This is a genomic window from Photobacterium marinum, assembly GCF_000331515.1.
Taxonomy (GTDB): domain Bacteria; phylum Pseudomonadota; class Gammaproteobacteria; order Enterobacterales; family Vibrionaceae; genus Photobacterium; species Photobacterium marinum.
On the sequence record NZ_AMZO01000035.1, the window covers coordinates 1 to 81,723 of the forward strand.

Genomic DNA, 81,723 nt, shown 5'->3' on the forward strand with positions numbered 1-81,723 from the left:
AACTTATCTCAGGACGGGACAGTAACAAGTAAAAAGCCCCGCTATATCAAGCGGGGCTTTTTTGCTCAAAACTATCAGCGTGTTGTATTAATTCAACTTAACCCATCCACGCGATGACAATGTTTTCGATTCTCAACTATCGATATAGAAAACGTTCTGTACTTAATCCTTTGATCAGGCTGACGCACATCAACAACAAAACAAAAGTAAATGGCAGAGCCGTCGCTACAACGCCGGATTGCAATGCCTGAAGCGCTTCTTTACCACCCACCCAAAGCAAAGTAGCGGCGATTGCCCCTTCGACTGTTGCCCAGAAGATCCGCTGCGGAACCGGAGCTTCGACCTTACCACCAGCAGTGATACTGTCGATAACCAATGAGCCAGAATCTGACGAAGTGATAAAGAAGATCAATATCAAAACAATTGAAATAATTGAAATGGCAGAACCGAATGGCAGAGCATCATAAACATGAAACAAGGTAAGTGAGATATCAGTTAAGCCTTGAGTTCCCAATTCTCCTACTTTATTTATCACCTGATCGATCGCAATTCCTCCGAATACAGACATCCAGACAATGGTCATCAGCGTTGGAATAAACACAACGGCAAACAAAAATTCGCGTACGGTACGACCTTTAGATACACGGGCAATAAACATACCTACAAATGGTGACCATGAAATCCACCATGCCCAATAGAATACCGTCCAACCATGCATCCATGTTGTATCTTCACGACCATGAGGGTTGCTTAGACCAATAATATTTTCCGCATAAGCCATGAATGTTTCAGGCAGTGAAAGCTTTGCAACATCAAAGCTGACATAAGTTACAAATAGAAGTAAGGCGAAAGCAAACAGCATATTGACGTTGCTCAGTAACTTCACACCACCATCAATACCGCGCACCACAGAAAAAATGGCAATCAAAGTAACAAATGCAATAACCACGAGCTGCATACCAATACCACCATCGGTACCAAACACATGATTAATACCACTTGTAGCCTGCTGCGCCCCCAAACCAAGGGATGTAGCCAAACCAAACAAGGTGGCCAATACAGCCATAATATCAATTACATGACCAAGCCAACCCCAGGCACGATCACCAAAAACCGGGTAGAAAACGGAACGAATAGAGAGCGGCAGTCCCTTGTTAAAAGCAAAAAAAGCCAATGCAAGCGCCACAATCGCATAGATTGACCAACCATGAACTCCCCAGTGGAATATCGTCGCACCCATTGCGAGTGATTTAGCTTCTGGCGTGTTCGGCTCTACGTTAAACGGCGTTCCCCACCAGTCAGTAAAATAAGCCGTTGGCTCTGCTACTCCCCAAAATAGTAGACCTATCCCCATGCCGGCAGCAAACAGCATTGCCATCCATGAAACTGTAGAGTGCTCTGGTTTAGCTTCTTTTCCGCCAATGCGGATTTTACCAAAAGGTGACAACATCAAGGCCAGAGTGAAAAAAAGGAAAAAGTTAGTTGCCCACATGAAGAAGACATCAAAATCTTCAATGATACCGTTCTTTAAGCTATTTAGTGCCGCTTTGGCGGTGCCAGGTTCAACAATCAGCAATGCCGAAATGAAGAGAAAAATAAGCCCTGCGCTAATGCCAAATACGGGGTTATGAATGTCAAAACCCCACTTTTGAATGTTGTCCTGACCAACCTGATAGTCGGTTGTTTCGATACTGTATTTTTTTAAAATGCTATCCATAAATAATACTCAAATGCCCATTCCTTATCGCTTTTTTATGAAAAAACTAAAAGCGGATTAACCTACAAACACAGATATAATTAGAGTTCTAAATAATAAATCACGAAAAATGTTAACAGGAACTGCATTTTCATTCAAATCTAATCGCAAATACAGCATTTAAGTACTCCGATAACTGTGAAATTACAACCCTAATGTTATGCACTCTAAACGTTTTCCCGTTACTGGAATTCCTGGTGTAAAAGTGGCTTATATACCAGCAAAAAACATGCAAAATATAAGTTGCTCTGATTGCAAAAATGGCCGTGCGATATGAGCACAATTGATTAGCGTAAACTAAAAATGAAATTCGATAAGAACAGTGCTAAATGTTTTATTTAAGGAGAAAGCCGCCAGATGCAAAAAGCGACTTGATATTATAATTAAATCAATACGTTAAATTAAAATTCATAGAGTTCATCGGGGAGCCATATTCAAAATCCCTTGAATAACTCTGCCCGATGATGAGCCAGGTATTTTTTATGTTCTTGTCGAACATGAAAAGCCATCTCCTCTTGTAAACCGAGCACTTCAGGTGCTTCAAGTTGACCAGAGATCATGACTTTTCCAGCATCATTAAATGAAATAAAACCGAGATCAAACGCTTTATCGAGATTTGCCAACAGAAGTAATCCATTGAATTTATCTAACCGCTCATGGTTATCAGCATCTCGCCAGGGCTTAATGTGTGAGGCCACCAGCAATTGGGTATTCTTATAACCGGTTATAGCGCAACCTCGCCACATATCAACCAACTGTTTTCTGAATGTTCCCTGCCCCATTCGGGTGCTGACCAGGATCGATTTTTCAGTCTCATTCAACTGAGTATCTTGCAATATTTGCTGTACGTCAGCCCGAAGATCGATCTGGGACAAATCAGCAAGAAAACGCTGATAAGCATTCAAAGCGGCACTGTACATACCTTTTCCACGAGAGTCGCGAATTTTAAACTCATCGACTTGTTTTATTTTTTCAACTAACCGGTGAAACTGACTAAATGACTTAACTTCAACTAAAGGCTGATCAACGAGCTGATTTTCATACATCCAATTTGAAATTGAACCACGTATAGCCTGCAAATAATTCTTGGCTGTTTTCTCTGATTTGCCGATATCTAACAACCACTGCTGGAACAAGCTTGCTAAATCAGACAAATTATTGGTCAACGCCTCTTTAAGTACATTAACCGTGATTGAGCTATTGATATAATCAAACAGCTCATCATCCAAAAAAGCATGAGAGACGTTCTTTGCTGAATAGCGTTTGACGGTGTCCGGGTCTACACCATCATGATAAACAAGGTGCCAAAACCCTTCACTTTTTAAGTGATAAAACGGATTTTCGGGTGTATTTCGATCATTACCCAGACTCATTTGCCCGAAAAAGTGACTAAAGCGTTCCTTTAATGTTGAATCAAACAATATCTTGTTTTGATGAATACGTCCGGCCTGAATCAAATCCATAACTGCCAGCAACATACAAACCTTATGAGGGCTTTTACGCCCGTTCTGACTGTTGGTATTCAAGTTTTGGAATTTGTCTACATACCACTCAAGAGACATACATCATTCCTGTTTGCCTATTACTACAGTCTGCCATTGAACATCATTCCGCCCCATTGAATCTGAGGTCAATTCAGTTTTCAGGCAGACATTCAATCCATAACCTTTAGCTAACTCATTCAGCTCATCAGCAGAAACACCATGATGAACCCTGCCGTCGCTAAAGGTGCCATGCCGCAGTGTAATCACCAGCTTGCCATCATCAGCCAGCAAACCCGTCAGTCTGCGAAATGCCAGCCCACGTAGTGAAGATGGCAAATGCATCCACACCGCTGAAACAAGGATCAGGTCATAACCAGCATCATCACGACTTACCGTTTCTAAATCAGGAAGCGTGTCATCAAGCCAACAGACATTAAGTGAACGGGTTAACTCAATACCTATTTTTCTGAATGATTCAGCCGGCTCGACAGCCACAACGGTACAACCACTCTGAGCGAACCATTTGGAATCGCGTCCGCAACCGGCACCTATATCCAACACCCGATAAGACGGCTTTTCCTCACATAGTTTCGGCCAGTAAATTTGCCAACCTGCATGAACATCTTCAAAGGAGACATTGAGATAATCTTCAGCAAGACGCTGAGCATTTTTTTGATAGAAAGGAATATTTGGATTCACAGCAGACACACTCAAGCTATGCAACTACTGACAGTTTACGCTTGATAATCTCTACTTTCATCAATTAGATAGTGAAATGTGAACCTTCATTGGCAGAACTCTAATTGAATTAGATTGTGTTCACTTCAGTAAAAAAGGGATTTCAGCAACATCTTCAATTATCGAGAGGCATACAGCCTCTCGATATTCAGTTTTGTGGCACTTCTATTTTTACTTCGGAATATTGAAGTTTTTATCATCCATACAAGTGAATGTGTAGTAACTGCTTCGCTCATTGAAGGTGCGGAAACCCTTGCCATGGCAATATGCGCCATTTAGTTCATGCATGTAAGCTAGAGTTTCTTCATTCTTGACCAGGAAGTAACTTTCGTTATCGCATACAACGCGAATTTTACCGTCATCCCCTTGAGAGAAAGCTTTCACCTTGGCACCACAAAGAGTAAAGCTGACATCAACGTATTCATCTGCTCGCTGATCAACCGATTTGGAACAGGCACCGAGAAGCATCGACAAAATAATTACACTAAAAATCCGTTTCAAAACACACCTCATGTAAAAAACCGTTTACTAGCAGTGTAGTAGCAGCTGATCATTCTAAGCAGAAATGTGCATATAAAAACAGCAATTTTATCCTTGGATGTGTTTTTTCTTGCCCCGCTTCTCATCTATACGACGACGATGCCATATTGAGTAGTGTCGAAGACCCGCCGGCCCATGAGCAATAATCACTGACATCAGTAATACAATAATGAACAAAGCAGGCTTATGCTGCGGAATAAGCACAAAAGAGCCAATCAACGCCAGCTTCACAAAGGTCAGTATCCCCTTCAACTGAATCAACCATAATTTCGACTGGATGATTTCCAGGCTCATCATGATCACACCGGTTGTCATCGCCAGCACCCACCAATGAAGCCAGAGCTCCCGCTCAACCCCATACAAAATGCCACCAGCAGAACCTGCAATACCTAAGATATGTAATGCTCTGATGGCCGTTTTGCTAAGACGTTGGATCCAAAAACGGGTTTCTGAAATAGAGAACTGTTCTGTTGAACCAGAAGATGATGAGGGCTTACGCGAGTGGGTTGAATCTGAGATTGTGTGTTCTGAAGTTGCTTTTTTCATTGTGTCTACAGGGTATTCTTTCATTTAGCTGAAGAATACCCTTTCTTGAAACACGTGTAATCTAATTTAAAGATTAAAGACCAGTCTGTTTATTACCGAGCCGCTTTCGTCAACGACGTGATGGCACCATCAACAACCATGATACAGTCCATACCGGCAGCCAAAGCGGCCTGTTTGCCAAGTTCAGTATCTTCAAACACCACACACTCTTCCGGTTGCAGGCCAATTCGTCTGGCTGCTTCAATAAACGTATCCGGAAAAGGTTTATGACGTTCAACATTATCGGCCGTTACCAATGCATCCAGCATAGCTAATATACCGGTTGACTCAAGCAACGGAACCGCATTCAGGCTCGCACTACCCGTTCCTACTGCGACCTTTTTGCTCTCTCTGTGCTCCTGCAACAAATCGTAAGTACTTCTGATCACATCACCTTTAAACTCGATTTGATCGAAGAAGTGATACTTGGTATTAGCCAGTCGTTGAGTATCAAAGTTCTGGCGATATCGATGATTGATCTGCTGTGCCGTTTTGATCGAAGGCATCCCACCGAGGCTGTAGATCCATTCTTCATCAAACGGAATTTCATACATTTCACAAGTCTGTCTCCAGGCTTGTATATGGGCTGGCATTGAGTCAATCAATGTACCATCCATATCAAAAATTAATCCTTTATATGCTGATAAATCCATAATGCTCCTGATTTATACTTTCCTGATAGCGAAAACCCTACCAACACTCCGTTTCAGTAATATTTCACTGTTTCAACCATACGATGCATTATGAACATTTATCAAGTAAAACAATCACATATTGCAGAAAAACGAGGTCTGCACCTATGTAATCGTTCACATTGCTATTAAACAATCACTTAGTTATATATCCAGCCTCACCAATCCCCATTTTTCGGCAATACGGTCAAAGAAACCCTGGGCTTTTTTCAGCTCTATCCAGCTGTTGATGTAATTAATCCAGACCTGATCATCTCTTGGCAATAACATTGCTATTGGAGTCGGACGACGCATCCCTTCTACCCGTGCCACGGTTAATTGCGGAAATCTATTGGTCAGCTTTGCCGCTTCGATATTTGAAGTCACGATTGCAGTTGCTTTATTGGCAAGTAACTGCTGGTAGTCACGAACAGGAGACTGAACTACGACATGTCTTGCCTTAGGAAAGAACTCTTTTACCAGGCTTTCCTGCAAAGTGCCTTTTGTTGAAGAAATGACAACCGACGATGAATTGAAATCACTCCATTTACGGTAGCGTTTAAAATTCAGCTTCTGAATCAATGGAACAAAAGCAAGATTGAAATAAGGCTGGCTGTAACCGGCTATTTTGGCCCGACTCATATTCAGTGAAGCACTGCCAGTCATGTCATATTTATTGGTAACCACACCTTTAACCAGTGATTTCCAGTCGGTAGCGACATACTCCACCGTCACACCGAGATCTTTTGCTAACTCAGTGGTTATATCGATATCAAATCCTTTATAAAAGTTTGTAGCCGGATCCCGGATAGTCATCGGATTCCAGTCCCCAGTTGTGCCGACTCTGAGCACCCCACGATCAAGGATTTCTTTCAGTCGACTGGATGCGGCATAAGCGGAACCTGAGAAACTCGGCAATAGAAGAATTACCACCAGCATTACACTTTGTACGACGTGCAACATCCTCATACCTACCTCTCACTGAAAACCAGAAACTGCAAGCAAGTAGGATAAAGATAGCAATATCGCTGTTTTTCAATTCGCAGAAAAGTGACCATTGTTCAGGCAAATATACATTTTCGAACAAATAAACATACAGAGAGAAAAAACAAAGCCTCCCTTATTTAAAGGGAGGCTAGTATTCACCAGAGCTTATACCCTTGGAATTTGTTGGGTAATACAGTGAATGTTACCGCCGCCAAGCAAAATTTCTCTCGCATCGACACCGGTCACCTTATAGCCCGGATACAATGCTGACAGCAAAGTCGCTACTTCATCATCATGAGCCGGATCGAGCAATGGATAGATAATATGCTGATTCGAAATCAGGTAGTTGGCATAAGAACCGGCAAGTCGCTCGCCCGCTTCGCGCTCCATACCATCAGATGCATCAACACCAAATGCTTCATCTTCAGAAATATACAATGGACCAGGCATAGGCATTTTGTGCACTTTTATCGTACGTCCTTTCGCATCTTTCTGCGTCTGCAATACATCCAATGCCCTACGGGAAATATCATACTGAGGATCCTGCTCATCATCGCACCAAGTCAGCACCACTTCACCAGGGCGGACAACATGGATCAGGTTATCGACATGCCCATTGGTTTCATCGTTATAAAGTCCTTGCGGGATCCAAACAACTTTCTCAACAGACAGGTAGTCACCCAGTACTTGCTCTAATTGCTCACGGGAAAGATCAGGGTTACGGCTTGGATGAAGCAAGCACTCTTCAGTTGTATAGAGCGTACCTTCACCATCAACATGAATAGAGCCGCCTTCCAGTACGATTGGCGCACGGTAGCTGTTATCTCCCAGAACTTCACACACTTTACGGGCAACAGCATCATCTTTATCCCACGGGAAATAAAGACCATCTATCAATCCGCCCCAGGCGTTAAAGTGCCAGTCGACACCACGCCTTTCACCGTTGTCATTAACAACGTATGAAGGACCAATATCACGCATCCAGGAGTCATCGGTACTCATTTCCAGCAGCTGAATATGATTGGGTAACATGTTACGAGCATTTTCAAACTGGGCTGCACTGACCACCATAGTGACAGGCGTTGTTTCTGCAATAGCTTCAGCCACTTTAGCAAAAGTCACCTGCGCAGGTTTGCCACCAAAACGCCAGTTATCAGTTCGCTCAGGCCACGCCATCCAAACACTGGCCTGAGGTTCATGTTCGCCCGGCATACGAAATCCGTCTTGTTTCGGTGTAGTAGTTAATTGTTTAGTCATTTTGTCCACCTAATTTTTTACGTGATACTGCTACGCGTTTTGATGTTGTAATGCGGCCTGCTCTGCTTTTTCTTTTCTGGCAATAGCCTGTTTCAGAAGGTATTCACCCATTGCAACGGTAAGAATCACTCCGATAAAGACAGGTGCGCTATAAGTCCAGTTAATGCTGAGTGTCAGTAAGTCAGGGAAGATGAACAGCACAACAGCCTGGGCAATAACGAAGAAGCAGATAATGCTCAGTACCCATTGCACACCCATGCTGCCAGGAACCCGGAAAGGACGAGGCGTTTTAGGATCGCTGATACGCAACTTCAGGTATGAAGGGAACATAAACAGATATGGCAGCAGGAAAATGCAGCTTGAGAATGCGAATACCGACCAGAACAGCTCATCACTGGACTGAGCAAACAAGGCATAAGCAAGAATAACAACGGTTGAAAGCATACCTGTGATGTTGTTAGCACCAACCGGGGTTTGGTATTTCTCGGATACTTTAGCCACCATTTCCGGCAGCTCTCCCTCACCGGCAGCTTCCGCTGCTGCACGGCTGGCACCCATTGTCCAGGTCACCATGTTGCCGATGAAGGTCAGAAGAGCCATTACACCGATGGCATACACCATGAACTGACCGAATGCGCCATCACCAAACAGCTTGCGCAAGGTATCAACAATACCGGCAACCAAGCCGATATCTTCTACCGGCAGTGCCATCAGAATGCCCACTGTACCGAAGACATACAGGAACGCGGTGATACCGGCAGCAAGGAATACCGATTTCGGCATGTCGCGGACATCTTTCATTTCCTTGGTCATAGTACCGACCAGCTCAAACCCCATCAGGTTGAAGACCAGTGCAGGCAGGAAAGCAACACCAGTATCCAGGCTTGGCATCATTGCAGACAATGTAAATTCATTCGCCACACCATGCTTAGCCGCGTAGATGAAGCCACCGAAGCCCAATACGGCAATCACGGTTATTTTCAGCACTGCACCGATATTAATAACCCAGACACCGACATCTACAGATACATTACAAATCCAGATAGTTAACCAGGTTAAGCCAATACAAATAGCGATTTGCCAGAATAAAGACAAATCAGGGAAGAACAACTCGGAAAACATACCCGCAAACATAATATAAACTGCAGGCATCCATAGTCCGACATTAATCCAATAGAACCATGTTGTTCTTACCGCCCATTTATAACCAAAAGCTTGTTTAACCCAGTCATAAATACCGCCTTCACCGGGATAGGTTGTACTTAATTCAGATGTTATTAATCCGTAAGGAATAACAAACACAATTAATGTCACCAGCCACCAGCCAATTGCACTTACACCAATTGAAGCCGATGCTGTTAATGTATCAACAACAATAACGGCACAGAGGCTAAATAAGGCTAGGCTGCCTACCCCCATTTTTCCCGTTGAGTTTTGAGTTTCCATAACAACTCTCCATTTAATTTTATTTCGGGTGCTTTTGTTCAACGTTTCGATACTTAATATCTAAGCAAAGCAATTAAGTGGCTGTCGTTATGAGAATCACTTATCGATAATTCGAACAGAAATCATTGCCAGGCCGTGACGATCGATTCAAAAAATGGGGTTAATTATTCAAAGGTTGAGAAAGTTGATTCTGATCAAGTCTGAGTTATGCCTGCAGACGATAAGTTTTATGCAAGCCGAGAGGCAAAATCCATAACGTGACAGGAATAATCAGATGAAAAACGACAAACCGATTTTGGTCGTCGCTGTCGGCGGAAACGCCCTGTTACAGCGAGGCGAAACCATGAGCCACGGCAATCAGGCTAAGAACATTGCCATTGCAGCAGATGCCCTGGCAAAACTGAATCAGGACTACCGTGTAGTGATTGTCCACGGTAATGGTCCGCAGGTCGGGCTGCTGGCTTTGCAAAACCTGGCTTATACCGATACTCCGCCCTACCCACTTGATATTCTCGGTGCCGAAACCCAGGGCATGATCGGTTACATGATGACGCAATCCCTTCGTCGCTCACTGCCAAATACTGAAATCAGCACCATACTCACTCAGGTTGCTGTTGACAGCAATGATCCGGCTTTCAATGACCCGAATAAGTTCATCGGCCCGGTTTACGACAAAGCTACAGCAGAGCTGATGGCCGATAAATACAACTGGTCTATCAAGCCAGACGGTGAATACTGGCGCCGGGTTGTACCATCACCTCAGCCTCAGGCTATTCTGGAAATTAACAGCATCAAAACCCTGCTGGAACAGGATCATATGGTAATTTGCTGCGGTGGCGGCGGATGCCCTGTTGTTGATGGAGAAAATGGCTGTCAGGGCGTTGAAGCTGTCATAGACAAAGACTTATCTGCGGCGGTTCTGGCAACTCAACTGGGCGCAGAACACTTCCTCATCCTTACTGACGGTGACTATGTTTGTGTTGACTGGGGAACTCCCAATGAAAAGCCGTTACATGATGTCAGCGTAGATGAAATCACCCAGTATCAGTTTGCGGCCGGCTCTATGGCGCCGAAAGTGGATGCCTGCTGTACATTCGCCAAAGCCACAAACGGTACAAGTCATATCGGATCTCTACATAAAACAGCTGAAATTATGTCACACAACTCTGGTACTCACATCAGTATCGAGTAAAGTGTTAGTAAAGGAACAAAAACTGCTGGCGACCAGGAAAAAACATGAAAAAAGAATCTACTAAACAACGTCTTGAGCGAATCCACACTGCCGCAACAAACCTGGTTTCCCAGCGGGACGTCAATAGCATTTCCATCTATGATGTTGCCAAAGAGGCTGCCATCGCAGCCTCAACCGTCTACCACCACTATCCGAACATCGAAGCACTGATGTATCGATTGATGGAAGACATCTTTGAAGACTTCAAATCAGTGCTGCAAAATGCCATCGTACCGGAGAAGATCAATCACTGGTCTGATATTAACCGGATGATTGAGCAAGGATTTGTAACCTATTACAACAACAACCCGCTGGTACAACGCATTTTGCTCGGCCAGCATACTTATGCTTCTATCCGCCATGCTGATGCACAGAATGATCTGGTGCTGGCAGAATATGTTGAAGTAATTTACCGTCGACATTTTGTCCTGCCGGAGCTGCCTAAAGATGTGAATATTTTTGCAATCGCCCTGCAAGTTGCGGATAAAGTATATTCAATGAATTATCGGGAAAATGGCTCCATCCCTCCGGAGATGGCAAGAGAAGCCATTACCGTAACTGAAGCATATCTCAGTGTTTATTTACCTAAAATACTTCCTCGCCAACCATTAATTAACGCTACTCATTAATCTGTTTCTCTATTGTATCTATTCCCTGGCAACTCCGGTTACCAGGGCTTTTTGTATGTATAATTCCATTAAAACCAACAACAAAATAATTTATTACTTCCTCTCTCATCACCTTGTCTTCTATAAACACCAAAATCGAATGACACTGTCAGAGGATTAAAATCAAATATCGAATTTATAAACACCACAAAAGTTAATTCTGTGATAAAAATCAATCCGTATTATCCCCCGGCAACACTTAGATCGATTAGTGATTCTGATTTGAGAATAAATAACTCATCACTTCAATAATAAACACATCCAAACAAGAGTGATAAATAAAGCACTCATTAACCGAATCAACTTATTACCAGAAACAAGAAGGAATGAATTATGAAACTGCCATCTTCAAGCGCTACTAACCTAAATAAAAAAGGTCTGCGTCATTTCTTAAAAACTCAGGATTTCACCAAAAAAGAACTAACTGACATTCTTGACCTGATGGCAATGCTTAAACAGGCTCGCCGCGATAATGCTATTCCGCAGCTGTTTAAAGGCAAATCTGTCGCAATGATTTTTGAACAACCATCAACCCGTACCCGTATCTCATTCGAAACAGCAGCAACCCTGCTTGGCGGTCATGCCCTGTTCCTTTCACCAAAAGACATCCATCTTGGTAGCAAAGAGTCTCTTGAAGATACTGCACGCGTAATGTCGCGTATGGTTGATGTCATCATGGCTCGTGTCGACGAGCACACCACAGTTGCCGGCCTGGCAGAACAAGCAAGCGTACCTGTTATCAACGGTCTTTGTGACTGGCTGCACCCGACTCAAATAATGGCCGACCTGTTCACCATGATTGAACACCTGCCTGACGGTAAGGCTCTGGAAGATCTGACGGTTGCCTTTGTCGGCGATGCCACCAACGTTGCTTCTTCACTCATGTTCGCCTGCACAAAATTCGGCATGACATTCAAGCACATCTGTCCAGACCGTTTCAAAGCACCTCAGAAATGGGTTGATATCGCTCTTGAAAACTGCGAAACATCCGGCGGCAAACTGGTGATTACCGACAATACTGATGAAGTGGCAGGCTGTGACATTATTGTTGCTGACAGCTTCTACTGGTTCGGTCAGGAAGACGAGAAAGAAATCCGCCTGTCTACCTTCATCCCAGAGTATGTTGTGACTCAGGAAATGATGGACAAAGCTGGCCCTAACGCAATGTTCATGCACTGCCTGCCAGCAAACGATCAGCGCGAATGTACCCGTGAAGTCATGGAGTCACCAAATTCAATTATCTTTGACGAAGCAGAAAACCGCCTGACAGCGCAAATGGCACTCTTAGTATACCTGACTCACAAACATAACAAGCTACCAAGTGATGCAACTGTCGCTGAGCACAAAGCAAAAATTGAGAACTTCCTGGCGACCTTATAAGCTCAATCAGCAATACAATCACCAGAAACAGAAAAAGGCACAATATGTGCCTTTTTTACTTGAGCTTAAGTTTATAAACCGTACTGAGCTTGATTATAAAACTCAGTAAGGACAAGCCTGCTGTAACTGGTAATACGCCTCTGCGAATCCTTCGTTAGGGAAATACTCTTTGTTTATCAACAAGCTTTTGCTTTCCGACCAGTTCGCCGCAAAGGAACCATTTCCATATGGAATGTTGTAGATCATAAAGTGGCGATCCTGCCGGTCAAAAATCAGGTTTGCCGACAAACGTCCGGATCTCAAGTTCGAGTTCCGGTAATACTGAAATCCAGTATTACAGCTTTTAACCACATACGAGCCCTTCTCACTCCTGACGCTGATATAGGGCATTCTGTTATTCTCAAAGAAACGCAGTTGCCACAAACCGGAAAGACTCTCAAGTTTAATGCGTGGCTTAGGTTTAGGCTTGACCGGAGCCACATTCAATACCTGCTTCTCCGATAATGCGGCTGATGCGGTGGCATCTACCGGATTGGTATCGAGTATCGTCACCACAGCCTCAGGCTTTTCCTTTGGCTCTTCAAACATCGCCAGCAAAGCTAACCAGGGCTCTTTACCAAGCGTAAAGAGCAAACCGGCAATAATGGCCGGCATCATCAATACCAACCCGTAACGGCGGATATTAAAACCACCCAACGCCTTTAGCTGGTTTTGAACTTTTGGTGCAAGGTCATCCATTGAGACAGATGCCCCCAATGAGGACGCAGAGCCGGAAGATGGCACAATGGCTCGGGTATTTTCACTGACTTTTCGGCGTGCCTCTTCAAGCTGACTATTCAGCCTGCGATTTTCACGTCTCAACCACTTCAGCTCATCTTCAACGGCATTGGTATAACGCTCGCTTTCTTCATTGCTGCTTCGATTCTTTTCCTGCTCTTCTTTAAGTTGCTGATTAAGCTGTTCATTCAGCTTCTTCAATGCCACAAATTCTCGCTCAAGATGCTTGAGCTTCGCATTGTTACTTTCAGCAGAGGGATCTTTGAGTTGAATGGTACGAACGGCTTCATCATGCCCTTTTCCTGCGCTTACTTTTTCGTAAGCTTGGACAATCATCTGCATTAACGCCTTAGAACCGCCTTTATCCGGGTGAAGGCGGCTTGAAAGCAGTTTGTATCGGCGCTTAACATCTGCACTGCCTGTTTTGTCGTCAGTGCCTAAAATATCGTGAAAGGAGGTCATTCTTTTTCTGCAGTTACCGTTAACTACGATTATTGTGCGTTCCCCTTCATCAGGAACGCAATAAAACAGCATGCCTTACTAACCAATAAATTATATGCATATCAATTTATTGGCTAATACAGGCACGCTGACTGTATTTCATATATTATCGGCAAATTTCCGGTAACTTTATACTTTGTAAACATAAAATCACCAGAGAATCAGAAATAAATGCTGACTCAATCACAATTCAGGAATTCAAATTGTGCTTACGCATCCTGAACTCACCCGGTGAACACCCCATATGCTTCTTAAAAACCCGAGAGAAATAAGAGACATCCTTAAATCCTGCCGAGTTAGCGACCTGAGAAATTTTCTCGCGGTCAGAACTCAGCAAGCCGCAGGCAAGATCAAGTCGTTTCTTGATAATGTACTGCTTTAAAGTGACCCCCATGATGCTATGGAACAGTCGCGAAAAATATGTCGGAGAATAATGACAGGCATTAGCCAGATCTTCCTCTCGCAACGGCGCACTGATATTTTCATCAATGATTTTTAACGCTGGTCTGATAGACAACTCGCGATGCTCAAAACCCGAATCAGCTTCACTTTCAACATGGTGTGTATGCAATCGACTAAAACACTCATCCAAATCCTGGCGAGTTGCCATTGCAGAAATCACATCCTCACCGCCGGCACGCAAGACATTCAATGCCAGATTGGCATCCAGTTTATGGTACACGACGACAACTTTAGCCAACGGGAAACGCCCCTTAACCGAGCGTAATAATTCAAAACCTTCCGATGATGAATCAATAACCTCAAGGAAAATCAATTCCTGCCCAGTCATTGTCGAAAGTAACTCAAAAGGCGAAACATCAACGACGTTGTGTGACAACTTCAGATTATCTCTGGCTTCTGCCGTTTTGTCATAATGACTACAACTAACCCAAATCACAAATTCACCTTACTAATAGTGTTATGGTTGCATGCAGTTCACTGCATGACGCGATTAAACACTCCTTGTCGATGAATACTAATTTTGTTTATTGTCTTATAAGAATAGTTATGAGCGTAACGTCAAAAAACTGACTACATATGAATTATTAACGTTCAGAAACCTAAATAAATCCAGTTTGACTAGTTTGTTTCAAATTTAAGCAATAATTACCGCACAATCTGCTACATCCAGCCTTTCAACGATTTACATCGAAAAAGAAGTCATTTCCACAAAGCGAGCATTCCAATTAGAAATATAAAACTAATTTCAAATTCCAAAAAAATCTATTTGGATAGCTAATTTAGCTCACTATAAAATAGTATAGCTGACGATAAAAAAATAACATTACAGTTTTTTTTGCTGGTATATGCGTAATTTTAAGTAAAACTGATTACATAACCTGTCTCAAATAGTCAACAAACAAAATCATTGTTAGGAATGTAAAGCCTCCCCCTTAGACTACTTTTTGAACTTTTTCCTTGTCAGATTGAAAAATTTCTCAGAACAATGAAAATTTTTTGCAGACAATCACATTTTTATCTATTAGTATTGTCGCTCGAAAATCGAGTTCCGATGAAGACAGCAGGAGAGTGGCTGAGTACATCAATGATTCCCAAGGATAAACTTTGGGTTAAACGTACTCTCCCGCCGAAGAAGTAAGCACCTCACCCGTTCTGATTCTCACAGATCATGATGTGTAAATCTTTCAGGCACTGTTCTGTCAGTTCAATGAATTGACAGACTGGTATGGACTGCTGTTGGAGGAGCCTCTGGAGAGATCCGTTAAATCGGACGCCGAAGGAGCAAGTTTTTGTTGCTATGCAAACAGCAACAGAAGTGAAACTCTCAGGCAAAAGGACAGAGGAGATAAGATCAACAGCTCTATATCTACGGGTCTATCCTGTAATACAACTTTTCTGTTGTTTTTTATCTCTTCCTTTGATGTTTAAGGGGAGAATGATGAATTCACTACACAATCTACTACAAACAATTGACAGCTTTATTTGGGGTCCGCCTCTACTTATTCTACTTGTTGGTACAGGTCTGTACCTGACTGTACGCCTTGGCTTTATTCAGATCCGCCATCTTCCACTGGCACTGAGCTATGTTTTTTCAAGCAAGAACAACGGTAAAGGCTCGGGGGATGTTTCCAGCTTCGCCGCGCTGTGTACTGCCCTTTCGGCAACCATCGGTACCGGTAACATTGTTGGTGTTGCAACCGCAATAAAACTGGGTGGTCCGGGTGCATTACTTTGGATGTGGATTGCCGCTCTGTTCGGCATGGCAACCAAATATGCAGAATGTCTGCTTGCAGTAAAATACCGTGAAACTGATGCCAACGGTCAGATGATCGGCGGCCCGATGTACTACCTTGAAAAAGGTGTCGGCAGCAAGTGGTTGGCTAAACTGTTTGCTATCTTTGCTCTGGGTGTTGCCTGCTTCGGTATCGGTACTTTCCCGCAAGCAAATGCAATTGTTGATGCCGCATACCTGTCATTTGAAATGCCTCGTGAATACACAGTCGTGATTCTGACAATTCTGGTTGCAACTGTAACTCTGGGTGGTATCAAGTCGATTGCCAATGTAGCAAGTAAAGTTGTGCCTCTGATGGCCGGTCTGTACATTACGGCATGTTTTACCGTGCTTTACTCTCAGGCTGATGCCCTGCCAGCAGCTATCCAGCTGGTTATCACTTCTGCCTTTACCGGCCATGCTGCAACCGGTGGTTTTGTTGGTGCAGGTATCATGCTGGCGATCCAGTCTGGTATTGCTCGCGGTGTATTCTCGAACGAATCTGGTCTGGGTAGTGCCCCTATGGCAGCAGCTGCTGCAAAAACTGACTCATGTGTTCGTCAGGGTCTGACATCGATGACTGGTACCTTCTTCGATACCATTATCATCTGTACCATGACAGGTCTGACGCTTGTAGTAACAGGCGCATGGGAAAGCGAGCACGCAGGTGCGGCAATGACTACATTTGCTTTCGCAAGTGGTCTGGATTCTTCTTTTTGGGGTCCACTAATGGTATCTGTTGGCCTGATGTTCTTTGCCTTCACAACAATCCTGGGCTGGAACTACTACGGTGAACGCTGCATTACGTACCTGTTCGGTGTTAAAGCAATCCTGCCATACAAAATCTTCTTCCTGATTCTGGTTGCCGGTGGTGCATTCCTGAAGCTGGACATGATCTGGATTATTGCTGATATCGTGAACGGTCTGATGGCAATCCCTAACCTGATTGGTCTGATCATGCTGCGTGAAGTGATTGTGGCTGAATCGAAGCAGTTCTTCGAACAACTAAAACTGTCGCAAACTGCAGACGCACAACCAGCGTAATCTGAGATATTCAGGCATAAAAAAGCGGTATCCGTTGATACCGCTTTTTTTATATGCGACAGATAAGAAAACACTGACAATTTAAATGCGAGACTAATCTAAATACTTTGTCAGTTGCTGATAAACATCAAAGCTGCTGTCTTCAAGCCAGCAATCTGAAATCATGCCATTTTTCTTTCTGAACATAACCATACCGGTCATGTGCACATCTTGCTTTCTTGCCGGAATTCGCGCCCATCCGCCGTTGTATGTAGCCGTACACTGATATAGCGCAACGGTTTTTTCCCCATCATTGATAACGTCTTTAACAGAAAATCTGACATTCTTAAACCGCTGGCACCAAATCGAAATAAAATTCAGGTACTCACTGTGGCTCAGAGTGTGGGTCCTTCCCCCCGGCAGATGAAAGTTAAAAGGATCTGCGGCATATTCAGCCAACAAACGCCCATCTGCCTTTCTCCAAATGTCAGTAAACCAATGGGTAACCCAGTCATTTTTATTATCCATGCGCGGTTTCACTCCAACTACAGCAATTTGCGCTTACTTATGAAATCCTAGACAAAAAAATGACATTTTGCAGTGACGTCCACAACGCTATCTATCTTTGAGCGCACAAATCCGCTTTATCACCTCGCTAATGAATAGCCAGTTGTGAAAAGGCCGACTGATAGTGAACGAAGTTTGGAATATGGGTATGGTGCTGGCAATCATCACCTACAGCAACAAAGTCATATCCCAGCTCGCTTGAAGCAAATTTATTCCAGTCGCCGTGACCGAAAAATACCCGACGGACAAAAGTATTGCCGGAATCCTGTTTGGCACGGAAAGCAGCCAGTGCCATGATCTCTGTGCGGCTCATCGCATCAGACGAAGAAGCAAACGTGATTCCTGATAAATCAATCCCCAGAGTACGAAGCTTGAGTTTAGCAACAGACTCCCAGCCACCAGTTGCGATAGCCAGATGGGTATCATTTCGCGTCTTCATCTGCTCAATAAATTCTTTTGCCCCTTGAATCAAACTCAATTCCGCAGGATTTTCAGCCAGAAACTCACGCATTCGCTCCAGATAACGCAACTCAACCTTACGGTGGATCTGAGAGCGACTGCCCTGCACTTCATGCTTAGCAATGATCTCATCCAGCACACCGGATTCTGTGACATTACGATACTGGCTCCAATCGGTATCAACCTTTACGCCTACAACATCTTCAATGGCCCGGCTATAGCATTCAGTATCAAGCCGGTCGCAGTCGACTAACGCACCATCAATGTCAATTAATAACAATTTCATTTTTACTACCTTTGTTTTTTTCGTGATTGGTAATGCGGGCATATCATGTGCTTGCTTAACGTCTGCGGCAAGTCAGTTACCTGTTCAATGTGTCGTTTTTTGCTCCACTTCAAACCTTTTGTTGTCAATGACTTAAAATTCGACCAACCAGAGATGATTTATTAATCAGGCAGCAATAATCTGTAATCCATTACACTAATTCCTTTAAACTTCAACACCATAGCGACCACACTTTTGCAATGACGTGACAAATCTGACTGGCAAGGATGTCAATTGCATACCACACTTGTATTGCTCTTATGGTTCAGGCAGTTACCTTAGGGTCAGCTGCCAGCCAGCATAAATAACAATTCAAACAACAATGGCTTGATCGGATCCGCTGAACTCGCCGTTAAATTACAAAGCAATGTCGTTTCGAAAAGGATGTAGCAATGAAAAATCAACCAAGTCGCAGAAGATTCTTAAAGCTCAGCCTGGCCGGTGTAATTGGGATGACGATGGGAGGCAGAGACCTGTTAAAACCAGCTCATGCCGCAGACCTACCTCAGCTGGCAGAAGATGATCCTCAGGCTGCTGCGCTGAAATATGTGCATGCCTCACCACATAGTGATAAAAAATGCTCAAACTGCGCCCTGCTTCAGGGGAATGAAGGTGACGAATGGCGTCCTTGCGCAATCTTCCCAGGTAAGGTGGTAGCGGCAGAAGGCTGGTGTTCAGCTTGGGCTAAAAAACCTTAAAGCACAGCTGCAAACTGAAAGAAAATTCAACAAACATTTCAGGCCCTTATAGGGCCTGAAATTTAGTATCGGAGAGAAATTTAATTTATAAGAAACACTGCTCTGCCCAGCGAGCCAGCCCAGCAGTTACTGAGCCAAAGAAACTACCGCTGACAACCGGTACATCCGGCAACTGCTGCTCAATACATGATCTCAAAATTGGCGAGCGAGCCGTACCACCGGTCATGTATACCACATCCGGTTTCTTGCCACTTTGTGTAATCGCCTCAGTTACAAGCTGACTGATTTTCACTCTTGGTGATTCAATCGCTGCTGCCATATCCTGCTGGCTGACATTCACTTCCAGCACCTCTGCGAAGCTGTTCAGTGCGATACGGCAATCTGGTGAATCAGACAGCGCGATTTTGCCTTCTTCTGCCTTTCGCACTAGCTGATAGCCTAATGTTTCGAAGTAAACACGCAGCAAATGATCCAGTTTTTGCGGTTCAGCCGCATCACGCTTCAGCTGATCCAGTACTTTGAGGTTGGCATTGCTATAAAAGTCGGTTTGAGCCGCAATGTTATTGATAGCAATCGGGTTCCAAAACTGACTAATTGGCATATCAATTCCCTTCTGAGTTTTACTACCCAGCCCCAGCATTGGCATCAATTGACGAAATGCAAGATGAATATCCAAATCATTACCGCCGACCCTTAAGCCACTATGAGCCAGCAAGCTTGCCTGACGATCTGCTTTGTTTCGCCACTGTGGTCCCATTTCAATGATTGAACAATCGGTTGTGCCACCGCCGATATCAACCACCAGCACCGTTTTGTTTTCCGTCAGTGTACTTTCGTATTCAAGCCCGGCTGCAACCGGCTCAAACTGAAATTCAATATTTTTAAAACCGGCGCGTATTGCAGCCTGAGTCAGGATTTTTTCTGCCTGCTGGTTTGCAGTTTCACCGCCGGAACCCTGAAAGTTAACCGGGCGACCAATCACTGTACTGGTAATATCCTGCTGCAGTGTCTGCTCGGATTGATTTTTGATGTTTTTCATCATGGCGCAAACCAAGTCTTCAAAGAAGCTGATTTGCACATCGCGTAATCCATTCGCGCCAAGGAAAGATTTTGGCGACTTTACGTAATAAACCTCTTCCGGATCTTCCAGATACAAATCCAGTGCAGCCTGACCAAGGCGTAAATCGCCCGCTTCAACAATGATGTCTTCTTCACGGTTGAAGGCAATTGCGCGACGTAACACCTGCTCTCCAACAGTATCCGAAGGTGTAACACCCATGTGACGGTACAAATATTCACTTACCGCTTCACGTGTCGGCGCACACAGTGTGGAAGGGATGTACTTCTTATCACCCTCGAGTGATAGCATCTGCGGATTGCCCTGCTCCATTACCGCTACTGAGCAGTTTGCTGTTCCGTAATCAAATCCTATGTACATACCGTACCTCCACATAGCAAAAGGTCGGCAATCATACTGAATTTCCAGAATTGTTCAATCACTTAAACATCTCAATCAGATACCAATTTAGAGTAAATAATTGTAAGTTTTGATTTATTTCCACGAATTTTCGCCAGAAGTCAGCCATAATTAGGCATTACTTATTTTCTTTTATATCTGTATCCATGCTTAAATCAATCGCTCCTTTGTTCCTCGCTCTTCTTGCTCTAACCGGCTGTAATGACATTACAGCCCCTCAGGAAGGTGAGAAATACACTGTTGTTACTGAAACTGCCAATACACCTGATGTAGTGGAAATTTTCTCTCTGGGATGTGGTCACTGCCGCAACATGGAAACCCTGTTACCTGAAATTAAAAAACAAGCAGGCGTTGAAATCAGCAAAGTTCACGTTACTTTTAACCAGAGTGCACAAGTTGCAGCTTACATTTACTACACAGCAGCAATTCAGACCGGAGGCCAACCTGACCATGCTCTGATGGAAGAAATGTTTGCCTACGTCCAGGATCGCAGTGACAACGTAACCGAAGAGCAACGCAAAGAAAAGTTGACTAAGATTTTCACAAGCCGTGAGCTATCCAGCCCATTTGACCTGTCAGAAGAACAGCAAAAGCAAGTGTATAAAAAGATGACTGACGCTGAGAAACTGGTCGCTAATGCTCAAATTGCTTCAGTGCCGGCCTTCCTGGTTAAAGGAAAATACTTGGTACAAAGCAGCGCTCATGAAAGTGTTGAAGATATGGCTGAAACTATTCGCTACCTGTCCACTATGGACAGCAAGTAAAAACGCCAACGAGCGCTTTCAAGTTAACCCCTAATACCGTACACAAAACAGCCCTTGATATGGGCTGTTTTTTTATCTCTTCCATCTATGAAACCCCACCCGACTTGCCAAGCTAAAATGCCGCTTTGCTTTTGGCCTGATTTACTCTCGCTGGACTCTCCTTAACCCAGCAAATCAAACAAACACACTTGTAGCACGTATATTATACGTTTTAGCGATAATAACGACATTTAAACACTATGAAACAATCTCATTTGCAGTATGTTTTGTATGATGAATATTGAGGTAGATCACGAGTTATAAGAAAGGGTTATGTTATGATTTAAATCATACAAATAATTCTACACAATTATACTTCTCTCCCCATTCTCCTGTCCGAATGGGGAGATTTTTTTTATTTGGGGATCTCACCCTGGATACAAAGGCCATTGATAGCAGTGACCAACCCGAGGTAATGATGCCAAAAGGGTCAAAACACATTCAAATTGTGATCTGAATTTGTTTTTTTCACGAAGTTTATTTACCAAAAAGACGGAACGAAGTTCTATCTTTTTTGTTCTCCCTACTCTTTGTCTTTCTTATAAAAATCACTTTTGAAGGCCTTTACCAATCTTCTATAGATGCTCGAATATAGAGCAGGCTTTGAGTTTATCGCGTCATCGCATTTCTCATTAAATTCGTCAAATCCGATATAGGATTTCATCTTGTTCTCAGTTTTATCTTTTGACGTGGCATTCTTATTTCTAATGTTCACGATTTCAAAGCCCTTATTTTTATTGTTATAACGAACTTAGCAATTCACTGATCTGGTTGAGTATTTGGAGGAAGCTGGCAAAACCAGCCTCCTCACTCAGGAGATTTTTACTTCAAATACTTAGGGTTTGAGCTCCCCCATAGGGTATATAAATCACAGAACAATCGGCCGGACTTCTCTTCCAATTCACCTCTAGTAATTTCCTCATGGCCTTGCTGACCATAAAGCACTACCTCATCCCCAAGGTGAACACCCTCAATGTCAGTAATATCAACCATGGTTGTGTTCATAGATGTTTTACCGACTATCTTCGCTTTCTTTCCATTGATCAGTACATAACCGATACGACTCAACGAACGCGGATAACCGTCAGAGTAACCTACAGGTAAGTTAGCCAATACTGATGGGCGTGATAGTACTTCTGTACTGTCATACCCCACTGTAGTACCAGCCGGGAAATGATGGATAGAAGCAACCTGTGTTTTGAAAGTAACTACACTCTTGTATTCAGGGAACACCGGTGTTGTATCACCGTACAAAGCGCCACCCGGTCTCACCATATCTAGGCGAGCCTCCGGTAGCATCAATGTAGTATAAGAATTGGCTGCATGAAGCGTAATATATTCCCTATTCAAGTCAGATTTTTGAATCAACCAGCTTGTTTCCTGTTTGAATCTTTCTAGTCCAGCGCGAGTTTTATCCAAATCTTCTGTCGGGAAGTGAGTCATCATACCGACAATATTTACGCGCTTAGCTTGCGTGATTTTAAGCGCTTCCTCTTTGCCTTCATCAGTTGATAGATCAATACCATTTCGGCCCATTCCACCAGAGTTGAAAGCTAGATGAACTGCAATATCTGTGTCGTATTTATTCGCCAGCTTTGAAATTGCTTCAGCTTGAGAATAAGTACCTATCAACTCTTCAACGTTAAATTGAACCGCTGCTTCAATTTCTGCAATAGTACCTGCACGGACTCTGACAATTTGTCCTTTGAAACCTTTCTTTCGAGCCATTTTAGCTTCTTCATTGCTAGCAATTGCAATACAGCTAATATCATTATTGATAACTGACGGGATCAGATTTTCAATACCGTTACCATAAGCGTCAGCCTTCATCACAGCACAAATTTTTGTTTCTGAACCAACTTCTTTTTTCAGCAATCGAATATTATTCTCGAACGTTGCTTTACTTACTTCAACCCAGGAATTCGACTGCATTGCCTGTTGCTCCTGGGGAGCAACATCTGATGACATAAGAAAAGGTGCAGCAACAGCATTTCCGCAAATAAGAGAAACAGATAATGCTAAGTATGATATTTTTAATTTCACAACAAACTCCATTTATTAAATTTTAAATTGCTCCACGACAGTGTGAAGATTCTCAGAACGTTTTTTCAATTCTTCCAGTTCAACTTCAGAATTCCTTGTCGCCAGATGGTTTTCATCCGCACTCATACTTAGCGATGAAACATTACCCGACAGATGCTGTGCCGCTTCCGATTGCTCTTTCATCGATTCAGAAATCTGCTCCATGCTATTTAGCAGGGCAATAATTTCTTCAGAGAACGTCACCAGAGAACCTCTGGCACTATTTGCATGAGATGTGCTCTCATTCACTAATTCAACAGAGGACTGCATATTCGACGTGGTTTTATTCGTGTCCGTGCGAATATTGTCCAGCATAGTTTCGATTTCAACCGTCGCTACCGAAGTGCGCTCCGACAGCTTTCTGACTTCATCAGCAACAACAGCAAAGCCACGTCCATGCTGACCTGCGCGTGCAGCTTCAATGGCTGCATTCAATGCCAACAGGTTGGTCTGATCAGCAATCTCTTTAATCACTGAAACAATTGAGTTAATTTCGTTGGTGCTCTTATCCAGATGCTCAAGGTTAGACGCCAGATTGATCACTCCAGTCTGCACATCTTCCATTCCACTTACAGCCTGATCAACCGTCGTCACTGTTTCCTGTGTCTGCTGCTCAAAGCGTTTAACCTGATCATTGATATCATTAGCAATCATTGAAACGCTCTGAATGCTGGCTGCTAATTCCTCTATTGCAGTTGCACTACTTCTTACATTTTCAGCCTGATCAACAGAGCGCTTGGAAATACCATCGAATATTGAATCCAGATTGGCTGTAACTTCTTTTATAGATTGAGAGCCATCATTAATATCGTGCATTCGACTGCGTAATGATGAGATAAAGACATTAAATGAGCGCGTGATAATACCGACTTCATCGGTGTTAGTAACTTTCAGGTTACGGGTTAAATTCCAGTCACCATCAGCAAACTCTTTCAGAACAAAATTGAGATAATTAATTGGCTTAACAGTTTTTACAGCAATGTAGTACGTCACCAGGAGCGTAATAGACAGAAGTACTGCTGCAAAGCCAATAACATGAACAATAACTTCATCCTGTAGTGCTTCAATGTCACTCAAAGCAACATCAACACCAATGACATAATACTCACCGTTTGCATTTCTGAATGGGACAAAGACAGAACGCCATAAGCCATATTCACCCTGATATTCTTCAAACTGAACCTGACGGGTAATGAATGCTTTAGTCAAACCTTTTGGAACAACTTTATATTCTTCAAGATACCAGTTTTTATAAGCCCCTGTTCTGAGCTCATCTTCTGTTTGATTAATATAGGTGTAATAAATTTTCCCGTTTTTCTGAACTGTAGAATATGCCCAGTCTATATTTGATTTTTCGACGTAAGAGCTTATGCGACGACTGATTTTATCATAGTTGTTTGTCTGTTCAGATAACACATTGTGAGTTGACTCACCGATAATCATGTTTAACGCATAAGCGGATGATATTAACTTTGAATCCAGTCCTTTGATTGCTGTCTTATATATTTCGTTGTAAGAGTAAGTAGAATATGACGTAATGATAAATAAAGCTAAACACGAAAAGCAGGCAAGAAGTTTGCCTCTTAATCCCCAATTAAAACTCATGATAATACCCTTCAAGTTAAATCAATGGTGACTTAACAAATCAACACAAATACCTAGCTTTACTGAAGCAAGCTATAAAAGTAGCAAATATAATAATTTTAATTATTGGCTATAACGTGAATGTATTTACTGAAGCATGGATAACCATTAGAGAACAACATACGTAATACAATTCACAAAGCGGAGGCGAGATTACTGATTTTAAACATTAATATCAATAACGCCTTATTAACTTATATATCAATATGTTACCGGGAATGACACTCCTATGTATTTCAACCGCATGCGCAAAGATGAATTTAACACATTGATTTTAAATAGTTATTCCAAATGGGAATATTCCCAAAAACATACAAAAAAACTCAAATAGTGAGTACATTTACAACTGGTACGAACAGTGATATTTATCCCATTTTTATGTAACGCAATGATGTTCAAAAACATAAACTATTGAATTGCGTCATAAATATGACTTCTGCGATATTTTTTTGACGTAAAATTGGCGTGGCGAATTTACCTAATAACAGGCAAAAGAAGCTATTTTTAGTATCAGTTCGCTAATAACTCAGGAAGAATATTTTAATATTCAAGAACAATGCAGGTTAAATAAAGTTTCCAACGTATGACGTGCAGATTAAGGGCAAGATTGCTAATAAAGAAAGCACATTTTATGTTAATAGAAACAACAAAAAGGAAAGAACGGAGACGTCTTTACTTCATAGATATACAATTTTAATCCAGTTCAACTAAAGCAAAATGACTGACTATATCAATGAGATAAACAGAGAAGTGTTTAAACGGTCAATGGGATGTTAAATGGAGGCGCGTCCCGGAGTCGAACCGAGGTCCACGGATTTGCAATCCGCTGCATAGCCACTCTGCCAACGCGCCTTCGATAATTTGAAGTTCTTTTGAAGTGCCTGATGTATTTTGCTCTTCGTGAAGACGAAGCGAATTATCCATATTCAGTTCTTTAGTACAAGTAATTTTCATAGAAAAAGCCACCAGAACGCATCAAAAGCTCAACTCCCCATCATCTTGTTATTTTTGCCATCAGCTTATGTAAGTGAGCCATAACTTCTTCCCGATGACTTATCACAGAGGTCGATTGAAAAATTGTGAAGTTTTTCTTACACCTATACTGATAGTTAATTAATGAACCAATCTTAACGAACCACGGTGTCAAGACTTGAAAACAACAAGATATAGTGGTTTGATCGCAATCCAACCACAACATAGCACATCACCTGCTCAAAGATGTGCTATTAACATAAGTTAGGAAAGTGAATTCCGACCTATCCCATATGTTGTACAAAAGACAAACATAAGGTGCACTCATAATGGCAAAAACACCCACAGCGAATGAAGGATCTCAGTCAATTGATATCGCTTACCAAGCCACTTCGACCGAAATCTGGGACAGTAAGTACCGCCTGAAGTCCAAACATGGCGACGCCATCGACGTCACGCTTGACGATACCTTCAAACGTGTTGCCCGCGCACTTGCAGATTTAGAAGAAGAAAAAGCCAGAGATCACTGGTACAACGAATTTCTCTGGGCACTTCGCAATGGAGCCATTCCTGCCGGACGTATTACATCTAACGCCGGAGCTTTCGAACATAAACCTGCAACATCAACCATTAACTGTACTGTTTCCGGTACCATCCAGGATTCGATGGACGACATTCTCGGTAAAGTACACGAAGCCGGGCTGACCCTGAAAGCCGGTTGTGGCATCGGCTATGATTTCACGACCCTGCGCCCACGTGGTGCATTCGTATCCGGAGCCGGCGCTTACACTTCCGGCCCGCTATCCTTCATGGATATCTACGACAAGATGTGCTTTACCGTTTCTTCCGCGGGTGGACGTCGAGGGGCTCAGATGGGAACAATGGATATCCGCCACCCTGACATTATCGAATTTATCCGCGCCAAGCGCGAAGATGGTCGTCTGCGTCAATTCAATTTGTCCCTTTTAATCACCGAAGATTTCATTGATGCCGTTAAAAATGATCGTCCATGGCAACTGATTTTCCCAGTAACGGCCAGAGAAGCTCATCAGGACAAACTTGATCTGCACAATGATAATTCGATCGTCTGGGCAGACTGGCCAACGAGAGAGGATCTGGTCGAAGACACTGATGGCCGGGTTGCCTGTAAGGTTTACCGAACTATTCCGGCTCGTAACCTGTGGAACATCATCATGACCTCGACTTATGACTATGCCGAACCGGGCTTTATCCTGATCGACAAAGTCAACGAAATGAATAATAACTGGTTCTGCGAAGAAATCCGCGCTACCAACCCTTGCGGTGAGCAACCTCTTCCCCCTTACGGAGCTTGTCTGCTCGGTTCTGTGAACCTAACCAAGTTTGTCCGCGAGCCTTTCACCGATAACGCCAGCTTCGACTGGGATGCTTATCGCCGCGTCGTCGCTATTTTTACTCGTATGCTGGACAACGTTGTTGAAATCAACAAATTACCGCTGAAAAAACAACGCCATGAAATTGAACACAAACGCCGACATGGCATGGGATTCCTAGGACTGGGTTCTACAACTACCATGCTTAAGCATAAATACGGTAGTGTTGCCTCAGTCGCCTTTACTGAGCAAATCGCCCAGGAGATGGCAATTACCGGCTGGAAAGAAGCACTCAGCCTGGCTAAAGAGAAAGGCACAGCTCCGGTGATGGAAGAAGAATTTGAAATCACCACAAAAATGATGCGCCAACGTCCTGAAATGAAGAAGGACAACATCAAAATCGGCGACAAAGTAAAAGGTAAAGTCCTGCATGCAAAATACAGCCGATACATGCAGCAACTTGCAGAAGTAGAACCAGTTCTTGTTGATGAACTGGCTGAATATGGCGCTCGCTTCACCCATCACAGCTCTATTGCTCCGACCGGCACAATTTCTTTATCACTGGGTAACAACGCAAGTAACGGCATTGAGCCAAGTTTTGCCCACCACTACACCCGAAACGTCATCGTGCCGGGTAAAAAAACCAAAGAAAGTGTTGATGTCTACAGCTTTGAACTGCTGGCTTACCGCGAATTGGTTAATGCCAAAGCCATGCCTTACAGCACAGATGACGATTCAAAATTGCCGGAGTATTTCATCACTGCCGATGATATTACCCCGAGCCAGCATATTGAGGTGCAAGCGGCAGCTCAGCGCTGGATAGATTCGTCGATATCTAAAACGGCTAACGTACCGACCGATTTCCCGTTCGAAGACTTTAAAGACATCTACATGGATGCCTACGACAAAGGACTTAAAGGCTGTACGACATTCCGCTTCAATCCCGAAGCTTTCCAGGGTGTACTGGTGAAAGAAAAAGATCTTGAAAACACGACTTATGTTTTCACCCTGGAAGATGGCTCAACGATCGAAGCCAAAGGTAATGAAGAGGTCGAATACGACGGCGAAACTCACACCGCAGCAAATCTGTACGATGCGCTCAAAGAAGGTTATTACGGTAAATTCTAAGCAGGCGAAATATCATGGTAAAAAAAATCGACAGTAAAATTGTTGGCTTCAAAGTAAAAAGTAAGGAGCAGGAAGCTCAGCCCGCTTCACCAGCCAAGCCGGAAGTTGAGCTTGAGCAGATGCATGAATCAATGCCCCGCCCTGAGAAACTACTGGGAACAACTTACAAACTCAAAACACCGGAACATATTTCAGAGCACTCGCTGTTCATCACTATCAATGATGTTGTTCTGAATGAAGGCACTGAATATGAAGTTCGCCGTCCTTTTGAAGTTTTCATCAACTCAAAAAGTCTGGAGCATTACCAGTGGATCGTAGCCCTTACCCGCATTATGTCGGCAGTATTTCGTAAAGGCGGCGATTGCACCTTCCTGGTTGAAGAGTTACGTTCCGTATTCGACCCTCGTGGCGGTTACTGGAACAAAGGGAAATACGTCCCTTCACTAATTGCAGAAATCGGTAATGTCATCGAACAACACCTGACTGAAATCGGCATGCTGAGTAAACCTGAACCGGATGAACATCAACAAGCATTCATCAATGCAAAAAAAGCTGAACTAACAAGCAAGCCTAACGAACAAGAAGACGATTATGGCAACTTCCCACCAAGCGCAACGCTTTGCTTTAAATGCCATGCTAAAGCAGTCATCATCAAAGATGGCTGCCAAACCTGCCTGAATTGCGGTGATTCAAAGTGTGGTTAACCATCCTTTAAATTCATGATATGAATAACGCCCTGCAATCGAATACTTTCAGGGCGTTTACCTGACATGCTCCGTTGATAAAAAAATAGTCAAGATTATGAATACATTCCCCGATTACTACCTACACGCTCATCTTTAAAACGGACAACCCGTGCCAACCAGACAACCAATGAGATTGGAACGCCACCGAGTGCAACCATGAGTATCTGTATCATAGTGCTATCACTAAGCTCTCTAATCACTAGCGTACTCAAGGCTGACAAATGCAGGCAAAATGTAAAAATAACTCCGGCCAGAAAGCTAAATCCAGGTTCATCACCACTTCTTAGTAATCTAAACAAAGAAGCACAGTGCGCATGTAAAACAAAAAGAGTGAACAGATAACCACAAACCCAAAATAACATCACAGGTCCTCAGCCTTTAATAATCCACGTTTTCTCAACTCCTCTCGAGCCTGTTTCATATCTTCATTTGTCATCGACTTCATAACGCTAGCCAAAACGACGACAATTACCGCCACGCGCGATATGTTAGAAATATTATTCTTTGATATTTTTAATCCTGTGCGTTTCGCGACCTGATTTAAAGATTCCTTCATTATAGGCGTGCCCGCAGCCTCCTCTATATAACCTTTAAATCCGACCAAAGACACGGAGAAAAGCACACCAGCAATAAAACCAACCTCCCACTTAGGCTCAACTGTAAAAAACCATTTACTAATAATTTCGTTGACTGTTTTATTTACTTCGAAATAATCACGCAGCTCCTTATCGGAGAGACACCACTTATTCCAACTAGGGTTAGCTAAGTTTTGAGCAATAAGAGATTGAAGCTTACCAAATAGGGGCTTGTTACCTAACGCCTCAGCTATTCTTAGTACTCTTTGTTGTTCGATTCTCGGCAATTGTCTATAAAGTACTACCCCCACCAATACGGGGAAGGCTTTCTCTTTATTTTTGTGAATAAATTGTAGATATTTATCTAGCCCCATGAACTTACATAAGTAAGCAACGGGCTCTTTGATTGCCCCCTCTAGCTTATACCCTCTTTCTGTCAAAATGATATTAGACACTTATATCTCCCTGATTATTTTGATTAACTTCCATTCCTTACTAGATTAATACTCTATGTCACACAGCCTTACATTCAATGTCAGATACAAAAAGCTCGACGCATCACTTATCTTTGTTAGTTGTATTTCAAAAACTCACATATATAGGTAGAGATATACCGAGAGGCAGCTCAGCATTGACATCACCGACAAGCCATTTATCACACAATTATTACCACCACTTAACATGCACTTATCGAATAAAACCTATATTCCGGTCTATAGCACACTTTTCCAAACAGCCACTTAAATCCTTGTTTCTTTTGAGGTAATAATATTAATCAAGTTAAGGCAACATCCCGACAGGGCATACTGCATCGATAACTCAGATGGTCATTTTGTGAATTTATTTGGTTTCTCAATGTGGTATGAATTATTGATAAAAGAGATATCACCAGCTGTAGACATAACTCCCTAACCACTCCTTTCGTCACCTGAACGAAATCAGTTCTTACTGAGTTCTTTCGCCTACCCCTGGCTTAGCAATGCCGTCCCGACGGTTTGTTGCCACATAACCGATGCTGATAATGACGCTTATCTCAAGTGTGCCTTCGCAGTGTTTTAACTGACATCGGTAAAAAAGGATTTTTCATTAATCAGGAGACTCACCATGAGTGACATTGCGCTCTCTATCAGCATACTCGCGCTGGTAGCGGTGCTTGGACTTTGGATTGGGAACTGGCGTGTCTATGGCGTGGGCCTGGGGATTGGCGGGGTGCTGTTCGGCGGCATTTTTGTCGGTCACTTTACTCACGACTTGGGCCTGGCTCTCGATGCTGAAACCTTGCACTTCATCCAGGAGTTCGGGCTCATACTCTTTGTCTACACCATAGGCATACAGGTAGGTCCCGGCTTTTTTGCCTCTCTCAGAAGTTCTGGTTTAAAACTCAATGGATTTGCCGCCCTGGTCGTGCTGATTGGCTGCATCGTAACCATTATTCTGCATCAACTTTTTGATGTGCCATTACCTGTGATCCTTGGTGTCTTCTCTGGGGCCGTAACAAATACCCCATCTCTGGGTGCCGGTCAGCAGATCCTATCTGAACTGGGTGCTCAGGAGGGAATGCTTGATCTAACGGGTATGGGTTATGCGGTAGCCTATCCTTTCGGGATCTGTGGCATCCTGCTCACCATGTGGATTTTACGATTGGTTTTCCGTGTCGATGTCGATGCTGAAGCAGATGACTTTGAACGCAACCACGGTCATAAAAAAGAAAGCCTGCATACCATCAACGTCGCAGTTAAAAACACCAACCTTAACGGCCTGCTGCTTAAAGATGTACCGGCGCTGACAGAGGGGGATATTGTCTGCTCTCGCCTTAAGCGTGATACACATTTATATGTACCTAAGCCGGATACACGTATCGAAACCAATGACCTTCTTCACCTGGTGGGCGATAAACGTGCATTGGAAAGGGCTCGCCTGGTTATTGGTGAGGAAGTTGACGCTTCGCTTTCTACCCGAGGTACAGAACTGCGCGTTCAGCGTCTGGTTGTAACCAATGAAATTGTACTGGGTAAAAAAATCCGCGACCTGGATTTAAAAGAAAAGTATGACGTTGTTGTTTCGCGACTCAACCGTGCCGGTGTTGAGCTGGTACCTACCAGCCAGTCTACTCTGCAGTTTGGTGACATTCTTAACCTTGTCGGTCGCCAGGAAGCGATTGAAGCTGTGAGCGGTATTGTCGGCAACGCTCATCAAAAACTGCAACAGGTTCAGATGCTGCCGGTGTTTGTCGGTATCGGCCTCGGGGTTCTGCTGGGTTCTATTCCTTTCTATCTGCCAGGCTTCCCGGCGGCAATAAAGCTTGGTTTAGCCGGTGGTCCATTGATCGTAGCTTTGATCCTGGCCCGTATCGGCAGCATTGGTAAGATGTACTGGTTCATGCCACCTAGTGCCAACCTTGCGTTACGTGAAATCGGCATTGTCCTGTTCCTGGCTGTAGTCGGCCTGAAATCAGGCGGCGGTTTTATCGATACTCTGCTTAACGGCGACGGCCTGAGCTGGATGGGATATGGCGCTCTGATTACTTCCATTCCGCTTATCAGCGTCGGCATCATTGCTCGTTTATTCGGTCAGATGAACTACCTAACGATCTGTGGAATGCTCGCTGGCTCGATGACTGATCCACCAGCCCTAGCATTTGCTAACAGTCTGCATTCAACCAGTGGCGCTTCTGCACTGTCGTACGCCACAGTTTACCCTCTTGTAATGTGTTTGAGGATCTTATCTCCTCAGCTGCTTGCCCTCCTCCTCTGGGCTATGTAGCACCTTTGCAAGTCATCTGCCAGATGATGGGCGGGTGGCTTGCTTTTTTTCCTCTCCTATTAACTTACCGCCTTCTTGTCTATCTTCATCTCTTGGCACTTTAATGCTTAAAGGCACATTAATTGTGAGCGACATATCAGTTTGAGACTTAGTGTGCCTAATTGTGCTGACACTCAATAAAGATGTAACAAACTCCGCCGATAATATTAAGACCAAAAGACGGCATGTATGCCGCGTTAACTTATTTTAGCTATCAGTAGAAGAGTCCGAGTTGTCATGAATAAACTAAAACTAAAGAGCAAGTTGCTATTACTTAGCTTATTGCCAATGTTCATTTTTATGGGCGTTTCAATAGGCATTGTTGTATCTCTGGAAAACAAAGCGTTAGACGAACAAGTCACCTATTACAAGGAGCGTTTGATACAAGAACGTAAGGAAAAACTCAAGGATGCAGTTACCGTTGCTCAACATGGCGTCGATGCAATACTTGCTGAATACAGCAACCCGACAGTCGCACTGCAAAAAGTTCGCGAGCTACTAACGCCGTTGCGCTTTTCCAGCGATCGTTCTGGTTACTTCTTTATTTATGACATGAACGGTGTGAACCAAGCCCACGCTACATCACCTAAGAATCATGGTCAGAACCGCCTGAACCTGAAAGATGCTAACGGTGTTTCTTACATCAAAGAACTTATCCAGGCAGCACGTAGCGGTGGCGGTTTTGTTGGCTACAGCTATCCGAAAAGCAGTGGCGGTCAGCCTCAGCCTAAGCTGAGCTACGCTATCACAGTAAACAACGGTAAGTGGTTCATCGGTACCGGTCTGTACATTGATGATATCGACACTGAAGTTGCGGCATACCACACTCAAGCGAAAAACAGCATGGAAGAACGCTTTGAACTGGTTCTTCTAAGCGCTCTTGTTCTGGTCGTCGTTTCTGTTATCTGCATCCTATTTGTTGCCGGCCGCATGACACGCCCGGTTCAGAACATGGCTCAAACCCTGAACGAAATTGCTGATGGTGAAGGTGATCTGACCCGACGTCTGGATGTACAAGGCCACGATGAAATTGCGGAACTAGGCGGGGCTTTCAACCGCTTTGTTGAAAAACTGCAAACCATCATCGCACAGGTCTCTCATGTAACTGAAAACGTTAATGGCGCAGCAGGCAACATCCATGATCAAACTACCCGCCTGACCCAACAGCTTCAGGAACACAACAACGAAACAGAGCAAATCGTAACAGCTGTAACAGAAATGAGCTCAGCGGCCAGCGAAGTGGCAATGAATGCTAACGAAGTTGCCAATGCCACCAGCGCAGCAAGCACGGATTCTCACTCTGCACAGCAACGTGTTGACACTTCTGTGGTCTCTATCACAGCCCTTGTTGATGAAGTGGATCAGGCTGCTCAGCACATCCACTCTCTGAACCAGCAGTCACAGAAGATCGACAATGTACTGAAAGTTATCGGTGAAATTGCAGAGCAGACTAACCTGCTGGCATTGAACGCAGCAATTGAAGCAGCACGTGCCGGTGAGCAAGGCCGAGGCTTCGCAGTGGTTGCCGACGAAGTACGCGGGCTGGCAAGCCGTACTCAGTCGAGTACTCAGGAAATCAAAGAAATGCTTGATGAATTGCATGCTCTTGTTTCTCAAGCCGTATCTTCGATGACCCACAGCCAGTCAACCTGTAACGAAGCCGTAGGTGCAGCGAACTCAATCACCGACAGCCTGTCTTCGGTTACTAACGCCGTTGAAGCTATCAATGACATGACCAGCCAGATTGCAACTGCAGCAACAGAACAAAGCTCAGTAACTGATGAAATCAACCGCAACATGGTTGCCATTCAGGATATCGTTTCTGAATTGATTGAAGCTGGCAGTACATCAGAACAGGTCGTCAACGAACTGAACCACGCAGGAACAGAACTTCAGCATCTTGTTGGTCAGTTCAAAATAAAATAAAACTCACTATCGGACTTAAACCAAAAGCCAGACATCAGTCTGGCTTTTTTATTTCAACGCCCGCTCTATCTAAAGAATGCACCTCAATTAATTTGCATAATATGCAAATTATCAAAACAGCTTCAAGGTATTCATTTTCTGCTTCTGTTAGCGTAATTCAATGTGTTACAGAGCAGACCTGTTATGAAATTAACCCAACTCAATGCATTTAAAGCCGTTGTTGAATGCCAGACTGTTACTGCCGCTGCTGAACGCCTCTGTCTTAGCCAACCTGCAGTAAGTCGACTCTTATCCGGGCTTGAACAACGCCTTGGCTTTAAGCTGTTTATCCGCAAAGGAAACCGTCTGGAACTCAGTGATGAAGGGCAAGCGTTTTATCTGGAAGTGGCGAAAGTATTCGATGCAGTTTCAGGGCTGGATAATGCTGCCGACTCAATCCGCTCCCGCCACTTCGGCAGCCTGAATATCGCAGCAATGCCCCTGCTCTCTAATGCTTTCCTACCCCGTATTCTGGCAACGTTTCTGAAACAGGCACCAAAGATGAAAGTCGGGTTCAAAACCTATCGTTCGGAAGACGTGATCCGCCGGGTTCAGAGCCAGACTACGGATATCGGCTTTGCTTTTGTCGATGAGCACCTGGCTGGTGTTAAAGCACAGAGAGTGGAATGTGAATCCGTTTGCTTACTGCCCGCAGACTCTCAATTGGCTAAGCGTTCTGTAATTGATATCTACGATATCGCCGGACAGGTACTGATCCGCCATGAGAAAGATGTAACCCAACGACGAATTGATGCTCTGTTGCGACGCTATGATCTTTCTACCATTGAGCAGATCGAAGTCTCCCTCGCCAGCACTGCCGCCGCTCTGGTACGAGAAGGCGTCGGTATTGCTATCACCGACCCTTTCACTGCCCATATGGAAAACGAACACCCTCAGGTTGTAATGCGTCCGCTGGTCTTCAGCTTACCGTTTGAATTTGACATTCTTTATCCGGCGTTAAAGCCAGTTCACCGCCATGCCGAACAGTTCATTGAGCAATTTATGCTGCTTGCTGATCAGATGGATATTTACCTCAAAATCGGCCCGATGCGCGACCTTGATGAGCGGTTAACAGCGAGAGTTCACAGTTAACCTGATAGTAAGCGACAATCAGAATCCAACCAAAAACCTTTATTTTTCATTGAATTAAAAAGGTGACGCTCGCTAAGCATTACCTTTTTGCATACTAGTCCCCGCCTTCGTCATTGGCAGCAATACGCCCATCTTCCTTAGTCTGGAAAGCAGATAAATCAAATAACAAGAAGGAAGAAGTTATGAACCCTCGTGTATCCGTGATCGGCTCTGGCAATGCAGGTTTAACAGCCGCTTACCACTTCACTATGCAAGGCGCAGATGTCTGCCTTTATGGTGCTCCGGGATTCGATCAACCACTGACTGATATCGAGCAGCAAGACGGTATCCGTGCGCTGGACAGCTTCAATGATGTCCCGCTTACCTATGACGGCTTCCAGAAGATCGACAAAATCAGCCGGGATCTGGCCGAAACTATTGCTTATGCCGATATGCTGGTACTACCCGTCCCTTCATTTGCTCAGGAACCGCTGTTTATCAACATGCTGCCCCATCTCCGTAATGGCCAGATCATTATGCTGATGCCGGGTAACTATGGCTCTCTGGTTCTGAACCGCCTAAAGAAAGAGCAAGGCTATGCAGACCTTGACCTGACATTCGTCGATGCCATCTCTATCCCTTGGGCAACCCGAATTGTCGGCCCGGCGGAAATCGCCATCCTGGGGATGAAGGAATTTTTGCCAGTTGCCGCCTTCCCGGCAAGCCGTACACAAGATGCGATTGATGCCCTTCAGCCGGTAATGCCACTACCGCTCAAGCCTCTCGATAATGTGCTTGAAGCGGGTTTGGAAAATATCAACTTCGGCGGCCACCCTCTGCTCACCACCCTCAATATGGGGCTACTGGAAAACTATGACGGCCAATTCAATTACTACAAAGACTGCTGCTCTGTATCAACCGCAAAAGCTGCGGCCGTGATGGAAACAGAACGCCAGTCAATCGGTAAAGCGTTGGGTCTGCAACTGCTTCCTGAACTGGAGGCCATGAATGCTTTGTACGATATGGAATGTAAGAGTGTTTATGAGGTAAACCGCACCTCTGAAACCCACGGCAAACTCAACAGCGCGCCAAATTCAGCCAGCAACCGTTACATCACTGAAGACGCAGCCTACCTGCTGGTTCCTTGCTATGAACTGGGTCAGCTGGTTGGTGTTGAAACTCCAATGATTACCTCCTGCCTGCATATCGATAACGCCTATAACGAAACCAACTATTTCGAAACAGGAAGGACACTGAAACAAATGGGCTTAAACAACATGTCAGCTCAAGAAATCATGGACTTCGTTAATTAGAAGGTGGGGCCACTATTGGTCACTACCCGTTTATGGGGCGAAAGCCCCATTTGAAACAAGAGGACATCCCTATGACAAAAATTAAATTTCCCTCTGCCTACACAATCCTGATGATTCTGACCGTTTTAATGGCTGTTCTGACCTGGGTTATACCAGCTGGACAGTATCAGATGGAAACCAATGAAACGCTGGGGCGCATGGTACCGTTGGTCGGCACATATCAAACCGTGGACTCCAATCCACAAGGTTTCGTCGACATCCTGATGGCTCCGATTCAGGGCTTCTATGACCCGAGCAGCTATGCGGCGCGTGCTGTTGATGTAGCACTGTTCGTTCTGGTCATCGGCGGCTTCCTTGCAGTTGTCACCCAAACCGGTGCAATCGATGCAGGTATCGCCGGCACCATGAAACGCCTGGCCGGACGTGAAAAATGGATGATCCCTATCCTAATGGGACTATTCGCCCTGGGCGGTACTGTGTATGGCATGGCAGAGGAAACCATCCCATTTTACGCCCTGCTTATCCCTGTAATGATAGCCGCAGGCTATGACAGTATTGTCGGTGTTGCCATTATCATGGTTGGTGCCGGTATCGGGTGTCTGGGCTCAACCATCAACCCGTTTGCTACAGTAATTGCTTCCAACGCAGCTGAAATCAACTTTATGGAAGGTTTCGCTCTTCGCGCGATTATCCTGGTTCTGGGCTGGGTAGCTTGCGTGATTTACGTGATGCGCTATGCCGAAAAAGTAAAACGTAATCCGGAGCTATCCATTGTTGCAAACCAGAGAGAATCTAATCTCAACCATTTCCTTCATAGCAAGCAACAAGAGACACCGGAACTGACCAATACCCGTAAAGCCGTTCTAGCTATCTTCGGCCTGACTTTTGCGGTCATGATGTGGGGTGTGTCCGTTGCCGGATGGTGGATGGCGGAACTGTCTGCCCTGTTTATCGGCTCCAGTATCCTGGTTGGCTTTGTCGGCCGTATGTCAGAAGTGGAAATCACCGACAGCTTTGTTAATGGTGCCCGAGACTTACTTGGCGTCGCACTGATCATCGCCATTGCCCGAGGCCTGGTTGTGGTGATGGATAACGGCAACATCACTCACACCATCCTTCATTATGCAGAAGGCTTACTGGGCGGACTAAACGACGTTGCCTTCATCAATGCTATCTACTGGGTTGAAGCTGTAATGTGTCTGGTAGTGCCATCATCATCCGGCCTCGCGGTACTTTCAATGCCGGTTTTGGCACCACTGGCTGACTTTGCCGGTGTTGGCCGAGAGTTGGTAGTGACAGCTTATCAATCAGCTTCCGGCCTGCCTAACCTGGTTACCCCGACATCCGGCGTCGTGATGGGTGGCCTGGCAATCGGTCGTGTTGCTTACTCATCCTGGTTGCGATTCATTGGCCCGCTGCTGGGTATACTGACAGCTATGGTAATGGTGCTGTTGAGTATCGGCGTCATGATGGGCTAGCCCGCTGATAACTAAAATATTCTAATAAACTCTCCACAACGCGATAGCTCAGTTGGCTATCAAAATAAAGCCAGACTTCGTGTCTGGCTTTCCCTTTAATAATTCCTGTCAGCATAAGTACTTGATCACACCTGCTGGTTAAATGAAATCGAGGTAATGTGACTTAAACGACTTCAAAGACGGGAATAAATCAGTCAATGCTCCCTGATAACCAAACCAGCGAGCTAGCGAGGCATTCACCTGATCTGCTGCAATTTCCGGGACAATACGACCATTCTTATAATCATACTGACTGCCCGGTACCAGTTCAGGCCATTTGCCGTAAGCTTTACCGCCTTTAACTGCACCACCGACAACAATCTGATGCCCTGCCCAGCCATGATCCGTACCGGTTTCATTGGCCATTATCCGACGACCAAAATCAGACATGGTAAACGCTGTTACTTTGTCTGCAATCTGAATGCTTTTCATATCCAGGTAGAAAGCCGCCATCGCATCAGATACCTGCTGCAACAAACCTGCATGCTTGGCCTGTTGATCTTTATGAGTATCAAAGCCACCTAAACCGACAAAATAAATCTGGCGCTGATGGCCGAGGTCAGCCCTGGATCGGATTAATTTCGCAGTAGTTTGTAGCGAGTGGCCTAAATGCGTATCAGGATATCCGGTCAGTTCACCGACATTGCCCAGTGCCTCTTTGGCTTTTTCATTGTCATAATATCTGTCAGCCATCGTTTCAGAGTAATTATCCGCATACAGGTTACTGAACTTTTCGTTGAAATGACGCAGCATAGCTTCATATCTTTCCGGAGTTTTCAAGCCGCTGTATTCACCCGCACCGTCTGTGGTCAACACCAACTGTTCATGGTTTTCACTTCTCAGCCACTTCTTCTCACCATTTAGTGAAATCAGCGGAGAAAGTGAACCCGGTAAATGCATATCCCTAACCATTCTCCCGGCCCAACCTAACTTGTCCTTCATATTTTCCGCACCGGACTGCCACATGGTTTGCTGTAAGTTATGAGCCATCAGGAATTCGGGTAATTCCGGATTAGCAACCGCACTACCAATAACAGGTTCAACAAGTTGCCCGGAATTGACAATAACCGTCGCTTTTTTATCCTCGGTAAAAACTGCCTGCAAACTTTTCATTGATGGATGTAAGGCCAAAGGCACGCCGTTATCAGTCGCAATACCTATACTAACGGCCTCTTCCCGCACAATTGCCAGTTCAGGCCTAGCATTCAAGTAATCCGAATATTCCGCATCATTATCCGGAATGACCATGTTATAAGCATCATTACCACCGAACAGAAAAATACAAACAAGGGCTTTAAAATCGCCTTCCTGCGCATGAGCAATATTGATTCCTGTCACTGCCGGAGCCAATGATGTCGCACTTAATGCAGCACTTCCTTTGAGAAAATTACGTCGTGTGATCTTCATAGCTTACTCCTGGCAACGAAATTCAGGGGAACATTGAACGGCAAACAGTGTGTCCTTTATTTTTCTGTCAGCAGATTTGTTATTCAGCTCAAGGCCTTCGAGCATCCCTTTCAGAAACAAGGAAAGCTCAGATGACATCAAACCTCCGAACAAGCGCTCATTAACCAATGCGACATATTCATCGGGCTGACTCACTGTCCGTTCATATTCACTGCGATCCCACGACCACTTTTTCTTATTTGTCGATTGCGATGAGGCGATACAAATCCACATTCGGTTCGATATTCGCCGCACAACATCCATCGACAAAATGCCAAACTCTGGTGATGATAATAGTTTGTCGTTAATTTCCCCCTTGGGAGCATAATCCGGCTCATAGAAATTAAACACACTGGGTGCCCTGAGCGGTGCCTGGCCGTAATTCTTCTGACTTGATGCGAAATCCCACCAGCGCTCCGGATCGTTGCTTTTGACATCCAGCGCCCGACATAAATTAGCCATAGCAACTATCGGTTCTTTTACCTTGCCAAAATTGCGACTGCTTTTACCCGTATTTTGATAATCAGCCATGGCTTTTCCTGCAAGGACATCTTCATCAAGCAATATGGCTTTGATTACGGCCTCCATATCGCCCCATATCCCTTTACCGTTATCCTTAAATACTTTGACCACTCGATCGATATAACTTCGCCGCGGGTTGCTGATGGTCAATCGTTTAATCAACAGAATTGAAATAAATATCGGGGTATTCGGGTGGTTAACTAACAGGTCAATGGCCTGTTCCAAATCCTGTTCTGCCGTCTGCCCCTGTGCAAAAACCTGCCCCAGGACTTTCTTTTCACCGGTGTCATGCCATCGACTAACCGAATACATTGGTTTCAAATATGTATCCTTACGCCAGCCTGTAAACACTCGAGCCAACTCCTCGACATCTTCCTGGGTATAGGTGGGAATTTTATTCCCGAACGAATCCAGTTTTGGCATTCCGTTAGAATGCAGCTGCCATAACCCGAGGCTGAACAATTGCATAACTTCACGAGCATAATTTTCATCCGGAAAAGTATTTTTCACCGAATCTGCTTTCTTACTGCCGATTAAGGTAAGGTATTTGCCCATGGCCGGACTCAACGTGACGGTTTTTAATATGTCCCTAAAATTACTGAAAGCATGTTGAACCAGTAGATCATAATATTCCGCCAAAGCCTGTGAATCCGGTCCACCAGAGCGAGACACCACGAAGATCTGACTCAACGCGTAAGCCACTCGCTGACGTAATTGGTCTTTCCCTTCAAGAGTATTGGCCCACCATGCACTTAAACGGACACCTTCTCCCAGAGAGGTCCCGCTAGCCGAAGCAAATGCTTCAGCTGATGGACGGTGTAAACTGGGAGCCAAACGAAATTGCTCACCAAACCAGGCATCAATTCCCATTGCACTTAAGGATTCAATCTCACCCGGTTTGGGGCCAAATGTTGCTCGATACAGAAATTTAGCCACCTGTACCCTGTCTTCCTTTTGAATAGCCAATGTGACGTCCTCTTTCTCTATTGGAATTGTTCTATCAAATGACTAGTAGCTGCATATCTAAGCTTATTTGAATTGAATTAAAGAAAAGAAATACCAGGAAGGAATTAATTATTTGTGGAATAAAGGTAACGAATTAAGTCTGCACTGATGCAAAACAATTAGGCCTGACTGGAAATAATGTGATGTTTTGCCCAAAGCAGTCTCTGAAAAACAAACCAATAAAACTAAAAAGCCCGGAAAATAATCCGGGCTTTGGAACTAAAATATTCAGCGAATAATTATAACTTGCTAATCAATCGCTCAAACTCATCAATTTGCTGTTTAACCATATCAACACTTTGCTGCCAGAACTCCGGCTGGCGAATATCCATGCCAAGGTGTTTCTTAACCACCTCTTCGGCTGTCATAGAACCCGTATCACGCAGCAAGGCTTTATAGTCCGAATAGAACTGCTCACCTTTCGCTTCGCGCTGGGCATAAACACCTTTACTGAACAGATAACCGAACAGATATGGATAGTTATAGAAGCTGATTTCAGGAATGCTGAAGTGCAGCTTGCTGGCCCAGAACATGCTATTGGTTTCGTCCATCACATCGCCATACCACTCACGCCAGGTCTCTGACATCAGCTGTTTTAGCTGCTCAGGTGTAAATTCACCGTTTGAGCGCTGTTCGTAGAAGGCTTTTTCGAACTCATAGCGAACTGGAATATTAACCATCAACGCCAGAGCCGACTGCGCTTCTTCCCACAGCATCATCAGCTTGTCCTGATCATTCTGGGCTTTTTCCAGCAGCGCATCACGAACGATATTCTCAGCAAAAATAGATGCTGTTTCAGCCAGTGTCATCGGGTACTCAGTTTCCACCAGAGACATATCACGCATTACCCAGTTGTGGAAAGCATGACCCAATTCATGCGCCAGAGTAAGAACATCCGACATGCTGCCACCCCAGGTCATAAAGACCAGAGGCGTTCGAGTATCAACAAACTTAGTGCAGTAAGCACCTAAACGTTTTTTCGGCTGAGGTGCAGCATCAATAAGCTTCCTTTCGACCATCATGTCGACAAAATCAGACATTTCCTGATCAACACCGGCGAACGCATCACGGATAATCGCAATACCCTGCTCAAAGCTATAGCTTTCACCTTTACTACCTTGCAGTGCAGGCATTGAAGCCAGCTCATCCCATGGTTTGAGCTTGTCTGTTCCGAACAGTTTTGCCATTTGCTGCCCGGCATTACGACCGACAAGCTGATTGTCTCTGGCAACCTGAATCATGGCATCCAGTGTTTGCTTCTCAATACGACTGGTGTGCAGGCTAGAATCAAGAAAATGTACCTGATCGGTGTGGCTGCGCTTTTCATACTCCGTTAAGCGCCCACCCGCGAGACCGTTAAGAATAGCGGCGAAGGTCTGCTCATGTACTTCCATGATGTCAGAAATCGCTCGCCATGCCGGTTCACGACGTTCACTATCCGGGCCATAAAGAATGCTGGCCGCCTGCGACAGTCCCATCGTTTCTTCACTGCCGTCAGCCAGTTGGAGCGTCACTTTTAAACTACCGGTCAGATTATCGTAAAGACGTCCCCAGGCATTTCGTCCATCCACATTCATTGCAGACAGCAACTGTTCTTCACCAACAGAAAGCAGACGATTTCGCTTCAGGCGATCGCGTTTGAGGCGAAAACGGTGATGCGCCAGACTGCCGCTTTCCTGGTTACCAGCGAGCACAGCGTCAAAATCACTGTCATCCAAATTAATCAGAGCCTGCAAATACGGATTAAGCGCCTGCTCAAACTTCGAAAATAACTGATCCAACTGACCTGACAGTTTTTTCGCACCATCATTTGCGGCATCAACTGACGTTAAACAATTGGCATAGCTTGATAAAGTACGAACTTTAACTGCAAGCTGATCCTTTAGCACAATCGCCTTCATCAGATCATCAAGGCTGTCCGGATTTAAAGACGCCAACTGGCTAGTTTTTTCTTCGATTATTTTAATGTCTTGTTGAATTTTCGGATCGGAAAGATCCTGGTAGGCAATCGACAAATCCCAGCTTGGTGCAGTCATTTATCACTCCTTTATTGAGAATAGTTTTAAGTAACTATACCCAAATGGTCTCAGGTTACCGTTTTCAGAATGAGATCACTTGGGTATGACTTAATCAGAAAAAATCAGACATGACTTTCCGTCATGTTCTACCCGCTGGACACGGGTTACAAAGGTCTGTTCCAGCCGCTCGACAGTCATTACGTCATCCGGAGCCCCCTTCGCCACACAGGAGCCGTTTTTCAACAGCATCACTTTATCGGCTTCACGAAGGCTGCGATTCAAATCGTGGTTAGCCATCACAACAGCAATGCCTTTTCCTGCCATCATACGGATCAGCTTATACATCGCGGCTTCCTGTCCTATATCCAGCGCCGCGGCAGGTTCATCGAGGAGCAACAACTTTGCTTCAGGATTCAGTGTAGGCCAGACTTGCAAACACGCCGCTGCCAAGCGAACACGTTGCCATTCACCGCCAGATAATTGCTGAATATTACGGGTCAGCTTATCGGCAATATTGAGTGCCTGACATACTTCGTCTAAGGCTTCCTGGATTTTTTCAGGCACAGCCTCTGTCAAAGCGGATAAGGCCAGCGAAAGGTAATGGTAGACACCAACTGAAAATGCCGGGCGATCCTGCTGGGCAAGATAACAACGCATTCTTGCCAGCATCTGAAGATCATAGTCAGCAATTGGCTTGCCAAGCAGATTGATCTCACCGTCTCCGTCAAACAAGCCGGAAAGCATCGACAACGCAGTACTTTTCCCGCTACCGTTGGGACCGATCAAGTGAACAATCTCTCCTGCGTCAATTGAGAAAGACACGGGTAGCAAACGCGGTGGCATTGCCAGGTTTTTAACCTCTAAGATCACCCTTTCATCCTTCTTTTGATATTTGCTTTGTGATGTCATGACGAGAAACTCAATCGATTTGGGATCTTAGCAGCATCCAGATAAATACAGGTGCACCAATACTGGTGATCACCACCCCGACAGGCAGTTCTGCAGAAGGTAAAATGATCCGGGACACAGTATCAGCAACTGCTAATAACAAACCACCTGTCATCGCAGACAGCGGCAACAAAAAACGGTTCTCTGTTCCCAATGCAAGGCGAAGCAAATGAGGCACAACCAGACCGATAAAGCCGATAACACCACCCAGCGCTACAGCGGCACCGACCAGCAGCGAAACGACTAAAATCAAACGCCAGCGAAACGCCTCAACATTCAGGCCCAGCTGCTTGGCCTGCCCTTCCCCCAACATCAGCAGATCCATTTTCTTACCCTGCAAACACAGCCAGACGAGAACAGGAATAACCAGCAACAACAGAGAAAGATGTGTCCAGCTTACCCCGCCGACACTGCCCATCAGCCAGTACAGTAACTGGCGCAGGTTAAGATCATCACTAAAGTAAAATGCCCAGGTAACAATAGCACCGGACAGAATGCCAAGAGCGACACCAATTAGCAGCAATCTGGCGGTGGAAACCTTACGTCGCCGTGATAATCCGACCAGGATCGATGTAAAACACAAGGCACCGACCATCGCAGCCAGCATCATAACGACAGGAGCAGGCTCAAAAGGTAGCGCGAAGAGCACGACAACCAAAGCCAGGCTTGAGCCACCGGAAATTCCTAACACACCAGGTTCCGCTAAAGGATTCCCCAGCAACACCTGAAGCACTGCACCTGACACAGCAAGGGAGGCACCGATAGCAACCGCGGCCAATAACCTTGGCATCCGTAGTTGCAACAATAACTGCTGTTCTAAACCGCCGTCCGGGGCCCAGGGCAGGATAAACAGCTCACCGACTGCGAGAGAAAAAACACTGACGGCCAGCAAAGCGACTGCAATCAGAATAAAGCTGAACTTCCACCTTGCCTGCTGGCGAGAAATAAGATCGTTTAAATGCATTGGTCGAACACGGTAAAAAGGAAGCTTTAACCATACCGTCTCACCGTAAGATTGGAAAGCAGACTACCTGTAATTTGAATTATATATCAGTCAATTGCCTGCTTTTCACCAGATTAGAAGCGATTTACTGACGTAACGTCACTTGTTCGCCAAGATCTACATCCGCCTGTTGAACAAGAAGGCATGCCCGGTGTCCGAGCGCAACCCGGGAATTAGGGAACACTACCGCCTCTCCGCCTGACAGGGAAAAGTACTCGACGTCCTCATCGCTTCCCAATAATTTCCCTTGTTCAAAGAATGTGAAATTGGCGAGCTCATCTGGGAAGGTAAAAGAAAATTGTTCTGAGTGTTTAATCAGTGTCCGAGTAACCTTATAGATTTTGAGCTCATCGTTTTGCCATTCAGAGGGAAGTTCCTGCTCGGTTACCAATGCAAGCAGAGCCTCATAAAATAGCTCCAGAGAAGACAAGTCGTTCTCGCCGAATTCTGCGACTTTTCCCAATTCCAACGTCAAGGCCTGAGCGGCATAATACTCCGCACTGTGCCAACTAAATGTTGGCGAAGATGCATTTGACATCAACACGGCTTCAATTCCGGCCCTCGACAAAAAGGAAAACAAACGGTTACTACGGGTCGGTTTAGCGGTAAATGGGCTAACCGCAAAGGTATAATGCTTTGAATCTCGAATAGCGCTGTGCATATCTAAATGCCAGCGGTCTTTATTCTCCGCTCTTGAACCGGCAAAAAAGTGACTGATTACCTTCTGGAGCTGATTTGCAACTTTACAGTCAACATTGCGTTCTTCATTGTGGCCTTTAAAAAGACGGTTCATATTTTCATCGATATAACGGGTCTGAGCATTGATAGCTTCCGGGTGACCGATAATCAATAAGATTCGATGAGCCGGTATAACCCGCCCCTGCAAAACCCCTTCCGTTAACCTCTGCACCAACTCGATAGGACTGGTTTCATCACCATGAATACCGGATGAAAGCACAATGTCTTTCTCTGTCCCCTTGATATTTGGCGGTGTCACCTGAAGCACACCACGCATTAATAGCTGGCATTGAACTCCGGATGAAACTGTCCATTCAGCCGTTTCAAAAGGCTGTGATAAATCCAGCGTCGCACCGAGAAAGTCTCCGTCCCTGACCTGCTGTACTAACGCCATACATAACCTCCGTGTTATTACTGTTATTCAGTGGATGTCACTACATATCAACATACCAAAAGGTTACACCTTTGTAACATTGTTATTTTAAGTTTGTGATATTCAATAACGGGAAAAAGATAGGAAAAAGAAGCTGGAAGGGAAAGATATAAGAAGCAAAAAGGGAACTGTGACAAACACAGCTCCCCTTTCTATACAACAGCTTCTATCTGACAGAAAGCTGACTAAGATTAACGGCACTCGGTAACTTTAACCGCTCTGACTTTCAACTCTTCCGCTTTACAACCTAAATCTGACGTAAGCTTATCGGTGTCACCGAAACAGCCCATATCAAAACTGGTAAAGTAATCCAGAACACCGGTCGTTGAACGTGCACTTACCGGGCAACTTACCCGATAATGAACATCCACGCATCCCACCGCTTTAGGTTCCACTTTCGGTAACTGGCCACCAATGTGAATTTCACCATAGCAGTTCATCGCCCCCAAGCGTGTACCGGAAAGCAGCTTATCAAGATAAGCCTTCTTGGCTTGCTGTTTAGCCAGTTTTTCAGCCTGCAACTGACGTTCCTTTTCCTGTTGCTGGCGTTCTTTCTCACGCTGACGGGCCAATTGTTCCGCCTCACGCTTGCGAGCCAGCTCCAGCTCTCTTCTGCGTTCTTGTTCAGCCTTTCTTTTCTGCTCAGCTAAAGCACGTTGCTGATCTTCATAACGCTGTTGCTTGCGTTGCCACTCAGCCTCTCTTTCTCTGGCCCGACGCTGCTCTTCAAGATATTCACGTCGCTGTTGCTCCTGCATCGCATTGGCCTGACGTATCGCCGAATTAATTTCGAGATTCCGCTGTGCATTCCTTTCAGCAAGATCTGATAGTCCCTGCGACAAACCTTGCATGAATGTATTCATCGCTAAGTTATCATCAGACTCCATTTCTCGTTCCATCTCAAGGCGACGTAACCGTGCGACCTCTCGCTGTCTTTCACACTCTCGACGTTCAGCTTCGCGTTTACGCTGTTTAGCCAGTGCAATTTCTTTGGCTTCCAGTTTACGTTCGGACTCAAGATCATTCCTGACTCGCGCTAACTGTGCTTTGTCTGATTCACTGTTCGCATACTCCGACGCTTCAGAAAGCCTCTCTTGCGCACATGAATAAAGACGACTTGAAATACAACTGCTTGCCTGCCGTAAAGCTTCACGAAAATCCATGCGATCCAGTTCATCCAATTGGTCAAGCATGTCCAGCATGGCTTTCATTTCCTGCTCACTAGGCTGATTCGAGTCAGCGGCCTTGGAGTATGCATAATTTGTAACCGACAAGAGGCTGAATGCAACAATAACCGGCTTGATAAATGATTTCATTTTATCTCTTTGCATTATCGCCTCGCTTTCGGCTTAAGCTGATTTAACTCGAGAATGTTGTTCATAGTGGCATTCATCTGCTGTGTGGCAGCTACAACACGCAACCACTGTGATTTTTCCTGCTCACCGATATTGATTACAGAAAGAATGCCAACCAATTGCTTACGAGCTTCATAACTCTTACATCGAGGTGTTGATGGCAACTCTGGAATGTCTGCATGCTCAGGAATACCCGGCAAACGGACTACCGGCTGGGTAAGTTGTTTCACCGGTCGTAACAGACAGGCATCAAACAGTTTGTTTTGCTCAGGGTTTAACTGACCGTGGATTTGATCGATCCTGGCCTGATCATCCAGATGCTTAAAATACCGTGTTCCTTCTGCCATCATCCGGCGCTCAGCACGAACAAAAGCCAACTCTTCCAGCAGAATCTGGCCATTAAGCAGGAACTTATCATTCTTGAGCCGGGAATAGTAACGGTAATCCCGCTTGATATTTTTCATCCTTTGCTCTGGAGAAATGCTAAGGTAGCTTTCCATATCCGAAAAAGCCGGATAACTCATCGCTTCGTTAACTAAATCGACGGCATCACTGTAAAACGACTCTGTGCTTGAGAAGTAATACCCCTGCTGTTCGGCCGTCTCTAATGAGTTGAGCTTGTCCCCCTGAGCCAGCGGTGACGTTCTGGCTGCAGCAAATAGCTTATCAGGACGGATGAAATCTTCGTTCAGCGCTTCATCGGTATTGATTTGCGGCATCAATGAGCGCAGATTTTGCTGTAACAAGGATGCGCAATTCTTACTGAAAAAGCGGTATTCCCCTGAATATCGCCAGTGGATATCAGCCAGTTCCCTGACCATTTGTTCGCTTTGATGTTTATCCAGGTTCAGCGGCAATGAATAGACTTCCCGAAATTCGCTGATAGCGTAATCACGGTAAGCATCAATAAACGGAAACGCAAAAAGGTAGGCATTATATTGCCCGGACAGTGCTTTCACAGTATCCAGTTCAAACTCATCAATGTGTGCCATATAGCCGAGAACAAGGTGCTCGAAAACGTTAGTATCACAACTTTCTTTTTCTGGAAGTCCTTTTTCAGACTCGTCTTCAGGACAAATCACCAGGCGCAGTGCAACATGCCCGAAACTAGAACTTAAGTTCTTCCCCTCTCCGGCAAAAAGCAGATGAATTTCACTGACCTGCTCCGGTGCTACCCAAGCAATCTTTCCGCCTTTATAGCGGTCAACGACAAAAAACGGAACTTTGTCCTGACATTTAAGAGCTGTCACCTGAACTTGATAACGCTGCTGAAAATAACGGGCGAAAACTGGCTGACGACAGGCAAAATCTGGCTGCAACAGATAGTCTGATAATACTTCAGCAAATGATGAAGCTCCTTGTTCACTACCGCTGACAACCTCATCTAGCTGGTAAAAAGATTCATCAGCAACCAACACAGGATTATCAGCAGACTGAATAAGCTCAACCAATAATTTCTTGCCAGACAAAGACTGTCTTTCCGGTGAAATGGTCTGAGATATACGGGTCTGAGCCTCCTGCTCAATAGCACGGTGAACATCAGCTGGGACAGCTGATAACTGTGCCTCTAGTAATTGCCAGTCGTTTGCTGAGATTGGTTTCGATACTTGCTGAACAGATTGTTGAGCACACCCTGCCAGTAGCAGGGTGATAATTATAATTAATCGTTTCATCGTGATGTCCGACTCACCGTGATGCTAATAGCGGGTCATCAGACTGTTCATTGCGGATCTGTTGCTGCTGATATGCTTTGGCCATCATTGAGTCAGGCTTGGCCCACGCTGAAGCATGCGCGGCTAATTGCTCCGAAAGATATACCTGGCGAGTCATGTTAATTGGCGTTGAAATAACATCAAGCAAGGTACTCGAAGCTGAAACCAAAGGCCCTCCAAGAGTGATAGCGAAAGGATTTTCCTCCTCTGAGATAATTTCCATCCCACCCTCCAGGAAGCGGGTGTATGAAATGCCATCAATCTCTTTACGAATTTCTTTACGCTTGGCTTGAGCTACTTTCTGTTGTTTTACTTCATTGATTTTCTCTAGCCAATACTGAGCCTGCTCAGTACTTTGCTCGAAACCTTTACCAGTCTTATATCGCTGGCTTACAGATTCCATGGCTTTTACATTGCCTGCTTTAGCCGAAGTTAATTCAGCCTGTGCATTTGCAGACTCAATATTCTTGCGCCAAAGCTGAGCCTGCTCGTCACTTTGTACGACTCCCTTACCTTCTTCATAACGCTTAATCAGTTTCGTCATAGCTGTTATGTTTCCGGCTTTAGCTGCTGCCAGATCCATTTCGGCCAGCACTGATTCGCGCTTCTGTTGCCAATAGCGGGCTTTATTCAAATTCTTTGCGATACCTTCGCCGACGGTATAACGCTGCACCATTTGAGCCATTGCGTCCAGATCACCGCTACGAGCTGCTATCAAATCAGCTTGTGCGGCTTGACGTAATTGTTTTTCAGCCGCTTGTTGTCGTGCTTTTTTAGCACTCGCAGTCAACTCAACCGCTCCCAATACAACATCAATACGCTGAGGGACACCTTGAACAACATTTAGCTGTTTAACAAAAATCTGTTCATGTTCATCATCGACCTTTTTTTGCGCACGCAATGTCGACTTTCCGGCCTTGACCGGGATGTCCAGTTTTGGGCATGTACCCTTATATTCGTTGTTAATAAAAATACGGGTTTCAGTGTCATTCTTATCGCATTTAACACGAACAATTGAATAACCGGCATTGGCTGTGCCGCTTACAATCAGCAAGCCTGACAACAAAAAAAGGCTGCGGGATAGTTTTTTAGAGTATGGTGGTTTCAGCATTATAATTATGGCTCCAGGCGTTGTTTTATCCATCGACGCCGGAATCATACGTACATTCCCACAGGCAATAATTGACTGGCATCATTATCGCCTCGCTGAATAGAGACGCAAAACACTACACAGCAATTGAATGCCATTCCTTTATGTCATCAAAGTATGTATATACAGACAAGAATATTAAACAGGGGTGATTGCAACAGAGTGAATTGACGAGATATAGCAAGCTGTCTGTTCTGCAGATTCAAGGAAGGGAAAAGCAAATAAAAGAAAACCCAAGTGAGTCTACACACCTCACTTGGGTTCTGTTGTTATCGCACTTAAAACTGCTATTTTTCGATTTCGATACTTTCTACGCGAGCTTTAAGTTTTTGGCCTGGGCGGAAAGTAACAACACGGCGGGCAGAAATTGGAATATCTTCGCCCGTTTTAGGATTTCTTCCTGGTCGCTCATTCTTGTCGCGCAGATCAAAGTTACCAAAACCTGATAGCTTCACCTGCTCGCCATTTTCCAGAGCTTTCCTGATTTCTTCAAAGAAGACTTCCACCGTATCCTTGGCGTCCCGTTTGCTCAATCCAACATTCTCAAACAGGTTCTCAGCCAAATCGGCTTTTGTGAGCGCCATAGATAATTCCCTCAAGACTATGTTGAATGGATAGCAGACATAAACTTAGTTATATCCACTGCGAATTAGTCACTGGAAATAAAGGTTTTACTGGCGACTCACTATGCACCCTACGACGCCAGTTAAGTGCTTTATTCCAACTAGAGACAAGTTTAAGCCAACTAGCTGATTTCCGCCAACTTTTTTCGTTAATCTTGGTACTAAATTATTGTTTTTTAATAGCAAGAAAAGGCAAAAATCATGCACCTGGTTGTGCTTCTGATTCAAATGATGCAAAAATAACCACTACAAAATCATTTGTATACCGCATAAGTAACTATATTCTAAGCCAGATTCAGTAAATACCCCTAAGTATCAGATTGTTATAATGTTTTAGATACAGATCAAAAAAAAGCAGCCCATAAGGGCTGCTTTCATAAAACAATGACTTAAAAAGCAATAAAGTTTTATCGATTTAAGCCGTCATTGTCCACTATTAGTCACGTAATGAAGCACCGAAACGCTCAGCAAGTACTGCAACAATGCTATCAACTGCACCAGAGATATCTGCTTCTTCAAGCGTACGCTCAGCAGATTGTAGTGTCAGGGCAATTGCAAGGCTCTTCTGACCTTCTTCGATACCTTTACCACGGTATACGTCGAACAGATTTACGTCTGTCAGCAACTCACCGCCGTTTGCGCGGCAAACTTCAACAACGTCACCAGCAGAAACTTCTTCGTTCACTACTACTGCGATATCACGACGGTTTGCAGGGAACTTAGACAACGCTACTGCTTCAGGAATCACACGGGTATCAATTGCAGACCACTCGATTTCGAATACGATAGTGCGGCCGTTAAGACCAAACTTACGCTCAAGCTCAGGGTGAACAGTACCGATAACACCAACCTCTTTACCGTCAACAACGATTGCTGCAGACTGGCCAGGGTGAAGTGCCGGGTGCTTAACGGCTTTGAAACCGTATGCTTTCTCGTTAGCAGTCAGCTCAAGAATCGCTTCCAGATCACCTTTCAGGTCGAAGAAATCAACAGTGTTAGTGTCAATATCCCAATGCTCTTCGCTGCGAGTACCGGCAATAACACCAGCCAGCATTGGCTCCTGGCGCATACCATTTTCAGCAGTTTCACATGGAATGAAACGCAGGCCGTATTCGAACAGGCGAACTCGTGGCTGTTGACGCTTCTGGTTGTGAACAACTGTGTTCAGCAGACCCTGGATCAGACCCAGACGCATTGCAGACATATCCGCAGAGATCGGGTTTGGCAGAACCAGTGGCTCAACGTCAGGCACGATTAGTTTCTGCTGATCTGGCTCAACGAAGCTATAAGTGATCGCTTCGTGGAAACCACGGTCTACAAGCAGGTCACGAACACGTTTAAGAGGCTGGTTTGCTTCTTTGTGATCGTTCATTTTCAATGCCGCAGCAGGCGACTGATTTGGAATATTGTTGTAACCATAGATACGACCAACTTCTTCAATCAGATCCTGTTCGATAGCGATATCGAAACGCCATGTCGGAGCTGTAGCAGCCCAGCCTTCAGCTGTTGCTTCAACAGACATACCAAGGCGTTCAAGAATCTCAACAACGTCAGCATCTTCAATGTGGTGACCCAGCAAGTTATCCAGCTTAATACGACGCAGAGTTACTTTGTTCGGCTTAGGCAGATCAGCTTCAGACTCAACAGTTACAACAGGTGCAACTTCACCACCGCAGATCTCAACGATAAGCTGAGTAGCACGCTCCATTGCACTAGCCTGAAGAGCATAGTCCACACCACGCTCAAAACGCATTGAGGAGTCAGTGTGCAGACCGTAGCTACGTGCACGACCACGGATTGCGTCAGGTGCGAAGAAAGCGCATTCCAGCATGATGTCAGTTGTACCAGACATAACACCTGACAGTTCACCACCGAAGATACCAGCCATTGCCAGTGCCTTATTGTGGTCAGCAACAACCAGAGTATCTGTATTCAGCACAACTTCTGAACCGTCAAGAAGAGTCAGCTTCTCGTCCTGCTCAGCCATGCGAACAACGATACCGCCTTCAATCTTAGCTAGATCGAATGCGTGCATTGGCTGGCCCTGCTCAAGCAGTACGTAGTTAGTGATATCAACAACAGGATCGATTGAACGGATACCACAACGACGCAGTTTTTCCTGCATCCATAGTGGAGTTTCAGCTTTCACGTTTACATTCTTGATCACACGACCAAGGTAACGTGGACATGCCGCTGATTCTTTAACTTCGATAGAAACTGTATCGTCGATAGACGGTGCAACAGCGTCTACTGCTGGCTCAGTTACGTCAGTACGGTTCAGTACACCAACTTCACGAGCCATACCACGGATGCTAAAGCAGTCAGCACGGTTTGCTGTCAGGTCAACGTCTACAGTTACGTCATCAAGACCCAGGAATTCGCGGAAATCAGTACCAAGTACCGCATCTTCAGCCAGTTCCATGATGCCGTCAGACTCAACATCAATACCCAGCTCGGTGAATGAGCAAAGCATACCGTGAGAAGGCTGGCCACGCAGTTTCGCTTTTTTAATCTTGAAGTCACCAGGAAGTACTGCACCAACAGTCGCTACAGCAACTTTCAGGCCCAGACGACAGTTAGGCGCACCACAAACGATGTCCAGCAGTTCTTCTTCACCAACATCAACTTTAGTAACGCGTAGTTTGTCGGCATCCGGGTGCTGAGCACACTCAACAACCTGACCTACTTTAACGCCAGTGAAAGAGCCGGCTACAGGCAGTACGTCGTCTACCTCAAGGCCAGCCATTGTAATTTGGTGAGTAAGTTCATCAGTAGTAACAGAAGGACTTACCCACTCACGAAGCCATGATTCGCTGAATTTCATAGTGTTTAAACCTCTGGATTACTTGAACTGTTTTAGGAAACGAAGATCGTTCTCGAAGAATGCACGCAGATCGTTTACGCCGTAACGCAGCATAGTCAGACGCTCTACACCCATACCGAAAGCAAAACCAGAGTATTTCTCAGGGTCGATACCTACGCTACGTAGTACGTTCGGGTGAACCATACCGCAGCCCAGAACCTCAAGCCACTTACCATTCTTACCTTTAACGTCTACTTCCGCAGAAGGCTCAGTGAATGGGAAGTAAGAAGGACGGAAACGTACTTCCACTTCTTCTTCAAAGAAGTTACACAGGAAGTCGTGCAGAATACCTTTCAGCTGAGCAAAGTTTACGTTCTCATCCACCAGCATACCTTCCACCTGGTGGAACATTGGGGTATGAGTCTGATCGTAGTCGTTACGGTATACACGGCCCGGAGCGATGAAACGGAATGGTGGCTTACCATTTTCCATCGTACGGATCTGAACGCCAGACGTATGAGTACGAAGCATTAGATCTGGGTTAAAGAAGAAAGTATCGTGATCCGTACGCGCAGGGTGATCTGCTGCAATGTTCAGCGCATCAAAGTTGTGGAAAGCATCTTCAATTTCTGGACCAGACTCAGTGTTGAAGCCCAGCTCACCAAAGAATTTCTCAATTCGCTCAACAGTGCGTGTTACAGGGTGAAGACCGCCGTTTTCAATACGACGACCTGGCAAAGTAACATCAATCGTTTCTGCAGCCAGTTTCGCTTCCAGCTCAGCACGCTGCAGCGCATCTTTGCGAGCTGCGATAGCTTGTTGAACCGCACCTTTGGCTTTGTTGATCTCCTGACCAGCAGAGCGACGCTCTTCTGGTGGAAGCTTGCCCAAGCCTTGTAGTTGAAGGGTTAGCTCACCCTTCTTGCCCAAATATTGGACGCGGACTTCGTCCAGAGCGACTAATGAATCAGCCTGCTCAATAGCTGCCGTTGCGTTGGCAATAATCTCGTCTAGATGTTGCATCGTTTCCTCATCCACCTTCAGGTGGCGTCCTTAAGGGAGATATAAATTCGCGTAACGATACATACTAAAGAAACATGCGTCTAAATCCAAATCGAATCGCATCAAAAAGGTTGTTTTGAGCGAAAAAAAGTCGCCTTTCTACGCTTTAGTGACTTTTCAGTTAAGTAGCTGTTCAATCAATGAGAATTTCTTGACCTTGAGAGAAATAAATAATGGTCATACCGGAAAAGACCAAGGCAAAAAAGCCTTTCTTTGAAATCATTATGACAAACTAACCAAGTTTATTTTTTGCCAACTAATAGTTCCTACATAAACATCAAACAGTTGGGGTTGCGAAATTGGACAGACTCATCTAAATTAATTGCACGGTGTTTTATATTTACTCTTAAACAAGGAGATAGACGATGAGAGAACAAGATAAATATTGGCTGGTTTATGCAAAAGCAACTTTTATCATTGCTGTCATTGCCATGGTGATTAGCATCATTAAGTTACCCGGTGATCTTCTGGTTAAAGGCTACTACAGTATCTGCAGCCTGTTCCTTGTCAGCGCAACCATCACTTTAAGTAAAGCTGTTCGTGATGAAGCAGAATCTAAACGCCTGTTAAACAAGCTAGAAGAAGCTAAAGCGGCACAAATTCTGACAGACCTTGATGAGTAAGACATGTCTCTAGCGTCTCAAATTAACCTTCTAGTACAACAACTTGCCTCTCTCCGGCAAGTTGTTATATCACTTGAAAGCAACATCCAAGATGCTTACGAGCAACTTGAGTACAATCAACAGTTATTAAAGCAGAATGAAGAGCGTATTCAGTTGATCATGGATCAACCTGAGAGTCAGCGTAATAGTAAAACTTGTTTTAAAGCCAAAGTTCGAGAAAACCTCAGAATAAAACAAAAGCAACTTCAGTTAACAGAAAACATTAACAGAAAGCAAAAAGGTCTAAAACAGCTAAATAATGAAATAGCAAAGACGAAACAAGTACTGCTTCGCTGGCGAAAACAACACCAATCGGAGTTACCCCAAATCCCGGCTCTCTCTACCAAGCTGGAACTCAAACAAAAATCAGCGCAACTGGAACTGTTACTTAAAGGCTATGGAGTGAATATTTAAGAAAGGCAATAAAGGCTGATGGACGAAAAGCTATCGTCATCAATGAGCCCGTGATTACAGACAACCTACCAAACGAAAAAAGGAGAGCCGAAGCTCTCCTTTCCCATCAAAACTGACTGAAATTACAGTGCAGCTTTTGCTTTTTCAACTAGTACTGTGAAAGTAGCTTTGTCGAATACAGCGATGTCAGCAAGGATCTTACGATCGATCTCGATAGATGCTTTCTTAAGACCGTTGATGAAGCGGCTGTAAGACATACCGTTCTGACGAGCAGCAGCGTTGATACGTGCAATCCATAGTTGACGGAAAGTACGTTTCTTGTTGCGACGGTCACGGTAAGCGTACTGACCAGCTTTAGTTACTGCTTGGAAAGCTACGCGGTAAACACGTGAACGTGCACCGTAGTAACCTTTAGCTTGTTTAAGAACTTTCTTGTGACGTGCACGTGCTTGTACACCACGTTTTACGCGAGGCATAGGAGACTCCTAACTAAATTAAAATATAAAACTAAAAACGATTAAGCGAACGGAAGCATACGTGCAACAGCTGCTACTTCACATGCAGGAAGGATAGCGTTTGGACGTAGCTGACGTTTGTTCTTAGTAGTACGTTTAGTCAGGATGTGACGCTTAGTTGCGTGCTTAAACTTAAAGCCACCAGCAGTTTTCTTGAAACGCTTAGCAGCACCTTTGTTGGATTTCATCTTAGGCATGATGAGACTCCGCATTGTTGATAGTTAATAACATAGTAATCAGGCGAACAAAAAGCGCTGCAATTAAGCAGCGCTTTATGCTACTTGAATGCCGTAATTACTTCTTCTTAGGGGCAAGCATCATCGTCATTTGACGACCTTCAACCTTACTAGGGAAGCTCTCAACAACCGCTAGGTCGCCCAGGTCATCCTTAATTCGGTTTAGAAGATCGATACCAAGACTCTGGTGGGCCATTTCACGACCGCGGAAACGCAGCGTTACTTTACCCTTGTTGCCCTCTTCTAAAAAGCGAGTCAGGTTGCGCAGTTTTACCTGATAATCGCCTTCGTCTGTACCAGGACGGAATTTAACTTCCTTAACCTGGATTTGTTTCTGCTTTTTCTTTTGCTCTTTAGCAGCCTTGCTCTTTTCGAACAGGTACTTGCCATAGTCCATCACACGACAAACTGGTGGCTCGGCATTAGGGCTGATTTCAACTAGATCTACACCAGCTTCATGAGCAGCACTCATTGCTTCTTCAATAGAAACAACACCAATTGACTCACCATCAATACCAGTAAGACGCACTTCGCGTACACCACGGATTTCGCCATTCAGACGATGTGGGTTTTGCTTAACTGGTGCTTGGGTTCTTCTTCCGCCTTTAATACCTTATTCCTCCACAATATTGAGCTTACGACTGCTAACTTCTTGCTGCAGGTAAGCAACAAGATCATCAATCTTAAATTTACCCAAATCTTTACCCTTGCGAGTACGAACTGCAATCTCGCCTGCTTCGACCTCTTTGTCGCCACAAACAAGCATGTAAGGCACTCGCTTCAAAGTATGTTCGCGAATTTTAAAGCCAATCTTCTCATTTCTCAAGTCCGCATTGACCCTAATTCCACTTTTTTGCAGTTTTTCGACTACTTGTTGAACATATTCTGACTGGCTGTCAGTAATATTCATCACAACTGCTTGTTGTGGCGCCAACCAAGTAGGGAAGAAACCAGCATATTCTTCGATAAGGATACCGATAAAGCGTTCCAGAGAACCAAGAATTGCACGGTGGATCATAACAGGCGTATGACGCTCGTTATCTTCGCCAACATAAGTTGCACCCAGACGCTCAGGAAGTGCGAAGTCTAACTGAACTGTACCGCACTGCCAAGCACGATCCAGACAGTCATGCAAAGTAAATTCGATCTTAGGACCGTAAAATGCACCTTCACCCTCTTGAATTTCGTATGGGATCTCCATAGATTCTAGTGCAAGTTTCAGGTCTGACTCAGCTTTATCCCACATTTCATCAGAACCTACACGTTTCTCTGGGCGTGTAGACAGCTTAACAACGATGTTGTTGAAGCCGAAGGTCTGGTATGTGTCGTAAACCATCTTGATACAAGATGTTACTTCCTGCTGAACCTGGCTTTCAGTACAGAAGATGTGTGCATCATCCTGTGTGAAACCACGAACACGCATCAAGCCGTGCAGTGCGCCTGATGGCTCGTTACGGTGACAGCAACCAAACTCAGCCATACGCAGAGGCAGATCACGGTAAGACTTCAGACCCTGATTGAAGATCTGAACGTGACCAGGACAGTTCATTGGCTTAACTGCGTATTCACGGTTCTCAGAAGAAGTCGTGAACATGTTTTCTGCGTACTTGTCCCAGTGACCAGAACGTTCCCACAGAACGCGGTCCATCATCAGAGGACCTTTAACTTCCTGATAGCCGTACTCGTTCAGTTTATCACGTACGAATACTTCAAGCTCGCGGAATACAGTCCAGCCATTATGGTGCCAGAATACCATACCCGGTGCTTCTTGCTGCATGTGGTACAGGTCAAGCTGCTTACCAAGTTTACGGTGGTCACGCTTAGCCGCTTCTTCAAGACGGGTAAGGTGAGCTTTAAGTGCTTTCTTATCAGCAAAAGCAGTACCGTAGATACGCTGAAGCATCTTGTTATCGCTGTTACCACGCCAGTACGCACCAGCAACATTCAGCAGTTTAAAGTGCTGACAGAAGCTCATGTTCGGTACGTGCGGACCACGACACATATCGATGTATTCTTCGTGGTGGTACAGACCCGGACGATCATCACGATCTACGTTCTCATCCAGGATTTCCATCTTGTAGGTTTCGCCACGTGATTCAAATGCATCACGTGCTTCCTGCCAGCTTACTTTCTTCTTGATAACTTGGTATTTGGTCTTAGCCAGTTCTACCATGCGTTTTTCAATCACTTCCAGGTCTTCCTGGGTTAGAGATTGCTCAAGATCGATGTCGTAGTAGAAACCGTTGTCAATCGTTGGACCGATTGCCATTTTAACATCAGGGTAAAGCTGTTTGATGGCATGACCCAGAAGGTGAGCACAAGAGTGACGGATGATTTCCAGACCGTCTTCATCTTTTGCTGTGATAATTTCCAGGCTAGCGTCGCTCTCAATCAGATCGCAAGCATCTACGCGAACACCGTCAACACGACCAGCGATACAAGCTTTCGCAAGACCAGGACCGATAGACAGAGCCACATCCATAGTTGATACAGGGTTTTCGAACTGACGCTGACTGCCGTCAGGAAGTGTAATTACAGGCATGTATATATCCTTTCACAGTGGTGCCACACACCAAGTAGCACATGTTGAATTAAGTTAAGCTTAGAGAAGCTTATATGAATGAAGCGCTTCTGAATCGTCACCACAATACTGAGCAGCACACTGAAACAGAAACGAAGGCGCAACTATAACAAACGGCTACGCCTGATTGCAAAGACACGAGTAAATTAATTTCTCACCTTTGCAAATTTATTACAAAACACTCTCTATATAAAAAGCTGGCGGCTTTCGTATAAAAGCCACCAGCTTAATTGAAGGTCTATTATTCGAAATTAAGAGACCCGGAAGTGACCCATTGTTGTTTGAAGGTTTGCGGCAAGCTGACTCAGCTCTACACACGCTGTAGCCGTATGCTCAGCCCCCTGAGCAACTTCATTTGACGAAAGGCTGATATTTTCGATATTTCTTCCCAATTCTTCCGCAACAGAGTCCTGTTCACTACAAGCACTGGCAATATGCATACTCATTTCTGCAATCTTGCCAACGTTATCCTCTATTGAACTGATTTTCATACCGGTTTGCTGTCCCTGCTCGACACAGTGCGTGATCATATTGCAGCTCTGGCTGGTTGCCTCTTTAGCATCATGAGCACTCTTCTGCAGCTTATTAATAATGTTGACGATCTCTCCAGTCGAATCCTGAGTACGACCGGCAAGTGTCCGCACTTCATCAGCCACGACAGCGAATCCACGACCCTGTTCACCGGCACGAGCGGCTTCAATTGCCGCATTAAGTGCCAGCAGATTTGTTTGTTCGGCAATATCACGAATAACATCAACAACCATTGTGATGTTGGCAGACTCTTGCTCCAACTGGTGTACTAATTCACCAGCATTCTGAATTTCATCAGATACCTGCAAAATAGAATCAATGCTTTGCTGAACATCTTCACTACCCTGCTTTGCTTCTTCACTTGCTGAAGTAGCTGCTCCCGACGCATCTTCAGTATTATTAGCCACATCAGCAACAGTCGCCTTCATCTGATCCATTGCTGTCGCAACCATGGTGATTTCATCCTGCTGTAGCTTCATGCCCTGCGATGACTGCTCTGAAATAGCACTGACTTCTTCAACTGCAGTATTTAGCTGAGTTACAGCCGCAATAATTTCCTCAACTAACTGGCGAAGCTTGTCCTGCATCTGAATGCTGGAGTCTGCCAACTCGCCGAGTTCATCATTACCGATGGATTCGCGATTGATTTGGTGAGTCAGGTTACCGGAAGCAATTTCAGATGCTAACGCCATCACCTGATTAAGTGGTACGCAGATCTGTCGAGTCAGGAACAAGTTAATCATCACCATAAAGACAACAAGACCGATAATACAGCCCATTGTAATCATCTCTACACTGTTAATGCTGGTAATCATCTCTTTGCTGCTGACATCAACATATTCCACATTCATTTGTCGTAGTTTGTCGATAGCCGACTGCAGCTTTTCATACTGGTCTAGAGAGCCAACAAGAATAGGCTGAGCAACATCAATTTGGTTTTGACTTACCGCCTCGTTAAAACCGGAAAGAACATTAAGGTAATCATTCCAAGCTTTTTGAACCTTATCAAACTGTATACGATCTTCTTCTTCAGTTATGGTTTTTTCGTAACCTTTGAATGCCGTTTCAATTTTCTGGTTTATTTCTTTGGTTGTCTGAATACTTGATTGACGTTTTTCTGACGAATCATAAGTTAAAATCGCATATTGCGTCCGGCGAACTGTATTCACATCATACTGAATATCACTACTTAAAATAACACCAGGCAATGCAATTTCATCAAAAGTTGTAACCCCTCCTCTAACTACTTTTAGCTCGCTCATCAAATAAGCACCAAAGGCCATAATAACTAACGATATTACTGCAAATACTGCAGCAAACTTTTTCCCTATCGACCAGTTTTTATACATCATGAATTTATAAAACCTATTATATTTTATCTACTATGCGTCACTGCAAATAAGTAGCACTTCACTAAAAAGTGAATTAATTTAAAAAGAGACAAGCTGAAAACAAGCATCAAAATAATATCATCAGCCAGTTGAGTATCACACCAAACGAGTATCAACCAATAAAAGATATGTAAGGTTTAATTTACATTCAACCTATTAATTTATATCAAAACAAAAACGATTAAATAGAATTATATCCAACGTTATTTTTAATCGGCATATAACATACAACCACCCGTATAATAATGCAGTTCAAATGCACATTATTATCACCAAAAGCAACGCACCAACTTAACAATATGAAATAAATGCCTTTTTCACTCAGAAAGACAACTATCAATAGCTTGTATTAAACTCAGTTTCGTATCAATAGAGTGAAAAGGAAATCATATGACAAATGCAAAACTATTCATTATTGCATGTGGTTATTTCATATCATCAATTAAAAGTTTCAGTCATGTTCATATTACACTGAGATCTTGAACCCAAAGATTAAGCATCATGTTTTATAATGTTTTCTACTTTTTTAAGACAAAGACTCAGACTCAAATAAGAGTATCAATTCTCGAACAGACCAGATTAAAAAATGGTCATAGCAACTATTAATTCAACTTTAGCATTTGTAATCAATTGTAAGGCTCAACCAGACAATCCATGACAAAAGAGTGATAGTGTTATCAAACACCGTTTTGTACAGTGTTCACCACTCAAGCACGAAACAATAAAAACGGAATACAAACATGAAAAAGCTAGCGCTAATCATCACTGCATCTCTTCTTTCTACTCACGCTCTTGCAGGTGAAACTTATATTCGTAACGGTAATATCTACACCCATGAGGGAGCAGGTTTTGTTGAAGCTGGTGTAGTTACAGGTAGTGAACTGTATAAAGGCCAAGATAAAACGACTGGTGCTCTGCTTAACGGTGGCTATCATGGTGAAGACTTCAATGCAGACCTAAGCGGCATCAACTACCGTTTCTTCGGTGACAACAATGACCAAGTTAATATTAGTGCATACTTCACTGCCGGCGGCACAGGCTACGAAGCTGACGATGCAACGTCTCTAAAAGGGATGGATAAGCGTAAAATGAGCGGTGATCTTGGTTTAAACGCCGATATTCACTTAGGTTCGGGCACGATCTCTACATACCTTCAACACGATGTAACTGGTGCCTACAAAGGCTTTATCGGTGGTGCTAAGTACTTCCACGTCATGGATCTAGGGTATGGTGACTTTGTTCCTTTTGCAGGCGTTAGCTTCCTGAGCAAAGACTTCGTTAACTACTACTACGGCGTTAAAGCTTCTGAAGCAACAAAAACACGTAAAGCCTACAGCGGCAAAAATGATTTCGCATTCAATGTGGGTTACAAGTTTGTAATGCCTGTAACTAAGAACATTGATATCACTCAGACAACGGCATACACCCGTCTTGGCTCTAAAGTCTCTGATTCACCAATCGTAGACAGCGCAAACCAGTGGATGGTAGGTGCAACTGTGGCATACCACTTCTAATCTAAGCAAACTGTCCACAGCCTGAAATTTAGAGTACCCACCTATACCATCGACTTCCCCGGGTACTCTTTCCCCCGCTTCGGTTTAACTTGTACCGTGAGTGGGGTTTCCCTCATTACGCTATTATTTCCCCCTTACTGTCACTGCTCTTAATAACATCATGCAGAACCTTATTCATTTAGATGGTAGTTAACTTGAAATACCATGAAAAGATTGCTTTCATTTGTATAGGCAATTATGGAATGACGTCATGACTCAGTCTCCGCGCTATCTTCAAATCAAACAGTATCTGAATGACAAAATTCAGTCTCGCATCTGGCCTCCCGGCTTTCGGATCCCAACCGAACTTGAACTATCAGAGCAATTTTCTGTAAGCAGGATGACCGCTAATAAAGCAATTCGTGACTTAGTAAAAGAAGGGCTGCTTGAGCGAACCCCGAGATTGGGCACTTTTGTTTGCCAGAAAAAAGCCGAATCGCCGCTGATGACCATTCGCAATATCGCTACGGAAGTCAAAGACCGAGGTAATGATTACTCTTCCAAAGTGATCAGCCAGTCAACCATTGCAGCAAATGAAGATATCGCCTTACGGCTCGGAGTCCGACACGGCACAGACGTTTATTTCACCCAAATTGTTCATTACGAGAATAGCTACCCAATTCAATTGGAAGAACGCTGGGTCAATCCTGATTTTGCGCCAGATTACATTGAGCAAAACTTTACAGAACAGACACCTAATGAGTATCTGGTAAAGGCATGTCCTTTAAGCGACATTGAACATACCGTAGAAGCAATCCTCCCTGCCAGGCGCATCGCAGATCTGCTGAACATGCCTGCTAATTCCCCTTGCCTGCTACTCAACCGCCGAACCTGGAGCGATAAAAACCTGGTCAGTACTGCCCTGCTTTATCACCCCGGCAATAAATATAAACTTAGCTCTAGAAGCAGAATATAAAATTGTGGGGCACATTGCCCCACATGAAGTAACCATCGACATATAAATAATTGCTAAACTCCTATTTGTAACTCATATCACCATCTAAGTTTTTACACCTAGTCAGTCAATTACTTCCATTTTGATCACATTTGCGCTACATCTCACCTTGAGTTATGGCTGCTTCTTGTCTATTAATTTGTATATACATATAAACTTGACGGCGAACTATCATGGATAGAGTACTGACAAACCTGAACATGGTAACAATGCATCCTGAGAATGGTTACCAACTCATTAACAACGCGATGATTGGTATTCAGGACGGTAAAATTATGTTTGCGGATTGCGCAGGCATACATGATCTTCACGGTCATCCGGATGTTATTGACTGCCATGGAGCGCTGGCCACACCCGGCTTTATTGACTGTCATACTCACCTTATTTTCGCCGGCAACCGTGCTAATGAATTCGAACAACGCCTGAATGGCGTTCCTTATGAAACTATCGCCAAAGCAGGTGGCGGGATCCTGTCCACTGTCAACGCAACCCGTAATGCAAGTGAAGATGAACTGTATGAACTTGCACTTCCTCGCCTGGAAGGCCTTAAACGCGATGGTGTGACAACTGTCGAAGTCAAATCCGGATATGGCCTCACCCTAAAAGATGAGTTGAAAATGCTACGAGTTGCCAGGCAACTTGGTAATCAGCCTGATATAAAAGTTTCAGCTACTTTATTAGCTGCTCACGCCCTGCCTCCGGAATTTGCCAACAACGGTGATGGCTATATTGATCTCATCTGTCAGGAAATCATCCCGGCTGCCGCAGAGCAAAAACTGGCTGATTCTGTCGATGTCTTCTGTGAAGGGATCGGGTTCAGCCCGGAGCAATGCCAGCGTGTATTTACCGCCGCCAAAGCACATAACCTGAAGATAAAAGGCCATACCGAGCAACTTTCTAACCTCGGCGGGAGCGCGATGGCTGCACGCATGGGTGCAACATCCGTCGACCACATTGAATACCTCGACAGTGAAGGTGTCGCAGCCTTAGCGGCATGTAATACTGTCGCCACCCTGTTACCCGGCGCGTTCTACTTTTTAAGAGAGACTCAACAGCCACCTGTTGACCACCTACGTCGACTCAATGTGCCTATAGCTATCGCCTCTGACTTTAACCCCGGCACATCCCCAATCGCTTCACTACGTACCATGATGAACATGGGCTGTACCCTGCTCAGGCTGACACCGGAAGAATGTTTACGCGGCGTGACGGTGAATGCCGCTCAAGCACTTGGCCTTCAAGAAATGCGCGGACAAATCCGCGTAGGCATGGAAGCCGATTTAGCGTTGTGGAATCTGGAAACTCCGGCCGAACTTTCTTATCGCCTCGGCGTTCCTGATCTTATTGCCCGGATCGTTGATGGCCACCTGTTCCCGGCAAACGGAGGTAATCATGACCACTGATAACCCGGGAGCACAAATCGATATGAGTGTCTGGCAAGGTCGCAGCGATCCGGAAGATGGCGAAAAAGGCTTGCACTGGCACCAAAAGATTCTACCGGCAGATCAGGCCAATGAAGGTGGCATCATGCTGCTTGGTTTTGCCTGTGATGAAGGCGTATCACGCAATAAAGGGCGAACAGGCGCTTATCAGGCCCCAGTAGAAATCCGAAAAGCACTGGCAAACCTGGCTTGGCATCACAGTGAGCCGGTTTATGATGGCGGAAATATCTGCTGTAACGACGGTAACCTGGAACTGGCTCAACATCGGCTCGGTGAAGATGTGTGCCGGGCATTACGCCAACGGCATAAAGTCATCGTTTTCGGCGGTGGACATGAAGTGGCATGGGGAAGTTTTCAGGGAATTGGCAATTACCTGATACAAAAACAACATGTCATCTCATCTGAGAACAATCAGTTACCTTCGGAAACAAACACAAAATCAGCGCCAAGAATCGGCATTATCAATTTTGATGCTCATTTTGACCTTAGAAACCCACCGACAGGTCAGCAATCTGAACAAGGCAGCTCCGGCACTCCGTTCCACCAAGTAGCACGCTTTTGTGAGCTGCAAAGCTGGCCATTCAAATATGCCTGCCTTGGTTTGAACCGAGCCGGAAACACACAGGCTTTATATGAAAAAGCCGATCGCCTTGGTGTGTACTACAAAGATGACACCGAGCTCACCTATGCCAACCTCGCCAATACCATTGATGCACTGAAAACTTTTATTGAAGGCTGCGACCATCTCTACCTGACGATAGACATTGATGTATTCCCGGCAGCCGTTGCACCGGGAGTTAGCGCACCAGCTGCCCGCGGTGTGTCACCGGACATTATTGAGCAACTGCTGGCACCGGTACTGGAAGCAAAAAACAGACATGGCGCGTCAAAAATTCTGGTCGCCGATTTAGCTGAATTTAATCCACGTTTTGACATCGACAACCAAACTGCACGGCTGGCAGCAAGGCTGGCCTGGACAATAGCACGTGCTATCCGCTAATCCGGAAAAAGCACCGCAAGGAGAGCAAAATGACGCATGCAACGTCTCGACAAAACCCTCGTTTAGATGAAACCAGAATTATCATTGCCCCTACCGGAACGAAGCTGAACGCAAAGTCATGGCTAACTGAAGCCCCGCTTCGGATGTTGATGAACAACCTTCATCCTGATGTTGCCGAACATCCCCATGCATTAGTGGTATATGGTGGTATTGGCCGAGCAGCCCGTAACTGGGAATGTTACGACAAAATTGTTGAAGTGCTGAAACGTCTGGAAGACAACGAAACTTTACTGGTCCAATCCGGTAAGCCTGTCGGTGTTTTCAAGACACACGCCAATGCGCCACGCGTTCTTATTGCCAACTCCAACCTTGTTCCTCACTGGGCAAACTGGGAGCACTTCAACGAGCTCGATAAACAGGGCCTGATGATGTACGGGCAAATGACTGCTGGGAGCTGGATCTACATAGGTTCACAAGGCATTGTTCAGGGCACCTATGAAACTTTTGTCGCTATGGCCCGCAAGCACTTTAACGGTGATGCTTCAGATCGCTGGATCCTCACCGGAGGACTGGGCGGTATGGGCGGAGCCCAACCTCTGGCGGCGACAATGGCCGGCTATTCCATGATTGCCGTTGAATGCGACGAATCCCGAATCGATTATCGCCTTCGTACCGGCTACGTCGACTGCAAAGTTAACAACCTGGATGAAGCCCTCGCTATCATAGAAGAAGCAAAACAAACAGGTAAACCTGTTTCCGTTGCTCTTCTGGGTAACACAGCTGACATTTATCCTGAAATCGTCAAACGCGGCATCGTACCGGATGCGACAACCGACCAGACTTCCGCGCATGATCCACTGAACGGCTATTTACCAAAAGGCTGGACAATGGAATATGCCGCCGAAATGCGACAGAAAGATGAAGCCGCAGTAGTGAAAGCAGCCAAAGCGTCGATGGCTATTCAGGTTCAGGCCATGCTGGATCTGCAAAAAGCGGGTTCTGCTACCGTCGACTATGGCAACAACATCCGCCAGATGGCCTTTGAGGAAGGTGTCAAAAACGCATTTGATTTCCCGGGCTTCGTGCCGGCTTATATAAGACCTTTATTCTGCGAAGGCGTTGGTCCTTTCCGTTGGGCTGCACTATCCGGTGACCCTGAGGATATTTACAAGACAGATCAAAAAGTCAAAGAGCTGCTCCCGGATGATCCACACCTACACAACTGGCTCGATATGGCTCGTGAACGCATTCATTTCCAGGGACTACCGGCACGCATTTGCTGGGTCGGACTAAAAGATCGCGCCCGCCTTGGTAAGGCCTTCAACGAAATGGTCAAAAATGGCGAACTGAAAGCACCGATTGTTATTGGTCGCGACCATCTAGACTCAGGCTCCGTTGCCAGTCCGAACCGGGAAACAGAAGGCATGATAGACGGCTCGGATGCAGTTTCAGACTGGCCACTGCTTAATGCCCTTCTGAACACGGCTTCAGGTGCTACCTGGGTATCCCTTCACCATGGTGGCGGCGTAGGAATGGGCTTCTCTCAACACTCAGGCATGGTCATTGTCTGTGACGGTTCTGACGAAGCTGATATGCGAGTAGCCCGAGTATTACACAACGACCCTGCAACTGGTGTTATGCGTCATGCAGATGCCGGCTACGATATCGCCGTCAATTGCGCAAAAGAGCAAGGGCTGGATTTGCCGATGCTCGATATTCACCACGAAACTCAGTAATTAACGACAGCAAAAAGGAAGTTGTATGTACCAGTTAGAAATCAACCCGGGCAAGCTGTCTCTGAAGCAGCTCCGTGAAGTCAGCTGCAATCAGGTGACACTGTCACTAAACCCTGCTGCACTAAAAGACATGGAAGCAAGCACAAATGCTGTCGAAAAGATCATTGCTGAAGACAGAATCGTTTATGGCATCAATACGGGCTTTGGCCTGCTTGCCAACACGCGTATCGCAGTTGATGACTTGGAAACCCTTCAGAGAAGTATTGTCCTTTCCCATGCCGCAGGTATAGGCGACTTTATGGATGATGCAACCGTTCGCCTGATGATGGTGCTGAAAATCAACAGCCTGGCTCGCGGCTACTCTGGTATTAGCCCGCTGGTTGTTGATGCCCTTATACAGCTCATCAATGCAGAAGTTTATCCGTGCATCCCGAAAAAAGGTTCGGTCGGAGCCTCCGGTGATCTGGCTCCATTAGCGCACATGAGCACAGTTCTGCTAGGTGAAGGCCAGGCTCACTACAAAGAAGAAGTAATATCCGGCTCAGAAGCACTTCATATTGCCGGGCTGGAACCTATCACACTAGCCCCCAAAGAGGGCCTTGCTCTACTTAATGGCACCCAGGCATCAACGGCCTTTGCGCTGGAAGGACTGTTTGCCGCAGAAGACCTGTTTGCGTCAGGCATTGTCTGCGGCTCTATGTCGGTAGAAGCTGCACAGGGCAGCCGCCGTCCTTTCGATCCGCGTATCCACAGAGTTCGTGGACATCGCAGCCAGATTGATGCCGCTGATGCTTACCGCCATATGCTGGATAAAGAAAGTGAAATCGGCCTTTCTCACAAGAAGTGTGAAAAGGTTCAGGATCCATATTCACTTCGCTGCCAACCTCAGGTTATGGGCGCCTGCCTGCAACAAATCCGCCATGCCGCCGATATTCTGGAAATCGAAGCTAACTCGGTATCCGACAATCCGTTAGTATTTGCAGAAGATGATGACATCATTTCAGGTGGTAATTTCCATGCTGAACCGGTGGCGATGGCTGCGGATAATCTGGCTCTGGCCATTGCCGAAATTGGCAGCCTCTCAGAACGCAGGATGGCACTGCTCATCGACAGCACCCTAAGCAATCTCCCGCCTTTTTTAGTCGATAACGGCGGAGTGAATTCAGGCTTTATGATTGCGCAGGTAACTTCAGCAGCATTGGCAAGCGAAAACAAAACTCTCGCCCATCCGGCTTCTATTGACAGCCTGCCGACATCTGCCAATCAGGAAGATCATGTATCAATGGCAACATTTGCAGGACGACGCCTTGGTGATATGGCAGACAACACCCGCGGGATCCTGGCCGTTGAACTTTTGGCTGCCGCTCAGGGGATTGACTTCCGAAGCCCGAATAAAAGCTCAGAACGAATCGAACAGGCCAAATCGACCCTGCGTGATCGCGTCAGCTTTTATGACAAAGACAGGTATTTTGCACCAGATATCGACAAAGCAAATACACTGCTCAAAGAAGCAATTTACAACGGTCTTATGCCCGCCAGATTATTGCCCAGCCTTTAATCTTCTCAAAAAGCCGGAAATAATTCCGGCTTTTCATTAATTTGTCATGTTATCCATTCAACTTTTTTGTGTTCGTTTGGCTATTATTAAAACGTTATTGTCCAAATGTTCAGGCCAAAAGCTTGATTAGGGCAAAATTATTTGCTCAATTAATCAGCTAAGATGTTGACGAGACACTTATTATCTTGATCAGCCGTGGAGGGTGCTATGTGGCAAGCGATTTCTCACCAGCTTTCAGACGTCTTAGGTAGATCCTTTAAAATTACCGAGAAAGAACCTCTGGAAGGCGGTGATATCAATGAATGCTACTGTATTGGTGATGGCAATGAGCGCTTCTTTCTTAAGATGAATGATCGCGAACAGCTTGCTGTATTTGAAACAGAAGCAGAAAGCTTACGTATGCTTAACGAAGCCGACTGTGTACAGATTCCTCAATTTATTCACCTAGGCACAACTCGAGATAAATCCTTTCTTATCCTTAATTATCTGCCAACCAAAGTTATCGATAATGACTCCGCCTATACGCTGGGTCAGGATCTGGCTCACCAACACAGGTGGGGAGAACAGGCAGAATATGGCTTTGATTTCGATAATTTCATTGGCCTGACACCGCAACCGAACAAATGGCGCAGACGTTGGTGTCGGTTCTTTGCCGAACAGCGCATCGCATGGCAGTTACAACTCTGCAAAGAAAAAGGAATAGATCTCGGCAATATTGACACCATCACCAGCCAGGTAATTCAGCTACTGATGCACCACCAGCCGAAACCTTCCCTACTCCATGGCGACCTCTGGCATGGCAATACCGCGTTGACCGTAACTGGCCCCATCATATTTGACCCGGCCAGTTATTGGGGAGACCGTGAATGCGATATCGCCATGACCGAATTGTTTGGTGGTTTCCCTTCAAGTTTTTACGAAGGATATCAGTCTGTCTGGCCTTTAGATGACGGATATCAAGATCGACGTGATCTATATAATCTATACCATGTCCTTAATCACTGTAATTTGTTCGGCGGAAGCTACATCGCTCAGGCCGAACATATCATCGAGAGACTTGGCCTTCTTGGCTCAGGTTAAAAGTGAGAACTAATTTCCGAACAGGTTTCTTCTTAATTTAGAAGCCTGTTCATCCTATATGTTATGTTCCGGTGCCTCTGGCGCCTTTTTTATTGAGAATTAAAGATCCATGCTACAAGCTGCAGTTTTTGATATGGACGGCCTGTTGGTCGATTCCGAACCCTTCTGGCAACTGGCCCAAGTCGATGTGTTCTCTTCTCTTGGCGTCAAAATTGAACAAAAAGACACACTGCAAACAATGGGTTTGCGTATCGATCAGGTTGTAGAATTCTGGTTTGGTAAACAACCATGGGAAGGCGCAGACTGCGCAACAGTCACAAATATGATCGTGGCTCGTGTTGAAGAACTGATCAAAGAACACAAGCCTATGTTACCCGGAGTATGCGAAGCCATTAATGCATGCGAGCAATACGGCCTGAAAATCGCCCTTGCCTCTTCGTCACCAATGAGCCTGATACAGGCAACTTTGGAAGCGCTATCGCTTGAAGACAAATTCTCTGCTGTATTATCTGCCGAAGCTCTCCGTTACGGTAAACCTCATCCGGAAGTGTATATCAATGCGGCAGACGCACTGGGTGTTGCACCTCAGGCCTGCGTTGCCTTCGAAGACTCCGTGAATGGACTGCTGGCAGCTAAAGCAGCACAGATGAAAGGAGTTGCGGTACCTGAAAAAGCGTATGCTGATGATGCTCGTTGGGCTATTGCAGACAAAAAACTTACCTCGCTTCACGAAGTAAATCAGCAACTGTTCGCCAACCTTTAATTCGCTGATAATTTTATAAATGATGTAAAGACAACCCTATTTGTCTTTACATCAAATTTCGTTCATTTTTCCTGCCTGTTAATGTGCCTAAACTGACTTTTTATTAAGCTCGTTGAATCTTATAAAATTAAAAAAAGCCACCTTTAAATGCATTTTTTTGCACTTCCATTATTCATTTACCCAGAACTTCAAAAGATATCAAACTTTACAGTTAATTCTCGGCAAAAAGGAATAGCAAACGCTAAAGTTTAGATAGAGCAATTCATTAAGTTAATTATTACAACTGGTTCCTGCCAGATAAACGTGCATCGCACATTGAAAGGAGTTCAATATGAAAAATATCTCAGAGCAAAGTGTTGTCTGCCCGCACTGTGGACACAATATAAGAATTACACTTGATGCAAGCGCAGGTAGCCAGGAGTTTTATGATGATTGTCCAGCATGTTGTCATGCCATTCATTTAACAATGGAAGTGGATGAGTTACACAAAACAATTAATTTGTTCGTTGACGCTGATGACGAGCAAATATTTTAAATAATAATCAAATTATATATTTACGAGCGAAACATCACAAAAACAAATCCCTACAGACTGACTGTAGGGATAAAGATATTTATTCAGTCTTTACAAGAAGCATTAATACAGACAAACGCATTATAATGCTTTTTCTGCCAACACCCTTTCGACTGTATCAACTATCGCTTGTGTTTGTGGATCAATCTCGATATTTACAACATCTCCAATCTTACGTTGACCAAACAAGGTTCGATTTAAGGTTTCAGGGATCAAGTGAACACAAAAGCAATCCTCTTTAACCTCACCAATAGTCAACGAACAACCGTCAATACCGATATAGCCTTTACGAAGAACATATTTGGAAAAATCGGCTGGTAACTTAAACCATACTGTACAGTTATTTGGTGTCGTAATAATGTCGCAGATTTCCGTCGCCACATTAATATGTCCAGACATTGAATGGCCGCCAATTTCATCACCAAACCTAGCCGCACGTTCTACGTTGACATGATCACCAACCGCTAAGAGCCCGAGGTTAGTTACTCTTAATGTCTCTTGCATCAGATCGAATGCAACTAGGTCATCTTGAATGTCTGTAACTGTTAAACAACAACCGTTGTGTGCCACAGACGCCCCGGTTTCAAGGCCAGATAATAATTCAGATGGCATACGAATCACATGCGTTTGAAAGCGGTCTTTTTTCTTAATATCCACCACTTCAGCTGTACCCTGGACAATACCGGTAAACATAATCTCTCCTCTGAATCTTTATACTGGCATGGCTGTAAATATTACCTGACAGGATATTTAACAACCACACAAACCATTTTTGCACTGTGCCGCAAATTACACGTGTGACATTTGTAACATCACCCAGAACAATATATCCTTCAATCAAATACCGCGAAGAAATGATATTCCCTTCAGGCCCAAGGATTACGAATGTTAAGCAGACTACCCAAAAACCTTGGCCTTCGTATTCAACTCATCCTGACATTGTTTGTCCTGCTGACAGCAACGCCAATTGGCCTGTTATGGTACCACAGCTCAGAGCAGGTTCGTTTGCAAACGGTTGAAAAGTTATATCGTTATTCCAGCCAGACAATTCAAGCACAACTCGATGATTTTTTCGCAGAAGCCCGACTCGTGTACCAGCATCAGCAGAGGATCATCGATCAACTCCCTGACATAATAAAAGACAGAGATCAGCTGTTGTCACATCTCGAAAATGTCCTCAACCATCATTTCAACATTGATTATTACTATTTTGGTAATAATCAAGGTGGATTGCTGTCTCTGGGGCAAGGTGATGACAGAAGCTTCATTATGTTCGAGTCTGATAACAACCAGGCAGGCCCTCTCACCAGCTATAAGAATAAGCTTGATGGTGAAGCCATTAAAGTTATAGGTAAAACAAAACATTATGACGCCAGGGAACGAGACTGGTACCAACGCGCATTACAAACAGATCAAGCAATCTGGAGTGATATCTATCCCGGTGCCATTGACAGAAATATGCTGGGTATCACCCTATCTAAAGTATTACGTGATAAAAATGGCGTGGTACTCGGTGTCTGGGGAGTAGACCTTACACTTTCGAGAGTAATACGTGAGCTTCAGTTGGCTAAACCGAGTCCGAACAGCACTGTAGCTCTACTTAATTCCAACGGAGACATTCTCGCCAGCAGTAATCCCAAACATGGTCCACGACAAGGCAAACTCATTAATGTGCTCTCTGAGCGCGCTCCGATTTTGAACCAGATCTGGCCTTCTGTCAGAACAAAGAAGCCAAATCAGGAAAGTGTGATAGAGTCCTTCGACTTCGATGGTGAACCCTGGCTGAATTTTCATTCCAGCTATCCTTTGGGGAAAAATCGCTCGGTCAGTATTGTCTTTTACTCGCCTGAATCAGATCTCACCAAAGACATTTTAGAAGCAAAAGATTATGCCATTATCATCACGATACTGATGACCACTTTAGCGATCTATTTCGGATCCGCAGCAACAAAATACATTCTCACTCCAATAAGAAAGCTGACCCGGGCTACAGAGCAAATCAGCCAGGGAAAATGGACCCATAAGATTCAACTTGATCGTGATGATGAAGTGGGACAACTTGCCCGCTCTTTTAACCATATGACCACGAATCTCGAGGCGACTATCACTCAGCTTGATACTCAGAAACAAGAAACAGAACGGCTGAATGTCTTGCTTGAAAAACAAAACCTCAAGCTTGAAGAGCGTGTCCGAGCAAGAACTGAAGAACTAAGTGCCCTCAATGCCCGCCTGCGTCAGCTAGCCAACTTTGATCCATTGACAGGTATAGCAAACCGTCGCCATTTCTGGGAAATGTTTGCCAACCGGGTAGAGAGCAAACACGGCTGGCTGCTTATTCTGGATATTGATGACTTTAAGCAGCTAAACGATGCATACGGACACATGACGGGTGATTTAGCCTTACAGCATTTCACTCAATGTTGTACAGCCTGCCTGGGTGAAAATGATTTTATGGGCCGTATTGGTGGCGAAGAATTCGCAATCTGGTCTGAAGCACAAACCATAGAAGCAATACAGGAATTAACTGAGATCATTTTTGACAACATGAATTCGTCACCGCTTCACTCAGTCGGCAACCAAATACATCTGACCGCCAGTATCGGAGGTACCGACTGTTTTCCTGGAAAAGTAAACGCCTACGCTATTGCAGACAAAATGCTCTACCAAGCCAAACAGACAGGGAAAAACCGGGCTGTTATTGACTGCAGTTCGATTCCGGACAAGCCAGCCTGATATATTAGATATGTTGCATCAGAGCATACTTTTCTGCCTCCCTTCCCTTACTCTGTAAGGGAACTCATCATACATAAGTACCGTTCAATCACACACAACAGAACAAAAGATACACAAATACAACCTTCTGTGAATAATTTAAGAGCAAAGAACTTTCTTTAGTTTGTAACCCCCCACTGAACCATATATTCTCCGCATGCTCTACATACAATACATAAATAAAACATCTATAAGACTCAACACACTTCAATGCTTAGCCCATTTTCCAATAATCTGGTTCTGAGAATTCAGCTAACCTTAACACTGTTTATTTTGCTAACAGCACTGTCTGTTAGCCTCTTGTGGTACCACAGCTATGAGCAGGATCACCGCCTAACCGTCGAAAAGCTCTATCGCCACTCCAGTGAAACTATATACAACAAGCTCGATTCCTTCTTCTCGAAAGCACATGACGTCTATCTGCATCAGGAAGTTATACAAAATCAACTTATTGATATAGTTAAAGACAAACCTCAGCTTTTGGTATACCTGACCAATGCCCTTAACCACCATGAAAACATTGATTACTTCTACTTTGCCAATACTAAGGGCGGCCTGATTTCTGTCGGCCAGAAGCTAAAACAACACTTTGTTCGTTTTGAATCCGAAAATGATGGAGCAGGCCCGTTACTCAGCTATCGCACATCATATTCAGATGAGTCCGATGCATTCATCAACCGCATTAAGCATTTTGATGCCCGCCAAAGAAGTTGGTATCAAAATGCCTTAAACACAAACTTGCCTATATGGAGTGATGTTTACCCGGGGGTAGTCAATAACGAACTGCTTGGCATTACACTCTCGAAGTCGATACACGATCAAAATGGAGCGCTGATCGGTGTCTGGGGAGTAGACTTAACTCTTGCCAGTATCGAAGAAGCCCTGCTAAACGCCAAACCCAGCAAAAACAGCACAGTCGCTCTGATCGATACAAATGGTGATATCTTAGCAAGCAGTGACAGCACCCACGCGGCCAAAAACGGCAAGCTCATGAATATCGCCTCTGACCCAACATCACTATTGGGCCAACTTTGGCCTACTCTGAATAAGAATGGGCAGGACCATACGTCTATTCAAACATTAGATTTCATGAGCGAAACCTGGCTCAACTTTCATACTCACTTCCCATTGAGCAAAAATCGTTCTGTCGCCATTGTCATTTATTCACCACAATCAGAATTTACTCAGGATCTAATTCAAACTAAGCACTACACATTCATCATTGCAGCACTCATTATTATGATTGCCGTGTACTACGGTACCCGCAGAACTGAGAAGCTACTGACACCGATTCGACAATTAACAAAAGCGACAATAGAGATCAGCCTGGGTAACTGGTTACAACAAATTCCCGTTATACATCATGACGAAGTAGGCAAACTAGCGGCTTCATTTAATAAAATGGCTATTCATCTGGAGTCCACTATTACCCAGTTGGATAAACAAAAACAGGAAACCGAACGTCTGAACCAAAGGCTGGAAGAGCGCGTTCGCGAAAGAACACGAGAGCTGATCGCTGTCAATCAACAACTTCGTGAACTGGCAAACACAGACCCACTTACCGGCATTGCCAATCAACGGTTCTTCTGGGAAACATTCTCACACCACTCAGAAAAAAAGAATGGATGGCTGCTGATCCTGGATATTGATGACTTTAAGAAGCTGAATGACACCTTTGGTCATGTTACCGGTGATCTTGCACTCAAACACTTTACCCGAGTATGTGAAACCTGCCTGTCCACCAGCGACATCATTGGCAGGATTGGCGGCGAAGAGTTCGCAATCTGGTCTGAATCCGATGAAGTTGAAACCCTCACTAAACGCATTCTACTAAAACTGAAACACAGTCCACTTTATGTCGATGGCTGTCAACTCAAGCTCAGTGCGAGTATTGGTGGTACTAACTCTTACCCAGGAAAAATGAACTGCTATGCCATTGCAGATAACATGCTGTACAAAGCGAAGCTTGCCGGTAAAAAACAGGCTGTGATTGATAACGATATGAATAAATAAGACGCATTCAATACAGGCGAGCTATAAGAAAAAGACCCCATACGCTTTCTGGTCTGATAAAAGCCAATCTGGCAATTGTATCAATACTGGGTGGCGGTATAATTTACCGCTCATCTCAAATGTATTACTAATCACGCATCAGGAGCATTCTGTGCACAATTACAGGCGCGAGACCCGCCACCTATTAAAGCTTGCTATCCCCGTTCTTATTGCGTCTGTCGCTCAAACCTCTATGGGTTTTGTCGATACCGTTATGGCCGGTGGTGTCAGCGCAACAGATATGGCAGCTGTATCTGTAGCAGCCAGCATCTGGCTACCCTCTATTCTTTTCGGTGTCGGTTTGCTGCTTGCCTTAGTACCTATTGTTGCTCAGCTGAATGGCTCCGGAAAAAAAGAGCGTGTCGCGTTCGAAGTCCAGCATGGCTTTGTTCTGGCATCAATCATCTCTGTTCCAATCATGCTGGTGCTCTACAACGCTGGTGTACTGATTAAATTCATGGATGTCGAAACAGCGTTGGCAGTAAAAACTGTCGGCTACATGCATGCGGTCCTGTTTGCCGTTCCGGCATTCCTGTTTTTCCAAACCCTGAAAAGCTTTGCTGAAGGCCTGTCGATGACAGTGCCGGCTATGGTGATCGGCTTTATCGGCCTGGGCGCGAATATTCCGCTGAACTGGATTTTTGTGTACGGAAAATTCGGTGCGCCTGAACTCGGCGGTGTCGGTTGTGGTGTTGCAACAGCGATTGTTTACTGGCTGATGTTTATCTCTATGTTGATTTATGTATTAGTCAACAAACGCCTGCAAAAAGCGAACCTGTTCACCTCCTGGCACAAACCTCAGTTCAAGGCGATTTCCCGACTTTTCAAACTAGGCTTTCCGATTGCGGCATCCATTTTCTTTGAGATTTCACTTTTTGCCGCCATTGCACTTTTGATCTCACCTCTGGGTTCCATTACTGTCGCTTCGCACCAGGTCGCGATTAACTTCTCTTCCCTGGTTTTCATGTTACCAATGAGCTTGGGGGCGGCACTGAGTATCCGTGTCGGTCATCTGCTGGGTGAGCAAAACCTTCAAGAAGCAAAAATTGCCAGCCACTGTGGCCTGCTGATCGCCCTATTGATGTCAATGACAACAGCTATCCTGACAGTCCTTTTCCGAGAAGAGATCGCCCTGCTCTATACAGACAACCCAGACGTAATTGCCCTTGCTGGTCAATTACTTTTCCTTGCGGCTGTTTACCAGTGTACTGATGCGATTCAGGTGGTATCAGCCGGTGCATTACGCGGATATAAAGATATGCGCGCTATTTTTGTTCGCACCTTCATTGCTTACTGGATTCTGGGATTACCTATTGGCTACACCTTAGGCATGACTGACTGGGTTGTTCAGGCCATGGGGCCTCACGGATTCTGGATTGGTAATATTATCGGCCTGAGTTCTGCAGCAGTCATGCTGGGTTCGAGGCTTCACTGGGTACAGAAGCAAGACAATGATTTCCAAATCGCAATGTCACTCCGATAACAATCAGGCTCTCAACTCGATAAGTTGAAAGCGATAAAATCATTGAATTAACAAAGGCGGCCTGAGGTCGCCTTTCCTTTTTCCCCTCTCCTTCACCATACTTATATCAGCATAAGTATTTGAACGTTCAATGGCGTTAAATCATCAATGGGTAATCCATTACCTATTCGCGTACGTATTCCGATTGCTGTTCTGAAAAATCATAAAGGTAGCGAATGCTGAGCCGCCAGACTCTATACCCACTGTTTCTCACACTCTCTTTACTCACTCTACCCGGTTGTGAGCGAAACACAGCGGAAGAAAGCTTTGAAACTTATCATTCCAGGCTGGCTAACGTACTGGATGTCTCACCCTCCCCGGCTCCGGAAACTCAAATCATTCAGTTGGCAGATATTCGAGACTTGCTTATACCGATTGAAGATATTCGAATGGGGTTGCTTGATGCTTATGAGTTGAGAAAGTGCGGGCTGTTCCATTTAATAGCGGAAAGGAACTCCGTACTGGGGAAGGTACAAGACAGAACTCATCAGCTCCGTTATGAGTTACTGTTTATGGGCGGACTGGAACATTGCATCGACACATTGCCACAGGACTCAGAACTACAACCGGAACTTGTTAACTTCCGCCAGCTAAAACGAAAGCAACTCCCGGTCTACTTCTGGAACATGCTGACTTCAGGTAAAGAGTGGCGACAACAACTGAGGATCACCAGCCTTCCTTTTGCACTTAACAACTTCCCCGGCAAAGCAGAAAATCAGGAAGCAATACGATATTTAGATTTCGTTTATCAAGCGATTCAAGGCAATCAAACCGTACAGCAAAAACAAGCCGAACGCTTACTTTTTCATCAGGAGCAAATTCATACCCATCGATACTTCGGACAATTGGTTTATTCGATTACGCGTTCAAAGGACTGGCTGAATACTACCACTCGGCTTCTTGAGGAAAACGAATCCATCGTCATTTGCGGAAAGAATCGAAATCAACAGAAAGCCGAATATCTGAACAATGTGTTCTACCGATTCTTTGTCACTGAGATCCAACCCTATCTGGCAGAACTCGATTCTCAGTTCAACGAGATCCGAGAACCACTACAAACAATCTTGCAACCACCGAATTCAGCCACGGAACAATATACCTCCTACTACAATCATTACGTTGCCGGGGAATTACATGACAGTTTCAGAGAAGCAACAATGGCACACGTTCAATTTTGGCAACGCACCTTCAAACGCTGTCAGATAAAAATCGGGATTTGATACGGTAGCGAATAACAGTCTTAGCGACTATTCTTGAAAAATCAGGCTTTTAATTCATTCTGATTGGCTCTAAGATGTCGGCAGGACGATACCCATTCGCTCAGTTTATCCGAGTGGATGAACTCAGCAAATCAGTATTGCAAGGAGCAGGCAATGAAGAAACACAAGAACGAAGCCAAGTTGCTAAAGAAAGCCCTTGAATTGGGTATGGCCCTAGCGAAAAAGCAAGGATATGGCGATCTAGACAAAACCGTCTCTTCCAAGGACAAGGTGGAGTGCATCTATCGACTGTTAGTTGAAGTCAAACAAATCACCCCGCTCGCAACCGATCAGGAAGATGGTCCGAATATGAAACACAAACTCGTATTATGGATCTCGCGTTTGTTACCGCCGGAGCACGAACTATTACAGTAACCTCAACCAATTCAATTACCTGTCAATTCACACACGTTTAAGGTAGGAAACATGCGGCGCGTTGTATTCAATCAAAAAGGTGGCGTTGGTAAATCAAGTATTGCAGCTAATCTGGCCGCGCTCAGTGCAGCCCAAGGATATAAAACATTACTTGTCGATCTCGATGTTCAGGGCAACAGCAGTCATTACCTTGGCCACGACATCAATCAGGAAAGTAAAACCACAATAGCCGATTTACTTAATCAAAGCGTTGGCTGGTTTACTGTCTCCACTCCGATTAATGAATTTCCCCAACCGACAGCCTTCGAAAACTTAGACATCATTCCATCAAGCCCTAAACTGGAAAAACTCGAATCCGAATTGGAACGCCGCTACAAAATCTACAAACTCCGCGACGCACTTGATACTCTGGAAAAAAATTACGATCGCATTTACCTGGATACACCGCCTAACCTTAACTTCTTCAGTAAAGCCGCGCTTATCGCAGCTCAACGACTTCTGATCCCCTTTGATTGCGACAGTTTCTCCCAACAGGCATTGCTGACACTGCTTAATAATCTGGCTGAACTAAGGGAAGATCATAACCCGAAGCTTGAAGTGGAAGGTGTTATCGTCAACATGTTTAATGCTCAGGCAAACTTTCCTTCGCAAATCATTGCCGATTTAAAGGAACTTGGATTACCAATCCTGGAGCCATACCTGCCGCAATCAATCAAAATGAAGGAATCTCACTACCACCAGAAGCCGCTGGTGCACCTGTTCCCAAGCCATAAGCTCACCACTCACTTTGAGCAGCTTTATAATGAACTGGAGAAAAATGAGGTTAAATTAACCGCAACAGAGAGTTAGTTTTGTTCAATGATTGCGTTACTGTACAAATAGTTAGCGCAATCTGTGACACCAGTTGCTCAACCGGCTGTCTTTTTGGATAAACAGTAATCAAGCGGTTGTTTTTTTCTGATTTTATCGAACCTTGCACTTGAACAGGTGGAATGAAGTGTTTAATATCCCCCTTGTTCTAAGGGAACACCGGATAATGCGACTGTAGCTCAGCTGGTTAGAGTACTACCTTGACATGGTAGGGGTCGGTGGTTCGAGTCCACTCAGTCGCACCAATTCTCTTACATGAACTAAAAATTTGCGTCTGTAGCTCAGCTGGTT

At 44.8% G+C, this 81,723-nt stretch carries 65 protein-coding genes, 2 tRNA genes and 1 riboswitch; of the genes, 31 read left to right on the forward strand and 36 right to left on the reverse strand.

Annotation, left to right across the window (positions count from 1 at the left end):
- Positions 1–136: 136 nt before the first annotated feature.
- The 9 genes from C942_RS20315 to C942_RS20355 all read right to left on the reverse strand — a co-directional run bounded on the left by C942_RS20315 (position 137) and on the right by C942_RS20355 (position 9,464).
- Complete coding sequence (locus C942_RS20315) at positions 137–1,717, reverse strand: BCCT family transporter (RefSeq protein ID WP_007469780.1); 1,581 nt, start codon at positions 1,715–1,717, stop codon at positions 137–139.
- Positions 1,718–2,190: 473 nt separating this feature from the next.
- Positions 2,191–3,318 carry an HNH endonuclease gene (locus C942_RS20320; RefSeq protein WP_007469782.1) on the reverse strand — a complete coding sequence of 376 codons (1,128 nt, stop codon included), beginning with the start codon at positions 3,316–3,318 and terminating at the stop codon, positions 2,191–2,193.
- Between the two features lie 3 nt (positions 3,319–3,321).
- A complete protein-coding gene (locus C942_RS20325; protein ID WP_007469783.1) occupies positions 3,322–3,939 on the reverse strand; it encodes a class I SAM-dependent methyltransferase in 618 nt (205 codons plus the stop codon).
- 210 nt (positions 3,940–4,149) lie between these two features.
- On the reverse strand, positions 4,150–4,479 hold the full coding sequence (locus tag C942_RS20330; protein ID WP_007469785.1) for a hypothetical protein: 330 nt from the start codon (positions 4,477–4,479) through the stop codon (positions 4,150–4,152).
- 87 nt (positions 4,480–4,566) lie between these two features.
- Entirely contained in the window at positions 4,567–5,064 is a 498-nt protein-coding gene (locus C942_RS20335; protein WP_232428204.1) for a hypothetical protein, read from the reverse strand.
- A 92-nt stretch (positions 5,065–5,156) separates the two neighbouring features.
- Positions 5,157–5,756, reverse strand: coding sequence for a beta-phosphoglucomutase family hydrolase (locus C942_RS20340; protein WP_007469791.1), 600 nt, complete (start codon positions 5,754–5,756; stop codon positions 5,157–5,159).
- 183 nt (positions 5,757–5,939) lie between these two features.
- A complete protein-coding gene (locus C942_RS20345) occupies positions 5,940–6,737 on the reverse strand; it encodes a transporter substrate-binding domain-containing protein (RefSeq protein ID WP_007469793.1) in 798 nt (265 codons plus the stop codon).
- 189 nt (positions 6,738–6,926) lie between these two features.
- Entirely contained in the window at positions 6,927–8,018 is a 1,092-nt protein-coding gene (gene aguA / locus C942_RS20350) for an agmatine deiminase (protein ID WP_036801325.1), read from the reverse strand.
- A 30-nt stretch (positions 8,019–8,048) separates the two neighbouring features.
- Entirely contained in the window at positions 8,049–9,464 is a 1,416-nt protein-coding gene (locus C942_RS20355) for an APC family permease (RefSeq protein WP_007469796.1), read from the reverse strand.
- A 274-nt stretch (positions 9,465–9,738) separates the two neighbouring features.
- Here C942_RS20355 and arcC point away from each other — a divergent pair, with 274 nt between their 5' ends.
- The 3 genes from arcC (at position 9,739) to ptcA (ending at position 12,743) form a co-directional block, all read left to right on the forward strand.
- A complete protein-coding gene (gene arcC / locus C942_RS20360; RefSeq protein WP_007469798.1) occupies positions 9,739–10,656 on the forward strand; it encodes a carbamate kinase in 918 nt (305 codons plus the stop codon).
- A gap of 44 nt (positions 10,657–10,700) precedes the next feature.
- On the forward strand, positions 10,701–11,324 hold the full coding sequence (locus C942_RS20365) for a TetR/AcrR family transcriptional regulator (protein WP_007469800.1): 624 nt from the start codon (positions 10,701–10,703) through the stop codon (positions 11,322–11,324).
- Positions 11,325–11,696: 372 nt separating this feature from the next.
- The gene (ptcA, locus tag C942_RS20370; RefSeq protein WP_007469801.1) at positions 11,697–12,743 is read left to right on the forward strand and encodes a putrescine carbamoyltransferase; all 1,047 of its coding nucleotides are present in this window, start codon (positions 11,697–11,699) and stop codon (positions 12,741–12,743) included.
- 102 nt (positions 12,744–12,845) lie between these two features.
- Here the strand turns inward: ptcA and C942_RS20375 are convergent, their stop codons facing one another.
- Positions 12,846–13,982 carry a J domain-containing protein gene (locus C942_RS20375; RefSeq protein ID WP_007469803.1) on the reverse strand — a complete coding sequence of 379 codons (1,137 nt, stop codon included), beginning with the start codon at positions 13,980–13,982 and terminating at the stop codon, positions 12,846–12,848.
- A 229-nt stretch (positions 13,983–14,211) separates the two neighbouring features.
- Positions 14,212–14,919 carry a helix-turn-helix transcriptional regulator gene (locus C942_RS20380; protein WP_007469805.1) on the reverse strand — a complete coding sequence of 236 codons (708 nt, stop codon included), beginning with the start codon at positions 14,917–14,919 and terminating at the stop codon, positions 14,212–14,214.
- Positions 14,920–15,721: 802 nt separating this feature from the next.
- A riboswitch (glycine riboswitch) is annotated at positions 15,722–15,833 on the forward strand.
- Positions 15,834–15,921: 88 nt separating this feature from the next.
- Between C942_RS20380 and C942_RS20385 the strand changes: the two genes are divergently transcribed.
- Complete coding sequence (locus C942_RS20385; protein ID WP_007469806.1) at positions 15,922–17,298, forward strand: alanine/glycine:cation symporter family protein; 1,377 nt, start codon at positions 15,922–15,924, stop codon at positions 17,296–17,298.
- Positions 17,299–17,391: 93 nt separating this feature from the next.
- On the opposite strand, the gene C942_RS20390 is transcribed toward C942_RS20385, so the two are convergent.
- Positions 17,392–17,805, reverse strand: a complete 414-nt coding sequence (locus C942_RS20390; RefSeq protein WP_007469809.1) for an ester cyclase — start codon at positions 17,803–17,805, stop codon at positions 17,392–17,394.
- A 127-nt stretch (positions 17,806–17,932) separates the two neighbouring features.
- Positions 17,933–18,589, reverse strand: a complete 657-nt coding sequence (locus C942_RS20395) for an HAD family hydrolase (protein ID WP_007469811.1) — start codon at positions 18,587–18,589, stop codon at positions 17,933–17,935.
- A gap of 431 nt (positions 18,590–19,020) precedes the next feature.
- On the opposite strand from C942_RS20395, the gene C942_RS20400 reads away from it, so the two are divergent.
- Positions 19,021–19,326 (forward strand): high-potential iron-sulfur protein, encoded by a 306-nt coding sequence (locus C942_RS20400; protein WP_007469812.1) that lies wholly within the window; start codon positions 19,021–19,023, stop codon positions 19,324–19,326.
- A gap of 85 nt (positions 19,327–19,411) precedes the next feature.
- On the opposite strand, the gene yegD is transcribed toward C942_RS20400, so the two are convergent.
- Positions 19,412–20,764: a molecular chaperone gene (gene yegD, locus C942_RS20405; RefSeq protein ID WP_007469814.1), complete on the reverse strand. Its 1,353-nt coding sequence runs from the start codon at positions 20,762–20,764 to the stop codon at positions 19,412–19,414.
- A gap of 185 nt (positions 20,765–20,949) precedes the next feature.
- Here yegD and C942_RS20410 point away from each other — a divergent pair, with 185 nt between their 5' ends.
- Complete coding sequence (locus tag C942_RS20410; RefSeq protein ID WP_007469815.1) at positions 20,950–21,567, forward strand: thioredoxin domain-containing protein; 618 nt, start codon at positions 20,950–20,952, stop codon at positions 21,565–21,567.
- 861 nt (positions 21,568–22,428) lie between these two features.
- On the opposite strand, the gene alr is transcribed toward C942_RS20410, so the two are convergent.
- The 3 genes from alr to C942_RS20430 form a co-directional block, all read right to left on the reverse strand.
- Positions 22,429–23,649, reverse strand: coding sequence for an alanine racemase (gene alr / locus C942_RS20420; RefSeq protein WP_007469817.1), 1,221 nt, complete (start codon positions 23,647–23,649; stop codon positions 22,429–22,431).
- 15 nt (positions 23,650–23,664) lie between these two features.
- A complete protein-coding gene (locus tag C942_RS20425) occupies positions 23,665–25,131 on the reverse strand; it encodes a methyl-accepting chemotaxis protein (RefSeq protein WP_007469819.1) in 1,467 nt (488 codons plus the stop codon).
- 979 nt (positions 25,132–26,110) lie between these two features.
- Positions 26,111–26,184 (reverse strand) — tRNA-Cys (locus C942_RS20430).
- 449 nt (positions 26,185–26,633) lie between these two features.
- On the opposite strand from C942_RS20430, the gene C942_RS20435 reads away from it, so the two are divergent.
- Positions 26,634–28,784 carry an adenosylcobalamin-dependent ribonucleoside-diphosphate reductase gene (locus tag C942_RS20435; RefSeq protein WP_007469821.1) on the forward strand — a complete coding sequence of 717 codons (2,151 nt, stop codon included), beginning with the start codon at positions 26,634–26,636 and terminating at the stop codon, positions 28,782–28,784.
- 14 nt (positions 28,785–28,798) lie between these two features.
- The gene (locus C942_RS20440) at positions 28,799–29,488 is read left to right on the forward strand and encodes a TSCPD domain-containing protein (RefSeq protein WP_007469823.1); all 690 of its coding nucleotides are present in this window, start codon (positions 28,799–28,801) and stop codon (positions 29,486–29,488) included.
- Positions 29,489–29,891: 403 nt separating this feature from the next.
- Here the strand turns inward: C942_RS20440 and C942_RS20445 are convergent, their stop codons facing one another.
- A complete protein-coding gene (locus C942_RS20445; protein ID WP_007469825.1) occupies positions 29,892–30,560 on the reverse strand; it encodes a hypothetical protein in 669 nt (222 codons plus the stop codon).
- Positions 30,561–31,209: 649 nt separating this feature from the next.
- On the opposite strand from C942_RS20445, the gene C942_RS20450 reads away from it, so the two are divergent.
- The 5 genes from C942_RS20450 to C942_RS20470 all read left to right on the forward strand — a co-directional run bounded on the left by C942_RS20450 (position 31,210) and on the right by C942_RS20470 (position 38,734).
- On the forward strand, positions 31,210–32,868 hold the full coding sequence (locus tag C942_RS20450) for a putative transporter (protein WP_007469827.1): 1,659 nt from the start codon (positions 31,210–31,212) through the stop codon (positions 32,866–32,868).
- A gap of 276 nt (positions 32,869–33,144) precedes the next feature.
- Positions 33,145–34,833 (forward strand): methyl-accepting chemotaxis protein, encoded by a 1,689-nt coding sequence (locus C942_RS20455; RefSeq protein WP_007469829.1) that lies wholly within the window; start codon positions 33,145–33,147, stop codon positions 34,831–34,833.
- A 183-nt stretch (positions 34,834–35,016) separates the two neighbouring features.
- The gene (locus C942_RS20460; protein WP_007469831.1) at positions 35,017–35,964 is read left to right on the forward strand and encodes a LysR family transcriptional regulator; all 948 of its coding nucleotides are present in this window, start codon (positions 35,017–35,019) and stop codon (positions 35,962–35,964) included.
- A gap of 182 nt (positions 35,965–36,146) precedes the next feature.
- Entirely contained in the window at positions 36,147–37,256 is a 1,110-nt protein-coding gene (locus C942_RS20465; protein WP_007469834.1) for an NAD/NADP-dependent octopine/nopaline dehydrogenase family protein, read from the forward strand.
- A gap of 71 nt (positions 37,257–37,327) precedes the next feature.
- The gene (locus tag C942_RS20470; RefSeq protein ID WP_007469836.1) at positions 37,328–38,734 is read left to right on the forward strand and encodes a YfcC family protein; all 1,407 of its coding nucleotides are present in this window, start codon (positions 37,328–37,330) and stop codon (positions 38,732–38,734) included.
- 138 nt (positions 38,735–38,872) lie between these two features.
- On the opposite strand, the gene C942_RS20475 is transcribed toward C942_RS20470, so the two are convergent.
- The 12 genes from C942_RS20475 to pheS form a co-directional block, all read right to left on the reverse strand.
- A complete protein-coding gene (locus C942_RS20475; protein ID WP_007469841.1) occupies positions 38,873–40,180 on the reverse strand; it encodes a DUF1501 domain-containing protein in 1,308 nt (435 codons plus the stop codon).
- Positions 40,181–40,183: 3 nt separating this feature from the next.
- Positions 40,184–41,707: a DUF1800 domain-containing protein gene (locus C942_RS20480; protein ID WP_157372667.1), complete on the reverse strand. Its 1,524-nt coding sequence runs from the start codon at positions 41,705–41,707 to the stop codon at positions 40,184–40,186.
- Between the two features lie 278 nt (positions 41,708–41,985).
- The gene (locus C942_RS20485; protein ID WP_007469845.1) at positions 41,986–43,782 is read right to left on the reverse strand and encodes a M3 family oligoendopeptidase; all 1,797 of its coding nucleotides are present in this window, start codon (positions 43,780–43,782) and stop codon (positions 41,986–41,988) included.
- A gap of 90 nt (positions 43,783–43,872) precedes the next feature.
- Complete coding sequence (btuD, locus tag C942_RS20490; RefSeq protein WP_083882384.1) at positions 43,873–44,634, reverse strand: vitamin B12 ABC transporter ATP-binding protein BtuD; 762 nt, start codon at positions 44,632–44,634, stop codon at positions 43,873–43,875.
- Between the two features lie 49 nt (positions 44,635–44,683).
- Positions 44,684–45,676 carry a vitamin B12 ABC transporter permease BtuC gene (btuC, locus tag C942_RS20495; protein ID WP_007469850.1) on the reverse strand — a complete coding sequence of 331 codons (993 nt, stop codon included), beginning with the start codon at positions 45,674–45,676 and terminating at the stop codon, positions 44,684–44,686.
- A gap of 124 nt (positions 45,677–45,800) precedes the next feature.
- Complete coding sequence (locus tag C942_RS20500; RefSeq protein WP_007469852.1) at positions 45,801–46,847, reverse strand: succinylglutamate desuccinylase; 1,047 nt, start codon at positions 46,845–46,847, stop codon at positions 45,801–45,803.
- A gap of 230 nt (positions 46,848–47,077) precedes the next feature.
- A complete protein-coding gene (locus tag C942_RS20505) occupies positions 47,078–48,202 on the reverse strand; it encodes a coiled-coil domain-containing protein (RefSeq protein ID WP_007469853.1) in 1,125 nt (374 codons plus the stop codon).
- A 14-nt stretch (positions 48,203–48,216) separates the two neighbouring features.
- Positions 48,217–49,914: a lipoprotein N-acyltransferase Lnb domain-containing protein gene (locus tag C942_RS20510; RefSeq protein WP_007469855.1), complete on the reverse strand. Its 1,698-nt coding sequence runs from the start codon at positions 49,912–49,914 to the stop codon at positions 48,217–48,219.
- Between the two features lie 13 nt (positions 49,915–49,927).
- Positions 49,928–51,064, reverse strand: a complete 1,137-nt coding sequence (locus C942_RS20515; RefSeq protein WP_007469857.1) for a tetratricopeptide repeat protein — start codon at positions 51,062–51,064, stop codon at positions 49,928–49,930.
- Positions 51,065–51,390: 326 nt separating this feature from the next.
- Positions 51,391–51,687, reverse strand: coding sequence for an integration host factor subunit alpha (gene ihfA, locus C942_RS20520; RefSeq protein WP_007469861.1), 297 nt, complete (start codon positions 51,685–51,687; stop codon positions 51,391–51,393).
- A 475-nt stretch (positions 51,688–52,162) separates the two neighbouring features.
- Positions 52,163–54,550 carry a phenylalanine--tRNA ligase subunit beta gene (gene pheT / locus C942_RS20525; protein ID WP_007469863.1) on the reverse strand — a complete coding sequence of 796 codons (2,388 nt, stop codon included), beginning with the start codon at positions 54,548–54,550 and terminating at the stop codon, positions 52,163–52,165.
- Positions 54,551–54,568: 18 nt separating this feature from the next.
- Positions 54,569–55,552: a phenylalanine--tRNA ligase subunit alpha gene (gene pheS / locus C942_RS20530; protein WP_036801340.1), complete on the reverse strand. Its 984-nt coding sequence runs from the start codon at positions 55,550–55,552 to the stop codon at positions 54,569–54,571.
- Positions 55,553–55,956: 404 nt separating this feature from the next.
- Between pheS and C942_RS20535 the strand changes: the two genes are divergently transcribed.
- Together C942_RS20535 and C942_RS20540 are read left to right on the forward strand one after the other, a co-directional pair.
- Positions 55,957–56,214, forward strand: a complete 258-nt coding sequence (locus tag C942_RS20535; protein WP_007469865.1) for a YiaA/YiaB family inner membrane protein — start codon at positions 55,957–55,959, stop codon at positions 56,212–56,214.
- Between the two features lie 3 nt (positions 56,215–56,217).
- Positions 56,218–56,667, forward strand: a complete 450-nt coding sequence (locus tag C942_RS20540; RefSeq protein WP_007469867.1) for a hypothetical protein — start codon at positions 56,218–56,220, stop codon at positions 56,665–56,667.
- Positions 56,668–56,789: 122 nt separating this feature from the next.
- On the opposite strand, the gene rplT is transcribed toward C942_RS20540, so the two are convergent.
- From rplT to C942_RS20565, 5 genes are all read right to left on the reverse strand, one after another.
- Positions 56,790–57,143: a 50S ribosomal protein L20 gene (gene rplT, locus C942_RS20545; RefSeq protein ID WP_007469869.1), complete on the reverse strand. Its 354-nt coding sequence runs from the start codon at positions 57,141–57,143 to the stop codon at positions 56,790–56,792.
- A 41-nt stretch (positions 57,144–57,184) separates the two neighbouring features.
- A complete protein-coding gene (gene rpmI, locus C942_RS20550; RefSeq protein WP_007469870.1) occupies positions 57,185–57,379 on the reverse strand; it encodes a 50S ribosomal protein L35 in 195 nt (64 codons plus the stop codon).
- Positions 57,380–57,476: 97 nt separating this feature from the next.
- On the reverse strand, positions 57,477–58,028 hold the full coding sequence (infC, locus tag C942_RS20555; RefSeq protein ID WP_051035882.1) for a translation initiation factor IF-3: 552 nt from the start codon (positions 58,026–58,028) through the stop codon (positions 57,477–57,479).
- A 3-nt stretch (positions 58,029–58,031) separates the two neighbouring features.
- Positions 58,032–59,960 carry a threonine--tRNA ligase gene (thrS, locus tag C942_RS20560; protein ID WP_007469874.1) on the reverse strand — a complete coding sequence of 643 codons (1,929 nt, stop codon included), beginning with the start codon at positions 59,958–59,960 and terminating at the stop codon, positions 58,032–58,034.
- A 290-nt stretch (positions 59,961–60,250) separates the two neighbouring features.
- The gene (locus C942_RS20565) at positions 60,251–61,882 is read right to left on the reverse strand and encodes a methyl-accepting chemotaxis protein (protein ID WP_007469876.1); all 1,632 of its coding nucleotides are present in this window, start codon (positions 61,880–61,882) and stop codon (positions 60,251–60,253) included.
- 779 nt (positions 61,883–62,661) lie between these two features.
- Here C942_RS20565 and ompV point away from each other — a divergent pair.
- From ompV to C942_RS20610, 9 genes are all read left to right on the forward strand, one after another.
- Complete coding sequence (gene ompV, locus C942_RS20570; RefSeq protein ID WP_007469878.1) at positions 62,662–63,435, forward strand: outer membrane protein OmpV; 774 nt, start codon at positions 62,662–62,664, stop codon at positions 63,433–63,435.
- Between the two features lie 250 nt (positions 63,436–63,685).
- Positions 63,686–64,390, forward strand: coding sequence for a histidine utilization repressor (hutC, locus tag C942_RS20575; RefSeq protein ID WP_007469880.1), 705 nt, complete (start codon positions 63,686–63,688; stop codon positions 64,388–64,390).
- A gap of 212 nt (positions 64,391–64,602) precedes the next feature.
- The gene (hutI, locus tag C942_RS20580) at positions 64,603–65,832 is read left to right on the forward strand and encodes an imidazolonepropionase (protein WP_007469883.1); all 1,230 of its coding nucleotides are present in this window, start codon (positions 64,603–64,605) and stop codon (positions 65,830–65,832) included.
- Entirely contained in the window at positions 65,822–66,871 is a 1,050-nt protein-coding gene (gene hutG, locus C942_RS20585) for a formimidoylglutamase (RefSeq protein ID WP_007469885.1), read from the forward strand. The genes hutI and hutG overlap by 11 nt, the downstream gene beginning before the upstream one ends.
- Positions 66,872–66,900: 29 nt before the next feature.
- Positions 66,901–68,607 (forward strand): urocanate hydratase, encoded by a 1,707-nt coding sequence (gene hutU, locus C942_RS20590; protein ID WP_007469887.1) that lies wholly within the window; start codon positions 66,901–66,903, stop codon positions 68,605–68,607.
- A gap of 25 nt (positions 68,608–68,632) precedes the next feature.
- On the forward strand, positions 68,633–70,165 hold the full coding sequence (gene hutH / locus C942_RS20595; protein WP_007469889.1) for a histidine ammonia-lyase: 1,533 nt from the start codon (positions 68,633–68,635) through the stop codon (positions 70,163–70,165).
- Positions 70,166–70,372: 207 nt separating this feature from the next.
- Entirely contained in the window at positions 70,373–71,245 is an 873-nt protein-coding gene (locus tag C942_RS20600; protein WP_007469891.1) for a fructosamine kinase family protein, read from the forward strand.
- Between the two features lie 109 nt (positions 71,246–71,354).
- On the forward strand, positions 71,355–72,008 hold the full coding sequence (gene hxpB, locus C942_RS20605) for a hexitol phosphatase HxpB (protein WP_007469893.1): 654 nt from the start codon (positions 71,355–71,357) through the stop codon (positions 72,006–72,008).
- A gap of 331 nt (positions 72,009–72,339) precedes the next feature.
- Positions 72,340–72,543 (forward strand): CPXCG motif-containing cysteine-rich protein, encoded by a 204-nt coding sequence (locus tag C942_RS20610; RefSeq protein ID WP_007469894.1) that lies wholly within the window; start codon positions 72,340–72,342, stop codon positions 72,541–72,543.
- 120 nt (positions 72,544–72,663) lie between these two features.
- Here the strand turns inward: C942_RS20610 and C942_RS20615 are convergent, their stop codons facing one another.
- Positions 72,664–73,275, reverse strand: coding sequence for a riboflavin synthase (locus tag C942_RS20615; RefSeq protein ID WP_007469896.1), 612 nt, complete (start codon positions 73,273–73,275; stop codon positions 72,664–72,666).
- A gap of 192 nt (positions 73,276–73,467) precedes the next feature.
- On the opposite strand from C942_RS20615, the gene C942_RS20620 reads away from it, so the two are divergent.
- The 7 genes from C942_RS20620 to C942_RS20650 all read left to right on the forward strand — a co-directional run bounded on the left by C942_RS20620 (position 73,468) and on the right by C942_RS20650 (position 81,677).
- Positions 73,468–75,315, forward strand: a complete 1,848-nt coding sequence (locus C942_RS20620; RefSeq protein ID WP_007469898.1) for a diguanylate cyclase — start codon at positions 73,468–73,470, stop codon at positions 75,313–75,315.
- A gap of 249 nt (positions 75,316–75,564) precedes the next feature.
- The gene (locus C942_RS20625; RefSeq protein WP_007469899.1) at positions 75,565–77,367 is read left to right on the forward strand and encodes a diguanylate cyclase; all 1,803 of its coding nucleotides are present in this window, start codon (positions 75,565–75,567) and stop codon (positions 77,365–77,367) included.
- Positions 77,368–77,518: 151 nt separating this feature from the next.
- On the forward strand, positions 77,519–78,889 hold the full coding sequence (locus C942_RS20630; protein WP_036801348.1) for an MATE family efflux transporter: 1,371 nt from the start codon (positions 77,519–77,521) through the stop codon (positions 78,887–78,889).
- A gap of 215 nt (positions 78,890–79,104) precedes the next feature.
- Positions 79,105–80,148, forward strand: coding sequence for a DUF3080 domain-containing protein (locus C942_RS20635; RefSeq protein WP_007469903.1), 1,044 nt, complete (start codon positions 79,105–79,107; stop codon positions 80,146–80,148).
- A gap of 153 nt (positions 80,149–80,301) precedes the next feature.
- Entirely contained in the window at positions 80,302–80,562 is a 261-nt protein-coding gene (locus C942_RS20640; protein WP_007469905.1) for a DUF5062 family protein, read from the forward strand.
- 51 nt (positions 80,563–80,613) lie between these two features.
- Positions 80,614–81,411, forward strand: a complete 798-nt coding sequence (locus tag C942_RS20645) for a ParA family protein (protein WP_007469907.1) — start codon at positions 80,614–80,616, stop codon at positions 81,409–81,411.
- Positions 81,412–81,600: 189 nt separating this feature from the next.
- Positions 81,601–81,677 (forward strand) — tRNA-Val (locus C942_RS20650).
- Positions 81,678–81,723: the final 46 nt, after the last annotated feature.

Bases quoted from the DNA above. Each gene is read 5' to 3' on its own strand.
- C942_RS20315 (WP_007469780.1), bottom strand. From the start codon at position 1,717: ATGGATAGCATTTTAAAAAAATACAGTATCGAAACAACCGACTATCAG.
- C942_RS20320 (WP_007469782.1), bottom strand. From the start codon at position 3,318: ATGTCTCTTGAGTGGTATGTAGACAAATTCCAAAACTTGAATACCAAC.
- C942_RS20335 (WP_232428204.1), bottom strand. From the start codon at position 5,064: ATGAAAAAAGCAACTTCAGAACACACAATCTCAGATTCAACCCACTCG.
- C942_RS20340 (WP_007469791.1), bottom strand. From the start codon at position 5,756: ATGGATTTATCAGCATATAAAGGATTAATTTTTGATATGGATGGTACA.
- C942_RS20345 (WP_007469793.1), bottom strand. From the start codon at position 6,737: ATGTTGCACGTCGTACAAAGTGTAATGCTGGTGGTAATTCTTCTATTG.
- aguA (WP_036801325.1), bottom strand. From the start codon at position 8,018: ATGACTAAACAATTAACTACTACACCGAAACAAGACGGATTTCGTATG.
- C942_RS20355 (WP_007469796.1), bottom strand. From the start codon at position 9,464: ATGGAAACTCAAAACTCAACGGGAAAAATGGGGGTAGGCAGCCTAGCC.
- arcC (WP_007469798.1), top strand. From the start codon at position 9,739: ATGAAAAACGACAAACCGATTTTGGTCGTCGCTGTCGGCGGAAACGCC.
- C942_RS20365 (WP_007469800.1), top strand. From the start codon at position 10,701: ATGAAAAAAGAATCTACTAAACAACGTCTTGAGCGAATCCACACTGCC.
- ptcA (WP_007469801.1), top strand. From the start codon at position 11,697: ATGAAACTGCCATCTTCAAGCGCTACTAACCTAAATAAAAAAGGTCTG.
- C942_RS20375 (WP_007469803.1), bottom strand. From the start codon at position 13,982: ATGACCTCCTTTCACGATATTTTAGGCACTGACGACAAAACAGGCAGT.
- C942_RS20385 (WP_007469806.1), top strand. From the start codon at position 15,922: ATGAATTCACTACACAATCTACTACAAACAATTGACAGCTTTATTTGG.
- C942_RS20390 (WP_007469809.1), bottom strand. From the start codon at position 17,805: ATGGATAATAAAAATGACTGGGTTACCCATTGGTTTACTGACATTTGG.
- C942_RS20395 (WP_007469811.1), bottom strand. From the start codon at position 18,589: ATGAAATTGTTATTAATTGACATTGATGGTGCGTTAGTCGACTGCGAC.
- C942_RS20400 (WP_007469812.1), top strand. From the start codon at position 19,021: ATGAAAAATCAACCAAGTCGCAGAAGATTCTTAAAGCTCAGCCTGGCC.
- yegD (WP_007469814.1), bottom strand. From the start codon at position 20,764: ATGTACATAGGATTTGATTACGGAACAGCAAACTGCTCAGTAGCGGTA.
- C942_RS20410 (WP_007469815.1), top strand. From the start codon at position 20,950: ATGCTTAAATCAATCGCTCCTTTGTTCCTCGCTCTTCTTGCTCTAACC.
- C942_RS20425 (WP_007469819.1), bottom strand. From the start codon at position 25,131: ATGATTATCGGTGAGTCAACTCACAATGTGTTATCTGAACAGACAAAC.
- C942_RS20435 (WP_007469821.1), top strand. From the start codon at position 26,634: ATGGCAAAAACACCCACAGCGAATGAAGGATCTCAGTCAATTGATATC.
- C942_RS20440 (WP_007469823.1), top strand. From the start codon at position 28,799: ATGGTAAAAAAAATCGACAGTAAAATTGTTGGCTTCAAAGTAAAAAGT.
- C942_RS20450 (WP_007469827.1), top strand. From the start codon at position 31,210: ATGAGTGACATTGCGCTCTCTATCAGCATACTCGCGCTGGTAGCGGTG.
- C942_RS20455 (WP_007469829.1), top strand. From the start codon at position 33,145: ATGAATAAACTAAAACTAAAGAGCAAGTTGCTATTACTTAGCTTATTG.
- C942_RS20460 (WP_007469831.1), top strand. From the start codon at position 35,017: ATGAAATTAACCCAACTCAATGCATTTAAAGCCGTTGTTGAATGCCAG.
- C942_RS20465 (WP_007469834.1), top strand. From the start codon at position 36,147: ATGAACCCTCGTGTATCCGTGATCGGCTCTGGCAATGCAGGTTTAACA.
- C942_RS20470 (WP_007469836.1), top strand. From the start codon at position 37,328: ATGACAAAAATTAAATTTCCCTCTGCCTACACAATCCTGATGATTCTG.
- C942_RS20475 (WP_007469841.1), bottom strand. From the start codon at position 40,180: ATGAAGATCACACGACGTAATTTTCTCAAAGGAAGTGCTGCATTAAGT.
- C942_RS20485 (WP_007469845.1), bottom strand. From the start codon at position 43,782: ATGACTGCACCAAGCTGGGATTTGTCGATTGCCTACCAGGATCTTTCC.
- btuC (WP_007469850.1), bottom strand. From the start codon at position 45,676: ATGCATTTAAACGATCTTATTTCTCGCCAGCAGGCAAGGTGGAAGTTC.
- C942_RS20500 (WP_007469852.1), bottom strand. From the start codon at position 46,847: ATGGCGTTAGTACAGCAGGTCAGGGACGGAGACTTTCTCGGTGCGACG.
- C942_RS20505 (WP_007469853.1), bottom strand. From the start codon at position 48,202: ATGAAATCATTTATCAAGCCGGTTATTGTTGCATTCAGCCTCTTGTCG.
- C942_RS20510 (WP_007469855.1), bottom strand. From the start codon at position 49,914: ATGAAACGATTAATTATAATTATCACCCTGCTACTGGCAGGGTGTGCT.
- C942_RS20515 (WP_007469857.1), bottom strand. From the start codon at position 51,064: ATGCTGAAACCACCATACTCTAAAAAACTATCCCGCAGCCTTTTTTTG.
- ihfA (WP_007469861.1), bottom strand. From the start codon at position 51,687: ATGGCGCTCACAAAAGCCGATTTGGCTGAGAACCTGTTTGAGAATGTT.
- pheT (WP_007469863.1), bottom strand. From the start codon at position 54,550: ATGAAATTCAGCGAATCATGGCTTCGTGAGTGGGTAAGTCCTTCTGTT.
- pheS (WP_036801340.1), bottom strand. From the start codon at position 55,552: ATGCAACATCTAGACGAGATTATTGCCAACGCAACGGCAGCTATTGAG.
- C942_RS20535 (WP_007469865.1), top strand. From the start codon at position 55,957: ATGAGAGAACAAGATAAATATTGGCTGGTTTATGCAAAAGCAACTTTT.
- C942_RS20540 (WP_007469867.1), top strand. From the start codon at position 56,218: ATGTCTCTAGCGTCTCAAATTAACCTTCTAGTACAACAACTTGCCTCT.
- rplT (WP_007469869.1), bottom strand. From the start codon at position 57,143: ATGCCTCGCGTAAAACGTGGTGTACAAGCACGTGCACGTCACAAGAAA.
- rpmI (WP_007469870.1), bottom strand. From the start codon at position 57,379: ATGCCTAAGATGAAATCCAACAAAGGTGCTGCTAAGCGTTTCAAGAAA.
- thrS (WP_007469874.1), bottom strand. From the start codon at position 59,960: ATGCCTGTAATTACACTTCCTGACGGCAGTCAGCGTCAGTTCGAAAAC.
- C942_RS20565 (WP_007469876.1), bottom strand. From the start codon at position 61,882: ATGATGTATAAAAACTGGTCGATAGGGAAAAAGTTTGCTGCAGTATTT.
- ompV (WP_007469878.1), top strand. From the start codon at position 62,662: ATGAAAAAGCTAGCGCTAATCATCACTGCATCTCTTCTTTCTACTCAC.
- hutC (WP_007469880.1), top strand. From the start codon at position 63,686: ATGACTCAGTCTCCGCGCTATCTTCAAATCAAACAGTATCTGAATGAC.
- hutI (WP_007469883.1), top strand. From the start codon at position 64,603: ATGGATAGAGTACTGACAAACCTGAACATGGTAACAATGCATCCTGAG.
- hutG (WP_007469885.1), top strand. From the start codon at position 65,822: ATGACCACTGATAACCCGGGAGCACAAATCGATATGAGTGTCTGGCAA.
- hutU (WP_007469887.1), top strand. From the start codon at position 66,901: ATGACGCATGCAACGTCTCGACAAAACCCTCGTTTAGATGAAACCAGA.
- hutH (WP_007469889.1), top strand. From the start codon at position 68,633: ATGTACCAGTTAGAAATCAACCCGGGCAAGCTGTCTCTGAAGCAGCTC.
- C942_RS20600 (WP_007469891.1), top strand. From the start codon at position 70,373: ATGTGGCAAGCGATTTCTCACCAGCTTTCAGACGTCTTAGGTAGATCC.
- hxpB (WP_007469893.1), top strand. From the start codon at position 71,355: ATGCTACAAGCTGCAGTTTTTGATATGGACGGCCTGTTGGTCGATTCC.
- C942_RS20610 (WP_007469894.1), top strand. From the start codon at position 72,340: ATGAAAAATATCTCAGAGCAAAGTGTTGTCTGCCCGCACTGTGGACAC.
- C942_RS20615 (WP_007469896.1), bottom strand. From the start codon at position 73,275: ATGTTTACCGGTATTGTCCAGGGTACAGCTGAAGTGGTGGATATTAAG.
- C942_RS20620 (WP_007469898.1), top strand. From the start codon at position 73,468: ATGTTAAGCAGACTACCCAAAAACCTTGGCCTTCGTATTCAACTCATC.
- C942_RS20625 (WP_007469899.1), top strand. From the start codon at position 75,565: ATGCTTAGCCCATTTTCCAATAATCTGGTTCTGAGAATTCAGCTAACC.
- C942_RS20635 (WP_007469903.1), top strand. From the start codon at position 79,105: ATGCTGAGCCGCCAGACTCTATACCCACTGTTTCTCACACTCTCTTTA.
- C942_RS20640 (WP_007469905.1), top strand. From the start codon at position 80,302: ATGAAGAAACACAAGAACGAAGCCAAGTTGCTAAAGAAAGCCCTTGAA.
- C942_RS20645 (WP_007469907.1), top strand. From the start codon at position 80,614: ATGCGGCGCGTTGTATTCAATCAAAAAGGTGGCGTTGGTAAATCAAGT.